This is a genomic window from Emticicia fontis (assembly GCF_054779675.1).
Window position 1 is genome coordinate 1 of the sequence record NZ_BAAGXU010000016.1, and the last position, 94,837, is coordinate 94,837.

Annotated in this window: 81 protein-coding genes and 1 riboswitch; of the genes, 48 read left to right on the forward strand and 33 right to left on the reverse strand. The window is 37.9% G+C overall.

Annotated features, from left to right (window positions below; genetic code table 11):
- Positions 1-146 precede the first annotated feature (146 nt).
- Positions 147-482, forward strand: a complete 336-nt coding sequence (locus ACYVFA_RS09205) for a transmembrane 220 family protein (RefSeq protein ID WP_460471529.1) — start codon at positions 147-149, stop codon at positions 480-482.
- A 69-nt stretch (positions 483-551) separates the two neighbouring features.
- Here the strand turns inward: ACYVFA_RS09205 and kdsB are convergent, their stop codons facing one another.
- Positions 552-1,286, reverse strand: a complete 735-nt coding sequence (kdsB, locus tag ACYVFA_RS09210) for a 3-deoxy-manno-octulosonate cytidylyltransferase (protein WP_460471530.1) — start codon at positions 1,284-1,286, stop codon at positions 552-554.
- Between the two features lie 106 nt (positions 1,287-1,392).
- Here kdsB and ACYVFA_RS09215 point away from each other — a divergent pair, with 106 nt between their 5' ends.
- From ACYVFA_RS09215 to ACYVFA_RS09225, 3 genes are all read left to right on the forward strand, one after another.
- Positions 1,393-2,487, forward strand: coding sequence for a septal ring lytic transglycosylase RlpA family protein (locus ACYVFA_RS09215; protein WP_460471531.1), 1,095 nt, complete (start codon positions 1,393-1,395; stop codon positions 2,485-2,487).
- Positions 2,488-2,768: 281 nt separating this feature from the next.
- Positions 2,769-3,539 carry a DUF2400 domain-containing protein gene (locus ACYVFA_RS09220; protein WP_460471532.1) on the forward strand — a complete coding sequence of 257 codons (771 nt, stop codon included), beginning with the start codon at positions 2,769-2,771 and terminating at the stop codon, positions 3,537-3,539.
- 75 nt (positions 3,540-3,614) lie between these two features.
- Positions 3,615-4,799 (forward strand): acyltransferase family protein, encoded by a 1,185-nt coding sequence (locus tag ACYVFA_RS09225; RefSeq protein ID WP_460471533.1) that lies wholly within the window; start codon positions 3,615-3,617, stop codon positions 4,797-4,799.
- A gap of 49 nt (positions 4,800-4,848) precedes the next feature.
- On the opposite strand, the gene ACYVFA_RS09230 is transcribed toward ACYVFA_RS09225, so the two are convergent.
- Entirely contained in the window at positions 4,849-5,895 is a 1,047-nt protein-coding gene (locus ACYVFA_RS09230; RefSeq protein ID WP_460471534.1) for a zinc dependent phospholipase C family protein, read from the reverse strand.
- A gap of 48 nt (positions 5,896-5,943) precedes the next feature.
- On the opposite strand from ACYVFA_RS09230, the gene ACYVFA_RS09235 reads away from it, so the two are divergent.
- The 6 genes from ACYVFA_RS09235 (at position 5,944) to ACYVFA_RS09260 (ending at position 11,017) form a co-directional block, all read left to right on the forward strand.
- On the forward strand, positions 5,944-6,927 hold the full coding sequence (locus ACYVFA_RS09235; protein ID WP_460471535.1) for an alpha/beta fold hydrolase: 984 nt from the start codon (positions 5,944-5,946) through the stop codon (positions 6,925-6,927).
- Between the two features lie 347 nt (positions 6,928-7,274).
- Positions 7,275-7,685 (forward strand): Dabb family protein, encoded by a 411-nt coding sequence (locus ACYVFA_RS09240; protein ID WP_460471536.1) that lies wholly within the window; start codon positions 7,275-7,277, stop codon positions 7,683-7,685.
- Positions 7,686-7,898: 213 nt separating this feature from the next.
- A complete protein-coding gene (gene rpsT, locus ACYVFA_RS09245; RefSeq protein WP_181842520.1) occupies positions 7,899-8,153 on the forward strand; it encodes a 30S ribosomal protein S20 in 255 nt (84 codons plus the stop codon).
- Positions 8,154-8,250: 97 nt separating this feature from the next.
- Entirely contained in the window at positions 8,251-8,931 is a 681-nt protein-coding gene (gene radC / locus ACYVFA_RS09250; RefSeq protein ID WP_460471537.1) for a JAB domain-containing protein, read from the forward strand.
- Positions 8,932-9,006: 75 nt separating this feature from the next.
- Positions 9,007-10,626, forward strand: a complete 1,620-nt coding sequence (locus ACYVFA_RS09255; RefSeq protein ID WP_460471538.1) for an ABC-F family ATP-binding cassette domain-containing protein — start codon at positions 9,007-9,009, stop codon at positions 10,624-10,626.
- A gap of 67 nt (positions 10,627-10,693) precedes the next feature.
- Positions 10,694-11,017, forward strand: a complete 324-nt coding sequence (locus ACYVFA_RS09260) for a rhodanese-like domain-containing protein (RefSeq protein WP_460471539.1) — start codon at positions 10,694-10,696, stop codon at positions 11,015-11,017.
- Between the two features lie 286 nt (positions 11,018-11,303).
- Here ACYVFA_RS09260 and ACYVFA_RS09265 read toward each other — a convergent pair whose 3' ends face one another.
- The 6 genes from ACYVFA_RS09265 to ACYVFA_RS09290 all read right to left on the reverse strand — a co-directional run bounded on the left by ACYVFA_RS09265 (position 11,304) and on the right by ACYVFA_RS09290 (position 18,607).
- Positions 11,304-12,470, reverse strand: a complete 1,167-nt coding sequence (locus tag ACYVFA_RS09265; protein ID WP_460471540.1) for an NRAMP family divalent metal transporter — start codon at positions 12,468-12,470, stop codon at positions 11,304-11,306.
- A 182-nt stretch (positions 12,471-12,652) separates the two neighbouring features.
- Positions 12,653-15,526 carry an aminomethyl-transferring glycine dehydrogenase gene (gcvP, locus tag ACYVFA_RS09270; protein WP_460471541.1) on the reverse strand — a complete coding sequence of 958 codons (2,874 nt, stop codon included), beginning with the start codon at positions 15,524-15,526 and terminating at the stop codon, positions 12,653-12,655.
- A gap of 414 nt (positions 15,527-15,940) precedes the next feature.
- Complete coding sequence (locus ACYVFA_RS09275; protein WP_460471542.1) at positions 15,941-16,795, reverse strand: sugar phosphate isomerase/epimerase family protein; 855 nt, start codon at positions 16,793-16,795, stop codon at positions 15,941-15,943.
- Between the two features lie 124 nt (positions 16,796-16,919).
- Positions 16,920-17,825 carry a sugar phosphate isomerase/epimerase family protein gene (locus tag ACYVFA_RS09280; protein ID WP_460471543.1) on the reverse strand — a complete coding sequence of 302 codons (906 nt, stop codon included), beginning with the start codon at positions 17,823-17,825 and terminating at the stop codon, positions 16,920-16,922.
- 104 nt (positions 17,826-17,929) lie between these two features.
- The gene (locus ACYVFA_RS09285) at positions 17,930-18,247 is read right to left on the reverse strand and encodes a low molecular weight protein tyrosine phosphatase family protein (RefSeq protein WP_460471544.1); all 318 of its coding nucleotides are present in this window, start codon (positions 18,245-18,247) and stop codon (positions 17,930-17,932) included.
- Between the two features lie 54 nt (positions 18,248-18,301).
- Entirely contained in the window at positions 18,302-18,607 is a 306-nt protein-coding gene (locus tag ACYVFA_RS09290) for a hypothetical protein (protein ID WP_460471545.1), read from the reverse strand.
- Positions 18,608-18,851: 244 nt separating this feature from the next.
- On the opposite strand from ACYVFA_RS09290, the gene ACYVFA_RS09295 reads away from it, so the two are divergent.
- The 12 genes from ACYVFA_RS09295 (at position 18,852) to ACYVFA_RS09350 (ending at position 35,858) form a co-directional block, all read left to right on the forward strand.
- Positions 18,852-19,601, forward strand: a complete 750-nt coding sequence (locus ACYVFA_RS09295; protein WP_460471546.1) for a helix-turn-helix domain-containing protein — start codon at positions 18,852-18,854, stop codon at positions 19,599-19,601.
- Positions 19,602-19,626: 25 nt separating this feature from the next.
- Positions 19,627-20,784, forward strand: a complete 1,158-nt coding sequence (locus tag ACYVFA_RS09300) for an FAD-dependent oxidoreductase (RefSeq protein ID WP_460471547.1) — start codon at positions 19,627-19,629, stop codon at positions 20,782-20,784.
- A gap of 680 nt (positions 20,785-21,464) precedes the next feature.
- A complete protein-coding gene (locus ACYVFA_RS09305; RefSeq protein ID WP_460471548.1) occupies positions 21,465-23,108 on the forward strand; it encodes a TldD/PmbA family protein in 1,644 nt (547 codons plus the stop codon).
- 167 nt (positions 23,109-23,275) lie between these two features.
- Positions 23,276-24,592 (forward strand): TldD/PmbA family protein, encoded by a 1,317-nt coding sequence (locus ACYVFA_RS09310; RefSeq protein ID WP_460471549.1) that lies wholly within the window; start codon positions 23,276-23,278, stop codon positions 24,590-24,592.
- Positions 24,593-24,931: 339 nt separating this feature from the next.
- Positions 24,932-26,572 carry a TldD/PmbA family protein gene (locus tag ACYVFA_RS09315; protein WP_460471550.1) on the forward strand — a complete coding sequence of 547 codons (1,641 nt, stop codon included), beginning with the start codon at positions 24,932-24,934 and terminating at the stop codon, positions 26,570-26,572.
- A gap of 167 nt (positions 26,573-26,739) precedes the next feature.
- Positions 26,740-28,077, forward strand: a complete 1,338-nt coding sequence (locus ACYVFA_RS09320) for a TldD/PmbA family protein (RefSeq protein WP_460471551.1) — start codon at positions 26,740-26,742, stop codon at positions 28,075-28,077.
- Between the two features lie 168 nt (positions 28,078-28,245).
- Entirely contained in the window at positions 28,246-28,860 is a 615-nt protein-coding gene (locus tag ACYVFA_RS09325; RefSeq protein WP_460471552.1) for a DUF4159 domain-containing protein, read from the forward strand.
- A gap of 3 nt (positions 28,861-28,863) precedes the next feature.
- The gene (locus ACYVFA_RS09330) at positions 28,864-29,841 is read left to right on the forward strand and encodes an AAA family ATPase (RefSeq protein WP_460471553.1); all 978 of its coding nucleotides are present in this window, start codon (positions 28,864-28,866) and stop codon (positions 29,839-29,841) included.
- A 4-nt stretch (positions 29,842-29,845) separates the two neighbouring features.
- Positions 29,846-30,706: a DUF58 domain-containing protein gene (locus ACYVFA_RS09335; RefSeq protein WP_460471554.1), complete on the forward strand. Its 861-nt coding sequence runs from the start codon at positions 29,846-29,848 to the stop codon at positions 30,704-30,706.
- 2 nt (positions 30,707-30,708) lie between these two features.
- Complete coding sequence (locus ACYVFA_RS09340; protein ID WP_460471555.1) at positions 30,709-31,935, forward strand: BatA domain-containing protein; 1,227 nt, start codon at positions 30,709-30,711, stop codon at positions 31,933-31,935.
- Positions 31,932-34,151, forward strand: coding sequence for a hypothetical protein (locus ACYVFA_RS09345; RefSeq protein ID WP_460471556.1), 2,220 nt, complete (start codon positions 31,932-31,934; stop codon positions 34,149-34,151). Before ACYVFA_RS09340 ends, ACYVFA_RS09345 begins: the two co-directional genes overlap by 4 nt.
- A gap of 33 nt (positions 34,152-34,184) precedes the next feature.
- Positions 34,185-35,858 (forward strand): hypothetical protein, encoded by a 1,674-nt coding sequence (locus ACYVFA_RS09350; protein ID WP_460471557.1) that lies wholly within the window; start codon positions 34,185-34,187, stop codon positions 35,856-35,858.
- Between the two features lie 9 nt (positions 35,859-35,867).
- On the opposite strand, the gene ACYVFA_RS09355 is transcribed toward ACYVFA_RS09350, so the two are convergent.
- Positions 35,868-36,320, reverse strand: a complete 453-nt coding sequence (locus ACYVFA_RS09355) for a hypothetical protein (protein ID WP_460471558.1) — start codon at positions 36,318-36,320, stop codon at positions 35,868-35,870.
- A gap of 2 nt (positions 36,321-36,322) precedes the next feature.
- A complete protein-coding gene (locus tag ACYVFA_RS09360) occupies positions 36,323-36,682 on the reverse strand; it encodes a hypothetical protein (protein WP_460471559.1) in 360 nt (119 codons plus the stop codon).
- Between the two features lie 134 nt (positions 36,683-36,816).
- Here ACYVFA_RS09360 and ACYVFA_RS09365 point away from each other — a divergent pair, with 134 nt between their 5' ends.
- A complete protein-coding gene (locus ACYVFA_RS09365) occupies positions 36,817-37,284 on the forward strand; it encodes a DUF3299 domain-containing protein (protein ID WP_460471560.1) in 468 nt (155 codons plus the stop codon).
- 57 nt (positions 37,285-37,341) lie between these two features.
- On the opposite strand, the gene ACYVFA_RS09370 is transcribed toward ACYVFA_RS09365, so the two are convergent.
- The 3 genes from ACYVFA_RS09370 to ACYVFA_RS09380 form a co-directional block, all read right to left on the reverse strand.
- Positions 37,342-38,589: a DEAD/DEAH box helicase gene (locus ACYVFA_RS09370; RefSeq protein ID WP_460471561.1), complete on the reverse strand. Its 1,248-nt coding sequence runs from the start codon at positions 38,587-38,589 to the stop codon at positions 37,342-37,344.
- Between the two features lie 165 nt (positions 38,590-38,754).
- Positions 38,755-39,816, reverse strand: a complete 1,062-nt coding sequence (locus ACYVFA_RS09375; protein ID WP_460471562.1) for a YncE family protein — start codon at positions 39,814-39,816, stop codon at positions 38,755-38,757.
- Between the two features lie 4 nt (positions 39,817-39,820).
- On the reverse strand, positions 39,821-41,644 hold the full coding sequence (locus ACYVFA_RS09380) for a TonB-dependent receptor plug domain-containing protein (protein WP_460471563.1): 1,824 nt from the start codon (positions 41,642-41,644) through the stop codon (positions 39,821-39,823).
- Positions 41,645-41,815: 171 nt separating this feature from the next.
- A riboswitch (cobalamin riboswitch) is annotated at positions 41,816-42,013 on the reverse strand.
- 145 nt (positions 42,014-42,158) lie between these two features.
- Between ACYVFA_RS09380 and ACYVFA_RS09385 the strand changes: the two genes are divergently transcribed.
- From ACYVFA_RS09385 to ACYVFA_RS09405, 5 genes are read left to right on the forward strand one after another with little or no spacing between them, the layout of a single operon-like run.
- The gene (locus ACYVFA_RS09385) at positions 42,159-42,698 is read left to right on the forward strand and encodes a 5' nucleotidase, NT5C type (protein WP_460471564.1); all 540 of its coding nucleotides are present in this window, start codon (positions 42,159-42,161) and stop codon (positions 42,696-42,698) included.
- 37 nt (positions 42,699-42,735) lie between these two features.
- On the forward strand, positions 42,736-43,599 hold the full coding sequence (locus tag ACYVFA_RS09390) for a hypothetical protein (RefSeq protein ID WP_460471565.1): 864 nt from the start codon (positions 42,736-42,738) through the stop codon (positions 43,597-43,599).
- Positions 43,600-43,655: 56 nt separating this feature from the next.
- The gene (locus ACYVFA_RS09395; RefSeq protein ID WP_460471566.1) at positions 43,656-44,801 is read left to right on the forward strand and encodes a M28 family metallopeptidase; all 1,146 of its coding nucleotides are present in this window, start codon (positions 43,656-43,658) and stop codon (positions 44,799-44,801) included.
- Between the two features lie 13 nt (positions 44,802-44,814).
- On the forward strand, positions 44,815-45,462 hold the full coding sequence (locus ACYVFA_RS09400) for a lysoplasmalogenase (protein ID WP_460471567.1): 648 nt from the start codon (positions 44,815-44,817) through the stop codon (positions 45,460-45,462).
- Positions 45,463-45,521: 59 nt separating this feature from the next.
- A complete protein-coding gene (locus ACYVFA_RS09405) occupies positions 45,522-46,373 on the forward strand; it encodes a DUF4846 domain-containing protein (RefSeq protein WP_460471568.1) in 852 nt (283 codons plus the stop codon).
- A 4-nt stretch (positions 46,374-46,377) separates the two neighbouring features.
- Here ACYVFA_RS09405 and ACYVFA_RS09410 read toward each other — a convergent pair whose 3' ends face one another.
- From ACYVFA_RS09410 to ACYVFA_RS09420, 3 genes are all read right to left on the reverse strand, one after another.
- On the reverse strand, positions 46,378-49,026 hold the full coding sequence (locus tag ACYVFA_RS09410) for a 3-coathanger stack domain-containing protein (protein ID WP_460471569.1): 2,649 nt from the start codon (positions 49,024-49,026) through the stop codon (positions 46,378-46,380).
- A gap of 196 nt (positions 49,027-49,222) precedes the next feature.
- Positions 49,223-49,675 (reverse strand): DUF2721 domain-containing protein, encoded by a 453-nt coding sequence (locus ACYVFA_RS09415; RefSeq protein ID WP_460471570.1) that lies wholly within the window; start codon positions 49,673-49,675, stop codon positions 49,223-49,225.
- Between the two features lie 120 nt (positions 49,676-49,795).
- Positions 49,796-50,233 carry a CBS domain-containing protein gene (locus tag ACYVFA_RS09420; RefSeq protein WP_460471571.1) on the reverse strand — a complete coding sequence of 146 codons (438 nt, stop codon included), beginning with the start codon at positions 50,231-50,233 and terminating at the stop codon, positions 49,796-49,798.
- 181 nt (positions 50,234-50,414) lie between these two features.
- On the opposite strand from ACYVFA_RS09420, the gene rplU reads away from it, so the two are divergent.
- From rplU to ACYVFA_RS09435, 3 genes are all read left to right on the forward strand, one after another.
- Positions 50,415-50,726, forward strand: a complete 312-nt coding sequence (rplU, locus tag ACYVFA_RS09425; RefSeq protein WP_116984919.1) for a 50S ribosomal protein L21 — start codon at positions 50,415-50,417, stop codon at positions 50,724-50,726.
- Positions 50,727-50,795: 69 nt separating this feature from the next.
- Positions 50,796-51,053 (forward strand): bL27 family ribosomal protein, encoded by a 258-nt coding sequence (rpmA, locus tag ACYVFA_RS09430; protein ID WP_460471572.1) that lies wholly within the window; start codon positions 50,796-50,798, stop codon positions 51,051-51,053.
- Between the two features lie 123 nt (positions 51,054-51,176).
- Positions 51,177-51,773, forward strand: a complete 597-nt coding sequence (locus ACYVFA_RS09435; protein ID WP_460471573.1) for a NifU family protein — start codon at positions 51,177-51,179, stop codon at positions 51,771-51,773.
- A gap of 62 nt (positions 51,774-51,835) precedes the next feature.
- On the opposite strand, the gene ACYVFA_RS09440 is transcribed toward ACYVFA_RS09435, so the two are convergent.
- The 3 genes from ACYVFA_RS09440 to ACYVFA_RS09450 all read right to left on the reverse strand — a co-directional run bounded on the left by ACYVFA_RS09440 (position 51,836) and on the right by ACYVFA_RS09450 (position 56,560).
- Complete coding sequence (locus tag ACYVFA_RS09440; protein WP_460471574.1) at positions 51,836-54,529, reverse strand: glucosidase family protein; 2,694 nt, start codon at positions 54,527-54,529, stop codon at positions 51,836-51,838.
- 66 nt (positions 54,530-54,595) lie between these two features.
- Positions 54,596-55,402, reverse strand: coding sequence for an SDR family oxidoreductase (locus ACYVFA_RS09445; protein ID WP_460471575.1), 807 nt, complete (start codon positions 55,400-55,402; stop codon positions 54,596-54,598).
- A gap of 231 nt (positions 55,403-55,633) precedes the next feature.
- A complete protein-coding gene (locus ACYVFA_RS09450; protein WP_460471576.1) occupies positions 55,634-56,560 on the reverse strand; it encodes a Ppx/GppA phosphatase family protein in 927 nt (308 codons plus the stop codon).
- A gap of 151 nt (positions 56,561-56,711) precedes the next feature.
- Between ACYVFA_RS09450 and rpsU the strand changes: the two genes are divergently transcribed.
- The 3 genes from rpsU (at position 56,712) to ACYVFA_RS09465 (ending at position 58,908) form a co-directional block, all read left to right on the forward strand.
- Positions 56,712-56,906: a 30S ribosomal protein S21 gene (gene rpsU / locus ACYVFA_RS09455; RefSeq protein ID WP_460471607.1), complete on the forward strand. Its 195-nt coding sequence runs from the start codon at positions 56,712-56,714 to the stop codon at positions 56,904-56,906.
- Positions 56,907-57,019: 113 nt separating this feature from the next.
- Positions 57,020-57,913 carry a site-specific integrase gene (locus ACYVFA_RS09460; RefSeq protein WP_460471577.1) on the forward strand — a complete coding sequence of 298 codons (894 nt, stop codon included), beginning with the start codon at positions 57,020-57,022 and terminating at the stop codon, positions 57,911-57,913.
- 71 nt (positions 57,914-57,984) lie between these two features.
- Positions 57,985-58,908 (forward strand): bile acid:sodium symporter family protein, encoded by a 924-nt coding sequence (locus ACYVFA_RS09465; protein ID WP_460471578.1) that lies wholly within the window; start codon positions 57,985-57,987, stop codon positions 58,906-58,908.
- A 71-nt stretch (positions 58,909-58,979) separates the two neighbouring features.
- On the opposite strand, the gene rfbB is transcribed toward ACYVFA_RS09465, so the two are convergent.
- Together rfbB and galE are read right to left on the reverse strand one after the other, a co-directional pair.
- A complete protein-coding gene (gene rfbB, locus ACYVFA_RS09470) occupies positions 58,980-60,044 on the reverse strand; it encodes a dTDP-glucose 4,6-dehydratase (protein ID WP_460471579.1) in 1,065 nt (354 codons plus the stop codon).
- Between the two features lie 67 nt (positions 60,045-60,111).
- The gene (gene galE / locus ACYVFA_RS09475) at positions 60,112-61,131 is read right to left on the reverse strand and encodes an NAD-dependent epimerase/dehydratase family protein (protein WP_460471580.1); all 1,020 of its coding nucleotides are present in this window, start codon (positions 61,129-61,131) and stop codon (positions 60,112-60,114) included.
- 182 nt (positions 61,132-61,313) lie between these two features.
- Here galE and ACYVFA_RS09480 point away from each other — a divergent pair, with 182 nt between their 5' ends.
- On the forward strand, positions 61,314-62,150 hold the full coding sequence (locus ACYVFA_RS09480) for a transglutaminase-like domain-containing protein (protein ID WP_460471581.1): 837 nt from the start codon (positions 61,314-61,316) through the stop codon (positions 62,148-62,150).
- Between the two features lie 15 nt (positions 62,151-62,165).
- Here ACYVFA_RS09480 and ACYVFA_RS09485 read toward each other — a convergent pair whose 3' ends face one another.
- Positions 62,166-62,798 (reverse strand): 4'-phosphopantetheinyl transferase family protein, encoded by a 633-nt coding sequence (locus ACYVFA_RS09485; protein WP_460471582.1) that lies wholly within the window; start codon positions 62,796-62,798, stop codon positions 62,166-62,168.
- 139 nt (positions 62,799-62,937) lie between these two features.
- Here ACYVFA_RS09485 and ACYVFA_RS09490 point away from each other — a divergent pair, with 139 nt between their 5' ends.
- The 3 genes from ACYVFA_RS09490 (at position 62,938) to ACYVFA_RS09500 (ending at position 68,319) form a co-directional block, all read left to right on the forward strand.
- Positions 62,938-63,408, forward strand: a complete 471-nt coding sequence (locus tag ACYVFA_RS09490) for an SRPBCC family protein (RefSeq protein WP_460471583.1) — start codon at positions 62,938-62,940, stop codon at positions 63,406-63,408.
- 402 nt (positions 63,409-63,810) lie between these two features.
- Entirely contained in the window at positions 63,811-66,888 is a 3,078-nt protein-coding gene (locus ACYVFA_RS09495) for a SusC/RagA family TonB-linked outer membrane protein (protein ID WP_460471584.1), read from the forward strand.
- Positions 66,889-66,951: 63 nt separating this feature from the next.
- A complete protein-coding gene (locus ACYVFA_RS09500) occupies positions 66,952-68,319 on the forward strand; it encodes a RagB/SusD family nutrient uptake outer membrane protein (protein ID WP_460471585.1) in 1,368 nt (455 codons plus the stop codon).
- Between the two features lie 79 nt (positions 68,320-68,398).
- Here the strand turns inward: ACYVFA_RS09500 and ACYVFA_RS09505 are convergent, their stop codons facing one another.
- On the reverse strand, positions 68,399-69,307 hold the full coding sequence (locus ACYVFA_RS09505; protein WP_460471586.1) for an SMP-30/gluconolactonase/LRE family protein: 909 nt from the start codon (positions 69,305-69,307) through the stop codon (positions 68,399-68,401).
- A gap of 263 nt (positions 69,308-69,570) precedes the next feature.
- On the opposite strand from ACYVFA_RS09505, the gene ACYVFA_RS09510 reads away from it, so the two are divergent.
- Positions 69,571-70,110, forward strand: a complete 540-nt coding sequence (locus ACYVFA_RS09510) for a YciE/YciF ferroxidase family protein (RefSeq protein WP_460471587.1) — start codon at positions 69,571-69,573, stop codon at positions 70,108-70,110.
- Positions 70,111-70,192: 82 nt separating this feature from the next.
- Here ACYVFA_RS09510 and ACYVFA_RS09515 read toward each other — a convergent pair whose 3' ends face one another.
- From ACYVFA_RS09515 to ACYVFA_RS09525, 3 genes are read right to left on the reverse strand one after another with little or no spacing between them, the layout of a single operon-like run.
- Complete coding sequence (locus ACYVFA_RS09515; protein ID WP_460471588.1) at positions 70,193-72,343, reverse strand: catalase; 2,151 nt, start codon at positions 72,341-72,343, stop codon at positions 70,193-70,195.
- A gap of 42 nt (positions 72,344-72,385) precedes the next feature.
- Complete coding sequence (locus tag ACYVFA_RS09520; RefSeq protein WP_460471589.1) at positions 72,386-73,594, reverse strand: AsmA family protein; 1,209 nt, start codon at positions 73,592-73,594, stop codon at positions 72,386-72,388.
- Positions 73,595-73,625: 31 nt separating this feature from the next.
- Positions 73,626-74,615 (reverse strand): YihY/virulence factor BrkB family protein, encoded by a 990-nt coding sequence (locus tag ACYVFA_RS09525; protein WP_460471590.1) that lies wholly within the window; start codon positions 74,613-74,615, stop codon positions 73,626-73,628.
- Between the two features lie 409 nt (positions 74,616-75,024).
- On the opposite strand from ACYVFA_RS09525, the gene ACYVFA_RS09530 reads away from it, so the two are divergent.
- From ACYVFA_RS09530 to ACYVFA_RS09545, 4 genes are all read left to right on the forward strand, one after another.
- Positions 75,025-76,509 carry an alpha-amylase gene (locus tag ACYVFA_RS09530; RefSeq protein ID WP_460471591.1) on the forward strand — a complete coding sequence of 495 codons (1,485 nt, stop codon included), beginning with the start codon at positions 75,025-75,027 and terminating at the stop codon, positions 76,507-76,509.
- A 45-nt stretch (positions 76,510-76,554) separates the two neighbouring features.
- Positions 76,555-77,400, forward strand: coding sequence for a Rossmann-fold NAD(P)-binding domain-containing protein (locus ACYVFA_RS09535; protein ID WP_460471592.1), 846 nt, complete (start codon positions 76,555-76,557; stop codon positions 77,398-77,400).
- A gap of 33 nt (positions 77,401-77,433) precedes the next feature.
- On the forward strand, positions 77,434-78,930 hold the full coding sequence (locus ACYVFA_RS09540; protein ID WP_460471593.1) for an MFS transporter: 1,497 nt from the start codon (positions 77,434-77,436) through the stop codon (positions 78,928-78,930).
- 115 nt (positions 78,931-79,045) lie between these two features.
- Positions 79,046-79,579, forward strand: coding sequence for a DUF421 domain-containing protein (locus ACYVFA_RS09545; protein ID WP_460471594.1), 534 nt, complete (start codon positions 79,046-79,048; stop codon positions 79,577-79,579).
- Here ACYVFA_RS09545 and ACYVFA_RS09550 read toward each other — a convergent pair.
- On the reverse strand, positions 79,563-80,069 hold the full coding sequence (locus ACYVFA_RS09550) for a CinA family protein (RefSeq protein ID WP_460471595.1): 507 nt from the start codon (positions 80,067-80,069) through the stop codon (positions 79,563-79,565). The two genes, ACYVFA_RS09545 and ACYVFA_RS09550, sit on opposite strands and share 17 nt — an antisense overlap.
- Before the next feature lie 168 nt (positions 80,070-80,237).
- Here ACYVFA_RS09550 and mog point away from each other — a divergent pair, with 168 nt between their 5' ends.
- Positions 80,238-80,762, forward strand: a complete 525-nt coding sequence (mog, locus tag ACYVFA_RS09555; protein WP_460471596.1) for a molybdopterin adenylyltransferase — start codon at positions 80,238-80,240, stop codon at positions 80,760-80,762.
- Between the two features lie 58 nt (positions 80,763-80,820).
- Here mog and ACYVFA_RS09560 read toward each other — a convergent pair whose 3' ends face one another.
- Positions 80,821-81,360, reverse strand: coding sequence for a hypothetical protein (locus ACYVFA_RS09560; RefSeq protein ID WP_460471597.1), 540 nt, complete (start codon positions 81,358-81,360; stop codon positions 80,821-80,823).
- 121 nt (positions 81,361-81,481) lie between these two features.
- On the opposite strand from ACYVFA_RS09560, the gene ACYVFA_RS09565 reads away from it, so the two are divergent.
- Positions 81,482-82,681, forward strand: a complete 1,200-nt coding sequence (locus ACYVFA_RS09565) for a peptidase associated/transthyretin-like domain-containing protein (protein ID WP_460471598.1) — start codon at positions 81,482-81,484, stop codon at positions 82,679-82,681.
- A 111-nt stretch (positions 82,682-82,792) separates the two neighbouring features.
- Here the strand turns inward: ACYVFA_RS09565 and ychF are convergent, their stop codons facing one another.
- Positions 82,793-83,896, reverse strand: coding sequence for a redox-regulated ATPase YchF (gene ychF, locus ACYVFA_RS09570; RefSeq protein ID WP_460471599.1), 1,104 nt, complete (start codon positions 83,894-83,896; stop codon positions 82,793-82,795).
- A gap of 388 nt (positions 83,897-84,284) precedes the next feature.
- Complete coding sequence (locus ACYVFA_RS09575) at positions 84,285-84,635, reverse strand: DUF3276 family protein (RefSeq protein WP_460471600.1); 351 nt, start codon at positions 84,633-84,635, stop codon at positions 84,285-84,287.
- A 230-nt stretch (positions 84,636-84,865) separates the two neighbouring features.
- On the opposite strand from ACYVFA_RS09575, the gene ACYVFA_RS09580 reads away from it, so the two are divergent.
- From ACYVFA_RS09580 to ACYVFA_RS09590, 3 genes are read left to right on the forward strand one after another with little or no spacing between them, the layout of a single operon-like run.
- Positions 84,866-85,507 carry a septal ring lytic transglycosylase RlpA family protein gene (locus ACYVFA_RS09580; RefSeq protein ID WP_460471601.1) on the forward strand — a complete coding sequence of 214 codons (642 nt, stop codon included), beginning with the start codon at positions 84,866-84,868 and terminating at the stop codon, positions 85,505-85,507.
- 16 nt (positions 85,508-85,523) lie between these two features.
- On the forward strand, positions 85,524-86,426 hold the full coding sequence (locus tag ACYVFA_RS09585) for a DUF58 domain-containing protein (RefSeq protein ID WP_460471602.1): 903 nt from the start codon (positions 85,524-85,526) through the stop codon (positions 86,424-86,426).
- A gap of 36 nt (positions 86,427-86,462) precedes the next feature.
- Positions 86,463-88,367 carry a hypothetical protein gene (locus ACYVFA_RS09590; protein ID WP_460471603.1) on the forward strand — a complete coding sequence of 635 codons (1,905 nt, stop codon included), beginning with the start codon at positions 86,463-86,465 and terminating at the stop codon, positions 88,365-88,367.
- A gap of 79 nt (positions 88,368-88,446) precedes the next feature.
- Here ACYVFA_RS09590 and ACYVFA_RS09595 read toward each other — a convergent pair whose 3' ends face one another.
- The 3 genes from ACYVFA_RS09595 to ACYVFA_RS09605 all read right to left on the reverse strand — a co-directional run.
- Positions 88,447-90,432 carry a T9SS type A sorting domain-containing protein gene (locus tag ACYVFA_RS09595; RefSeq protein WP_460471604.1) on the reverse strand — a complete coding sequence of 662 codons (1,986 nt, stop codon included), beginning with the start codon at positions 90,430-90,432 and terminating at the stop codon, positions 88,447-88,449.
- Positions 90,433-90,934: 502 nt separating this feature from the next.
- A complete protein-coding gene (locus tag ACYVFA_RS09600) occupies positions 90,935-93,637 on the reverse strand; it encodes an Ig-like domain-containing protein (protein WP_460471605.1) in 2,703 nt (900 codons plus the stop codon).
- A 48-nt stretch (positions 93,638-93,685) separates the two neighbouring features.
- Positions 93,686-94,837: immunoglobulin domain-containing protein (locus ACYVFA_RS09605; protein WP_460471606.1), on the reverse strand; the 1,152-nt coding region annotated here is incomplete at its 5' end.

The window sequence follows — 94,837 nt, forward strand, 5'->3', positions numbered from 1 at the left end:
GTTTGGTCACTTACAATTTAAGCAACCGATGCCCTTTCTCAAAATTTAAACATGTTCTAAGAAAGTTATGAAACTTTTAACTTGACAGCAAATGTTTTTTTCGGTTGTTTTGATCTACCAATCCTAACGATAAAACCTTTCTACCAATGGCAAAAAAAATTACTCTATGGCTTTTTATGGCCTTTTTCGTCTATGCTGCTATTGTACAGTATAATGACCCGGATCCTTATGTCTGGATTCCTACTTACCTGATTCCTGTTTTTTTATGTTATCATAAACTAAAAGGTAAAGGAGAACGTGTTCTTTATTTTGCAATTGGCTTATTGTACCTGATGTGGTCTATCAATCAGTTTCCACCGGAATGGGAAGGCGTGATGCTGAATCAAATGGGTATGAAGACAATAAATATTGAATTGGGCAGGGAATCATTAGGCTTAGGCTTATGTGCCATTGGCTCATGGGTTTGTGCTCTATTGAAGTAAATATATAGTTGAAACAAAAAAACTTATAGTGAGGATTAAATATAATTATACCACACTATAAGTTTTTTTTTATTTATTTATTTTCTCTAAATCTTCTTTAGTATCAATACCAAAACTTTCGTAGTTGGTTACAATTGCATAAATTTTGTATCCATACCCTAACCAACGAAGCTGCTCTAATTTCTCTGTATTTTCTAATGGAGAAGTTGGAATATGTGAAATCTGCTCTAAAACATCGCTACGGTACGCATATATACCAATATGCTTATAGAAATCTGCATGATCTAACCATTCGTCAGGCTCAAAACCACGGACATAAGGTACTACCTGACGACTAAAATACAAGCATTGCTTACGAATCGTTAATACTGCTTTTACTACATTTGGGTCATTCAAGGTTTCATAATCCTTGATTTTCTTAACCGCAGTAGCAATCTCGGTCTTAAAATCTAACAGACCCGAAATCTGGTCAATCGTCTCAGGGTCAATAAAAGGTTCGTCTCCCTGAATATTAATCGCATAATCATACTTTGATACCCCACCTGCTTTTTCAAGTGCCTCAAAACAACGGTCTGTTCCTGTCGGATGGCTACTTGAAGTCATCACGGCATCACCACCAAATTCTAAAACATGATTCAGTATTCTTGCATCATCAGTTGCTACCACAACTCTTTGCAAACTCTTAGCTTTCAATGCCTGCTCATACACACGCTGAATCATACTTTTGCCATTAATATCGACCAAAGGTTTGCCCGGAAATCGACTTGAGGCATATCTTGACGGTATAATTCCAAGAATTTTCATAGGTTTCAATGTTTTATTCGGGGCGAATTTACACGAAAAAAAAAATATATACGTTAATCTGTCGCAGAATCATTAAATTTGCGTTAAATCCAATCGCTTGACTACCATGTTAAGATACTTTTTTACTACGGCTTTTCTCGTGCTTTATCTGACAAAATCATTCAGTAATTCACTTCCAATCCCTCTTGATTCCATTGGTATTGAGAGAAAAAACGGCAAATTGTTTGTTCTACACAAAATAGAACAAGGCGAGACATTATACTCGATTCTGAAACGCTATAATTCGTCTGAAAAAGATTTTTACGCAGCCAATCCTGAATTCAGGAAAGATGCAATTATGGCTAGTGACCAGGTAATCAGCATTCCTCTCAACACCAAAAGCAAAAGTATTCCTCGACCAAGAGTAGCTGAGGTCACACAACCTGCACCAGATACGACTCGACCAAGAGGTGTAGTTGACGAAAATGGGATAGAGGTAATTGATATACCAGAGGCAACGCCTAAAGAAACTTTAACTAAAAAAGAAGACAGCCTGAAAAATGCAGTAGTTGATAATACTACTGATGTAAAAAATACAAAACTCAAAACTTATACAGTAGTAGCCGGAGATAAACTCTTTAGTATAGCTACCAAACATAAAGTAAAAGTATGGCAATTGAGAGAATGGAATATGCTTACGAGTGATGTATTGAAGGTGAATCAGGTTTTAGTAGTTGGGAAACCTACTAATTTGGTATCGACAGTTGCTAAGGATGAGAAAAAAGAAGCAGCCAAGCCAAAACCCGTAGTGAATCTTGTAACAGCTGTTACTAAGCCTAAAGCATCCTCTGCGGCATCTGGCCCGGCCGGAGATGTAGAGAAAACCAAACCAACAAATACGGTTGTAACAAAACCTTTGGCAAATAAACCTCAAACACCTGTACCAAATGCCCCTACGGGTAAAAAATATAGTGAACAAGGTATTGCAGAGGTAATAGATGCTGGTTCATCAACTAATAAATATCTGGCATTACATCGTACAGCGCCGGTTGGTACATTGATTAAAATTGCCAATGAAGCTAATGGGCAAAGTGTCTGGGTAAAAGTAATTGGTAAATTATCGGGTTCTGGCGATGCTATTATTAAGATTTCGCCGAAAGCTTTTGAAAAATTACAGCCCAAGGATAAACGAATTCGTGCATCTTTGAGTTATGCATTATAGAAGTATCAATGAGTACACAAATTATAACTTTATGCATCCCAATCAGTTAAAAGATAATATGCCAAAACCAGTCACGGCTACAGCAAAGAATAAAATATGGACTATATTCTTCGCCATCATGTATCCAATTATTACAGTTTTTGGTCTTTTATTTACTGCTATTGTAGCTGTATTCTCTACCATTTCGAGAATTTGTGTATTTCTTTTAAGGTTAATTAAGAAGTAAATCATTTTGCTTATTCTGACACTCCAATGGCATTGGAGTAGTTTTATGCTTGCCCATGTCTGACTATATATTTAATCTGCTGAACGAAAAATTTGAAGAGTTTAATCAACCCGGTTTTATTCCCAACGATCCTATCAGTATTCCACATCAATTTACGCTGAAACAAGATATAGAAATTACGGGTTTTATCGCTGCCACCTTAGCCTGGGGACAACGTAAAACCATTATCAATAAATGTAATGAGTTAGTGCAATTGATGGATGGCGCACCCTATGATTTCATTAAAAATCATCAGGATATTGATTTGAAACGCTTCCTTTCGTTCAAACACCGTACCTTCAATACAACTGATACCCTCTATTTCATCGAATTCTTCAAGGATTTTTACGCCAAACATGAATCTTTAGAAGAAGCCTTTACTCAGGGTTTGACTCCTGAATCAACTGATACAAAAATTGCCTTAGAAAATTTTCAGAAAGCATTTTTCAGCTTAGAAGATTATCCAACCCGTACCAGAAAACATATTGCCACACCTGCTAAAAACTCTTCCTGCAAGCGCATTAATATGTTTTTGCGTTGGATGGTGAGAAAAGATGAAAAAGGCGTTGATTTTGGTATCTGGAATAAAATTTCTCCTGCCCAATTGGTTTGCCCTTGCGATGTGCATGTTGAAAGAGTAGGCCGTAAGTTGGGCTTAATCACTCGTCCAAAAGCAGACTGGCAAACGGCCGTTGAACTCACACAAAATCTCAAACAACTTGACCCTACCGATCCGGTAAAATATGACTTTGCTTTATTTGGTTTGGGAGTAGAGGGGTACATGTAAGAATAAAATAAGTATAGTAGGTTGACTTATTAGAGAAATTTATATTTTTACTTTCCGTATTTCAACCACTATTTTATGACCACCACTAACACCCCTACCCGCCTGGCATCGGCTGATGTCTATCGTGGCTTTGTTATGCTATTGATGATGGCCGAGGTTTTTCGTTTACACAAAGTTTCTGAAGCCTTACCCGATAGCTCATTCTGGGAATTTCTAGCTTATCACCAAAGCCATGTCGAATGGGTCGGCTGCGCCTTGCACGACATGATTCAACCCTCCTTCTCTTTTCTGGTAGGAGTCGTTCTCCCCTACTCTATTGCTAGTCGTTTAAACAAAGAAAATAATTTCGGGAAGACTTTCCGCCATGCACTTTGGCGTTCATTGATATTGATTCTATTAGGCATCTTCTTACGTTCTCAATCTAAAGACCAAACCAATTTTACCTTTGAGGATACGCTTACACAAATAGGTCTGGGCTATCCTTTCTTGTTTCTACTAGGCTTTGCCTCTAAACGTGTTCAGATAGGAGCCTTAGTAGTTATTTTAGTAGGTTATTGGGCGGCTTTTGCACTTTACCCGCTTCCCGGTGCTGACTTTAATTATGAGAATGCCGGAGCTATTAAAGACTGGGAACATAATCTGACAGGCTTTGCCGCTCATTGGAATAAAAACACCAATCTTGCCTGGGCTTTCGACCGATGGTTTTTGAATTTATTTCCTAGAGAAGAGCCTTTCTTGTTTAATGGTGGTGGTTATGCTACCTTAAGTTTTATCCCTACTTTGGGTACTATGTTATTAGGCTTAGTTGCAGGTAATTTCTTAAAATCAGAAAGAACACCACTGGAAAAGATTAAGATATTTGTGATTTTAGGTGCGTCAGGAATTGTATTGGGATTGCTTCTGAATTGGTTGGGCATTTGTCCGAATGTAAAAAGAATCTGGACACCTACTTGGGTGCTTTTTAGTGGGGGAATATGTTTTCTTTTCTTAGCTTTTTTCTATTGGACAGTAGATGTTTTGCAGAAGCGTAACTGGTTCTTTATCCTGACTGTGATTGGTATGAACTCTATTGCGGCTTATGTAATTGCTGACGGATTTAACTCTTACTTATCAAGGTCACTAAGAACACATCTGGGACAAAATTATGCAGCTATTTTTGGAGAGCCTTACCAGTATCTGGTTCATGGTGCTTTAATGCTTGTCATTGATTGGCTGATTCTGAAATGGATGTACAATAAGAAATTATTTATTAGGATATAAAATTATCGCTTTAGATAGAGATGACATATGTGTCGTCTCTATCTAAAAATCAATTATCACCTTCCTTCCTTACCTCAAATATTCTTTTCAACCATTGTTTCTTCTCGGCTTTTTCTTTCTCATCTTCTTCTTTAGAGGGCTCATACTTTTTGAGTGGCAATAAGTCAGGTTGTCCTGCGTCTACCCAGCAAGTAAACCAGAAATCTCCAATCATTTTTACAGACGCTTTCATTTGTCGCTCTACCTGATTTTTAAGCATCTGATGATACTTAGTTGTGAATTCTTTAGAATAGACTCGAGTTGCAACTCCATTAACCTCTTCAAAACTAAATTTCTTATCTTCTGAAAATTGCATACTTAACTCCTTTTCAAATAATAGCACTGAATCTAAGGCCATATTAGCATTCATTACGGTCTGCCAGGCTCTTTTCTGCGGATATTCTTCATAAGTAGCTTGCCCTAAAAAAAAATCGTAGTTTTCGGCAAATGTTTCAGGTAAACGACTTTCCCAAAAGCCATGAATTCCAATTTGATTACTTAGCTGTCCATTGTAATTTTTGGTCGTATGCAATGGAACATGGGCATCGGCAATATAATGACCTATATCTGCAGAAAGACTCAATATTCTTTTAACATCCCTTTTCATGAATGCTTCTGTCAATTGATATTTCATAGAATTTATATGCCAGGGCACAATGCCATGCGCATAGAGGGAATCCTCACCTAATTTATCAACGGCTTCTTTCCACGTATATTTAACCAACTGTTTTTTTGTAGAGTCAGAATAATTGTCTAAATCAATAAAATGACGAGGTGCTTCCTCTTTCACTGCGTAGCGTCTTTGGTCAGCATTAATGGCATTGTCAGTAATATAGTCGATGTTCTTCTTATAAAAACCAAACATTTCGGGTGGTAGAGTAAAAACTGCTAAACGATTAATCCGCTTATGCGCGAAAAATCCCCACAGCGGGCGCTTCGAAAAATTTTCAATAAGCGAAAAGGAGCAAATAGTTGGCAAAATTGCTATTATCAATAATAGTTTTGGCAGGTTAAAATTCCTCCTTAGTCTTGTAAAAAGTTGTAATATTTGCTTCATTCGCATAAGATTCAATTATTCCCCTAATATTATACCTATTTCCTTAAAATGAAAAAATTTCTGTTGCTCTTTTGTTTTTGTACTACACAAATCTTTGCCCAGAATACCTTGAAGTTTGCATCCATTGGTCAATTCAAAACACAAGGAGGTAAAAATATTCAAAATTGCAAATTGGGTTATCGCACTTTTGGGCAATTAAATGCCGAAAAAAGCAATGCTATCTTATTCCCGACTTGGTTTGGCGGCAAAAGCGAAAACCTGATAGGCAACGCCGGGACTATGGTTGATACCACCAGATTCTATCTGATTTTAGTAGATGCTTTGGGTAATGGCATTTCTTCTTCGCCCTCTAACACACCCAACTTCCCTGATATTACTATCAGAGACATGGTGAATTCAGAATATGCTTTGGTGACCAAGAAATTCCAGATTAATCATTTATATGCTGTTATGGGTATTTCGATGGGCGGCATGCAGACCTTTGAATGGCTGACGGCCTACCCTGATTTTATGGAAAAAGCCATTCCGATTGTAGGCACGCCTAAACAATCATACTACGATATATTGCTTTGGAAAACAGAATGGAATATCATTGAGCAGGCTGGTAAAAATCCGGTTGCCCGCAAAAATGCCATGAGGCAGGTAGCAACCGTGCACAGTCTGAATTTGGCTACTCCTGATTTTTATGTTCGCACAGAAAAAGCTGAGAATGCTTATACTAAAATGAAAAAGTCAGGTGATGATAATGTAAAAAATGCGAATCCTGAGAACTGGATTTGCCAAATAAAAGCCATGCTCTCACAAGACATTTATCAAACCTCTGGTAAGTCTCTGGCTGATATGCCTAATCATATTAAAGCGAAGATGCTAGTAATAGTTGCGACACAAGATGAAATGGTAAATCCGCACACGGCCATGGAGTTTGCCAAGGCTTTGAATACAAACTATTTAGAACTAACAGGCGATTGTGGACATATTGCTACAGGTTGTGAAGGCGATAAAGTAAGAAAAGCTGTTTTAGGGTTTCTATAAAATCACAAAAGATTATTTTTTATATTAAGTAATCGTAAAAAACTGATTTTACACCCTTAAAATCATAAAAAATATATTTTTCTCTTAAAAACTCTCAAAAATAAAACCTCCAGATTTGAGAGTTTTCATTTTTTAAGTAAAAACTCCTGAAAATCAAACCTATTCTTCATTTTTTACTATTTACACATACTTTGACAAATTTTGAAACTTAGGCTTAAATCAGAATATTATTCTGCAAAAACAAGAAAATATAAAATCAATAAAATATTTTCTTGAAAAAGTGCAATGATTTAAAATAATTTCCGTTATATTTGCAGTACAATACAAAATATTATTCGGAAAACAAAATGAGTCATACACAGAAAAAATCGTTATTAAGATATTTATTGCCTGCTATTGCTTTAGGTGTTTTTGCATTTTTAATGGTCGCTTATGGTTCTGCCTATACGCCACCTAAAGCACAAAAGCAAAGCATTATTTGCTATAAGTTCAAGGAAGGAACTTCAGCTGAGGCAATGAAAAAACACTTGGAACAATTTCAGGATTTGAAACGCGAATTACCTGAAATCGTTAATTATTCTGCAGGAAATACCATTTCAAATGGTTCAAATGCAGAATACGACGTGATGCACTATCTCACTTTCAGAACTGATAGTGAATTAGCGAAATTCCGTCAGAGTGCCCAATACAAAGCCTTTGAGCAATCAAATGAGGCTAATTGGGAAAAAGTATTGGTTATTAATTCTGAGATAAAATAATTTTATCTCTTTTCATCAAAGAATATTCAGAAAAAGCACGCATTGTTGCGTGCTTTTTTTATATCTAAAGATAGAGCGCAATAATAAAGGCACAAAATCAGGTACTTATTGTTATATTTTTGTAGTTCTGTTTTGTAGTTATTAATAAAATCCTTATTTTTGCACCCTCAATTGGAATTCTACTAAAAGAACAGACAAATTTTTTAAAATAAAATGGCAAATCATAAGTCGGCATTAAAACGTATCAGAGCGAACGAGGCAAAGCGTTTGAGAAATCGTTACCAACACAAAACAACTCGTACAATTGTTAGAAAACTACGTGGTCTTACAGATAAAGTAGCAGCAACAGAGTTGTTTAAATCAGCCGCTTCTATGTTGGATAAATTAGCGCGTAAAAACGTTATCCACAAAAACAAAGCAGCAAACTTGAAATCTGGTTTAGCGAAACACATCGCCGCTTTGGCATAATTGATGTGTGATACAATATTTTGCTCATGGAAACGCCTCCGTGGGCATTTTTTGTTTAGTATTGTACAAAAATACAAGCTACAATCTTACCAAACTCATGAACAACATTCTTTCCTGGGCTGAAGAAGACCGTCCGAGAGAAAAATTAATGCTTAAAGGCCGGGCAGCTCTCTCTGATGCCGAATTAATCGCCATACTGATTGGCTCTGGTACCAGAGAATTATCGGCTGTTGATTTATCAAAACTTATCTTACATAGTGTTGGCAATAATCTCAACGAATTAGCCAAGCTAAGTATTAATGATCTGATGAAATTTAAAGGCGTGGGCGATGCCAAGGCTATATCTATAGCAGCAGCGCTAGAGTTGGGCCGAAGAAGGAAAGAGAGTGAGGTATTGAAAAAAACAAAAATAACTTCATCAGCAGATGCGTATCAGGCTATCCGACCCTATCTGTTGGATTTATCGCACGAACAATTCTGGGTTTTATTGCTTAATCGCGCCAATGAGATAATCAGGCCATTTCAGGTGAGTATTGGTGGTGTAGCAGGAACAGTAGCTGACCCTAAGATAATTTTCAAGAGTGCTATTGAGTATCTGGCATCGGCCATTATTTTAGTTCATAATCATCCTTCTGGTAATCTGACGCCTAGTCAGGCCGATTTAGATCTGACTAAACGAGTGAAAGAAGCGGGACGGTTACTAGATATTCCAATACTCGACCATCTGATTTTTGGTGACAATGGGTATTATAGTTTTGCTGATAAAGGTATCCTTTAGAATTTTAAACAACCATCTGTTGTTCTTTATAGATAAATCCAATCATAATCGACATTATAAATCCTTTTGATATAAATGCTAACAGTTTCAAATATTTCGCTTCGTTTTGGAAAACGTACGCTTTTCGAAGAAGTTAATTTAAAATTTACTCCCGGCAACGTTTATGGGCTTATCGGCGCTAACGGAGCAGGAAAATCAACTTTTGTAAAAATTCTTTCAGGTGAAATCGAACCTACTTCGGGCAATGTAAGTATGGATCCAGGCGAAAGGATGTCAGTTCTCAAACAAAACCAGAATGCTTTTGACGATGAAACTGTATTAAACACAGTTATCAGAGGCAATGAGCGTTTATCTGAAATCATTGTAGAAAAAGATGCAATTTATGCAAAACCTGATTTTTCAGAAGAAGACGGAAACCGTGCCGCAGAATTAGAAGCAGAGTTTGCAGAAATGAATGGATGGGAAGCAGAGTCAGATGCAGCTTCGTTATTATCAGGTTTAGGTATCAAAGAAGATTTACATTACAATATAATGGCCGATATGAACCCTACTGATAAAGTAAAGGTTTTATTAGCTCAGGCATTGTTTGGCAACCCTGATATTTTGCTTCTAGATGAGCCTACTAACAACTTGGACATTGAGTCTATCTTGTGGTTAGAAAACTTCCTGATGAACTTCAAAAATACGGTTATAGTCGTATCTCACGACCGTCACTTCCTTGATAACGTGTGTACCTATATCGCTGACCTTGATTACAAAAAAATCACCCTTTATGGTGGTAACTACTCTTTCTGGTATGAGTCTAGCCAATTAGCGGCTCGTCAGAAAGCTGACCAAAACAAGAAAGCTGAAGAGAAAAAGAAAGAGTTGGAAGAATTCATTCGTCGATTCTCTGCTAACGTGGCTAAGTCGAAACAGGCTACTGCCCGTCAGAAGATGATTGAGAAATTGAATATTGAACAGATTCAACCTTCTTCTCGTAAATATCCTTATATAGGCTTCAAACCTGAGCGTGAAGTTGGTGACCAAATTTTATTGGTAGAGAACTTAAGTTATAAATTAGAAGATGGAACTTACCTATTCAAGAATCTAAGCTTCCAAGTAGGCCGCAATGAAAAAATTGCTTTCCTAAGCAAAGACGGTCTGGCTGTAACGGCTCTATTCGACATCTTGATGGGAGAAAGAAAAGCAACAAGTGGAACATTCAAATGGGGTATTACTATCACCAATAGTTATTTACCAAATGACAATACCGAGTATTTTACTGATGGCAATCTTGACTTAGTAGATTGGTTACGCCAATATTCAACTGAGAAAGATGAGACTTTTATCAGAGGTTTCTTAGGTCGAATGTTGTTCTCAGGTGAAGAAGCACTAAAAAAGTGCACAGTATTATCAGGAGGTGAGAAACAACGTTGTATGTTTTCAAGAATGATGCTTTCAGGGGCTAATGCATTACTTTTCGACGAGCCAACCAATCACTTGGATCTGGAATCAATTCAAGCGCTTAACAAAGGCATGGAAGATTTCCCAAGCAATATTCTATTTACTTGTCATGACCACCAGTTAACTCAAACCGTAGCCACACGTGTTATAGAATTGACACCAAATGGCTGTCTGGACAAACTGATGGATTTTGACGATTATCTGACTAACGAAAAAGTAAAAGCACAAAGAGACGCGTTATACGCTTAAAATTGAGCATTCCGATATATAATAAAACCATATCTTAATGTATGTATTTCTTTACAAAGACTAAGATATGGTTCTTTTAAAAATAAAACTTAATAGTTATTATCACTTGTCTGACTTCACCGAAATATCACAAAAAGAACTGCCTACAGCTCTTGCCAAGCCTAAAACTCTGCTATTAGACGTTAGAGAAATATGGGAATTTGCTGACTTTAATATTGGGGGAATTAATATCCCACCACATGAAATTACCGAAAGACTAGAAGAGCTTAATAATTACGATACTATTATTGTAGCTTGTTCGAACGGGACAAGAAGTAGTATTGTGGCACGTCTCCTCACAAAGAAGTTACCCACCAAAGAAGTATTACATCTAGATGAAGGAATTTTCTGATAAATATCAATAAGCAATTCCTTGATTACTTATTGATATTTATAAATAACTGCTGGAATTAGAATCCTTTATAGTTTCTGTCGTTTTTAACTAACCATCTACCAACGGCAAAAGAAAGAGCTAATAAAACAACAAAAAATAGAATAGCAACCCAAGTAGGATATTGATAACCGAACATATTCGTCTGAGATTTAAGTTTCAACCCTGCAAAAATACAACAAAAACCCATATAGAGGGAAAATTGTGTGTAAAAAAACTAAAAAAAATCCTCTACTCTCTTTATTCACTAAATAAAAGCCTTAATCGCCATTCCTGACATTGCCACAACTACTATCCAACCTATGAGTTGAAGAAAAACAGCATGTTTATAAGTACCCATGAGTCGAGCTTTAGTACTTGCTAATAAAATAATCGCTAAACCTACTGGTAGAATAAATCCATTAAGTGTACCTACCCATACCAGAATTTTAACCGGTTTACCTATCAAAACGAAAACGATGGTTGAAAAAACAATGAAACTGATAATAATATGTTGGTAAAACTTCTCGAAGATCGGATGAAAAGTGCGAAAGAAAGAAACTGAAGTATAAGCGGCTCCTACTACCGAGGTGATGGCAGCGCACCAGATAACTATACCAAAAATCTTATAACCAATATTACCTGCTGCTTGTTGAAATACAGACGCCGCCGGATTGTCTTTATTGAGGCTAAATCCTGCTACAACTACACCTAATGATGCTAGAAACAGTAAATATCGTACAATTGAGGTAACCAGAATACCCGTTGTTGCACTCTTATTTATCTGAGGCAAATTTTCCTGTCCACTAATTCCGGCTTCTATCAGACGGTGCACGCCGGCAAAAGTAATGTACCCCCCTACTGTTCCGCCAACCAGAGTAATAGTTGCCAAAGCATCGAATTTTTGTGGAATAATAGTATGATGGATTGCTTCAAAAACAGGCGGTTTGGCTACAAATACTACATATAATATCAGGATAATCATCATAAACCCTAAAATCCTGGCAAAATTATCCATCACTTTGCCCGCCTCTTTTGATAGGAAGATACCAATTGCTATACCGGCACTAATAACTGCTCCTATTTTCACATCTATCCCGAAAATCACTTCAAACCCTAACCCTGCTCCAGCGACATTTCCTATATTAAAAGCCAGCCCTCCTATTACAATCAAAAAAGCTAAGAGATAGCCTAAACCGGGAAATAAATCATTGGCTAAATCCTGTGCCCTTTTATTACTAACTGCTACTACCCGCCAGATATTAAGCTGTGCTGCAATATCCAGAAGAATAGATAATAAAATAACAAACCCAAAGCTTGCCAGCAATTGACTTGTAAAAACAGTAGTTTGCGTAAGGAAGCCTGGACCAATGGCAGAAGTTGCCATCAGGAAAGCTGCGCCTGTTATAGCTCCTTTGTACTTAGTTTTTGTCATTTAAAAAGTGGGAGGTGAGAATTCAGGTTAAAATCTATTATTTCCTTAAAGTTGTACAAAATAGAAATAAATACCTTTATCTACAAATAAGATAAGATGGCCTCAATCGAATAATATAAAAGAGGTGCAGTCTAAACTACACCTCTATCTATTATCTATGCCTCTATAAAATTCCTCTAAAATTACCCTTCATATTCCTCAACCGGAGGACAAGCACAAACTAAATTCCTATCACCATAAGCAGAGTCGATACGGCTTACGGTTGCCCAGAATTTATTGGCTTTCACATATGGTAGTGGGAAGGCTGCTTTTTCTCTGGTATATTGTTTGTCCCAGTTTTCTGCTAATACCACTGCTGCTGTATGTGGGGCATTTTTCAATACGTTATTCGCTTTATCAGCATTACCTGCCTCTACTTCGCTGATTTCTTCTCTGATAGTCAGCATAGCATCACAGAAACGGTCAAGCTCTGCTTTTGATTCTGATTCGGTCGGCTCAATCATCAATGTTCCTGCAACCGGGAATGATAAAGTTGGTGCATGAAAATTATAATCCATCAAACGTTTTGCTACGTCTTCTGCTTCTACTCCTGCCGATGATTTGAACGGACGTAAATCCACAATCATTTCGTGAGCACAACGACCATTGCTTCCGGTATACAAAATCGGATATTTTTCTTCTAAACGAGCCTTGATATAGTTAGCATTCAGAATCGCGTATTTAGTCGCGTTGGTTAAACCTTCAGCGCCCATCATAGCAATATAGGCATAAGAGATAGTCAGGATGCTAGCACTACCATAAGGGCCTGCTGAGATAGCGTGTACACCATCATACCCCGAAACTGGCACTACTTTATGATTAGGCAAGAACGGCACTAAGTGTTGCGCTACACCGATAGGTCCCATACCAGGGCCACCGCCTCCATGAGGAATACAGAATGTTTTATGGAGATTCAGGTGACAAACATCTGCACCGATAGAGGCAGGAGAAGTTAAGCCCACTTGTGCATTCATATTTGCACCATCCATATATACCTGTCCACCATTTGCATGAATAATCTCACAGATTTCTTTGATTGATTCCTCAAAAACGCCGTGTGTTGATGGGTAGGTTGCCATCAGACAAGAAAGTCTGTCAGCATATTGTTCTGCTTTCGCTTTCAGGTCTTCAACATCAATATTACCTCTTTCATCACATTTGGTTACAATTACCTGCATACCTGCCATCACAGCCGATGCCGGATTAGTACCATGTGCCGATGAGGGTATCAAGGCAATATTACGGTGTCCTTCTTCACGGCTTTCGTGATAAGCTCTGATAACCATCAAGCCTGCATATTCACCTTGTGCACCTGAATTCGGTTGTAGCGACATTCTGGCAAAGCCCGTAATAGCACACAACCAATCATTTAATTCCTGAAATAATTGTTGATAGCCTTGTGTTTGCTCTTGCGGCGCAAATGGGTGCATCTTGCCAAACTCAGGCCATGTTACCGGAATCATCTCGGCTGTCGCATTCAATTTCATCGTACAACTCCCCAAAGAAATCATGGAATGCACTAAAGACAAGTCTTTGTTTTCCAATGATTTCAGATAACGTAACATCTCATGCTCAGTATGATAGCTGCTGAACACAGGATGCGTCATATAAGCAGAAGTACGATTCAGACTTGGAGCAAAAACAATATCAATCTCATTTTTCAGGTTGATTTTTGTTTCCTTACCACTTGCTTCTGCAAAAATACTTAGCAATTCTTCCACATCAGCCAAAGTCTTGGTTTCATCGAAAGAGATACTCACATTACCTTGGTCAAGGTATCTGAAGTTTACGCCTTTTCCTTCGGCAATTGCACGAAGCGCGGTGCTATCTTCTGTATGAAGTGTAACGGTATCGAAATAATTATGTGTCAATAACTGGTAATCCAACCCCTCAACCGATTCTGCAAATAGTCTGGTTAAACCATGAACTTTTGCGGCTATGTTTTTCAAGCCTTGTGGTCCATGATAAATACCATAAGCCGCAGCCATTACCGAAAGTAATACCTGAGCAGTACAGATATTAGAGGTAGCTTTTTCACGACGGATATGTTGCTCACGGGTTTGTAAGGCCATACGCAAAGCACGGTTACCTTGTGCATCTACAGATACGCCTATGATACGCCCTGGAATCTGACGTTTAAAAGCATCTTTGGTAGCAAAATAAGCAGCATGTGGGCCACCATAACCCATTGGTACACCTAGGCGCTGAGCTGAACCCACCACTACATCAGCACCCATCTCGCCCGGAGGGGTTAATAATGTTAAGGATAGCAAATCTGCGGCTACAGCTACTGTTACATGCTGTTCATGTGCCGAAGCAATTAAATCTGTGTAATCATATACTTCTCCGTTAGTAGCCGGATATTGCAATAATAAGCCGTAAACGTCTTCTTGTGTCAGATCAAAAGCCTCATGATTACCTACTACAACTGTAATACCAAGTGGTTTCGCACGACCTAATACCACATCAATAGTTTGAGGATGGCAAAGCTCTGAAACAAAGAATGTATTAGCGTTTTTCTTTGCTGCCGGACGGATATTATGCAACATAGTCATGGCTTCTGCTGCTGCCGTAGCTTCATCTAACAAAGAAGCATTGGCGATTTCCATACCTGTCAGGTCTATCACCATCGTCTGGAAATTCAATAGCATTTCTAAACGACCTTGAGCGATTTCCGCCTGATAAGGGGTATAGGCTGTATACCATGCCGGATTTTCTAAGATATTTCTTAGCACAACATTCGGCACAACAGTATCATAATACCCTGTACCGATATATGATTTAAAAATCTTGTTTTTTTGTGCCAGCACTTTAAAATCAGCCAGAAAGTCAGCTTCTGATTTAGCCGCAGGCAGATTTAGAGGACTTTGCAGGCGAATTTGTTCTGGTACTGTTTGGTTGATGAGTGTGTCAAGCGAATCGGCGCCAATGGTTTTCAACATTGCCTGTAAATCATGTTCGCTTTTGCCTTGGTGTCGGCTTTCAAAGGATTCTTGAGTATTGAGATTGATTTTCATCGGGAAGTTTAAATGTGTTATTGAACGACCCGCCGCAGCGGTAAATGAGCCATTGTTGATACAACAAAGAGTTCATTCCAGATTGTTCTGCAAATATAATAAAAATAGAAAATAGTTGTCTAAACAATTTAATTGAATAGTAGATAATTTTTATTTGAATAAAATATTTAGTAGTTTGTTTTACCTGATGAAATTTCTTTTTTAGATAAAATATCTAGTGAATTAATAGAGTGATAGATAAAATATATTTAGTGATTGAGCGCCCGACGCCCGGCGATTTAGTGAATGAGTCATTATATTGTTTTGAGCTTTGATTTAACTGATTAAAATGATTACCCAGACTTAAATCATAGTTCAGGTGAATTTCTCTAATAACTCATTCACTAAATCGCCGGGCGTCGGGCGCTCAATCACTCATTTCATAAGCCCCCTCACAAATTCATTATTCTGTAAATAGCTTTCAAACATAGGTTTCCCTTCTGGTACTGCGCCTTCTATTTGTATACAGCCTTTGTAGCCTATTTCATCAATACAGCGTCTTACTTCTGCAAAATCTACTTTACCCTTGCCTAACAATGCACCATTCTCCTTAAAATGAAATTCACAAATCTGGTTTTGTTTACCCAGCCACCGAATCTCTTTGTAAATATCATAGCCCATATGATTCGAATTGGCTACATCATAATAGCACTTCACGGCCTTTGAACCTACTGCATCTATAATCTTCATGTGCTCTTCAGCGCTCAGCCATGACTCTATACCTAGAGTTATACCTAATCTCTCAGCCTTTGGCGCTACCTGCCTGAATTTTTTAATAACAACCTCCTGTCCTTTAGAATCATTTTTCAAGTCTCCATTATAGAAAAACGCTAATAGAATTACCTTAATACCCATCGCTTTGGCCACATCTATGCTATCAGACACCCATTCGTCAGTTCGGTCGTCTGATTTATAAGGGATATTATTCAACTCCCCTATTCCTAAACCAGTAAAGCCCACTTTAAAAATATCAGCTAAAGCTTTGTAAGCTTGCTGTACTTCTTTCTGGCGCAGGTGCATATTATTTTCTGCCGAGCCTAAGCTTAATTGCACACCATCTAAACCAATTCGCTTGGCCATTTCCATAGCCCCAAGATTTCCGGTATTATTAATAGACCAGTCGCAGGCACCAATGCGAAACTGACTGTCGGCCGCAGCAAACAGTTCATTATGGAAAAAGGAGGCTACCATGCCTCCCCCTATTCCTTTAATAATATTTCGTCGGTTCATAAATCAATTAGTGAATGAGTGATTGAGCGAATTAGTGAATAAACGGCTGTCGCCAAAGTGATTAGCTATCTTTTCCCCTATGCCCCATGCTCTCTGCCCTTAGCAAAGTCACTCAATCACTCAATTATTTATATCCCCACTTATGCAAAATCTCTAAGTCTTCTTTGATAGTATCTATCGGAGCTTTGCCCTGATACGACTCCTGCTCAACGATAAAATGTACAGTACCACCTGATTTTCTACCCATATCAATTACGTCTTTCGTATTGATAAGGCCAGTACCTAAGATTGTACTTTCGTATTTTTCGTTGGCACCTGCTACAGCAATCTCATCTTTTACGTGCATTGACTCGAAACGACCCGGGAATCGTTTCAACAAATCGGCTGCTCTACCGCCACCGCCATACATATTACCAATATCCAATTGCTGAATCACCAGTTTAGGGTCTGTATTATTTAAAATAAGGTCATATACCGGTATTGCATTTAATTTCAGACTAAATTCGAAATCGTGGTTGTGATAGCCATACTTCATCCCTGATTTCTGACATAATTCACCCGATTTATTAAATACATCCATAAAACGTTTCAAACTATCCATGTCTTTACGAAGACTCACATCTAGCCATGGGCTGATCACATATTTTTGTCCGCAAATAGCCGCATCTTCTACGGTTTTCTTCCAAAGGTCTGTAAAATCATTTTTTGCCTCATCCCAATGTTGTTTGCCCATCACGGTGTGTCCGCTTGGCATTTTCAGTCCTAAATCATCAAGAATTTTTCTAAACTCAGTCGGTGTATATCCGTAGAATTTGCCATTGACATAGTTAGCGTGTTCTACATTTTTATAACCCATTTCGGCTACTTTTTTCAAAGTCCCCATTGGGTCTTTTTTCATGTCATCACGCACTGAGTAGAGCTGTACGCCCACCATTTCCCCTTTCTTTTTTGCTGCAAATAGTTCGTGAGATAAAGCTGTAGAGGCTGCAAGAGCCATGGCTCCTTTTTGCAAGAAGTCTCGTCTTTTCATAGTAATACTGATAGGTTTTTTGATAGAATACGGTAATGTCCGCTTGGTTGAATTCTTAAATTTACTAATTGTCAATTGATAAATAAATAAAACAGTATTTTTTTTTAAAGATAAGGTGAAACCGAAGTTTCCAGCGACAATATGAGTTCTTCGTCCATAAATTGATATTCATCCGGAATATCCAATACGATAATTTCTTTCTCATTAACGAGGTCGGGGAATTTTTGTTGAATGCGTTGCTTATGTTTTTTCTCCATCACAAAAACTATATCAGCCCATTGTAATAGTTTTTCAGTCAGCTTAATTCGCGCACTTGGCTCTGTACCCGCTGATTTTGTCTGATGAGATTCATGATTTTTAAAAATTTCTTCGGCAGTTGGGCTACGCCACTGGTTTCGGCTACATACAAAAAGTAAATTCATTAATCTTGGAATAATTCTTTAGCAAAAACTTGTTTGATACTATTGTTGTGAAAATCATCGACTCTTGAGAATCCATCTGTCCGTCTCTATTTTCTTAGTCATTAGTCTGGTAATCTTTAAGCAATTGCTATCCCGATTCAAAAAGGTATACACCGTAGCGTCTACCTTTTCCGCTACTTTTTGGGTGGCTTGTACCTGGACACCATTGTTATCCTCGTTCAAAAAGGTTCCCACCATATATTTAACCTTTCCTGACTCCATTTTATCAGTTATACCTCTGAAATCTGCATTAACTTCCTCTTTATTTTTCTCCATGTCAACTTTTTTAGGTAAGTGGTCATCCCTGATTGGGCGTACCAAATGGACGTCACCTAAATTTCCGACTTAAGCTTGTATTTTCAAAGTATCTGGTGAGTTTTTTGGTAAAATCAGACTGTTGTGTTATTCTCTACGCAGAGGAAGGCTTTTAGTACCTCTCCTTTTTAGGAGATAGACGGTCAAAATTTAATAATGAGTTGAGCTCAAAAATGAAGTTTTATTATTATTCGACTAAATCTATAGCAATAATCACGATATTTCCACAAAAATAGCTTCAAATCCAGACATGACACTCCTGACAAAATACCTTAAACCTGATGCCGCCATTGCTGACTTTGTAGAGAGTTTCTGGTTGCTGCATAATCAATCGGAGCAAGAGAAAGAAGTGGTAATTGTACCTGATGGCCGCATTGATTTGTTCTTGTCAAAATCAGCCACAGAACCTTTTCATATTACGCTTTTAGGGCTTGAAACCGAACCAACCCAAGCCACTATTGCTCCCGAATCTTTGACTTTTGCTATCAGTTTCAGACCATTGGCTACCGAATATGTATTAAATAGAACAATAGCCGATTTATTAGATAATACTCTAAGTTTACCTACTGATTTCTGGGATTTCAATGAGGATGATTTGGCAGATTTTGAACACTTCTGTCAGAAAGCGACCTACCGGATACAAGCCCATTTGAAAGAAAAGATTGATGAACGCAAACGAAAGCTTTTCAGATTGATTTATGAATCAAATGGCGCCATGTCTGTAAAAGAGCTTTCAGCTAATGTTTATTGGACAAGCAGACAGATAAACCGCTATTTTACTCAACAATATGGGCTTTCATTAAAGGCTTATTGCAACATTCTGCGTTTCAGAGCATCGTTTAAACAGATTAAAGAGGGCAAGCTATTTCCCGAACAGAACTTTGCTGACCAATCGCACTTTATCAGAGAAATTAAAAAACTTTCCGGTGTGGCACCTAAAGAGTTTCTGCGCAATAAAAACGACCGATTTATCCAATTATCGACGCTGCCTGAATCCTAATTTTGTATCATAAATCAATGATGATATGATAATACAAGACAAAAAAATAGCGATTGTAGGCGGTGGCCCGGGAGGGCTGACCTTAGCAAAATTACTTGCACTGAAAGGGGCTACTATAAAAGTATACGAACGTGATGCCAATAAAGAAGTAAGAGTACAAGGCGCCACCTTAGATCTACACGAAGAATCAGGCTTAGAAGCAGTCCGCAGAGCCGGATTAATAGACGCCTTTTATTCCAATTATAGACCCAATGCGGGCAGATTAAGAATTGTAGACAAAGAAGGGAATATACAAATGGATGATCACACGGACGAAAACTATGGCGAAGACCGCCCCGAAATAGACCGTGGACCATTGCGCAAAATCCTTCTGGATTCGCTGGAAGAAGAGGTTATTGTATGGGATTCTCATTTTGTATCGATGGAGAAAGAAGGTGAAGGATGGCTTCTACATTTCAAAAATGGCACATCAGCCTATGCCGATATTGTGATTGGGGCTGATGGGGCTAATTCAAAAATCCGTCCTTATCTGACAGATATTAAGCCTGTTTATTCTGGCATTACAGTAGTAGAAGGTAATATATATCATGCGGCTACCAATGCACCAAAAATGCACAACTTAGTAAAAGGAGGTAAAGTTTTTGCTTTTGGCGATGAACAATCGTTGATTCTGAGTGCGAAAGGCGATGGTAGTTTATCGTTTTATACAGGTTGTAAAGTAGACGAGAATTGGATTACGGCAAGTGGGATTGATTTTACAGATAAAGCACAAGTCTTTGCATGGTTTAAAGAAGCATTTGGCTCCTGGGATAACCAATGGCAGGAATTATTTGCCAGCGATGAGCTTTGGTTTGTGCCGCGTCCACAATATCATTATCCTTTAGACCAACAATGGGAAGCCTTACCTAACCTGACCCTATTAGGAGATGCAGCCCACCGCATGCCGCCGTATGCCGGAGAAGGAGTAAACATGGCAATGCAGGATGCCTACGAATTAGCTGACTGTCTGACCAGTGATGATTTCACCTCTGTTCAGGAAGCGATAGCGGCTTATGAAAAACAAATGTTGAAACGCGCATCAGCCGTTACACAAGATACTTTAGATTCTACCCGAATGCTTCATTCTGATGATGCTATAGGTAAGATGTTGAGGATGTTTGAAGGGTTTGAAGAAATGGAGTAAAAGATATAATTTTATAGAGCCATAATGATCGTAGTTCTATAAAATTATTAAAGGATGCACCCATGTAGGAATTTTGGGAGCAAAAGACTTAAGCGTTCTAGTAATTGGCTCACGAGTAATTTTTGAGGTTATGTAAAAGGCAAGTGGAAATCCTAAATATATCGAATATTCAGACAAAGCTCATAATATATGGAATGAAGTAACTAATACGCCGGGATTGTTAGATTGGTTGTTTGCGCAGAAAAGGGCAGAAAGGTAAAATCATTATACCAAAAAATCCGGAGGTCATCGACTTCCGGATTTCTACATAAAAAACATCTATAAACAGTATCTCTACTGATTAAAACCTACCTGTATTTGGTTTTACATAGGCAAAGGTAAAACTTTCAATTCAAAAATGCAACAATGTTGCAAAATTAGTTAAATGCAATTCTGATAGTATCTATACGTCTCTCTAAGTCGCTGAAAACCCTCATTTGGTCGTAGTAAGGTGGTGGAATTTTATTTTTTGTTTATGTTTAAGAAAGAATTTTTAACATAAACTAAACTTATACCCTCTCCAAGAGCCTTCTATTCACCCATATTGGGGGAATTTTGTGGTAAAAATTGCGAAGTATAGAGTTTTTGTTCATTTTTACAAATAGTATTTCATCTTTCAAACTTCAATTACTCACCCAATTATGAAAAGACGGGATTTTATCCAATTGTCGGGTATGGGTCTGGGGGCTATGATGGGTTCAACCATACCTGTTTTAGGTAACATAGTTCCGGTTGAACACCTACTCGAACCCGGGGCTGACGCCGCTACGAAAAAGAAAATGGCCGATGTGGCACTCAACGCCGCTAAAGCCAAAGGAGCTACTTACACCGATGTACGTATCGGACGTTATCTGCAACAGTTCCTCTTCACCCGTGAAAACAAAGTTCAGAACATCGTAAACGCAGAGTCGTATGGTGTGGGTATCAGAGTAATCGCTAACGGTACATGGGGATTTGCCGCTACCAGCGATGTTAGCAATGCAGGCATTGCCAAAGCAGCCGAAACAGCCGTTGCCATTGCGAAAGCTAATGCGAAAATCCAGACAGAACCTGTGATACTGGCTCCTCAAAAAGGGGTTGGAGAAGTTGCCTGGAAAACGCCAATCAAAAAGAATGCTTTTGAGATTCCGGTACAGGAGAAAATCGACTTATTGATGAAAGTAAACAGCGAAGCCATGAAAAATGGTGCAGGCTTTGTTACTTCCAACCTGTTTTTTGTGAACGAACAAAAGTACTTTGCTTCTTCAGACGGTTCGTATATCGATCAGGACGTACACCGTATCTGGCCAACATTTACAGTTACTGCCGTTGACAGACAAGCCGGAAAATTCAAAACCCGTGATGCAATAAGCTCTCCAATGGGTATGGGTTATGAATATTTAGATGGATTAGCAAGTGAGAAAATACCGGGGCCAAATGGTTTGGTAGGCTATCGTAACTCTTACGATATGGTAGAAGATGCTATCAATGCTGCCAAACAAGCCAAAGAAAAAATGACAGCCAAGTCGGTGCAACCGGGTAAATACGATTTAGTGCTTGACCCTAACCACTTAGGATTAACCATCCATGAGTCGGTAGGTCACCCGACTGAATTAGACCGTGTATTAGGTTACGAGGCCAATTACGCCGGAACCAGCTTTGCGACTTTAGATAAATGGAAAACCAAGAGTTTTAATTACGGTAGCAAACAAGTAAATATTGTGGCCGATAAAACTCAACCTTATACTTTAGGAACAGTAGGATACGACGACGAAGGTGTACCTTGTAAAGAATGGGATTTGATTAAAGACGGTATCCTGGTAAACTATCAGGCTATCAGAGATCAGGTGAATATTCTGGGTGAAAAAGAATCTCATGGCTGTTGCTATGCCGATAACTGGAACTCTGTACAATTCCAACGTATGCCAAATGTGTCGCTTCGTCCGGGTACAGAAAAACTGAATGTGATGGATATGATTAAGGGTGTTGAGAAAGGTATCTACATCATAGGTCGTGGTTCGTATTCAATTGACCAGCAACGTTATAACTTCCAGTTTGGTGGACAGTTGTTCTACGAAATCAAAAATGGTGAAATAGCCGGAATGCTTGACGACGTGGCTTATCAATCAAATACACAAGAGTTCTGGAACTCATGTGCACAGATTTGTGACAAAGATGATTACCGTACCTTTGGTTCATTCTTCGATGGAAAAGGTCAGCCGTCGCAGGTAAGCGCGGTGTCGCATGGTAGTTCTACTACTCGTTTTAATGGTGTCAATGTCATTAATACAGGCAGAAAAATCTAATTTTTATTGGAGAATGGAAAACGGAGAAAGGAGAAAGTAGTTGTTAAAACCAAAACGGAAGTTACGGACAGTGTGTAGGAGAAAGCGAAGTTTGAATAAAGTTTCAATCCGTTGTCCGTGTTCCTTTTTCCATGTTCCATTAACCTTTAACCAATCTAATTCAAAAAATGGCAATATTAACAAAAGAAGAAGCTAAAAAGATAATCGACAAGGTTTTAGCCTACTCAAAAGCAGACGAAATGAGCGTAGGTCTTACGGGCCGTCGCACCGGAAATATTCGTTATGCCCGTAATACCGTTTCTACCAGTGGCGAATCAACCGATTTATCTTTGGCAGTAACAGCCGTTTACGGCAAACGCTCAGGTACATCAACTATCAACGAGTTTGATGATGCCTCTTTAGAAAAAACAGTTCGCAGGGCAGAAGAAATCGCCAGATTAGCTCCTGAAAATCCTGAGTATATGACTATGTTAGGCCCACAAACCTATCTGGAGTCAAATACTTTCGCTCAAAAAACTGCTGATATCAACCCTGATTACAGAGCCAAAGCAGCATTTGATAGTATCGATCCATGTTCTAAAAAGAATCTCGTGGCTGCGGGTTATCTGGAAGATACGACTGGCTTTTTTGCTATCGGTAACAGCAAAGGTTTGTTTGGTTATAATAAATCTACTTCGGTTGATTTCTCAATCACGGTTCGTACAGCTGATGGTCTGGGCTCAGGGTATGCCATCAAAGATTTCAACGATGTGTCGAAACTGAACACTAAATCAACTACTGAGGTAGCGATGCAAAAAGCGATGGCTTCGGTAAATGCACAGGCATTAGAGCCGGGTAAATATACGGTTATTTTAGAGCCTGCGGCATCTGTTGATTTATTACAAAACATGATGCGTAGCATTGATGCACGTAATGCAGATGAAGGCAGAAGTTTCTTAAGCAAAAAAGGGGGTGGCACGCGTTTAGGAGAAAAACTATTCGACGAAAGAGTAAATATTTACTCTGACCCTACCAATGCTGAAGTACCAAACGCAGGTTTTTCAGGCGATGGACGTCCACAAGAAAAAATCTCATGGATTGAGAATGGAGTGGTGAAAAACCTATCCTATTCAAGATTCTGGGCAGAGAAAAAAGGCGTAAAGGCTGTGCCACCGCCAAACGGATTCCTGATGCAGGGAGGTACGCAATCTTTAGCCGATTTGATTAAAGGTACCGAAAAAGGTATTCTGGTAACACGCTTCTGGTATATCCGTGCCGTTGACCCGCAAACCTTACTGTATACAGGTCTTACCCGTGACGGAACTTTCTATATCGAGAAAGGACAAATCAAATTCCCTGTAAAAAACTTCCGTTTCAACGAAAGTCCGGTTATCATGTTGAATAACCTTGAGGCTATGGGTGCTCCGGTACGCGTAGGCGGCAACATGATACCACCGATGAAAATCAGAGACTTTACGTTCTCATCGCTTTCGGATGCGGTTTAAGTTATATAGAAACCCCACGCCAGCGGGCGACCGTCCTAACCCTCCCCAACTGTGGGGAGGGAATTAAAAAATCCCTTTATATTCTAAATTATAAAAGAGAAAAAAGAAGGATATTAACAATAATAGACACATGGTTTTTAACCCCCTATTGTTGGGGAGGGTCGGGACGGTCGCCCGTTGGCGTGGGGTTTTAACATCATTTAACAGGCCTCTCAGCACATTTATTTGGCCTTTTATCAAAATCCCCCTTACTGGGTTAGTATTTAGTTCATTTTAATTCTTACTTTTATAGTTACACTAACTTAATATTTCAATCACAAAATAAAAACTGAAAAAGCTTTGAAAAGAAGAGACTTTATCCAATTATCTGGTATGGGATTTGGCGCAATGATGTTGCCCAATATTCCGATTGTAGGCAATTCGGTTTCACAAGAAGCCCTTTTAGATGGAGGCATTGATGTAGCATTGAAAAAGCGTTTAGCTGATGCTGCCCTGAATGCTGCCAAAGCCAAAGGTGCTACCTATACCGACATCCGTATCGGTCGATACCTGAATCAGTTTGTCGTAACACGTGAAGACAAAGTGCAGAATATCGTTAATACTGAGTCTTATGGTGTAGGTGTGCGTGTAATTGCCAACGGTTGCTGGGGATTTGCCGCTGTGGTAGATGCCAAAACAGAAGCCGATACAGCCAAAGCTGCTGAAGAAGCAGTAGCAATCGCAAAAGCCAACTCAAAACTCTTGAAAGAACCTGTACAACTGGCTCCACAAAAAGGTTTTGGTGAAGTAAGCTGGAAAGCTCCGATTAAAAAGAACGCCTTTGAAGTACCTATCAAAGAGAAAGTAGATTTATTATTAAGTGTTAATGATGCTGCGCTTAAAAATGGTGCAAACTATGTTAACTCGGTATTATTTATGGTGAATGAGCAAAAGTATTTTGCTTCAACTGATGGTTCATATATTGATCAGGATATTCACCGTATCTGGCCTATTGCAGCCGTAACTGCTATCGATCCTAAAACAGGTAAATTCGAAACCCGTCAGGCGTTGAGTGCACCAGTTGGTATGGGTTATGAATATCTTCAGGCTAATCCATCCGACAAAGTAACAGGTATCACTACCCGTTATAACAAAGGCTACGATATGCTGGAAGACGTGACTGCGGCAGCGCAACAAGCTAAAGCAAAGCTAACAGCGAAATCGGTAGAAGCAGGTAAATATGATTTAATATTAGACCCATCACACTTGTGGTTGACAATCCATGAGTCGGTAGGTCACCCTTTAGAACTTGACCGCGTATTGGGTTATGAGGCCAACTTTGCAGGAACCTCATTCGCTACATTAGATAAATGGCAAAGTAAAAACTTCAACTACGGTAGTAAACAAGTAAACCTATTTGCCGATAAAACACAGGTAGGTTCATTAGGCGCTGTAGGTTGGGACGACGAAGGTGTGCAAACCAAACGTTGGGACTTAGTGAAAGACGGAACGCTGGTAAATTATCAGGCTATCAGAGATCAGGCTCATATTATTGGTGAAAAAGAATCACACGGTTGTTGCTATGCAGATAGCTGGTCGTCGGTTCAATTCCAACGTATGGCCAATGTATCGTTAGCGCCAGGTAAAACCCCGCTTTCTGTTGAAGAAATGATTAAAGATGTAAAAAAAGGAGTATATATCATTGGTGATGGTTCGTTCTCAATTGACCAACAACGCTACAACTTCCAGTTTGGTGGACAATTGTTTTATGAAATCAAAGATGGTAAGATTGAAGGAATGTTAAAAGATGTGGCGTATCAATCGAACACACAAGAATTCTGGAATTCTTGTACACAGATATGCGACGAAAGAGACTACCGTTTAGGTGGTTCGTTCTTTGATGGCAAGGGTCAACCTTCGCAATCAAGTGCGGTATCTCATGGTAGTTCAACGGCTCGTTTTAATGGAGTAAATGTCATTAACACAGCACGTAAAATCTAATTTCTTTTGTTGGTGAAAGGAAAAAGGAGAACGGAGAAAGTAAACCAGAAAAAAGATAAGGAGAAGGTAAGACTTCAATTACAAATTGTATTCCTTGTTCCGTTGACCATTCTCCTTGTTCCAACAACCTTTAACCATGTTCCTTTTAACCTTTAATCTTAAAATCAATGGCTGTTATACTAACCGAAGCAGAAGCTAAAGCCTTGTTACAAAAGGTTTTGAAGTATTCTAAAGCAGATGAATGTGAAGTAAATCTGCTGGGTGAAACACGTGGTAATATCAGATACGCTCGTAATGAGGTATCTACCAGTGGTGCACTCACCAATGTAAATTTACAGGTACAATCAGCCTACGGCAAAAAAGTAGGGGTTGCTACTATTGACGAATTAGACGACGCGTCTATTGAAAAAGTAGTACGTCGTTCGGAAGAATTAGCACAATTAGCTCCTGAAAACCCTGAATATGTAGGAGTACTGGAGCCGCAACAATATGTAAAATCGAGTGGTTATTTTGATTCTACAGCCAATATCACTCCTGCCACCCGTGCAGATGCCGTAGAGAAAAGCCTTAAACTCACCAGAGATCAGAATCTGGTTGCTGCCGGTTTTTTAGAAGACCGTAAAGGCTTTAATGCCATGATGAACTCTAAGGGGTTGTTTGCCTATTATCTGGATTCTAATGTTAATTTCTCACTGACTGTCCGTACACCAGATGGTACAGGCTCAGGTTATGTAGCTAAAGGTTACAGCGATGTTAATAAATTAGATACAGCCGCTGCCACCAGAGTCGCTATTCAGAAATCAAAAGGTTCGGTAGGTGCTAAGGCTTTAGAGCCTGGTAAATATACGGTTATCTTAGAGCCAACTGCCGGAGTAGTATTGTTGGAAAACTTATACTTTGATATGGATGCCCGTAGTGCAGACGAGGGGCGTTCGTCAATGAGTAAACCTGGTGGCAAAACCAAATTAGGTGAAAAAATAGTAGATGAGCGAGTAACATTCTACTCAGACCCTCAACATCCTGAATTACCTGCTGCGGCATGGTCAGGCGATGGTCAGGCTCAGAAGAAATTATTCTGGGTTGAAAAAGGTGTAGTGAAAAACCTGGCTTACTCAAGATTCTGGGCTAAAGAAAAAGGTGTTAAGCCTGTACCTTTCCCGAATAATATGATTATGGAAGGTGGTACTGCAACCCTAGAGGATATGATTAAAAGTACTAAAAGAGGTATTTTAGTAACCAAATTATGGTATATCCGCTCAGTTGACCCTCAAACATTATTGCAAACGGGACTAACACGTGACGGAACTTTCTATATTGAAGACGGTAAGATAAAACACCCAATCAAGAATTTCCGTTTTAACGAAAGTCCGATTATCATGCTTAATAACCTTGAAACACTAGGTAAACCTGAGCGTGTAGTGAGCACAGAATCGAATCAGAATTATATAGTACCGCCAATGAAAATCAGAGAATTTACATTCTCTTCATTATCAGATGCGGTATAATTGAATTGATTGGAGAAAGGAACAAGGAGAACGGTTAAAGGAAAAGGGAAATGAATATTAAAATATTCTTCCTTTCTCCTTGTTCCCGCGCGGCGTCCGCATTCTCCTTTCTCCAAACCAAATTCTCCAAAACACCAAAGAAAATTGATTAATAATACTTCATCAAACTTGAAACCATTCGTTTTCACTCGGATTCAATATACTTCGGGGGATTGGGATACTGACCAGCGCATGCCCGTTAATATCCTGAATTCGCTGGTAGAATATACTACTATACCTATCGACGAAAAGGAAAAAGTGGTATTATTGAGTAGCAATGAGATATTCAAAAGTCCTTTTTGCTATTTGAGTGGTCATAAATTAGTCGAATTTTCAAGTCAGGAAAGAGACCATTTCAAGAAATATGTAGAAAACGGCGGCTTTGTCTTTGTTGATGATTGTAACCATGACGTTGACGGACTCTTTGCCAAATCTTTTGAACAGGAAATGGCTCGTACCTTTGGAGCAAAAGCACTACAAAAAATACCCAATACACATCCCATTTATCATTCTTTCTTCCATTTTGATGGCCCTCCTACCACCAGTTTCGAGCTGAACGGCTGGGGTGATGATCTTGTGCATGATTACCTGAAAGCCATTCAGATTAACGGAAGAATCGGGGTATTATACAGCAATAAAGATTATGGCTGCGAATGGGACTATGATTTCAGAAACAAACGGTGGTTAGCCGAAGACAATACCAAATTTGGTGTAAACATCATTAATTACGCATTAACAGTTTAAACATTGGAAACACAAGCACTAACTCACTATAAATCACTGGTAGCTAAATTACCACACTTAAAAAAAGAAATCGGTAAGGTCATTGTCGGTCAGCAAGAGGCTATCAATGAAATATTAATCAGTCTGTTGGCAGGTGGGCATTGTTTGCTGGAGGGTGTACCCGGACTGGCTAAAACCTTGATGGTAAAAACCATGTCAGAGGCCCTTGAAATGAAGTTTAAACGTGTGCAGTTTACACCCGATTTAATGCCCGGTGATATTATCGGAACAGAGATTCTGGAAGAAGACCACGAAACAGGCAAGAAGTTTTTCAAGTTTAACCAGGGGCCAATCTTTGCTAATATTGTATTGGCCGATGAGATTAACCGTACTCCTCCTAAAACACAAGCCGCCTTACTAGAGGCCATGCAGGAATATAAGGTAACTTATGCAGGTACCAATTATGATTTGCCCCAACCCTTTTTGATTATTGCTACCCAAAACCCAATTGAGCAGGCAGGTACTTATCCACTACCAGAGGCACAGTTAGACCGTTTTTTATTGTATATCAAATTGGGGTATCCATCTGAACAAGAGGAGTTAAATGTATTGAAAAGTACTACAGGTATTAGCAAACAAACTTTGCAGACGGTATTAACCGATAAAGAAATTATTGATCTACAGAAAATAACACGCCAGGTTCATATCAGTGATGAGTTAATTTCGAGAGTGAATTCTTTGGTGAGAAATACCCGTCCGGCAAATAGTACCTCCGCATTCGTAAAACAATGGTGCAATTGGGGAGCAGGGCCTCGTGCAGGGCAGGCATTGATTCTTTGCTCAAAAGCCAGAGCCGTATTAAACGAACGTTTTTCGGTGATTCCTGAAGATATTGAGACATTAGCCTATCCGGTATTACGCCATAGAATAGCGTTGAATTTCCGTGCTGAAGCTGAAAATATTACGACGGATGATGTGATTGGGGAATTGTTGAAAAAATAATCTGATGCTCACTACCGAACTCATTAAATTAAATAATCTGCAACTGGCTGGGCGATTGGTTAGTGAAGAAGTCATGCTGGGAATTCATGGTAGTAAGCGTTCGGGTATTGGAGCAGAATTTGAGCAATACAGACACTACGAACCAGGCGACGACCCTAAAAGAATTGACTGGAAACTCTATGCCCGTACACAAAAACATCTGGTTCGGGAATCGTCTACCGAAAGTAATCTGCATATCCGTTTTGTATTAGACTTATCCGGCTCTATGAATTATCAGGAGAAAGGTGTAACTCGACTACAATACTGTAAAATCCTGTTGGCATCATTAGCTTATTTAGGATACCGTCAAAGCGACCAGATGAGTTTGTACACCTTACAAAATGGTGATTTACAAACTTTAGTACCGTCAGGAAAACAATCTTTTCAGCGGATATTATATTCATTGGAAAAAGCCGAAGCAGGTGGAGAATGGAAAAATAATAATCCCAAGTTTCCAGAGTTTCAGCAAAAGCAAAAAGAACTGATTGTATTAGCTTCTGATATCTTGCAGGCAGATGATGAGTGGTTAAAGCTAATCCAGAATATCGCCAATCCAAGACGGGATATTGTGATTTTTCAGGTATTAGGCGAAGATGAGGTTAATTTTGACTTGAAAGGTTTTTATCGATTTAAAGACCTTGAAACGCAAAAAGAAATAGAATTGCAGGCAGAAGCCATTAAAGATGAGTTTAAAGCAACGGCATTGGCTTATCTGAATAATCTGGAAGAGGCATTACGCATACCAAATGTAAATTTAATTAGGGTAACGCTCAATGAACCCATTGCAAGGGTGATTACAGAATCATTAAAGAAAAGGAAATTGTAAGTATGGAATTGTTAAATCCTTTGATGCTTTGGGGAGGTTTGGCTATTGCCGTACCGATTATCCTCCATTTCTGGCATCAGAAAAAAGGGAAAGTATTAGAATGGGCAGCTACACAATGGCTAATCGAAAAAAACTTGCAGCAGTCAAGGGGCATTCGGTTAGACAATATCCTGTTGCTATTACTTCGTTGCATACTTATTCTTTTACTTTGCTTCTTTTTAAGCAAGCCGCTCATCAATTGGGCAAATAATGAGAGTGCCAATAAAAAAATTCATTTAGTACAGCCGAATAGTCTGGTTGTCAATAATTTCAAGTTTGAAATAGAAGAAGCCCAGAAAAAAGGCGAAAAATTATACTGGATCCAAGCTAATCCAATACCCGTTGAAGACATCAACCAATTGCCCACAAGCAAAGATCTTAATCCGATTATTCTTCAATCCTGCCTGAATAAAATAGCACAGGTAACAGATAAAGAACATCTGGAATTATACTTTATCAATCAGCAGGGCTTAGCACAAATAGGTAATGTTTTTGTCCCGAATCCATTTAGTTTGCATACAATTGTCGATTCTTTGAATACAGTTCCAAAGCCTTATTTAGCTTTTGCCAATAACAACCAAAAACTATTCGTAAATGCTACCAATCAGCTTGTGGCGACTACTGAATTAGATAAAAACGGTAAATATACAGATAAACCTATTCTGAATAACACTATCAATGTGTTGGTACTAAATACTGATAAAACTGAAAAACAAACGATTAATGCTTCATTGAAGGCATTGGCAGAAGTATATCAGATGGATTTGGGCATTGACACAGAATTGACAGATAGCAAGAAATATGATTGGGTATTTAGTGACAGAGTTCCAGCTCAATCAAAAGCTTTTTCAGCATCAACTTTATTTATCTTATCAAATACGAACAACATCCCTAATAATAAATTAAGTTATCAGAATAACATCCTACAAATTCCTTCGGGTTTAAATCCTCAATCGTCGGAGCTTGTTTTTAATGGAGAATTACCTGAATGGTTTGGAGAAATATTAATCAGGTACTATCAATTAAAACCAGCTTCTTATGCCTTGAGTCAACAACAGTTGAATGGGTTATTTAAATACGCCAGGCATAATCAGGCACCGGAAGAAAGTGATTTTTCAAAAATATTACTCTTAATATTTATCGTTATTTTAGGTATCGAACGTACTATTGCCATTCGTAAAAACGCATGAATCAGGTTAAACATATCATATCCGGAGTTCGCTACCAGTTATATGCCACTGCCTTATTGACGTGCGCCCTGATAGCTCTTTCAGTCTTTTTATTGCTTTTAGCTTTTAGTCAATCATTGGTTTTGCCATTGGTGGGTGGTATAATTGCCTTTTGTATAAGTGCTTACTTCACCAGGCTTTTTCAGGATAAACAAAACGATGCTGTACAATTTATCCATCAGAATATAGACGATGCCGAATATAGCCTACAACTATTAAATGTATCTCAACCCAATATTGCAGAGCAATTGCAGTTGGAAAGGTTAGCCGATAAACTAAGCCATCAGAAGATGCCAACGGCTATCAATTCTAATATTTGGATTCCAATAGTAGCACTTCTGTTATCTTTGGGCATATACTATGGCTACCCATTTTTGCAAAGAAAACAATTATCAAAAACTGTCAGCAATACTGCCAATGCGAATCAGCCAGCAGAAAAAATTGCTACTGCTCCGGTTTTTATTACGGCTCAATTGATTATTACCTCTCCCGCTTACACTAAAATCCCGATTAAATCAACTACTGATCTGAATGCTTCTGCCATTAGCGGCTCAGTGTTGAAATGGCAACTGGAATTTAGCCATTCGCAAAATTTAACCGTGAAATTAAGCAATAACCGAGGTGATGAATTAGCATTCAAAAAAGCAGGTGAAATATTTGAGTATACTGATGTTCTGCAAGGCTCAGGCTTATATGCATTTAAAGCCTATTGGAAAGACTCTCTCATTTATCAATCAGATTATTATCGATTGGAAGCTATTCCTGATTTAGCACCTAAAATAGACCCGGCTTCAAAAGAACTCTATAAATTTCATTACCTGAAAGACCCTAAAACGGTACAGATTTCAGCCAGAATGTCTGATGATTTTTTAGTAACACAAGCTTTTATTGTGGCTACTGTTGCCAGAGGTTCGGGTGAGAATGTAAAGTTCAGAGAAATAAAACTACCCATCAATCAGGCGAATTTTAAAGAAGCGAATATTAATAAAAGTATAGACCTGAAAGCCTTGAATTTTGCGCCGGGAGATGAATTGTATTATTACTGGGCTGCCTTTGATAATAAACGCCCGGAACCCAACTATACCAAATCAGACACCTATTTTATTGTTTATAAGGATACTTCTAAAACCGAAGAAGCCGAAATGGCAACCATGGCTATGAATATTCTGCCTGAATATTTCAGAAGCCAAAGGCAGATTATTATAGATACCGAAAAACTGATTGCCAAGAGAAATAAGATTAATCAGAAAGATTTTAATAGTACTTCGAACGAAATAGGTTTCGACCAGAAGGCTTTGCGCTTGCGCTATGGTCAATACCTAGGAGAAGAGTTTGAAAACTCTATTGGCGGTGGTAGTGCGCTTCCTGAGGGGGCAAGCACTGAAACGGCTGATTTATTAAAAGGTTTTTCTCACGCACACGATGAGGGCGAACATGACCACGAAGATGGTGAAAAACCACATAACGATGCCCACGACCACGGTGGCGGAGCAAAAGGAAATCAGGAAAATGAAGACCCACTGGCAGCTATTCTGAAAGATTATGTACATAACCATGATGACGGTGAAGTCAATACATTCTACGAACAATCGACCCGTAGTTTATTAAAAATGGCATTGGAACAAATGTGGCAGTCAGAATTGCATTTACGTTTATATGAGCCTGAAAAAGCCCTTCCTTTTGAGAAAAAAGCTTTAGAATTCTTGAAATCAGCCCAACAAAAAGCCAGAACATTTGTAAAGAAAACGAGTTTTGACCCACCCCCAATTAAAGAAAAAGAAAAACGTCTGACGGGAGAGTTGACGAAATTCAATGAGACTTTCAGCTACGAAAAGAACTTTTCTCAACAACAAATTGAACGCTTAGTAGCAGAAGTATTAGGCATTGTAGACACTAAAATAGAAGCCCAAAAACTAAATGGCCTACAAAAGCAAAAAGTTCTGACATTGGGAAGCTATTTAAGCACCAGAGTCATGAACAGTAAATTGTCTAACTGGTCAGTACTGGGCTTGCTACAAAAATTAATCAATGATAAGGATTTATCAGCTGATGAAAAAGCAGATTTAAAAACCAAATTGTACCAGTTAACGGGCACCAATCAACCCAAAGGCACGATGAACAAGTCGTACGTAGGAGAGAAAAAATTAGAAAAAGCCTTCTGGAAAAACATTCAATAATCAGGTTTGAAGAAAAACAGTTTCACCTAAACGATGACATTCTTGCTATTAATATTCTCAATTTTTCAATCAAACTGGATACTTTATGCTTGTTTAGGCATTGTTTTGCTTGTACAAGTTTGGCTCATACTGCAATCCAAATCACTAACTAAAAAACGTTTGTGGATACGCTTAGGCTTAAACCTATTTGTTTGGTTATTGGTCTTTCTTTTTATTCTTCAACCCGAATGGAAATATACCACTGATACTAATAAAGTCCTTCTGACGGATACCAATGTTCCCTCTGCCTATATTCAGAAAATTAAAGACAGCCTACATATTACGGAAAGTTTCAGTACCAGAGATTTCAATAGAATAACTGCTAAAAACCCGCATTTGATTGATCAATTAGGTAATATCTATTTATTAGGAGAAGATTTTAGCCCTCAAACGATCAGCCAGCTAAGCCAGAAAAAATTGAACTGGCTACCCTACTACGCAGATAATCAATTACAGAACTTACAGTGGAAAGCGATTGTCAGAAAAGGAGATATGCAGGAAGTAAGTGGAAAAATCGAAGTCGATAAAGCCACAACTCTGACCATTAGATATGCCAATCAGGTATTAGATAGTCTACCCTTGCAAAAAGGTTTTAATACTTTTCATCTGAGTTTTCCTTCTTTTACTATTGGCCAAACAGAAGCCTCTCTCGTATTGGATAATAATCATCTGCAAGACATTCATTTCTATAGCCAGACTCCACAGCCTTTTAATGTGTTGTTTATTCTAGAAAACCCTGATTTTGAGAGTAAAAACCTCTCTGAATGGCTAGGCAAAAACAATCATCGGGTAGAGATTATTACTACCATTGCCAAAGATGCACAAAGCAAGGTTTCAATTAATAAAGCGAAGCAATCCAAAGGCTTTACTCCTGATTTTGTCATAACCGACCCAAGTAATGCAAACAATGCTTTAGTAAAAAAAGCGGTGGCCGAGGGAAAAAGTATATTGTTTATCAATTGTATTGCTCCCGAACAGAATATTAAAACCATCAATCAGGCATTAGGAACTAACTGGCATATCAAGAAGACTTCTAACGAACAATTTGTTACCATTAACGAAAACCTTACTGCCCTACCTTATCATATTGAAGAAAATATCAATCAGAAATCCATAGGTACGTACCCCATTGCAGTTCAAAAGAAAGTAGGCAAAATAGGTTTAAGTTTGCTAAACGAAACTTTCCCACTCAAGTTGAGTGGCGATAGCTTGAATTATAATAAAATCTGGTCAGGTGTATTTCAACAATTAAATCCTGCTTTTACGGATAATATCAATATAGAGGCGCCTGTTTTTGTTGATGCTCAAACTCCGATAGTATTAAACAATCTTTCAGTAACCTCAGATAAACTCAGATTAGCGAATGATACTACCCGATTGATACAATCGGCGATTAATCCATTGACTTTCACGGCCACTTATATTTTCCGAAAAACAGGTTGGCAAACTTTCCAGGATTCTTTGCTGGTCTTTGTAGAAGACAAACCTAATGCGCTTCAACAAAGCAAACATATCCAAGAAAATCTATTAGCACATCAGACTTTTGAGGCCACTAGCAACCTCGCCTCTACTCAAACTTTAATAGCCACCCTCCCCGATTGGATTTGGTTCTTATTAATTGTATTAGGTTTAACTGCCCTTTGGCTAGAGCCAAAGTTAAATTTCTAAAGTAAGTGCTTATTTCAATATTTCTTTCGTTTGGGCTAACTTCTTGTTGAGTTCTATATCAATACGCTCAATATTAACCTTAATTTCCTTCTGAATCTCCAACATTTTATCGGCAGGCAATTCAGGGGCAGGTGTATGCTCGTGGTGATTATGCGCATGCTTACCTTCATGGGTATGTTCAAAACCCGGTACAACAAAGAGATCTTTTTCCCAATCTTCAAAATCAGTTTTTAGATTAACTAATTCGCTTGCCAGAGAATCAGCTTTAGCCATTTTCTTTAGCTGTAATAGATTTTTCAGGCTATCTATTTTTTCTATTTCAGGCTCTACCCTGCTCTGTATAGCTTCAGCTTCCAAGTGTATGCGGTTAGCTTCTATTAATACAGAATTGTCTTTAGGCGATTTAGATGAACATGAAATAAAGACAAAACTTGTAAGTAATATTGATATTTTCTTAGTCATATTTATTTGGTTTTATGTTTGAAAAAGCGCTTCATCTGAGCCTCTTTAAGTCTGGTTTCCTCAGATTTAAACCAATGCATAGGTGGATAAAAAAACAAGAGAATGGAGGCAAGTGAAATAAACCAGAAAATAATACGCTGATTTTTAATAGCCTTTGAAATAATCCTGGCAGGCTTATACAATCGATAAAAAGTAAAGCCAAAAACGATAAGTTGTAATCCTAAAATCACAGGCATAAAAGGATGTAAAGTGCTAAAAACACTTAAACCTCCGCTTATACTCAATAAAACGGGCAAACCGCAACAGAACAAATGGATTACAGAAGACGTAATAAACTGGAATCCTAACAATACTTTAGTCATAATAAAATGATTTTACAATGAGCCCATATTCATAAAGGCTTTTATAAAATTTATAAATTAAATTTATGCAACAATGATGCAAAAATAAAATTCATTAATTAATTTTGCAACATTGTTGCATAAATTTAATTACTATGAAGCTTCTCCTTAATTCTCAGTTTTCCAGAATCAGTCTTTTACTGATTTGCAGCTTGCTATCTTTTTCATGGCAAATAAGTCCTCAAAAAATAACATGGAAAGATTTACAAGACGTTAGATTTAAGAAAAGATTCAATAAGCAGGAAGGTATGTTTTTCCTATATCCTTCCTTTGGAGAGAAAGTAAAAGCATTAGAAGGAAAAGAATTGGAAATCAGGGGTTATATCATTCCTGTTAATCCTACCGAAAACGTATATGTTTTATCAGCAAATCCGATGGCAGCTTGCTTTTTTTGCGGAGGGTCTGGGCCAGAGTCAATTATTCAGCTCAAATTAAAAAGGGCTAAAAGATTTGCTACTGACGAGATATGGGTAGTACGTGGGACACTCAAGCTTAATGCAGATAATATAGAAGAACTCAATTATATTCTGCAAGACACTGAGCCTATCAGAAAATTTAACTAAGTAGTACAAAACACCCTTATATAATTACATAAGGGTTACTAAGATATAAAATTTCATTTAATTGCCCGAAGGTTTCTTAGCCGGGCGAAAGAATCTTTTTTTCGATTTAGGTTTATCACCTGATGATTTTTTAAAACTGTTTTTAGGACCCGCTGCTTTATACTCAGGGGCTGGTCCTAATCCTATACTCTCAGTAATATTCTGTTTCTCAACCTCTCGTTCCAGCAGTTTTTCTATATTTCTGATGCGATACTGGTCTTTTTCATTGATAAATGTAATAGCTGTACCAGTAGTTTCTGCCCTTGCAGTTCGCCCAATGCGGTGAATATAATCTTCTGCATCGCGCGGAACATCAAAATTGATTACATGACTCAGGTTATTAATATCAATTCCACGCGAAAGCACGTCTGTTGCTACCAGAATTTTATATTGCTTATTTTTAAAATCGCGCAATACTGTCTCACGTTCTTGCTGTGAACTATCTGAAGAAATTCCTCTGGCATCCAGCTTTAATTTTATTAATGCTTTGATAATTTTATCAATCATTACTTTCTGTGAAGAAAATATAATGACCGATTGTATCTCAGAATCTTTGAGCAAATGTGCCAGCAATGGAATTTTCTGTGTATCGTTGGCCAGATAAAACTGTTGATCTATCCCTTCGGCAGGTTTAGAAGTAGCTAATCGTACTTCTTCGGGATTATTCAGGATTTTATTGGCAAAATCTCGTATTTTCTTAGGCATCGTTGCCGAAAACATCAGGTTCTGACGTTCGACAGGCAGGTGCTTGATTACATAAAGAATATCATCCGAAAAACCCATATCAAGCATCTTGTCAGCTTCATCCAATACAAGGCATTTGATATGGTCGAATTTAACCTCTCCCGATTTCATATGCGCCATCAGGCGTCCCGGAGTAGCAATAATTATATCTGCCCCATGTACCAACGCTTTCCGCTGTTGATCCCAGTCTTCACCCTTACCCCCCCCATAAATGGCAATACTGGTAGCGTTGATGAAATAACTGAATCCTTCAATCTGTTCATCAATCTGTTTGGCTAGCTCACGGGTTGGCACAAGCACCAAAGCAGAGGTCTGGTTACTTTTTAAACGGATTACCTGATCGAGTAAAGGAATCAAATAAGCAGCAGTTTTGCCAGTGCCCGTCTGAGCAGAAGCAATAAGATCTTTTCCAGCAAGAATGAGAGGAATGGTCAGCTCCTGTATAGGAGACATCTGAATGTAGTTCATGGCATCTACTCCCGATAGCAGGTTATCGTGTAGATTGAGTTCGTTAAATTGCAAGTATTAGTCAGGAATTTTAATTGGTAAAATGTAAATATAGTACATATAAACAAAGAATGCACAGAATAGTTGATGTTTTGACTATTCTATGCATTCTTTATCTGACTTACTAATTGTATAACAATACAATCAGGTTATTTATTAAAACCTTAACGAGAAATCCTTTTACTTAAACAAAAACTTAGCTGGCGCGATTTCAGCTTTTACTGAATCGATTAATACACCCGTTGGTTTATATCTGAAAACATATCCCGATTGTTTATAAGAAGGTGTAACACCTGCATAAATAATACCCTCTTTTGCATCAAATCCTAAGGCAGAAAACGTGCGTTTGATTAAAGGCGTGGTTGTTGAAATAGTGGCATCAGTTATATTGAAGCTATATATTTCGCCACCCGTACTCCAATGCGAATAATCAAAATAAATAGTTGTTTTGTTGGCATTCAGGGCAAGCATTCCTGGTACTTTCTCAGTAGATGTCTCTGTACTAATAGTTGCTTCAACTGCTTTAGTAGAAGGATTAATACGCAAGAATTCTTTATCTACCGAACACCAGATTTTATTATTGGCATCCACTATCAGATTAGTAGTTCCCCCTTTTAAAGTAATCTTAGTCGATACTTCATCTTTATTGATATCAATCACAGAAATTTCACTTTTGCCAGAATAAGCGTTGTTACCAACAAAAGCTTCATTACCTACAACTACAATCCCTTCTGCTCCATTTTGTACTGTAATTTTCTTTGTTACTTTATTAGTTAATAAGTCAATTACTAATACATAGCCAGGTTTGTATGAGTAATCAGCATTGAGTACATCCCAACATACAACATAAGCCTTATTAGCGGCCACTTTTATTGCATTACGCGGATTTTCTACTTCTTTAATTCTGGCTTCAGATTTAAAAGTGCGGCCATTTACAATCTCAATTGCATCCTGGCCATCAGTAGAGTTATCCACCAATATAATTCCTTTATTATCTACCACCGCGTAGTCGGTAATATTACCCGTAATTGTACGACTATTTTCTTTTTGAAATATATCTAAGATTGCTTTTGTAGAATCACGTTTTAGCAAAGAAATAGATCCATTATTATCAAAGAAGTTTCCTGCATTAATAATAAATACTCCAGTATCATACGGTTGTGCAGGTTCTGTTTCTTTTGTTTCGCAAGAGAAAAGTACGATTGAAACAAAACTGATTAGTGCTAATTTTTTAAAATTCATTATATTACTTGTTTAAATTAAATACTAAGTTGATTGCGTAATTTCTGCCCGGCATGGCATTACGTTTAGAGTTCAGGTACAATTCGTCGAAAACATTATTTACCTGAAAGAATATTTTTCCATCTATATGTTTCCACTTCAAACCATTCTCTAGTATCACATTGAAAATCTGTTGACCGTCAAACCATTTAGAATTATCAAAAGTATTGTATCGACGACTATTGGCCTGCCATTGGAGCGTAGCACGGAATGGCATTCCGTGTTTTTTAAGGAACTCTCCACTTCCAGATGATTGAGTCTGATAGAAAATATTAGCCGTAAAATTGTGCTTAGGAATATAAATTAACTGCTTACCTATAACCTCTGCCGAAAAAACATCATACACCTTTTGCTGCGAAGAATGCGTAAAAGCGTATTGAGCCGTTAATCCGGCAGAAATCTTCTCATGCTGGTATAAGACTTTGTTCGAAAACTCAATGCCTTTCGCCAATACCTGTTGCAGATTCTGTACCCGATAATTAATTTCAGGATTCCAGTATACCCAGTTATTAATCAGATTGTGATAGGCATTCAACGAAGAACTGAAACTGAAATCATTTTTTGAATGATTCCAGTTCACACCCAGTTCTTTGTTAAAGCCGTCTTCCGGCTTGAGATCAGGATCACCTAATTCAGACCAGTAACGTTCGTTCATTGTGGGAATTCGGTAACTGCGGGAAAGGTTACCAGTCAATTTAACAGATTTAGCGATTTGATATTCAAGTCCTAAGGCAGGAGCCAAAGGTGGGTCAAAACTCTTGATAAAAGCTTGTCGAAAATTGAGTGTAGTCAGGAATTTTGACGAAACCTGATACCTCAACCAGGCAAAAACATCCAATCTGTTTTCAGAAATATTAGCTTTATCATAACCATCCACATGAGCAATCACATGAGCTGCTTCAGTACCAATATGTGCTGTTAGCTTGGATATTTTCCATTCATGTTCTGCACGTATCAGAAAACGGTCGATAGCTGTGCGACTTGGTTTCACAAAATTACCTTTGCCATAATTAGTCACATCCTGCACATAACCCCCTCTGATTGTCAGATTTTTAAGTTGATAGGTATTCAGAACCCTGATAGCCTGAGTCTGCAAAACCTCTCTTGTATGAATCGATTGTGGCGAAATCTCAACATTATTGTCTGATAACCAGATATTCAGCGAAATCTGATGCTGTTTTTTGGTAAGAAAAAACAAATCCTGAATAAATCCCTTTGAGTCAGTCGTAGAGCGTTCAACCGGATAATAGTTTCTTTCGGTATACGGGTAATTATTATTTAATACGCCTTTATAAAAAACGGTTTTAGAAGAGATACGCTTGCCTGATAAACGAACACTCAACTGGCTTTGCCAGTTATCAAAACTTGCCACCCGCTGCCCCAGGCTTACCTGGATTTTCTTCTCCCAGATAGGCTTTGAATCTAACAAAATGCTCCCTCCGACGGCATCAGAACCTACCACACAAGAAGAAGAACCGTATTGAATAGCTAGTAAATCGAAACCTGCGGCAGGTAAAGTAGAGAAATCACTTTGTCCCGTACTCGGTGAATTGATATTAATCCCATTCCAGACCACAGCAGTATGATTACTGGAGGTACCTCTCAGCCCGATTGTTGTTAATTGTCCGCTCCCATAAGGTCTGAAATTAACAGGTGCCTGAAAAGAAAGAAAATCAGCTAAAGTCTGAAATTTTGCTTGCTGCAAAGAAGCTGAATCAATGCTTTGAATCTTCAAACCTGCCATAAAGCGTGTAGGTGCAAAGCTTTTCACCGAAACTTCATCAAGCATTCTGGTTGAATCTGTTTGGGCAAAAGACTTGCTGAGCGATAGTAAAAACCACGCCAGGATCAAAGGAGAAACCTTTGAAAAAAAGCATTTAGCTGAAATGCTCAAATACTGCAATTAAAAAAAGATGAATGATAAACTGTCGCTCACTTGTCTTCATCCGCCGTAAAGTACAAACAAGGATAGTCTTGGGCAGGTCTCCTGACTTGTTTCAACATTTCCGACCTTCCCGTATAACAGTGGCCATGTAGAAGAAATGTAGAGATGAAACTTACAGTTGCGGGGACAGTTCCCGATTTAAACGGGATTCCCTTTTAAGCCTTGAAATGGTTATCGAAAATCATATAAGGCACCTAAAACTGTTGCAAAGGTATAAACGATTTTTAAAAACAATACTATTTCCAACAAAAAATAGTAGTTTCTATGCGCTGAGTAGTAATTATCAAAACAGATGTAATTAGTTTTCGAATCTTGCAAAATCTATGTTTATATTCGCACAAACAAATCCAAAATACTCATGACCAAAAAAAGAATTGCCATTGATATGGACGACGTAATGGCAGCCACAGGAAAAAAGATTCTTAAAACCTACAACCATCTCAACAGTACAGCTTTCACCGAACAACATTTTGAAAACAAAGCCTATTTTGAAATATTCGACGAAAAAAACTACCACAAAATAAGAGAAGAAATATTTAAACCCGGATTTTTCAGAGATGTAGAAGTAATGGCCGATGCCATAGAAGTAGTAAAAAAATTGAATGAAAAATTTGAGGTATTCATTGTTTCAGCAGCTACTGAATTCCCAAATTCCCTAAAAGATAAAATGGATTGGCTGGAAGAACATTTCCCGTTTATTTCCTGGAGAAATGTGGTGCTTTGCGGAGATAAAAGCATTGTAGCCGCAGATTACATGATTGACGACCACGAAAAAAACCTAAAGACCTTTAAAGGAAAAACCCTGATGTTTAGCGCTATTCATAACCAGATGGTGAATGATTATCAAAGATTCAAATCCTGGAAGGAGATTGAGGTGTTTTTTGATAATGAAAGCTAAGCCATATTTTTAGAAACGTATTTTAATCTATTTAAAAGTGTCTCAAGAGGAACCGATCATATTACATCCAAGAAATAATTCTTTTGAATTAGTTATCCCTTTAGTTCTCTTTTCAACGCTCTTTACTGTCACTTTTCTTATTTCAGTTGTCGATGTAAGATGGGATGTAGTCGTGATTTCATTAATTCTTCTCGCTATACCGATAACCATAATATCAGAATTCTATAAAAAGATATATGTATTTTATTCTAACAAGTTGGTTATAGAAAGCTGTAAAAATAAGTACCTTGACGAAATAAGGATAGAAGACATTGTTTCATGGAATGAACGTAGCACTCAGAGAAAAGGGAAAAGTCGCTATTATCTATTGATAAAGGCTGCTGGTAAGAATCTTTTTATAGAAAGAGGCAGCTATGAAAATTATAAAGCTGTTATCGAATATCTGAGAAACTCACCTATTCCTGTTGATAAAAGTCTGAAACCTGGTGCGATTATTATTGATGATCTTGTTATCCCCTTAAAGAAAAATATAATTGTAGCATTTATTTTATCTGCTACTTTAACATTATTCACGTTCTGGATGATTGTTAAAGAAAAGTCAGATTCTAATGAAATAATACATTTTATTGGCAAAATAGAAGATATCGGTTTTCGCAGGAGTCATACCAGTTTATACCTAAAAGGTTATCCTAATTTAATATTTAAAACCTATACTAATGGCTTTTTTAGTCAATATTATTATAATGGCGGGAATAGTAAATTAGTTAACCTAGGCAAAACCATAGACCTAAGTGTTATGAAAAGTGATTATGATTGGCTTGTAAAAAACAAGTTTATACGAAAAATTCAATGGTCATCTGACATAAGTTTAGAAGTAGAAGACTTTAAAATTCTTGATTAATTTAATAAACATGATTTAGAAGATATTTTAACCCTCTAATAAGACACTAATCTGGTATGACAGCCAAACAAATTGTAGAGAAATTAGCATCTTTCCCAAACAGAGGAGTAGCTACTCCTCAAGAAATTCCTGTGCTTGAATATCTAACCAGTTTGTTTGCAGAGCAGGAAGTTTCGAAAGAATCTTTCAAAACCCCTAAAACGTATATCTCTATCGTTTGGTGGCTCATTGGTGGTTTAGTAATAGGTTTATTATCCCTTAACTTCTCTCCTATCATTGGCTTATTCCTGACGCTTATATTTGTAACAATGGCCATGTTGTATTTCAATTGGTATGCATCGCCAGTTATTAATTTTCCACCGTTAGTTACTACATATAACCTTATTGTAAAAGCCAAAAACAAAGAGACCGTAAAACCTAAAAAGCTTATCCTGATGGCTCACTGGGATACAGCCCCTATTTCAGTATTGTATCGCCCTGAGATGGTTGGCAATTTCAGGCAATCATTAAAGATAAGTTTGTTTCTGATGATACTAGCTCAGTTTGTGGCTATTTCTCAGTTTCTTCTACCGAATGCTTTTATTTTATTGATAGGCAATATTTTAGCTTTTTATTTCCTACTCCAAGGTGTGGTGGGTACGATTGATTATTTCCGTCTGGGCTATTCAAACGGCGCTTCTGACAATGCTACCGGAGCAGCCGCAGCCATTGCTACGGCACAGAAATTATGGGCAAAAAACCTTCCTAACCTTGAAGTTGAATTGGTATTGACAGGCGCAGAAGAAGTAGGTATGATTGGTTCAAGAGCGTATCTGAAAAAACACTATACCGAATTCAACAAAGAAACCTATCTGGTTAATTTCGATACTTTAGGTAACGGAAATCTGAAAATTATAACTCAAACAGGGAGTTGGTCGAATATCGTCTATGATAATAAACTAATTCAAATAGCCAAACAATCAGTTACAGAACTATCGGCATTAAAAGAAGTAACCACTGGTGCATGGCATACGGCAGATTTTGATTCGGTATGGTTTCAGCGGGCAGGTATTCCGGCGGTCACTTTAGCAGCACTCGACAGTAACGGCCGAATGCCTAATATTCATCGCCCGACTGATATTCTTTCCAACGTAGATTTCGTACCTATGGAAAAGGCTATTATATTAGCAGAGAAAATCGGAGAACACCTCAACCAAACTTAACCTTCCTCACGCTATGAAACGTAACCAGACTGTTATTTTCTTTACACTCTCCATACTCAACATTGTTTCGGGTATTATCGAAAACGAATGGCTTGGCTATCTTACCAAACCACTCCTGATGATTACATTAGGATTTTTTTATTTCCAGCACACCCAGGCAAGCCTCAATAAACGAGACAGAATTGTATTATTAGCTCTGTTTTTCTCTTGTTTAGGCGATACCTTCCTGATGTTTCAGAAACAAAACCAATTATACTTTTTACTAGGTTTAGGCTCGTTTCTATTGGCTCAGGTTTGCTATGTAGTACTCTTTCAGGAAGAAGGCGAATCTCGTCATTTCCGTTGGCTGCCATTCATATCTTACTCTTGTTTATTGTTATTTTTCTTATTTAATAAGCTTCCGGGTGATTTCAAAATTCCGATTATTATCTACTCAATAGTCATTACCCTGATGGGTATCAGGGCCAGCGAAAGAAACGTAAGTGATAAAAGTTATCAGTTAGTACTCATTGGCGCCATTTTGTTTATTCTTTCCGATTCGCTTATCGCGCTTAGCAAATTTGTAGTAAATATCCCCCTATCTGGTCTTTGGATTATGGCTACTTATGTAGTAGCGCAATACCTGATTATTCAAGGATTATTAGTTAGTCGCCGCGTATAAAACATATAACTAAGGTTTTCGTTATAGAGAAAAAGCTATTTTCTTAAACCTCTTGTTCAATGAAAACTTTAGTTAAAACGGGCTATCTTAGTCTGTTGCTATCTCTCTTTATCTGTTGTAACCAACCTGCTAATCATGCTTTTTATGAGAATAGTAATTCTCTGATTAGTGAGCATGGAATGAGTATCATTTCAAGATTCAATGCACCAAAAGGTTTTGAAAGAAAACCTGTTCAACAGACCTCTTTTGCATATTATCTGCAAAATCTTCCTTTGAAAACCACAGGTTCGAAAGTTAGATATTATGATGGAAGCATCAAACACAAAGATGTGTATGAGGCTGTAGTGGATTTAGACATTGATAATAAGAACCTACAACAATGTGCCGATGCTATTATGCGATTGCGAGCTGAATATTTTTATGCGCAGAAAGCTTATCATAACATCTCTTTCAATCTCACAAATGGCTTTTCTGTGCCTTATTCCGAATGGATGAAAGGAAACAGAGTTATAGTAAAAGGGAATCAGACTTACTGGCAAAAATCTGCCACTCCATCTAATACCTATAAAGATTTCAGAAACTACCTGAATTTCATCTTTACTTATGCTGGTACACTATCGCTTGAGAAAACCCTTTACAGCAAAGATCTCAAAAATATAGCCATTGGCGATGTTTTTATTATAGGTGGTTCACCCGGCCATGCGGTCATTGTAGTAGATGTTGCCGAAAATCCAAAAGGAGAGAAAGTATTTCTATTGGCGCAAAGCTATATGCCTGCCCAGGAAATCCAGATTCTGAAAAATCCAAACGACAGGCATTTAAGCCCCTGGTACTCAGCTAATATTATTGATGAATTGAGAACACCCGAGTGGACGTTTCAAACTCCTCATTTGAGGTCTTGGGAGAAATAGTAAACTAATAACTTTCACATTTACCTATTTCTGCTTTGAAGACGCCTCCATTTTCTACTTTAAAGCCAGGATTCAGTGAAATTACATCACCGGAACGATAGGTTAAATTACCACCGGAAATTTTATTACTTGCAGTAATAGTATAATTAGCATTCAACCGAATTGTTGAATTAGTGTAACTGGTAGTAATATTTAAACCATCCTGACATTTTGGAAAGCGAATTACCCAGAACTCCCCCCCATGCACTTTATCATTAATATAGAAAAACACCTGTTTGTTTACTTTTTTGTATTTCGTTTGAATAAAAGAACCAATTTTCTTTAAAAAGGTAGTTTGGTTAGTTTTTGAATCTAGCAAGGAAAAAGATTCAATAAAATTATCATCATCTTCTGAAAAGATTAACGTTCTTTCATCATAAGCAAACAATGATTCTGCGTTTATATAGGTGTCAGGGAGCTTGCTGACAGGTGTTACCACATCATTCTGGATGCTAAAAATTATATCTCCAGAGTTCGCTTTATTCCCAATAAAGTACAATTTATTATTACTTATGCTAAAGTATGGTAAATCTGCTACATAAGAATAAGTTCCGTTTATGAATTTAGTTTCACCAAGCGTACCATCAGTTACACATACTTTACGATTAGTGGTAAAGTAGCACTTATTATTATAAACTGTAAAACTGTAATAACCACTATAATTATTTGCAAGATTCGTAGAAATACAAAAGGTTCCTTCTTCTGTGCCGTCAGTACGCCACAACTCATATCTATTATTATATATTTCAAAAAGTAATAAATTATTATAAACAAATTGCGTACGAATATTATTACTAAGGCCAGATTTGCCTGCTATTATGTCTTTTATCAGGTGAGTTCCTTCCTCAGTTCCATCAGATACCCATAATTCTCTACCATAATCAGGGTGATAGGCTGTCAGAATCAGTTTATTATTAATTACTCCAAGATTTATAGGAGACGAGCTTCCTGTAAGATTTATATCTCTAACCAGATTGAAGGTAGTACCATCATAACTATATAGCTCTTCATCCTTATTCAGAAATATTTTATTCTGAAAAACTATTGGAGAATAACAATATGAGCAAAAATTCTCAACTCCTGTTAAATTATCGTTTACTCGATACCGGCCATCCAGGTATAACTTATTATTATATTTAAAAGGCTCTGAATCATCTCCTATATCCGCCAGGAAAGTGGTTGTTTTAGAGATGGTATCAAGGGCATAAGTGGTACGGTTATCCTGAATAAGGAATTTCCCGTCAAATTCTGACATCTTATATTGAGAGGTACTTTCATTAACGTTAGGTGTGCCTAAATTTTTTATAATCCCGGTGCCTGATGTTGTGCCATCAGATTTATGGACTTCCCGCCCGTTGACTCCATCGTTTATATAAAAAAATAATTTGCCCTGAGCCTCCTCAAATTTATCATTTATATAGTTATTATTTTTAACAACGTTAGGATACTCCTTTACTATAGAGCTACCGCCAGGTGTGCCGTCAGTTTTCCAGAGTGCATAGAAGTATTTTCCACCAACTACTTTATACCTTAAATAGTAAAGGTAAGAGTTAAACACTTTTCCATTTTTAATAGAATTAATGTTGAAATAATAATTATTTGAATCATAAGTACCTGATACTCCAACAGTACCATTAATCGTTCCATCAGACTTGATCAATCCATACAAACCGCTACAATAAACATTTCCATTATATACAGTCAATTCATCGAAGAAGCTGATAGAACCATTTTCCCGAAGCCTGGTAAGAGTAGTAGTTGATAAATTATACTTATAAAGATTCCCATCAATAAGGCCTACAGCAATAACATATAAATCGTTATCTTTAATCAGAAAATCTTCTGGTGTTTTATATTGATTGAAAGAATTAATTAAAGTCACAAACACAGTAGTTGTTTGTGTAAGCATATCAAATTTTATGATAGAATAATTTAAATTATAATATAGGGTGTTTTGATGCATAATCACTTTTGAAGTTGGCTGTATTCCGTGTTCTGCTCCTGAGCCAAAATCAACCACCATATTTGTGCCTTCTGCTGTGCCATCACTTTTCCAGAGTTCGTAACCGGTCGCGGATGAATATCCTACAAAATATAGTGTATTATTAAAACTATAAAAATTGCTTACACTGATATTATTTTTTACTAATACTGTTCCTGCACTTGTACCATCTGTTTTCCATAAAGAATTACCTCCTATAGTAAAATAAATAAATCCATTATTCTCTATAAAGTTTGAATATTTAAGGCTGGAATTCTGATGGATTAATATTGTACCTGCAGGCGTACCATCACTTATATATAGTCTATTATAAATGTCTTCAACACTACTGAATATAATCTTGTTTGTTCCTGCATAAATCCCTGTACAATTACTACCGAAGAAATTATAAAGATTTTTCAATAAAGTAGTCCCGGCTTCTGTACCATCAGATTTATAGATTCCTTTATTTAGACCATTGGTTTGCTCATAGAAATAAATATTCCCGTTAAAAGAAGTAAGAAAGTTGAGTTCAGTATCAATTTCATTTTTCTCTAAATCGGCGAAGAGTTCAATTTTTTGGCTAAAACTATGAGAAAAAACAAAAAGAAGTAAAAACGTAATAAGTCTCATCTGTGTAAAAATGGTTATCTTATAAGAGCTATGGCATCAACAATAGGTAGAATTATTCAAGAGGATAGATTTCGCAGCTAGTCAACAGCAGAAAACACGAAGCATGAGCCTTTTGAAGTATAATTTAAGCACAAAAATAGCTATTTGTTTATACAAATAGCAAGATTAAAATGATGAAGTAGCGATAAAATTTCTTTTAATGTGTGGAGGTCTCATCCGTACTCTTTCTACGCTTTCTATGAGAAACCGGAGAAATCAGTTCTGCTATATCACTAAGTTCCAGTTCCAAAGCATTCATGGATAGTGTTATTTCCCGAACAGATAGAGTAAGCGCTATGATTTGGAGCATTAACGCACCACCAAAAAACCATTTGGCGGCTAATTCTTTCTCCAAAAAAATCAGTAGCATACATATGGCACTCAGAAGCAAGCTGGAGATAGCAATTATCTGAATATTTCTTACAATTCTGAGGCGACGTTTGAGTCCTATAATCTGGGCAATGATATTTTCTTTTTCTTCCTCGGTTTTGTATTTCACGTGCAAATCCCGAATCAGACTCGCCAAAGCCAGAAACCGATTAGTAAAGGCAATCATCAGTAATGAAACCGTAGAAAAAAGAAGTGCAGGTGTACTAATAGTAAGTTCCATTATACATGAGTAAGCGAAGCCATTGGCTTCGCTTATATGATTAATATCAAAAATAATCTACTAAAAACTTCGAGCAATTAAACGATTAGTGAGCCTAATCACTAAATCACTCAATGGTTCTTACGCGTAGCTACCCGAAATATAACTTTCTAACGAAGCAATCTGTGATTTTTGCTCGTTGATAAGTGTGGTAACTAAATCGTTGATAGAAATGATTCCTACCAGTTTATCACCATCATTTACCGGTAAGTGCCTGATGTGCTTATCTGACATAATCTGCATGGCATCTTCCAATTTATCTTCAAGGTCAATCGTAATCACCTTAGCTGTCATTACATCTTTTACCAATGTGTCGTCAGAATGTAGACCTTTCAGAATGATTTTACGTGCGTAATCACGTTCTGAAAAGATTCCTGACAATTTTTCATTGTCTATCACTAAGACTGCCCCGATATTCTTATCTGCCATTTCTACCAGAGCATTATACACGGTTGTATCAGATGAAACCGAGAAAAGGGCATTTATTTTCTTTTTTTGCAATATCTGACGAATTTTCATAGGTTCTGTGATTTATAGATGAATAAACGAATACAATTTTATAAAAAAAAACATAGGATGCAACAATTTGAAAAACAAAATTATATTATTAACTTTGCACCCCGAATTAGTAAGTCTGTACAGCAGAAACTACTATTAAGGAATAGAAAATAATATTCATTGTAAATTTACCATTTCAAAAATGTACGCAATCGTAGAAATCGCAGGTCAGCAATTTAAAGTTGAAAAGGGTCGTACGCTCTATACTCATAGATTAGAAGGCGAAACGAACGCTGAGCTTGTATTCGACAAGGTTCTTCTTGTTGACAACGGTGGAACTATCTCAGTAGGTGCTCCAACCGTAGAAGGTGCTTCTGTAAAAGCAACTATTTTAGAACACCTTAAAGGCGAAAAAGTAATCGTTTTCAAGAAAAAACGCCGTAAAGGATACGTTAAGAAAAACGGTCACCGTCAGTATTTGACTAAAATCCAAATCGACGAAATCGCAGCGTAAAACATTTGGTTGTGAAATTCAACCGCAAAATTATTTCATTGCAATTCAAAATTAAAAGAGAATAAGGTCATGGCACACAAAAAAGGTGTAGGTTCGTCGAAAAACGGACGCGAGTCAGAAAGCAAACGCTTAGGCGTTAAACTATTCGGCGGCCAAACGGCTATCGCCGGAAATATCATTGTTCGTCAACGTGGTACCAGACATAATCCTGGTGTCAATGTAGGTGTTGGTAGAGACCATACACTTTTCGCATTAGCTGACGGAATCGTAGAATTTAAAAAAGGACGTGACGGAAAATCTTTCGTTAACGTTGTTGCAGAAGCATAAGCCTCTGTCAAGACTTTTTAGAACCTGCCTCAACGGGCAGGTTTTTTTATGCCCTGCCAAACTTATTTTGGTGCAATAACGTTCTAAAACAGACACTATTCATTTAATATATATTCGATTGTCATGCTTAAGCGCCAAACAATGATTTATACCGAGCTAAGTCCTAATCCAAATTCAATGAAATTTGTATTGAATTTCGAATTAGCTCCAGAAGGATTATCATTCGATTATCCAACGATTGCTTCTACAGCAGAAGAAAGCAAGTCATCACCATTGGCCTCTGACCTGTTCCAGTTTCCGTTTGTAAGAAGAATTTTTATTGCTTCCAACTTCATTACCATGACGAAAGACGAAGATACGGAGTGGGAAGATGTGGTATATGATGTAAAGACGTTTTTAAAGATATATTTTGAGCAGGAAAACCCTGTTTTTACGCAAAAAACAATTGATAAAAACACTTTGATTATTGATGCGAATGATTCAGCAGTAGTGGCCAAAATCAAATCAACGCTTGATCAATATGTGCGCCCGGCGGTAGAATCAGATGGCGGTGCTATCAATTTTGCTTCTTTTGATGAAATAACCGGACAAGTAAAAGTTTATCTGCAAGGCTCATGCAGTGGTTGCCCATCTTCAACGGTTACCCTTCGTGATGGTATCCAACGTTTATTGACAACGATGGTACCTGAAGTAAAAGAAGTGGTTGCAGAGGGTGTATAAGGATCCAGAATAGATTAGTATTCGTGATTATAGGTAGAGACAGGGCGATGCTCTGTCTCGTTTTATTTTAGCGGGCTATCTGTCTCCTTCTCCCAAACTGCTTCATTAATTAACTCCGCTACTACGGCTGTCCAGCCGGTCTGATGGGAGGCTCCTACTCCACGGGCGGTATCTCCATCGAAATATTCATAGAATAATACTAAGTCTTGATTATCAGGTCTTTGATAAAATTCCTGATAAGTTCCGTGCACCGGCCGTTCGCCCGCTTCATTTCGCTGAAAAATCCCTACTAATCGATTCGCTAATTCTCCTGATACCTCATTCAAATCCATCATTTTACCAGAACCTGTCGGGAACTCTACTTTGAAACTATCGCCATAAAACTGATAATATTTCTTTAAGGCTTTGATAATTAAGTAATTAACAGGCATCCAGACTGGCCCTCGCCAATTAGAATTTCCCCCAAACATCCCTGAATCAGACTCAGCAGGCATATAATTAATGCCATAATCGACATCCAGCACATTGACTGAATAAGGGTTTTTCTTATAATATTTTGACAAAGCCCGGATACCCCCTACTGACAGAAATTCATTTTCATCAAGCATAAACTCCAGAAGTCGTTTAAGCATCGTTCTATTTACCAGCGAAAGCAATATATTACCGTCCTCAGCCATTTGCTCATTAGGCAAAAATTTATTGGCTTTGGTACGGTAGTCTTTGATATAGGTAATACGTTTCTTGAAATCTGGTAGATTAGCAATCTTCTTCTGGTCGATTATTGATACCGCAAACAAGGCGCTTAAACCTACAATTGAGCGTACCTTCATAGGGGTAATTTTCCCACCTTGTGTATAAAGCAAATCATAAAAAAAGCTATCTTCTGTATCCCACAAGCCTTTGTTTAAGGATTCGGCTATCAGCACAAAATGTTCATAGAATTTAGTAGCTACATCTTCAAAACTTGGGTCGTGCTGAGCAATTTCCAAGGCAATGTCCATCATGTTTAAGGCATACATTGCCATCCAGGCTGTGGCATCTACCTGCTCTAAATGTGAGTTATGGGGCAGGTCATCTCTATTAATCACTGAAATATTATCTAAACCCAGAAAGCCCCCGGTAAAGATATTATTTCCATTTTCGTCTTCACGGTTTGCCCACCAGGTAAAATTGATAAGCAATTTCTGAAATATCCGTTTCAGAAAACTGATATCTTCTTTACCATGTAAAGTTTTTTCGATACGATAAATTGATAATGCCGACCATGCGTGCACAGGGGGATTGAGATCGGAGAAATTCCATTCATAGGCAGGTATTTGCCCACTAGGGCTCATATACCATTCTCTCGTAATCAATATGAGTTGATTTTTAGCAAAGGCTGGGTCAAGCATAGCCATAGGCACACAATGAAAGGCCAGATCCCAGGCCGCATACCAGGGATATTCCCAGGTATCGGGCATTGAAATCACATCCTGATTTTTCAGGTGTGTCCATTCGGCATTTCTTCCCAGATAACGCTCATCAGGTGGTGAAATCTGGTTTGGGTCTCCTTCAAGCCAACGTTCTATATCATAATGATAATATTGCTTGCTCCACAAGAGACTGGCAAAGGCTTGCCGCTGTATATTCTTTAGATCGCCTGTTTTGGTGCTTTGCAGTTGCTTATCAGTCGATTGGTTATCTGCTGATTCTGATTGTTTTTCTGACGGCGTATATCGCTTATAAAACTCTTCAGCTTCCTGGCGTCTATCTGAAAATATCTGGCTAAAGCTATGATTAAAAGGGTCAACATTTTCTTTACTGGATAATCGGAGCCAAATCTTCTGTGATGACTTCGGCTCTATATTTAATTCGTAAATCGGGGCAAATTTTGTTCCCTGTTTATTATTCTTTAGCAAATCATAAAGGTCTTGGTTTCTATCGCAAATCGCTTCATGAAAAGCATCTTTCACAAAAAGACTATGGTTTGCAGCACCAAAAATCCGCTCTATATTTGTTTCATTCTCAGTAAACAAAGTGTCTTTTGCTGACTGAAAATAGAGATAATAATCTTCCAGAAACTCATGGCTGGCCCGAACACAACCATCAGCATGGGTTTGAATCAACGGCTTTGCTGTCAAATCTCCATAAGCCCATCTGTTTCGAAACCATAACGTCGGCAAAACCCAAATAGTTGCATTTTCTTCACTCCTGTTCCAGACCTCTATCTGAATACAAATATCTTCTGAGTTATTTTTGGCATATTCCACAAAAACATCAAAATACCGGTTATCGTCAAAAACTTCTGTATCCAACAATTCGTATTCAGGCTGTTTTTTAGTTCTATTCCGGTTTTCTTCCAGAAGCTGTTCATACGGAAATGCTTTCTGTGGATATTGATAGAGAAATTTCATATAAGAATGCGTCGGAACATTGTCTAAATAATAGTATAGTTCCTTCACATCTTCACCATGATTCCCTTCACTGTTGGTTAACCCGAAAAGCCTTTCTTTTAAAATACTATCCTTGCCATTCCAGAGTGCTAAAGCAAAGCATAGGTTTTGACGTGAATCTGAAATCCCTCCCAAGCCGTCTTCTCCCCAACGATACACTCTCGAACGGGCATGATCGTGCGGAAAATAGGCCCAGGCATCGCCATTGGGGCTATAATCTTCTCTTACAGTCGCCCATTGTCTCTCCGTAAGGTATGGCCCCCATTTTTCCAGTGGGACATCCTTATGTGCGTTTGTATTAAGCCTTTCTTGTTCAGGATTCATGCAAATCTTAAATTTGTGGGGAATTCAGGTGGTGGATTTAGTAGCGTGATTTATATAGATTGACAATCACCCTCCGGTCGCAAAGCCTTCGAAAACCGTCATACCTCCATCAATAAAGATGCTGGTTCCGGTAATATAATCTGAATCATCTGATGCCAGGAAAACCGCCAATTTACCAATATCACTCGGCTGTCCGATGCGGTTATAAGGTATCAAAGACATCAAACTATTCAGGGCTTGCGGTGTTTCCCATGCAGCTCTGTTGATGGGCGTCTGGATAGCACCCGGGCAAATGCTATTCACACGTATTTTTCTGTCTCCATATTCTTGTGCTAAACTTTGCATAAGCATTTTGATAGCTCCTTTAGACGAAGCATAATTCACATGCCCCGCCCACGGAATCAATTCATGTACCGAACTCATACATATAATTTTTCCGGTAGCCAATGAGCGTTCAGGTACCGGGCCACGACGTAGAAATTCTCTGATCGCCTCTCTGGCACAAAGAAATTGACCAGTGAGGTTAATATCAATTACTGTTTGCCATTGAGCCAGGGTCATTTCATCAAATTTGGCGTCTTTCTGCAAGCCTGCATTATTTACCAGAATATCAATCGTACCAAACTCCTCAATCATCTGCTTAAACATCGCTTGCACGGCGTCTTCTTTGCTTACGTCAGCCTGTATAGCAATCGCTTTACTACCAAAAGCCTTTATTTTTTCGACCACCGCATTGGCAGAATCCGGGTTAGAATTATAATTGACTACAACATTGGCCCCTGCTTCACCTAAGGCTAAAGCTACGCCTTCTCCAATACCTGAACTTGCTCCGGTAACCAGAGCGGATTGACCTGCTAGTTTTTTTTCTGCCATGATGGATTCTCTTTGGAATTTTGAAAATGTCTGAATTAAGCTATTATAACCTTAACCAAAATGGCTGGCATCTTGTTGAGACAAATTAAGAATAGAGAAATAAAAAGAAAATTGAAGATAGATTAAAGGATGGTTAAAATATCCTGTATGACGATTTGAAAAATCGTCATACAGGACTATGAAGTTCCATAAAGTTGTTTTCAATTAATGCTGAGACGATTTAAAAAATCGTCATACAAGGGACTTATCCACCAATATTTTCGCCAGAATCCCCTCTTTCAAAGAATAATTAGATACATTAATGTGCTTAATTTCAAAGGCTTGGATAATATATTTAATCAGGCAAACAGCTACTACTATCATATCTACGCGCAGCTCAATCATGCCCGGAATTTCCATTCTTTCTTCATGACTTTTAAAGAGTAATTCGTCGTAAGCTCTATAAAATTCTGGAATTGAATATTCAAAACCCACTTGCTCAGCAGTTGGCAATTCACCTTTTTCTTTCATGAAAAACATATCAATCAGCGTATCAAAAGAGCCTGATGAACCTATGAGTGTTTCCGGTGCATATTGATGGCAGGCATTAGCCAGAGGCAATAGTTTTTCACGAAAATAATCATCCATTTGTTGGACAGAACGCATTGAAATCGGGTCGCTTTTCATGAATCTATCCATCAGGCGCTGCCCTCCTATTTCAAAACTTTGTTTCCAGAAAATTTTATCCTGATTACAGATGATAAACTCTACACTTCCCCCACCAATATCCATAATCATAGAAACTTCATTGATTTGAACGGCCTCTTTTACCCCATAATAAATCAATTCAGCCTCTTTATCACCCGAAATTTCCTGTATGTTTATCCCTGTCTCGTTTGCTACTCTTTCAATAAACTCTTCCTTATTCCCTGCATTTCTTACAGCACTTGTGCCAATGGCAAAAATATGCGGGGTTTCTACCTGATGCGTGTCAATAACTGTTCTGAAATGCTTTAATACACCTAAAGCTCTTTGTATACCTTCTTCTGAAATTATGCCCTGACTGATGCCTCCTTTACCGATTTTAGCAGGAATAGATTCTTTATATAAAGTCTGCTTGTTTTCAACAATTAATAAATGAAAAGTATTGGTACCTAAGTCAATAATGGCGATTTTCATGAAGACATATTTAAATGATGCGCAAAACTACACTATTTCAGAAAATAGAAATACCTTGCTTGATATAATTTCCTCAAAATCAATAAACTATTTGAAAAATAAAATAATTCTTTCTAATTTTGCAACCCCAAACAAAAGGAGGTGTATTAATATGTTAATAGTAAATGTAAAAGAAAACGAATCTATTGATAAAGCGTTGAAACGTTTTAAGAAGAAATTTGAAAAAACGGGTGTATTACGTCAGTTGCGTAAACGTCAGGCGTTTGAAAAACCTTCAGTAGCTCGTCGTAACGAAATCATCCATGCTCGTTATGTTGGTCAACTAAGAAGCAACGAAGATATCTAGTCTATAAGCAATTAACACAGAACGATAAATTTCGTAGGGTTAATTGTTTCCTGATATATTTTAAACCATATTAGCAGTTCTATTTACATTAAAGTAAATAGTTAATTGTTAGTATGGTTTCTTATTTTCTACAGCATATCCAGTTCGAAAAACGGCTCAGTCATCATACGCTTACGGCTTATGAAAGCGACATGAAGCAGTTTTCTCTCTACCTCGAATTCCAATATGAACTGAAAGAGCCTGAAAAGGCTGATTCCCAGATGATCAGGTCATGGATTGCCAGTATGGCCGAAGAGAAAATGGACAACCGGAGCATCAATCGTAAAATTGCTACGCTTCGCAGTTATTATAATTTTCTGCTGCGCCGCAAGGCCATCGCTGCCGACCCTATGCTTAAAGTCAAAGCCTTAAAAACCGACCGTAGCTTACCCAAGTTTGTAGAAGAAAAGCCGATGCAAACCATGCTAGATGAAGTAGAGTTCGCCAATGATTTCACAGGTTTGCGCGATAAGTTGGTTTTAGAACTACTCTACGGCACAGGAATGCGTTTGGCTGAATTGATTGGGCTAAAAATAGGAGATATTAACCTATATAATAATACGCTGATTGTATTAGGTAAAAGAAACAAGCATCGGGTGATTCCTATTAATAAGAGTCTGGTAGAGGCCATTAATACTTACCTGAAACACCGGGAAGAAGTACTTTTGGAAAACCCTGAAAACAAAGACAATCATTACCTGATTCTGACGGATAATGGCACACAAGCATATCCGATGTTTATTCAGCGTCTCGTAAAAAGATATTTATCGTTGGTTACCTCACTGGAGCAACGCAGCCCGCACGTGTTAAGACATACTTTTGCTACGCACTTACTGAATCGAGGTGCTGACCTGAACGCTATTAAGGATTTGCTAGGCCATACAAGCCTAGCAGCTACCCAGGTTTATACCCACAATACTATTGAGAAACTGAAGAAAGTCTTTCAGCAGGCACACCCTAAAGCCTGATTGAGAGAATTGTTGACATATACTTACCACACAAAATCTATAAATATTCAACCTAAAACACTCTCTGATTCATGAGAAACTATATTTACACGCTCTGCCTCATCGCAGCAGTTTCTATTGCGTATTTCTTCCCCCAGTATTTTATCGAAATCAAGGGTTTTCAGTTAAAGGAATTAATTATTCCGCTTTTACAGATTATCATGTTTGGTATGGGTACTACGATGACTTTTGAGGATTTTATGGGAGTAATTAAAATGCCTAAGGCAGTTATTATTGGTCTGGTTTGCCAGTTTACCATTATGCCATTTTTAGGCTTTGCTATTGCAAGCACTTTTAATTTTCCACCTGAAATTGCTGCCGGTGTAATTTTAGTTGGCTGTTCACCGAGTGGTTTGGCTTCGAATGTTATTTCCTATATTTCAAAGGCTAATGTGGCTTTATCTATTACTATCACGTCTTTAGCCACTATACTTGCTCCTCTACTTACACCATTTCTGATGAAAATCTTGGGGGGGCAGTTCATTACTATTGAGTTCTGGCCAATGGTTTTTGATATTTGTAAAATGATTATCGTACCTATTATTGTAGGATTTTTGATTAACAAAATACTGAAAGACCGCAGCGAATGGCTACAAAAAATATTGCCTTATATTTCAATGGGTGGTATTACTATTATTCTGGTTGTGATTACTGCCGCCGGACAAAAATCATTACAAACAGTAGGTATAGCCTTGGTCTTTGCTACTATTATACACAATATAGGTGGTTTTATTCTGGGCTACTGGAGCGCAAGATTATTTAAATTACCTGAGCAGGATTGCCGCACAGTTGCGATAGAAGTTGGGCTACAAAATGCTGGTTTGGCATCAGGTTTGGCAAAAGCAATGGGCAAATTAGCAACGGTTGGCATAGCTCCTGCTTTATTTGGCCCTGTTATGAATATCAATGGCTCTTTATTAGCCAGTTACTGGAGCAAGAAATCTGTGGATAAATGAAAAGCAAAGCCTATAAACCAGAAAAGCACGAGGTTTCTCGCGCTTTTCTGGTTTATATTTTCAGATAGATATTATCTATTGGTATACATACTTTCGTAGTAATTCAGGTAATCTCCGCTGGTTACATTCTTCAACCAATTCGTATTAGCCAGATACCACTCTACTGTGCTTGTTAAACCTTCTTCAAATTGTAGCGATGGTTCCCATCCTAATTCGTTCATCAATTTATGCGCATCAATCGCATATCTCAAATCATGGCCTGCACGGTCTTGCACATAAGTAATCAGTTTAGCCGATGTACCTTCCGGACGTTCTAGTTTCTCGTCCATAATTCTACATAACATATGTACCAGATCAATGTTTTTCCACTCATTGAAACCGCCGATATTGTAGGTTTCTCCATTAACTCCATTATGATAAATTACATCAATGGCACGGGCATGGTCTTTTACAAAAAGCCAGTCTCTCACGTTTTCACCTTTGCCATATACGGGCAGCGGGAAGTTGTGAATGATATTATTAATCATCAATGGAATCAACTTCTCAGGGAAATGATTCGGCCCGTAGTTATTAGAGCAGTTAGACACCACTACCGGCAATTTATACGTATTATGATAAGCTCTTACAAAGTGATCAGACGAAGCTTTTGAGGCTGAATAAGGCGAACGAGGGTCGTAGCTGGTAGTTTCCAGAAAGAACTCTTTCGGGTCATGCAATTCACCGTATACCTCATCAGTAGACACGTGGTAAAAACGTTTTCCTTCATAATTGCCATCTTTCCATGCATCGCGGGCGGCATTTAATAAGTTTACTGTACCTATCACATTTGTCATTACAAACGCCATTGGGTCAGAGATAGACCTATCTACGTGTGACTCTGCCGCTAAGTGAATAACTCCATCAAAATTATATTTCTTGAATAGCCCATTGATAAAATCTGCATCTACTATGTCTCCTTTTTCAAAAACATAATTCGGAAAATCTTCAATATCCTTTAAGTTTTCAAGATTACCAGCATAAGTTAGTTTATCCAGATTAATAATCTGGTAATCTGGATATTTAGTAACAAAAAGGCGAACCACATGAGACCCAATAAAACCTGCGCCGCCAGTTATTAAAATGTGTTTTGATTGCATTATATTTTTTCTACGTTTTTAGTAAGTCAAACACTTATACAAATGATTTGTTTACCCTCTTATCTACTTATTTTTTGCTTTCTGCAATTTTCTTCTCCCATCTCCAGGCATCTTTTACGCTATCTTCCAGCGTCTTTTCGGTTTTCCAACCCATAATATTGGCCGACTTCTCCACACTTCCGTATATCTTCTCTACATCTCCCGCACGGCGTGGTCCTATTTCGTAGTTGAGTTTTACACCATTCACTTCTTCAAATGCTTTAATAATTTCCAGAACCGTATTACCTCTGCCTGTACCTACATTGAAGACATCATAATAGTTATCTTGTTGATTTGAAAGCAATTTTAGTGCCGAAACGTGCGCTTTCGCTAAATCAACTACGTGGATAAAATCTCTGACATTGGTACCATCAGATGTATCGTAATCACTGCCAAAAACCGTTAGTTTTGGTCTGATACCGATAGCTGTTTGTGTAATAAAAGGCACAAGGTTACTTGGCACACCTCTTGGTAATTCGCCGATGTGTGCTGATGGATGAGCTCCGATAGGATTGAAATAACGAAGGGCTATAATTTTCAGCGGATTTCCAGCTGTAATGGTATCTCTCAGAATATCTTCGCATATAGTTTTGGTATTGCCATAAGGCGAAGCTGCTGGTTTGCGAGGCGTGTCTTCTGTTACAGGTATTTCATCAGGCTGACCATAGACCGTACACGAAGACGAGAAAACAAGATTTTTAATGCCTAGTTTCAGCATTACCTCTAACACTTTCAAGGTAGAGCCAATATTGTTTTCATAGTATTTCAAAGGATTCGCAACCGACTCCCCTACCGCTTTATAGGCAGCAAAGTGAATAACGCCCTCGATATTTTCATCAACACAAATTTTTTCTAGTGCGGCTACATCATTACAATCGTCTTCATAGCATTTAACAGGTCTTCCCAGGATTTTCTGCAGTCCTTCCAGTACAGTTTTTTCAGAGTTATTAAAGTTATCAATAATGATGGGCTCATATCCAGCGTTAATCAGTTCGACTACTGTATGCGAGCCAATAAATCCGGCACCGCCTGTAACTAAAATTTTCATAAGCTAAAAAATATCCTGTTAGTGTTAAAAAAAAGTTTTGCCAAAACTATTTGTTTTTTTAACAAAAGTATGAATTTAGAGGTGTAATTAGCAAAATTTGAGCTTCGGAATTTCATTTTGTTAGTAAACGGTATTTTAATTTACTGACAATCAATCAATTATCATCAGAAAGAGGGATAGCTATGAAAGAATCGGAAATAAAAGCATTAGTAACACTACTCGACGACGACGACATTGAGGTAGTGCAACACGTAGAGAAGCAATTGCGAACAATAGGCGGAGCGGTGATTCCACTATTGGAAGACCATTGGCAGGAGAATGGGTTAAATCCTGTATTACAGAAGAAAATAGAAGACTTAATTCATGATTTACAATATAATTTACTAACCACTCGCCTACTGGAATGGAAAAAAGGAGGCCACCAGGAGCTTCTGGAAGGTATGTGGATTATAGCAACGTATCAGTATCCTGATTTAAGTTTAGAAAAACTCCGCCAAAGCATCAACGACATTTACTTTGATGTCTGGCTGGAGTTCAGAGATGATTTGCATCCGCATGATCAGGTAAGAATATTGAATCAGGTGTTTTTTGAGAAACATAAATTTCTGGCCAATACCAAAAATTTCCATTCGCCTGCCAACTCGATGCTCAATCAGGTTTTTGAGCAGAAAAAAGGAAATCCGATCTCGCTTTGCGTCATTTATATGTTGATTGCCAAGCGCCTGGGAATGCCCGTAAGTGGCGTAAATCTGCCTAGTTTATTTGTATTGACATATAAGAATCCGCAGATACAGTTTTATATAAATGTTTTTAACCGCGGGCTTATTTTCACGAAGGCTGATATAAGTAATTATATCAAACAAATGCACTTGCTGCCACAGGATAGTTTTTATCAGCCTTGTACAAATCTGGATATTATTTGCAGAGTGTTGCGTAATCTGATAGTTTCATTCGAGAAAGTATCAGATGTTGAACGTGCGCAGGAAATTGAGAATATACTGAAGTTATTGTCAGAATAATTGCTGAAAAAAATGCTAACAAACGGTAACTAAATAATATTGAGCTATCTTCTCGACAATCAGTGAATATTGTTCATCAATCTCATTGATTTTCAGACGTCCTTCAATAACCTGTTGATCTTTTCTGAATGGAGAGATTAACAGGTTATCAATAAAAATCACTTTTCTTTTTCCATAGAGTTTATAAAGCGCTTCTTTAGCAGACCAATAGATACAGAGTTTATCTAAGTCAGTGCCTGCATCGTTCTTTTCGGTTTCAGATAGATATTTATTGGCAATTCTTAAAAGTTTTTCGCTAGGTTGCTCCATGTCTATTCCTAAAGGGAGATTTTCGTGCATCACCACCGCAATATATTCGATAGTATGCGTCAATGAGAACTGCCAGTCAGAACCTACCAGATAAGGTTTGCCATACTCGTCTTTCTTGATGCCCAGATATTTAATTCCTAATTTATCTGCCAGATATTTAATGGTTAATCTGCTACAAAAGAATTCAATCTGCTTTTGTGGATGATGGATATCTGCCAGTTCAGCATCTGTCAGAATCTCCGAGGGAAGCATGGCTTGTAAGACATCATGCGATTCTGTAATATGCCATATGGCTACATAAGAATGATTTTTATATTGTTTTTCTATAATGACAGGCATCTCTGAATCTACTAATCTCTTCTGTTTTATTTCAATTGTAAAGAAAAGATAATAAACCCAAACCCCGGTGCAGATTCAGAATATTTTTTATATTTGTCATGATCAAGTTTTCAACCTTATCAATACTACTAATCTATCCATGAGCTCTAATCAAGAATCTTTAGCAGAAGATGTTCCTGCAATTGTTACCACACGTATCATTAATGTATCAAGAGAACTACTCTATAAAGCCTATACAAATCCTGAAGTCTTGGCACAATGGTGGGGGCCAAAAGGTTTTACCAATACTTTTCATCAATTTGATTTAAAGCCTGATGGAGAATGGAATTTTATTATGCATGGCCCCGATGGCAAAGATTATAAAAACAAAATCGTTTTCAGAGAAATTGTGCCTTTAGAGAAAATTGTATTCTACCATGATAGCGGGCCTTACTATACCGGAACCGTTACATTTGAAAATACCGAAGATCATAACCAGACAAGGCTAACCTATACTATGGATATTGAATCATTAAAAGTCTATCATAACTTGAAAGACTTTATAATTGGAGCAAATGAAGAAAATTTTGACCGATTAGAAGAAGTTTTAAGGAAATTAATAAAAAATTAAGAAATTGTTACGATAATTAACAGCATATTATTTCGTTTTCACGTCTTTTGTCTGTGTGATTCTCTTTTTTGTAGGCATTTTCTTGGCATACATCTAATTTTTTTTGATATTTGAAAACAGCCATTTTATGATAACTAAACTAATATATTTTGCCCTATGATTATTGAAAAACAACTATTTTATTCAAACTAACAGGCTATTATTTTATTTATCTGCCATTTATTTTAATTAGTCTTGCTTATCTCTAGTATTTATAAGTTTTGAATTATTACAAGTTTCTCTTGTACATAAAGCGTATAATTTATATTTATTGTCATTTTTAACTCCTTTATGTGAGGTAATTATTATTTTTTAATTTACTTTTAATTTCTTTAATTAATCCTATAACAAACTAAAATGCGAATGAACAAACTTTTACGAGTTTCATTAGGCTGTCTATTCCTCTTTGTTTCTTTCTGGGGAAATGCACAAGATGTTGATGTAACAGGGAAGGTTACCTCAACTGAAGATGGTAGTCCACTACCAGGAGTTTCTATTACAGTTAAGGGTACGACAAAAGGTACAACTTCTAATGTTGACGGAACTTTTCGAATCAGTGTTCCGGCTAATGGTGTTCTTCAGGCCAGCTTTATTGGCTTTACAACTTTAGAGCAACCAATTAATAATCGTACTATTGTTAATTTTCTACTTGTTCCGGCTACTCAAACATTAAACGAGGTGGTTGTAACAGGTTATGGTTCTCAAATTAAACGTGACCTGACAGGTAATATCGTTAAAATCAAAGGAAGTGAGGTTGCAGATATGCCAGTAACAACTTTTGAACAGAGTATTCAGGGTAAAGCTGCCGGAGTTCAAATCAACCAGGGTACTGGTAAACTAGCTCAGGGGATTCAGATCCGTGTACGTGGTCAGTCATCAGTATCTGCTTCTAATAATCCGCTATATGTAATTGATGGTATCCCAATCACAAGCGGAGACCTTTCAGTAGCTGGTGGTGCTACTAACCCGACAGTAGATATTAACCCACAAGACATTGAGTCTATCGAAATTCTGAAAGATGCTTCTGCTGGTGCTATCTATGGGGCCCGTGCTGCCAACGGAGTAGTTTTGATCACTACCAAAAAAGGTAAATCAGGTAAAACTAACGTAACTTTTGGTGTGCAGTATGGTAAAAGCAGACCAACTAATGTTTTAAAATTCCTGAATACCCAGCAATATATGGATTTTTATCGCAAGGCTGCGGCAAACTCTGATGCGATCGAAGGATATGATGTAACTGACCCTGATTCATATTCAGCTTATATGGAAAGTTTCTTTCAGACACAGAGCTTGGGCACTTTAGGAACAGCTAAACAAGTAGACACCAATTGGTCTGATTTAGCCTATCAGGATGCTCCTTCGCAACAATATGATTTAAGTGTAAGTGGTGGTTCAGAAAAAACAACCATCTTCATGTCAGGTCAGTTTTTAGACCAACAAGGTATTCTGGTGGGTAATGCTTTCAATCGTATGACAGGCCGTATGAACCTGACACATAAGGTTACTGATAAGTTGACTGTAGGAATGAACATGGGTCTTACGCGTTCGTATAACCAACGTGTATCAGGTGACCGCCAGTTTGATAACCCTCAACAATTAGTGGCACTTCCGCCAATGACTCCTGCTACTGACCCTGAAACTGGTCTGCCAGTAGGTTCACCTCCAGGAGATATTTCGATTCCGGTATATTACAATGCCTTAATCAATATTGGCAATGCCTACTATAATACTACCGTGCACCGCAATATTGGCAATGTATTTGGCGAATACAAATTCTTTAAAGGTTTGAAGTTCCGTACTGAATTAGCGATAGATTTATTGAACCAACAAGAGGAGCAGTATTACAACAGCAAAACGCAACGTAACTTCGGTGCACCACTTGGCTATGGTTATAATCGATTCGTAAGAGTAGAAAACTATAACACCAACAATTACTTTGTGTATGATAATGTTATTGGTGCACACGCATTTGATGCTACCGCAGGTATGTCGTTCCAGAATTCGGTTACTAAATCTAATGCGGCTGAAGGTAGAGATTTCCCGTCAGATGCTTATCGTATGATTGCCAGTTCAGCGCGTAAAACAGATGCAAGTTCGGCAGAATCAAGATTCGATTTCCTTTCTTACTTTGCCCGTGTAAACTATAAGTTTAATGACAGATACCTATTAGGATTAAGTGCTCGTACAGATGCTTCTTCTCGTTTTGGTAGAGATAACCGTTATGGATTCTTCCCTGCGGTATCTGCAGGATGGGTTCTTTCAGAAGAAAATTTCCTGAAAAACATTCAAGCGATCAGTTTCTTGAAAATACGTGCAAGCTGGGGTAAAACAGGTAACGCCGAAATTGCCAACTTTGGTCATTTAGGTTTATTCTCTGGCGGTGCCAATTATGGTGCTTTACCAGGTCAGGCACCATCTCAGTTAGCTAATCCTGATTTAAGTTGGGAGGAAACACGACAAATAGACTTTGGTTTAGATTTCGGTATCCTGAAAAATAGAATTAATGGTGAAATTGATTACTATGAAAAAAATACTACGGGTTTATTGCTGAATGTGAATGTACCAGGTACAACGGGTTTTGCTACTCAATTGAAAAACGTAGGTTCATTAACCAATAAAGGATTTGAGTTTGTATTAAATACCGATAACCTTGTGGGCCAGTTTAAGTGGAAAACCAGCATAAATGCTTCAACCAACGTAAATAAAATTACCTCCATACAAGGTCAGGTAATTGAAGGCGGTATAAGTAATATGAGCCGTGCCGTAGAAGGACAGCCACTAGGCGTATTTTATACAGTAGAATACGCAGGTGTTGACCCTGCAAATGGTGATGCGCTATTTTATAAAAACACACCCAATGCAGATGGTTCATTAAGCAGAGAAACAACAAATAATTATTCTCAGGCACAACGTGTGGTTGTAGGAAGTGCGCTTCCTAAATGGATTGGCGGTATCACTAACACGTTCAGCTATAAAGGACTTGAGCTGAGCGTATTTTTCAATGGTGTTTTTGGCAATAAGCTGAACTTTTATGGTGTAGGTCGTTTCTCTTCTGCCAATGGCCGTTATGAAGATAACCAGACTGTCAATCAGTTAGATGCCTGGACTCCTCAAAACACCAATACAAAAGTACCACAGGCTCGTTTATATTATAACAATGGTGCACAACCTTCAAGTCGTTTCATCGAGGATGGTTCGTTCATCCGTCTTCGTAATGTAACCCTTGCTTATAATCTTCCAAAATCATTGATCAGCAAATTAAAAATAAATAATGTAAGATTATACGTAACAGGACAAAACCTATTGACTTTTACTAAGTATTCTGGTTGGGATCCTGAAGTAAATGCTGATGACGTTGTTTCAAATATTGCATTAGGGTATGACTTTTATACTACTCCACAAGCAAGAACAATTATGGGAGGTTTAAATATTAGTTTCTAAGGTTTTTAGTTAAGAAACTAGGAAAAAGAATACTTTTTTAATTATTTAATGCAAGCAGAAAAAATGAAAAAAAATATAAAAAACTGGTTATTTATTGGTGCGACAGTGGCATTTATGACAAGCTGCGATAAGCAATTGGATGTAAAACCAACAGCATCTATTGAGGAGACAGAAGCACTTACTAACTCATTGGCAGTTGAGGTAACGCTTACTGGTGCTTACAATGCACTTAGTAGTATTAATTTGTATGGAGGGGCGATTCAATATTCTGGCGATTTGATGGGTGATGAATCGGAAGTAAGATTTGCCGGAACATTTGCACAGTTAGATGAAATTTGGCGTAAAACTTTTACTACATCTAATTCTCAGGTACAGGCAACCTGGTTAGCAGGTTATAATACTATTAACGTTGCTAATAACGTAATATCAGCCATAGATAAAGTTGATGCAGATAAAAAGAATCAAGTAGAGGGTGCTGCTTATTTTATTCGTGGTATGGTTTATTTCGATTTAGTAAGATTCTGGGGTAAAGCATGGGGAGATGGAGATCCAAATACGAATCTGGGTGTTCCTTTGGTTACTACTCCGACTCGCGGAGTAATAACTGATACAGATTTTCGTCCAAGAGCTACTGTTGCTGCAGTTTATGCACAAGCTATAGCAGATCTTACCAAGGCTGAAAGCCTTTTACCAACTGTTCCAGATGTTGATACAGACAAATCTCTGTTTGGTTTTGCTTCAAAAGGTGCCGCACAAGCCATATTGGCCAGAGTGTATCTTCAACAAGGTGAATACGCTAAAGCGCGTGACGCAGCCAACCGTGTAATTAGTAGTAATATATTTTCCTTACAAGAAGATTTTTCGTCAGTATTCGAAGACGCAAGTAATGATGATGAAGTAATTTTCAGAATCATCGTTACAGACCAAGATGGAACTAATGATTTAAATACTTATTATGCGCCTGCTACCTACCAGGGTCGTGGTGATATTCGTATACAGTCTAAGCATCTTAACTTATATAAGGCTGGTGACTCAAGAGGTACATTCTTTGTAAGAGCTTCAGGTAATACCTTTACAGCTAAATTCCTTGATCTGTATGGTGATGTACCAGTAGTTCGTTTAGCAGAAATGTATCTGATTCGTGCAGAGGCAAACTTACGCTTAGGTACTACTACTGGCGCTAATCCATTAGATGATATTAATTTAATCAGAAGCAGAGCGGGAGCTTCTGAATTGCTTACTGTAACCGTAAATGATATTTTAGCAGAACGTAAATTAGAATTAGCGTTTGAGGGTCAGCAACTTCATGATGCCAAACGTATCAAGAAAAACGTAGGTACTTTGCCTTTCAGCGACAACAAACTGGTAATTCCGATTCCACAACGTGAGATTGATACAAACAAATCTCTTGTTCAAAATCCAGGATATTAATCATTGTTTATCATAAATAAAATGGGGCTTGGCGATTTGCTAAGCCCCATTTTATTTATATACTATGTTATCAATCCTATTATCTCACTCCTTTTACCTTCATAGGTAAAATAAAAACAGACTCAGAAGCTGTAATAAACAACGTATCCATATTTTTACCGCCGAAACATACATTGGCTGTCCATTTAGCGGGTACTTCAATCTGCTCAATCTTTTTTCCGTCTGGGTTATATACTGTCACTCCCCTACCTGCCAGATAAACATTTCCCTGATTATCAATGGTCATCCCGTCTGAAAGGTCTTTGGCAAATTCTTTTTTATTACTCAACGAACCATCGGCATTAATATCATATCTCATAATAGCACGATTACCCATATCAGAGACATACAAATATTTGTTATCTGGTGTACCAATCAAGCCATTAGGCTTTTTAATATCAGGATCAACCAATATAGCTTCATTCTTGCCTTTTGGGAGATAATACAGTTTCTCTCCGCCAATTTCCGGATCCGGGCTTTTTCTCTCCCAATAGTCCCGCTGAAAATACGGGTCTGTGAAATACATACCGCCTTTCTTATCAATCCACAAATCATTAGGGCCATTGAATATATGTCCGTTATGACCTTTCAATAATACGGTTATCTTTTTATCAGGACTGATAGACCATATTTCATTATGGTCATCGGCACAAGTAATCAGATTGCCTTTTTTGTCGAAATACGTACCATTTGAACGTCCTGCTTTATCCATAAAAACTGACAGCTTACCATCTGTACCATATTTCCAGATTTTATTATTGGGTTGATCTGTAAAGAATACATTTCCATTTTTATCAGCCGCAGGGCCTTCTGTAAAGGAAAACTGATCTGAAACTAATTGTGGCTTTGCCCCTTCGGCAATAATACCTGATTGCTGACTGACACCTTTCATAGCTATACCTGTTAAACACATAAGTATAACTACCACTCGTTTTGTATTGTTTTTCATTGAAGAATTAGAAATATTTGAATAGATACCGTAAAAATATAAATAAGTCGTTATAGTCAAGTACCCTATGCCAAATTTTAACCTGAGTCAGAGCATTATCTATTTTTGGACATACTTGGCATGGTGAAATAATCCTACACTATTTTAACTGGCCAATTATACTTCTGAGGAAAATTTATCCGATTTATCTGGCGTATAGCAATGGTATAGTTTTTTTGCCTTTTTGATAAACCTTTCTTTAAAATCACTTAAATGAATTGATTATGAAAAATTACAGCAAAAATTTCGGCTCGTATGACAATAACCACGAGGGAGAAGATTTAAGAAGATTATTTCTGGATGGCCTGCGGGATATTTACTGGGCAGAGATGAGATTGACAAAATCACTTCCGGCAATGGCACAGGCGGCCACTTCCAAAGGACTTACACGAGCTTTCGAATCTCACTTAAGTCAAACAGAAGAACACGTCAATCGTATAGAAAGAGTTTTTAAATTATTGGATGAAACAGCCCAGGGCAAAAAATGTGCTGCGATGATTGGCCTGACCGAAGAGGCGGATGAAATTATTAAATCAACAAAAGATGGCTCATTGGTAAGGGATTGCGGACTAATTCTGGCTGCTCAAAAAGTAGAACACTATGAAATAGCCTCTTATGGTACGCTCAGAACGATAGCAGAAATATTAGGATATGAAGAAGTTGCTGATATTCTACAACTGACCCTGAACGAGGAAGAAGATGCCGACAGCAAACTGACTCAGCTGGCGCAATCGCATATCAATGTAGCAGCAGCGCAAGAATAAACTGTGAATAATAGTTCCAGTGTGTAATATGAAAGAAGCCTTGTTGGTTAACAAGGCTCTTTCTTTGTATAAAGGTCAAATTTTAATTAAGATGCTTATCTTTCTTCTCTCTTTCCCAGAAACGGTGCTGAGCTATTGCACTCACAAATTCTTTCGGGGATTTATCAATCAATACGCCTGATAATTGGTTCGTATCTTTAGCTAACTCTTTTCTGAGTTGATTAGAGGTTTTCAATAATTCTATTCCTTCGGCAACTGTTGCAATAGGTTTACAATGTCTGTAGGTTTCATCAACAAATTCAATCGCTTTAGGCTCTTCTAAAAGTGTTTCTACGCTTAGGCTTCCACCGCAAACAAATACAGCATCAAAAAGTACCGAAGCGGCTGTCAATAGACTTTGATTTACCTTCATTTCTACCCCATTATCACCTTTAATTATACCTAATTGTGGTGCAACTATACTAATTATAGCGCCTTCTTTTTCTAAGGTATTTTTAATGTCAGCTAATGATTTGCTATCAAACCCATCTGCTGCTAAAAAAACTACTTGTCTTGTTTTAATAGTATTCTTAGCAGTATTTGCCATACTTAACGCGTCTGATTTTTTAATACGTAGCTTTACGTAAACAGGCTGATAATCCTCAGGATTACCATCAGCAGGAATGCTATGATTAATAGGTTGCTCCAAAGTTTCTGGCACTGACAAGCCTAAGCCATCAGCTACATTTTTAGCCAGATTTTTGTTAACCTGTGTTAGCAAGCCTACCATTCTTTTTCTTATAGCTTCAGTTTCTACTTTACCCAACTCAAATCTCAAGGCATTTATGAGATGTTGTTTTTCAGCCTCTGACTGGCTTTCATAAAATAAAGTAGCCTGACTGAAATGATCGAAGAAGCTTTTGCTGCGACCTCGTATTTTTTTACTATCTATTCTTTCGGTATAACTTTGAAAACCACCTTGCATTGCCTTGGCCTGATAAGGACAACCCCCACCCAAACTATTAGGATTATAACTTACTCTTCCCTGATTGATAGTTTGCCGCATGTATCCATCTCTCTGATGGTTGTGTACAGGGGCAACCGAACGATTAACAGGTATTTCATGAAAATTAGGACCGCCTAATCGTATTAACTGGGTATCGGTATAAGAGAATAATCTTCCTTGTAATAACGGGTCATTCGTGAAGTCAATACCTGATACGATATGCCCCGGATGAAACGCTACTTGTTCAGTTTCGGCAAAGAAGTTATCAGGATTTCGGTTTAATACCATCTTCCCTATCTTTTTTACAGGAACTAATTCTTCAGGAATAATCTTGGTTGGGTCTAATAAATCAAAATCATATTTAAACTCATCTTCTTCCGACACAATCTGAACACCAAACTCCCACTCAGGGAAAGCACCGCTTTCTATAGCTTCCCACAAATCTCTTCTATGAAAATCGGGGTCTTTGCCCGAAATTTTTTGCGCCTCGTCCCAACAAACAGAATGAACTCCTAATAAAGGTTTCCAATGAAATTTCACAAAGTGTGATTTACCTTCAGCATTAATAAACCGGAAAGTATGGACACCAAAACCCTCCATCATCCGGTAACTTCTCGGAATAGCCCTATCACTCATCGTCCACATAATCATGTGCATACTTTCGGGCATTAAAGAAATAAAATCCCAGAACGTATCATGTGCCGACGCAGCCTGCGGAATTTCGTTATGCGGCTCTGGTTTTACTGCATGTACCAAATCAGGAAATTTAATTGCATCCTGAATAAAGAAGACAGGAATATTATTGCCGACCAAGTCATACACCCCTTGCTCAGTATAAAATTTCACAGAAAATCCCCTTACATCTCTTGCCAGATCAGTAGAGCCTCGTGAACCTGCTACAGTCGAAAACCGGACAAAGACAGGTGTTTTTAATGATGGGTCTTGAAGAAAATGCGCTTTGGTATATTTTTCCATCGACTCATATACCTGAAAATAGCCATGTGCTGCCGAACCTCTGGCATGCACAATACGCTCAGGTATACGTTCGTGGTCGAAATGTGTTATTTTTTCTCTTAAAATGAAATCCTCTAACAAAGTAGCCCCACGTTCTCCGGTTTTCAGGGAGTTCTGGTCATCATTAATTGGCAAGCCCTGGTTACTGGTAAGCAGTTGATCTTTAGCATTTTCAGTATTAATACTTAAATCTTCTGTTTTCTTGTTCTCCGTAAAAGCGTCTTTTTGTTTCATTGCTATTCATTTTAAATTGTTGAAAATACCCATTCTGTTGTTTTATTTTTTATCCTTCTTTTTATCTTTATCCTTATCTTTCTTGCCTCCGAATATCTTCTGTAAAAAAGTCTTATTCTCAGGCTCCGCCTTCACATTCCCTATACTAATGGTATTATCAACGGATGGTTTCAATGCATTCACAAAAGCATTTCTTATTACATAACTAATCGCCGTCCATAAATTTGCATCAGGGTTTTCAAACCTACCTTGAATAGGAAGCTTGGTTGCAAACTGGTCTTTAGGTTGATTGGTAAAGATTTCTGCTACTGTTCCGATGAGTGTTTCCCACAATATCTGCCCCAGGTTTCCTTCTTCTTTATTAAACTCAACTATATCTAAATCTTTAATCAATGGTTTTACATAGCCATTAAACGCACCATCTTTAGCAGCAAACTCTGTATACATACCAAAATTTCCTTTGCTTACATCAAACCTGCCGTATGCTCTGAAGAAATTATTAAGCAATACCATATTTACATCAGTAATCCTTGCATTCAAATCAAAGGTAGGTTGCTTTTTCAGAGGGTCAAGATTAACATTCAGTTCAAATTTTCCTTCATATATATCTCCTGTAGCTCTTATCTTTCCCGGCAATACTTTGGTGCTATCATTCACATTAGTCAGGTTTTCTGCTACAGCAAAAATTCGCTTCATCGATACATCAACTAATGGTTTTGTATTCTGATCAATGTAGTGAATCTGTCCATTATTAATTTCAAAGTGGTTTACTTTCAAAGGCATCAGGTCTTTAATCAAATCTCTGAAATCAGAAGTATCTGCCTTAATGTCTTCTCCTTTATGCTTACCTTTAACAAAATTCAGCACAGGGTCATCTATGTAAATCTCTCCTACCACCGAGCCTTTAAAAATTGACTTCCATTGCACAGAAAGGTCTATTTTAGGGCTTTTAAAGAATGGTATCGTATCGTGTTGCCTGGTCTCATTATTTATTTTTTCTATCTTAATATCATTAATCACATAAGCCCCTCTTACCAAAGCAATGTCAATATCTTCTACATGCCCATAATACTGCTCCATCTCTGACAATGTTCTGTTTACATATTTTAGTACTATAAAAGGTAGAGCCAGTCGTAAGGCAATCAGAAGAACCAGAACACTACCAAGTACAATAAATAATCTTCGCTTTCTGGGTGGCTTATCCGAAACAGTATATTTCTTGTCTGGTGTTAAAGTTGTGTCCTTCTTCATAAAACTTTTATAGTTTGTGGTGTAGTCTGATTTAAACCTTTTCGGTCTTTCTGGCTTTATCAGATTTTTCTCTTTTTTTAATACTTTTATCTACCATCAGTTCTTCCTGTTCTGATAATTCTACATGAATGGCATCTTTGCTTGGCTCAATACCCCGACCGAAATGCGTAGCAAACTGCTTGGTGAATTCAGCACCAAAGAAGACTATCATACAGGAATAAGAAACCCATAACATTACTAAGATGATAGACCCCGCAGCACCATAAGTAGAGCCGGGTTCTGCCTTGCCGAAATAGATGCCTAAACCAAATTTGCCTAATATAAAGAGAAGAGTTGTTACCATAGCCCCAATCCAGACGTCTCTCCATCTAATCCGGGCATCAGGCAGAATTTTATACATGAGCGCAAATAGTACTGAAATAACTGCGAAAGAGATAACAAAATTAATAGCTTGAAATAAAAACAGCATAAAATCTGGCAGATGAACCTTTATCCAAGTGCTAAAAGCAGCCAAAGCAGTAGTTAATATTAAAGAGATTAACAGCAGAAAGCCAATTGACACGATTAATCCAAAAGAAAAAAGACGATCTTTTAATAGTTTCACCCATTTTTGTTTTCCTTTTAGCTCAGGCTTTACTTTTACTTCCCATATCTGATTCAATGAGGTTTGTAATTGCAGAAAGACTCCCATCGCCCCAAAAACAAGCGAGATAATACCAATAATTGTTGCAATTATCGACTTCTTCTGTTCACCAGCTTTAGCAATAATCTCTTCAATCTGTTTGGCCGTATCGGTTCCCATGGCCGAGCTAATCTGGTTAGAAATTTCGCCTTGTACCGCTTCTCTACCAAAAGCAAGACCCGCCAAGGCAATAATAATTACCAATAAGGATGGAATAGAAAAAATAGCATAATAGGCAATAATAGCGCTTTGACGGAATGGGTCTGCTGCATTCCAGGCTTGAAACGTCTTTTTAGTGATGGCCCATAAATTCTTTGGACTTGCTTTCGAGTTACTCATAATAGTAAATGTTAAATCGGTTCAATAATCTTTAAATCAGCAGATTTTACTACTATTCATATTTTATAAGTAAAATTTCAGTCCATATCTGTTTTGTGGAATTACTTACGCACAACTTTAAAAGTAATCAGCCTAAAACGAAAAAAAATCTACATGGCTAATAGATTTAAAATATACCTGCTCTTTGTTATTTGTGATCAAATTTTAATAAAACCCAGAAATTTTATCATTATTAAATAAATAACGGCATCCTTTCTATGCTCTTTTGCTACCTACCTAAGTGCTTCGCATAGTTTTTTTGCAATTACTTATAGTTCCGCACTCATTTTAGCACCAATAGCATAAAAATAACCTATTAGGTAGATTACTTATTTAAAATAATTATAAGTAGAAACGAAATAAAATAGCTATGAATGAGGTAATGTTTCAGTTTTTTGAATGGTATTATCCTGCCGATGGCACACTTTGGCAAAAGGTAAAGCAAGACGCAGAGCAATTAAAAAAATCAGGTATCACAGCTGTTTGGCTTCCCCCTGCTTATAAGGGTACAAGCGGCGGATTTTCACAAGGATATGATGTATATGACCTTTACGACTTAGGAGAATTTGACCAGAAAGGGACTATCAGAACCAAGTATGGCACCAAAGAAGAATATATTTCAGCAATCAATACACTTCATCAACAAGACATTCAGGTCTATGTTGACATCGTTTTGAATCATATGGGAGGTGCTGATGAAACAGAGAGAGTAATGGCGAGGAAGGTAAATCCTGAAAACAGGAATGAGTTCATCAGCACTCCTTTTGAGATTGAAGCCAATACAAAATTCAGTTTCCCAAACCGAAAAAAGAAATACTCTGATTTCGTATGGGATTATAATTGCTTTACGGGCGTTGATTGTGCAGCGAATGTTCAGGAATCTGAGAAATCTATTTACAGCATAATCAATGATTATGGCGATGACTGGGAAGAGGTGGTAGGCAATGAAAAAGGAAATTACGACTACCTGATGTTTTCAGACATAGAATCCCGGAATCCGGCCGTGCGCGAAGAGTTGAAGCGCTGGGGCAAATGGTATTACGAAACCGTTGGTTTTGATGGAATGCGGTTGGATGCGCTCAAACACATCTCACCCGATTTTTATAACGAATGGCTTGATTATATGCGAGTCAACGTCAGGAATGATTTATTCGTGGTTGGAGAATATTGGTCTTTTGAAGATGTACATGTTCTGGAAGAATATATCAGAGCGACAGAGTCTCGTGTGCACTTATTCGATGTCCCCCTGCATTATAATTTTCATCATGCTTCCAGAGCGGGCAAAGATTACGATTTACGAGGGATATTTAATAATTCATTACTCTTGAGCCGCCCTGATCTGGCAATTACTTTTGTCGAAAACCATGATACGCAACCCTTTCAGAGTCTTGAATCGGTAGTAGAGCCCTGGTTTAAACCTTTGGCTTACGCCTTAATTCTCCTCCGCAAAGAAGGTTATCCTTGTGTTTTTTACTGCGATTTATATGGCACTTGCTATACCGATAAAAGATACAATGGGGAAGAAGAAAAAGTAGTAATGCCTAAGATTTCAGCATTAGAGCAATTACTTTCAGCCCGACAAAAATATGCCTGGGGAGAGCAGTATGACTATTTCGACCAGCCTAATTGTATTGGTTGGGTAAGAGCCGAAAAAAACGAAAATGAAGCCTGTGCAGTATTACTTTCGAATGGCAAAAAATCCAGAAAGGCAATGCAGGTAGGTGCCCAATACGCAGGCAAGTCTTTTATAGACTTTCTTGGAAATGAAGCGCATGAAGTAAAGATTAACAAAAAAGGTATAGGAAACTTCTATGTAGGAGCAGGTTCAGTTTCTGTATGGGTACCTAAAGATTGATACACAAGATGATTATTAATAGAAATACTCAAAATCCACATACATATGAAATCTTCAAAAAAAGAAATTGATAATGCCCAATCGGCTGAAAGTGGGATGGAACAAAAGCCAATTTTTGAAAGGGCTTATGACCGCCAGGACAAAAAACTGGCGAATAAAATAGCGATAGTGACGGGTGGTGATAGTGGCATTGGCCGGGCCATCTGTGTCGCTTTTGCTCGTGAAGGCGCCAATGTAGCCATTGTTTATAGAAAAGAAAGTGCTGATGCCAAAGAAACCCAAAAACTGGTAGAGGAAAAAGGCACTAAGGCAATGATTGTGGCTGCCGATATAAGTATAGAAAGTAATTGCCAGAAAATTATTGATAAAGTAATAAAGGCATGGGGAAAGATTGACATTTTGGTAAACAATGCTGCTGTACAATATCCACAAACAGAGATAGAAAACATCAAAGAAAAGCAGATTCTGCAAACCTTCAGAACCAATATATTCTCACAGATTTTTCTGGTTCAGGCAGCTTTACCACACCTGAAAGAAGGAAGTGCCATCATCAATACTACTTCCGTGACGGCTTATAAAGGAAATCCTTATCTGCTTGATTATTCGGCTACAAAAGGAGCTATTGTTTCCTTTACACGCTCGTTATCAGGTATTTTGAGTGGCCGGAAAATAAGAGTCAATGCCGTAGCACCGGGACCAATCTGGACGCCGTTGATTACCTCCACTTTCCCTGATGAATCATTAGATACTTTTGGAAAGGATACACCTATGCAACGGGCAGGCCAACCAGCCGAAGTTGCTCCGGCATATGTTTTTCTAGCTTCTGAAGATGCCAGCTATATATCAGGGCAGGTTATTCATGTAAACGGTGGCGAAATCGTTAATGGATAATCCTGGAATTTTGTTTATTTAAATCTTTATCACATGAATCTGCAACCAAAAGAAATACTGACCGAAGAGGAAGTGCAATGCGGAATGAAGTTCGGCATAAGAGAGGGTTTGGCTACAGAAACCATGAATGTAATGACAACCGGGGCTTTCTTAACTGCCTTAAGCTTGTTATTAGGTGCTTCAAATTTTCAGGTTGGCTTAATTGCGTCATTACCTGCTTTTTCTAATATCTCACAATTGTTAACCATCTGGTTAGTCAAACGATATAATAACCGACGTGCCATTAGTGTGCTTTTTTCTATACTGGCTCGTGTGCCAATAGTCGTCATTGGAATAATCGCTTTATTCTTTCCGAATGATATTTCAGTTCAGTTTATTATACTCTTTCTCTTCTTTAACTTCTTTTTTGCTTCTATGGCTGGTTTGAGCTGGAATGCCTGGATGAAAGATTTGATACCGGAGAAAATCATGGGGGCTTACTTTTCCAGAAGAAGCGGCAATCTACAAACGCTCAATGTGTGCATGAGTTTGATTATAGCTTTGGGTATTGATTATATCAAGCATCATTATCCTAAACTAGAGTTAGATGTGTATGGCAGCATGTTTATTTTAGGTGGTTCTGCTGGTTTGTTAGGTGTCTTTTTACTTTCCCGGATCCCTGAGCCTAAATCTTATCTGGGCGAAGAGAACGTTTTTAAACTCTTTATTCTTCCGCTTAAAGACAATAATTTTTTACGGTTATTAGTCTTTAACTCATTCTGGGTGTTTTCATTAAATATAGCCATACCGTTTTTTACGGTATTTTTAATGAAGCATATGAACTACTCGCTTTCATATATTATTACCTTAACCATTATCAGCCAGCTATGTAGTATTGCCACCATTCGCAGCTGGGGGATTTTTGCCGATAGATACAGTAATAAAACCATTCTGTCTATCTGTGCACCTATTTATATTCTCTGTATTGGTGCCTGGTCGTTTGTAGGTATTTATACAAATTTCATATCAAATTTTGCACTTTTAATTGTCATTTATGCTTTAATGGGGGCTGCGACAGCAGGTATCAATCTCTCTCTAACTAATATTGGTTTGAAACTAGCCCCACGCAAAGAAGCGATTGCTTATCTATCAGTCAAGAATACAATTACTGCCATTTTCTCATTTATTGGTCCATTGATTGGTGGGCTTTTAGCCGATTACTTTACTGACCGACACCTGAATATCCGGATTGAATGGACTGCGCCAAACCTGGAAAAAGTATTCCGTTTATTATCATTAAACCAATGGAACTTTCTCTTTATTATCGGGGCGGTATTGGCTTTAATTTCACTTGAATTTTTAGTGCGGGTAAAAGAAGTAGGCGAAGTAGAGAAAAATCTGGTAGTGAAAATTATGCGAAGTAGCATCAGAAACAACTTGAAAGATTATTTTGTATTAGATAATATGCTCAACTGGCATAACCATATGATGGCACTCATAAGGAAGAAAAAGCCGGAAGCAACAACTAGCGAAATTCATAAACAGGTCTAACTATTAAAAAAATCAAGAAACTGTTTGAGTTAAGCTAATAACCCAGACAGGTTCTTGATTTCTATGCTGGCATAGAAATAGTAATTATAGCGTCTGATTTAACACCAATATTCAAATGGAAACGCTGCAAGAAATTTTCAGTCATGAAGTGGAATTGACGGCACTTCAGATGGCTTGCCGGGCTATTGCTGTTTTTTTTATTGCTTTTATTTTGATAAGAATAGCAGGAAGACGCTCTTTTGGATTACGTACCCCAATTGACAATATCATTGTTATTTTGCTCGGTGCAATTCTGAGTCGTGCGGTAATAGGCTCATCCCCTTTCATTCCTATTATATTTGCAAGTTTGGTTATATGTGTATTGCATAGAATTTTCGGGTGGTTATTTACTCGCTACAATGACTTTGGGGGTATAGTTGAAGGCGAAAAAATCATTTTGTATGAAAACAATCATTTTATTGACCAAAATATGAAAAGAGGACTTGTAAGGAAAGAAGACATTATGCAAGCAGTGAGAAAAGCTACTTTTTTAGATAGCATCGATGGCATAGATAAAATATATCTTGAACATAATGGAGAAATAAGCATTATCAAAAGAATAAGCTTGAAAACTGATAATCAGAAAAACAGAGTTATTCATGAGAACTGACCAATTCATGGATACATCTGGCTAAATCTGATAAAGTTTCATTAACATAAAAGAATTGAATCTTGACTGATTCATCCTTTTCTGCCACTACTTTTCGCGTACTTATGATATTATTGTTATGCGCAATGGCATAATAAGCATAGAGTTTATTATCTGATTCGGGCACTGGTGCGGCATAGCCTGTTATGCCTATACCCCAGTTGGAATGAAACAAATCACATACATGCAATGCCATTTCCTGAGCTATTTTCTCCGATACACAATTACAAGCCAAAGCCTCAACAGGCTCTACCCGAAGATGCCTGAACTTTTGTCCGACATTATACGCGGTGATGCCTCCCTGATAAAACTTAGAAGCTTCTTCAGCCGTAGAAAAGGCGGCCTGAATAAAACCCGAAGTAACGCTCTCAGCTACAGCAATTGTTTCCTGATGAGCTAATAAAAACACTCTTATAGCTTCAATAGCCTTTTTATCGAACAAGTCCTCCATAGATTATTATAGCTTACTATTCAATTGTTTTCGTATAGAGACACCTAAAAAATAATAGACCAAGTCTATTTGAGGAATTAATTACACAGGCCTGATTGCTTATTTTAATTAGCAATGCGCTATCTTTAAAACAATTTTTATGGTGTTTATAATAGATAAATCTTCTTTATGATAAAAATCGGAGTAATTAATGTGTCAGATAGGGCAAGTGCAGGTATTTATGAGGATATTCCGGGTAAGGCAGTTGTAGAAACGTTAAAAGAATATCTGATTTCGGAATTCGAAATAGTATATAGGGTAATACCTGATGAACAGGATTTGATTTCAGAGACTTTAATTGAAATGGCTGATGTACACAATTGTTGCCTGATTGTCACCACAGGAGGCACTGGCCCAGCCTTGCGGGATGTAACACCAGAAGCCACAGAAGCCGTATGCCAGAAAATGATGCCCGGTTTTGGTGAACTGATGCGTATGGAAAGCCTGAAATATGTGCCGACAGCCATTTTATCCCGACAAACCGCTGGTATTCGTAATCATTCTTTAATCATCAATCTTCCGGGCAAGCCCAAAGCCATCCGCCAATGTCTTGATGCTGTTTTTCCGGCTGTACCCTATTGCATTGATTTGATTGAAGGGCCTTATCTGGTTTGTAATCAGGAGGTAATGAAAGAATTCAGACCTAAAAGCTAAACAAAAAAGTCTCAATCCTGTTAGGGAATGAGACTTTTCTTGATAATCGTATTTCAGATTATTTTTTAGCGTCAGCTTTCAAATAAGTTTTATTACCATTCGAGTTGATGTAGTACTGACCACCACGAGGCCCTTCATAAATCGTACGACCTTTTTGGTCTTTACCAATTTGTTTATCAGCACCTGCTACTTTTTTACGAGTGTTTCCATCTGCTTCTTTGCCATCGTCTACTGTTGTAGGTTTTGGTGAAGGCTTAATGGTATTGTCTTTATCTGTCGCTTTTTTCTCTTTCTTTTCAGCTACTTCTTTCTTCTCCGTTTTTTCCTTCTTCTCAGTTTTGTCTGCTACCTTTTCAGTTTTTTCTTTCTTTTCAGGCTTCTCTTTCTTTTCTGCAGTTTCTTTTTTCTCTGTTTTTTCTTTTTTTTCAGGCTTTTCTTTTTTCTCTTTCTTTTCAGCTACTTCTTTTTTTTCTGGTTTTTCTTTTTTCTCAGCTTTTTCTTTTGCTTTACCTTTGCTTTTAATTTCAGTTTGAGCAGCTAAATCAAGCACCGAAAGACTTAACAAACCCATAAATAATAGTACCAATAATTTTTTCATTGCTTTAGAGAGTTTTGGTTTAAACTGTATCAAATGTAGGTAAACTATAAAAAAAAATGCAAGTCTTTTATTAAAATTTAATCTCTGTCGTTACTATTAGTAAATTCTTTATTTGAAATCTATGAGAATTAATTCCCTTTTAATCTTAGTATTATTTCCCACACTTGTTTTTTCGCAAGGATACGTTTCAATCTCAGGCAAAATCATTGATAAAAATACTCAGCAAGCACTTCCAAATGCCTATCTAAGCATTCCGAGCAAGGGTTTTTCAAGCCAGACTAATGCCGTTGGAGAGTTTAAATTCTTTTTCCCTAAAATTGACCTTGACTCTGCGCTGATTATTTCTTCCATCGGCTATAAGAGTATGAGTAAGAAAGCATCAGAATATGACTCAACTAGTGTCATTGAACTAGAAAAGGCTGAAACTTTGGCCTCAGTACAAGGTGGAGACCCAAAAGCATTGTTGAAAGAAGCATTCAATCTGGTCAAAAAAAACAATCCCTCCTATCCTACTTATCAGATTGGGTTTTATCTTGAAACTGTTGAAATGGCCAAGCTGGGATTCGTAAAAATTACAGAGGGGATTCTTCGGGTAGAGCGACCCCATACCGCCAAAGAAACAGGAATCGAAAAAGCCAAACTACTGAAGGGCCGAAAATACGATTGGACTGGGCAATCAGCCAAACTGGATGGCTGGGGTTTTATGAACGGAGCCTCTATCGTAACCCGTTCCTTGGAAGGTGGTGTCCCTGAATACTTGGATAAAGGCAGCATCAATGACTATGATTTTAAAATCGATTCATTAATGACTTATTTCAACGATAGCCTGGTGTATTCAATGAGTTTCTGGCCTGTAAATAAAAGAGTGAAAGCAGCACGCAACGGCAAGGTGTATATTGATGTCAATAATCAGGCGATTGTCAGAATTGAATATGAAATGACTCCTGAAGGCGTAAAGGATGTAATTGGTAGAAGTTTCATAGACAATACCAAGAAAAACGGAAAAGTGGTAAAAGGCTATACACAGTTTTTGCCGCTGAATGGCAAATGGCATTTACAGGATAGCAAACTAACTTTTGTGGCTGATTTTGAAGATAAACTTGAAAAGAAATTCACAACAGAAGCCACTATGAACGTACAGTTTATGGCCAATGAAAGTATGCGAATGGGAAGAAGTGCTATAAAACTGGATGATGAATTATTAACTACTAACAATTTCCCGAAGGGAGGTAAGTATGAAGAGAAATTCTGGTCGCAAAGCAATCACCTGATTCCAACACCAGCTATGTTAGAAATGATGGATAAAATGGTGAAGAAATAGGAAAAGACCCCACCCTAACCCTCCCCAACAGTGTGGAGGAAACAAAAGCCCTTCTCCCCATAGTTGGGGAGAAGGACGGTCGGCCGCTGCCGTTGGGATGAGGGGTTAAAACTACACGTTAAATCTAAAGTGCATTACATCTCCATCTGCCACTACATATTCTTTTCCTTCAATACGTAGGCGTCCAACTTCGCGACAGGCAGCTTCTGAGCCATATTTTACATAATCATTATAGCCAATTACCTCTGCCTTAATGAATCCTTTTTCAAAATCAGTATGGATTACCCCTGCAGCTTGTGGGGCTTTCCAGCCCTCCTGAATAGTCCAGGCTCTTACCTCCTGCACACCAGCAGTAAAGTAAGTGCGAAGTGTTAATAATTTATACGCTGCTCTGATTAAACGATCCAGCCCTGCTTCTTTCATGCCATACTCTTCAAAGAACATTGCTTTATCATCAGGATCTTCCATTTCAGTAATTTGTGCTTCAATAGAGTTATTCAGAATAATCATCTGTGCTCCTTCTGCATCTGCCACCTTCTGCAATACTTCCGAATACTTATTACCTGTATGCATAGAGGCCTCATCAACATTGGCTACGTATAATACAGGTTTGATAGATAACAAAAATAAGTCAGCAACGGCGTATAATTCCTCTTTTGCCAGACCCAATTCACGCACATTTTTACCTTGTAACAACCAATCCTGGCAACGTTTCAATATATCAAATTCAGCTTTTGCTTTAGCATCTCCTCCAACTCTGGCTTGTTTTTCAATTTTCTGAATTTTCTTTTCAACACTTTCAAGGTCTTTCAATTGCAATTCGGTATCGATAATTTCTTTGTCTCCTACCGGATTTATTGCGCCCTCATCACGAAGAATATTTTCATCTTCAAAACATCTGATTACATGAATAATCGCATCTACTTCCCTGATGTTTCCTAAGAATTTATTTCCCAGACCCTCACCACGGCTGGCTCCTCTTACCAATCCGGCAATGTCAACAATTTCAATCTGCGTCGGTACTACCTTGTTGGGTTTTACCAATTCACTCAATTTATTTAATCTTTCGTCGGGTACATCAACTAAACCAACGTTTGGGTCAATGGTACAGAAACGATAATTGCTCGCCTGCGCTTTGGCACTATTTGATACGGCATTAAAAAGTGTTGATTTTCCTACGTTAGGCAATCCCACAATTCCGGCTTGTAAAGGCATATAATCTGATAATCTTTAGTCTAAATGAAATTTTGCGCAAAATTACGCTAAAAGCAGGAGAAAGGCAAAAGTAAATAAAATCGCCTTAGGTAATATGTTTCAAATTTGTTCGTTTTATAATTAGGCTAAGACACAAAGCTGAAAATCAGTAGTTTTCATGAAGCTAAAATACATATCTCATACCACATATATGTATCAATCTGAGGCAGGTGTAACGCTAGAGATAAGCCTATAATAGCAAAGCCTTTGAGAAGTTCCCAAAGGCTGAATGTCTTTAACCCTTACTCAAGCAGCAATTATCAATAAAGGGTAGTCACAGATTCCCGATGTAAGAAAATCAATCAGAATCAGCAGCAAAAATCGATAATTGAAAGTCTGGTAAGAACTACTACTCCCACTTTAAGTCAGAACCACCACCCGATGCGTAGTCATCAGCTTCTTCGTTCGGAACAGAAACTTGTTCGTTTTTGTACTGGTCAAAGTCAAAATCCGGCATCAATTCAGTTTTAATGTGGCCAATGGTTTCTTGAAGAGCGTCTAGGAATTTGTTAAAATCCTCTTTGTACACAAACATTTTGCTCTTTTCGAATACAAATCCCCCATCTTTCTGAAAACGACGGCTCTCGGTAATAGTAAGGTAGTAATCGTTTGAACGGGTGCTTCTTACATCGAAAAAATAAGTACGCTTGCCCGCTCTGACACGTTTAGAGTAAATTTTGTCTCTGTCTTCTCTTTCCACAATCCTTTTAAGTTTTAGAGGTTTAGAATGATTTTCAAATATAGGTTTTTATTGTTGTATGCAAAATATTTTATTAGGAATTTCAAACAAAAATAATGTTATTTTCATTTCAAAACAGAAATTTTCCACATAAATATTTTAATTATGTTTTATATACAAAATTTTTGTTTGTTTTCTGACTTGGTGTTTTTTTTGTATCTATGCACTTCGAAATCAAATTTTAACCAGGAATGACCCTAAAAATAGTATCTTTTTTATGTTTATTCATTCTTTTTAAACCTACTCTAGCATCTAGTCAATCATCATTTATCGGCGTCGAACTGTTTGGAAAAGCATCTTATTACGAAAACAGGTTTTATGGTAAAAAAACGGCCAGTGGAGAAATTCTGAAAAAAAATGTGCTTACTTGTGCCCACCCGACTTTGCCTTTTGGTACAATGATTGAAGTAACTAACCTGACAAACAATAAATGGTGTATTGTGAGGGTTAATGATAGAGGCCCTTTTGCCAAAGGAAGGGTACTTGATCTATCTCATGTAGCTGCTAAAAAACTGGATATGTTTCACCACGGATTAGCCAAGGTAAAATTGACTGTAGTAGGCGAAAATGACACGATTTATATTGAACGCTCAGATTCGATGATTAAGAGTGCTACTGATTTAATAGTAGATGAACCCGAAGAGGAGACCGTAGAGGTACCTCTGAAGCCCAAACCTAAAACAATCAGAACGAAGCCTTCTAAAACATTAAAAAAGAAAAGGGCAAACAGACGTAAAAAGCCCTCATCAACAGTCAAAAGCAAATCAAAGAAAACGCTGGCAAAGAAAAATACTAAGCCCAAAGCATCAACAAAGAACGCAACAGCCAAATAAACATAGGGTTTAATATATGTTAGATTTAGTAAAAATTCGGGAATACGGAAATATTGAATTTCTTGCCAAACAATTAGTAGAAGGATTCATTACAGGCTTGCACAAGTCTCCTTTCCATGGTTTTTCGGTAGAATTTGCTGAGCATCGCCTCTATAATACAGGCGAAAGCACTCGCTATATCGACTGGAAAGTATTTGGCAAAACCGACCGGCTGTATGTAAAACGCTACGAAGAGGAAACAAATCTTCGTTGCCACTTACTGATTGATACGTCGTCGTCGATGTATTATCCCGAAAAATCTAACGGCAAAATGACTTTCAGTATCATGGCCGCAGGCGCTTTGGCTTATACGCTGCAAAAGCAACGTGATGCTGTGAGTTTAACTACTTTCTCGGAAGGTATAGAAATACAAACCCCAATCAAATCGACTGCCTCACATATACACAAGATATTTTTAGATTTGGATTCACTTTTACAGAAACCAAAACCTAATAAACGAACATCAGTTGTTGAGACCTTACATGAAATTGCTGAAAAGATTCATAAACGCTCATTAGTAGTGATTTTCAGCGATATGTTTGATGATATTAATAATACCGAGCGTCTGTTTTCGGCTATGCAACACTTGCGTCATAATCTGCACGAGGTTTTGTTGTTTCATGTCACTGATAAACAGACGGAAGAGGAGTTTAATTTTGACGAGCGCCCATATGAATTTATTGATCTGGAAACGGGTGAAAAAGTAAAAGTACAACCTTCACAAGTGAAAACTCAGTATCAGGCGGCTATCAAAGAATTCTATCATGACTTACGCCTGAAATGCGGACAATATAAAATTGATTTTGTAGAAGCCGATATTGCTCAGGGATTCGACCAGATTCTTTCGGCATTTTTAGTAAAAAGAGGGAAAATGAGATAATTTTCTCATATTTAAATCCATAAACTTTTATATACCATGAATACAGGCAGACGTTTCTTTCTGGGGTCTTCTGTGGCGGGTTTTGCTTATCTGCTTTACAGACGTTTATTTGGAGGCGAACCTGTGAAATCTTCATTAAGTAATGCCCAATTAGCCGATATTTCTATTCCTACTGCACCCCGGGAAATCATTCCAAACGGCGCCTTTACAGATTTTGAGACAAACCAATTACCCGCATTGGTGAGCGGAGTTAATGATATTCCAAAAAAGAATACTTTAGGCTTTGAGGTTTTTCCAAATATAAATGGAAAGCCAACACAAAACTTTAGTAGCCGATTCTTATGGGGCAATGGTGTAGAATTCTTAAATCATAGCGGAGACACCCCTCCTATTGCGCTTTCTAAAGGACTAGCCACCGGATATGATAATTGTTTTCTGAATACCCTGAAAGGCGTACCAGGCGAACACCGATACAAGTGGACACTTTTTAACGATTTTATGTTCTGGCAAAAAAGCCATCAGGAACTAGAAAAACAAGGTGCTGAGAACTACGTGGCTATGCAGTATCAGTCTTTAGATGCTACTGGCAAGCGGGTTCCTTTCGCCTATACCATGCTTGATATTGAAGCAGGTGTAACGGATTATTCAAAGATTAGTTCTTTTCTGAAAGGCTATTACACTGCCGCCAAAAAAGATAACCCCAAGCACGTAGTAATTCTGTATAGCTATGCCCCAAACAAAGGTTTCACCTATTGGCAAAGTGGCTACTATTACGATGGCGATAATGTACCTCTGGATGAAAAATTCTTCCCATTCAGCAAGCATTCTTATAATGAGAATAAAGCAAAAGTGAGTAGCGGGGTTATTAACAATTATTTCCGTGGCAAAGACCTGATGTATAATATTCTGGTGAGTTACCCGAAGGTTAATTTACCCATCAGCACACCCATGTATAAAAAAGATGCTAACGGGCGCTTTATGGTCGATAAATATGGCAATCGGGTATTGAGAGATGACACTTTTCAGGAAAATCAGCGAGGAGAATCAATCAATTTTTCAGCAGCAGGTGCCAAGAAAGACATTTCAGAATCAGAAGGACATAATTATGGAGAATACCGGTTGAAATCTGAATTATATCATGGCATTAATCAATTCGGTGGCTATTATTCTGAAATCTTCTTCCGTCTACAAATGCTTGCCAATGATTGTGGTCTAAAAGATGATTTTCAGAATATTCATGCCATTAACAACCCTTACCAGACTGTCGGAGTTCTGCGACACGATTTGGAATCAAATCCATTCACGAATCTTTATCGGCCCATTGACCGGATAACTGCCGAATGGCACTCGACACTGGTTTATACCTTATTAAATAATGTACTTATCTGGACAAATGTAACCGGAGGCAATATAGGGCTAACCCTGAGAGGTGCGTGGCTGAATGGCAATTTTATACCTGATATGCACGTCTCTACCCAGGAAGGAACATCTTTCGGACAAGATTATTTTGGCGATGGCGCTGGACAACCCAAAAGAGAGGGACATCTGGGCAACTACCGCCAATGGGCAGCCAAAATGTACCAGATGCAAGCCGAAAACAGGGTTTATGGCTTATGGCAAAAAACTGATAAAATACTGGCCTTTGCTCATCCCGAACAAATCCTTAACGGGCAGTTTCCAGCTGTCGGGCGTCTCCAAGGGAATATTCTGAAACTTAGTGCGGTTGAATCAAAATTGGAAATTGGTGAGAGCTTTGAGGTGAAAATACGAAATAAAAAGAATGATACTGTTTTTACTAAAACGATTGCAGCCAAAGCTGTTCTCAATGAAATAATTGTATTACCTGCGGGTCAATACAATGCACAAGACATTTATCTTGAATATACTAATCCTGTAAAAGGTGGTTTACAAAAAGTAAACGGGCGTGGTGAAAAAGTCTGAAATCCATAAGAAACAGGAGATATAAATAGGCTCCTGTTTAAAATTCAGTTGAAGCAAATAAGCAACTACTAAAAATTTCTTAGTTGTGAACAACTATAAATTTATTACTTGTAAAACGCTTACTATTAATCAATACCTGATAAACATAAGTACCCCCCGTCCAATCGGCAGTAGGTATTGTGATTTTTGTATCCGTATTTTCTATAGTATAAGTACCAACTACTGTTCCTGACAAATTAAAAATTACCAATTTAGCTGATGGGATATTATCTGGTAAGCTATAATCAAAATTCACTTCTCTATCAGCAGGATTCGGATATAAAGCTGAAACCGTCACTTTACTAAAATCATCATCTGCTTTCATCGTTGCACTTTCACACTTACATACCTTAGTTGTAAACATATCTTCTTCATTATCCTTTACTTCTGTCATGGATAATTCTCGCTTTTCGCTTACAACTTTGGTCTTTTTATCACGTGCTGCTACATAAAAAGTTCCTCCTCTTTTAGGGGTAAATTCCAGTCCTGTGGCAATCGGTCTTTCAGATTTTTCATCGTCATACCACAAAACCTCTGTTCCTTTGGCTGTATTTGTTACACTAAAAGAAGGCATAGCAGAACCGGGAGAGAATGTTTCATTCTGATTTAAGACCAGCGGCATCTGCACCGTAGGCAGTTCACAATTAGGAGCATTGATTATTTTGCTCGAACTACAACTACCTGTAATATCAGTGGCTAATAAGGATACATTCGGCATAAAAGCCGGAACGTTCTCGATAGTATAAAAACCATTACCATTAGCTACTACATAACCTGCGCTTGATTGTAACGGTAATTTATTCAGACGTTTCAGGTAATCATAAGAAGTTGGCATACCGATATTGGTCACCCCTGCATAGATTTGCTGCACCAATGCCCAATCATCGCCATCTAATTTTACTCTGATACTATAACTATCCACTTTTTTATTACAATAGATAGAGTCAACTACAATTTTAGGCCCTGTACAACCTTGTACTAAAATAGGACAGCAACTGGTAATGTTACAAGTACCAGATGCTTTAGAAAAAGTGTACTCCCCGCCTTTGGCAATACTCAATGAGCTATCTTTATTGATGATGGCAATAGTAGGTGAAGTATCCTTAGTAATTTCTTCATAAAGCCCTGATGCCGCATTTTTATAATACCATTTCACTCCTTTATATCTTTTCAAAGTAACCCGATAGGTTTCATCCTTTTTCAGATCTACAGGTACACTCACACAACTCACACCATAATCACTCTCATCGGCATTAGCTACCGGATTACTCTTATCTTTTTCTACACCATTCTGCCGCCATATATAGGCTGTACAATAGGATAAGCCTGGTTGAGTTACCTTTGCTTTGATGATAAGTTTTACTGTTTCACCACCATTTATATTTCCTACCGCCCACGAGCCTCCAACAGACTCAAAAGCTCCTTTATCAGCATAGAAATAAACAACCTTTAAGCTAGTACTTAATATATTCTGAACCGCTACACTCGTCGCAGTTTTATTTCCTTTATTAATGATAAGTGTGGTAAAAGTAACTACTTCATCGAGTTGAGGTGTATGTATATCAACTGCCTGAATAAGTTCTAATTTGCTATAATCAGTCAGGTTGGCAAAGTTTACGTGTTCTAAAACAATAGTCTGGTCGGCATAGCAGGTTTCCGAATTGTAAACCCTGATTGTATAAGCTTTTACTGTGGCTGGATTTGGTATGTTCTTTATCTCTATCTCTCTTTTCCCGGAAATCAGGATTGATTTAGTGAAATCTATTCCTGAAACTCCGTTTTCTGAAATTGCATATCGCGTGGCATTATCTATATTTGAAATAAGTATCCGGGCATCGTTAGTATTGGCTTCTGTGACATCAATGCTACGAACTGAAAATGTAGGGGGATAGCAAATCGGCTGCAAGACTTCTTTCCGGAAACCATTAATCAGATGATTAGAATCTCCTTTATTAAAGCCTAACAGTATAAATGCTACCATGATAAACCCTGCCCTGAAAAGACCGGAAAATGTACTCCTTGACAAACTTAAAAAGTTTTTCATCGTAATCTCAATAGCTAAAAATCACTCAATAGCAATGTCAGTAAGGTTATTGAAACTTTTTAAAATCTTATAAAGCACTCAAAATAATAGGTACAAACGCAGTCTTTATATCTTTACAATCAGGCCGAAGCCGTTGTAAATTTTAGTATGGGCAGGAAAGTCGGGTGTTGTGTAACTAAAACTTAGCTATGTTACCATAAAATAAGTTTTTATTTGCGACAAAAAGAAATTTCAAAGCAGATTGTTCTGTTCTTATTTCTTCTTTTTTTCACAATCTGGGCTCAATTCATCGTTAAAGTCCAATTTACATCAATTTCACTTTCCGGCTCCTCCTTTTTCGACCAACGACCTGAAACAGCCTTTTTTTGGCATTCATATGGCTAACCGCTATCAGACAAACACTAGCCAACTGCTGATATAACCAGCTAAATCCTGTAAGACATCGGCCTTACAGGATTCAACTGAATTATCATTTTATGCTATGTTACAATTTTTTCTTCGTAACAGTTGCAGGCTCACAATAACCTCCTGGACAAGCACAATCTGTTTTGGTAAGTGTAGCTACACGGTCAATAGTACAATTGAACGAGTTTTTAATTCTTACTGTATAATCTTGTGTTGCTGCAGTTGGATTCGGCAAGTTGCTAGCAAATATACCTCCTGATGGTACTGTTGCATAAGTAGATGGCGTTGGTGTACCATAAGTGCTACCTATATTATAAGAAACCTCATCAGAGTTACGATATCTTGTCAGAATCAACTGTGCATTGTTTTGTGAAACAGAACCCACACAAAGAGAGTTTACTGCTATTACAGTTGCTACTGGTTTCGGATTAACCGTTACAGGTACAGCCGACATTCCCGATTCACAACCTGTACCAGGTATCGTTTGTGTTACGTAGAAGTAGGTCAGACCTGCCACAGATGTATTTGGTGTTGGCGCGGTTGTTCTTGTGCCGCCACCTTCATACCATATGATAGTGTTACCGGTATCACCATTTGCCGTAAGTGCTGTAGCTGTTTCTTGCTCACAATAAGTAACTGCTGAGATAACTGGTGCAGTTGGCGTAGTATTTACTTTTACAACTGCAGGGTCACGATTAGATTCACAACCAGTTGCTTCGTCTTTTTGAGTTGCATAGAAAGTAAATGTACCTACATCAACTGTACTTGGAACAGGTTTTACCATAGTAGCAGTACCTCCAGTTGAATTTTGTCCATACCAGTAAATATTATATCCTGAAGCTCCAATAGCGACAAGGGAGTCTGCTTTTACGCCTTGGCAATAGGTTACATCTTTAGCATCTGGCACCCCTGGTTTAGTATTAACTTTTACTTCCAGTGGAGAACGATGTGATTCACAACCATTGGCATCTTTCTGACTTACATAGAACGTAGTTATACCTGCAGTTGTTGGATTATACTGTTCTATTGTAGCCGTTGCAACACCACCGGTTGAGTTGGTACCATACCATATCAGGGTATTACCTGGTAAGGCCTCTGCAACTAAGTCAGCTTTGGCATCTTCTGCGCAGAATACTTTTGGTTGTGTTACTGGAGGAAGTGGCAATATATTAACTACTACTGAGGTAGTGGCAGATGCCGAGCAAGCCGCACCGTTAGTAACCGTTACTGCGTAAGTTCCTGCAAAGTCTGTTATTGCATTTAATCTGTCCGGATTAGCTTCAGTAGAGGTAAAGCTGGCAGGTCCTGTCCATGCATACGTATCTCCTGTTACTGTTCCTACAGTTTTCAGACTAATAGTATCTTCAGCACAAACTGGAGCTACTGCTGCAATTGATATGACTGGAAGATCTCTGATAGTCAACGTAATTGTAACTGAGTCGGCACAATTAGGGTGTTCTTGTTCATACGCTTTCAACTTATATTTATATACACCCACTGCTGTTGGAAGGGCAGTAAATGTTAATGCATTCTGACCTGCAATGATTCCACTTGTTGGATTGGCAGCGCCATTATCATTATACCACTCATACACAAATGTTCCGTTTGAAGTTGCTTGTGTGTTCTGAGCAGTTATAGCAGTAAAGGTTGCATTGAAACAGATACTCTGATCTGTCGGTGCTACCAATACTGGTGGTTTACCAGCTTCAATGATAATCGGACAACAGCCACCACTTGGACAGGCGTTTGGCCCTACGGTCATGCTATATGAATATTCACCTGCGCTGAATATAGTTAACGACTTATCAGCATTTAGTCTAACACCATTACTTGCAGCATTTCCTTCTGTAATAACAGTTGTGCCATTTTTCTTCCACTCAATACCCGTATAACTTGGTAATGTAATGGTATATTCATCATTAGAACAATAATCGAATGGCGTAGAAATACAGGCAGAGGCCTGGTCATCTTCACCTGCATTATTGGTAGTTGGGCTTGAGTCAATATCCACCTCATTTTCAGCGGATAAATTGGCTGTTATATATTTAACACCTCTTGTGGCTACAGTTCCCGTTAATGTTAAGGTAACTGTCTGACCCGCTGCAAGAGTTCCTATATTCCAGGTGGTACTACCATTATACGTACCTGTGGCTGTAGTGCCTGTTACACCAGTAAATCCGGCTGGAATACCTATTGTGTAAACCACACCAGTAGCTGGTCCAGTCCCATTATTCTTAACAGTAATCAATACTGAAGCTGTACCGTTCAATGCAACTGTACCATTTGTTGCAACTCCAGTAACTCCTGTAATTACTTCAATGTCAGGATTCACAGGAGTTGTATTGAAGTTTACATACTCTAATGTATATGTCTTATCGGTATAACAACTACCATCTTCTGAATACACACGAATGGTATACTCTGTTCCTGCCGTATTGGTTGGAGTAGGCAAGGTTCTTGAGATATACGAACTATCGGCCTGATAAACAGAATATTTGGTTGCAGCAGCAAAATTGGGTCCTGTATAGGTATTACCTACCGAATAACCAATTCTATTGTCGCCAGATAATGCTCCAGAAATACGGAGTTTAGCATTATTGGCAGTTGCAGTCGTCGCATCAACTCCTACTAAGGTATAATTTATGGGGGCAGTACAAGGCGTCTGGGCTGAGACGTTTTGATTCATAAATAATAGGAGGACACCTATAATCGACAGCCAAACCCATGGACGGGTGTGTCTATAACCAGATTGTAAAATAATCTTGGGTACTTTGTTTTCCATTTGACAAATTGTTAAGTTGGATATGTAAAGCTTAATTAAATTGAGTACTTATTTTGTTTTGGTTACTATGGCAGGCGGGCAATAATTTTGCGGACACCCTTCACATTGTTTGGTTAATAAAACAGTTCTGTCGATGGTACAACCATCCACATTTTTAATTCTAACAGTGTAAGCTTGGCTACTTCCTGTTGGGTTGGGCAGATTAGCCGCTGGCACTAATCCTCCCGACGGTATGGTTACAAAAGCTGAGGCATTGGCACTATTATAAGATGTACCGATATTATAAGAATATTGGTCATCGTTTCTATATCTATTTAGCAAAAGTTTGGCGTTATCTTGTGGATTATTCACAATACAAGTTGAGTTTATAGGAATAACCTCAGCATTTGGGGCAGAGTTAATCCTTGCTAAACCCGCTGTACGGGAAGGGCTTGAACAATTATTAGTGAAGCACGAGGCAAAGTAAAATGTACTTTGCGTTAAAGTATTTGTAGCAAAAGTTATGCCAGTTCCTACCAGATTTCCACCTGTTTGGGCATCATACCATTGAATTGTACCTCCTACACAGCCATTAGCAGTAAGTGTGACTACCCCTACCCCACAACGGCTTGCCCCAGTAACGGTTGGAGGTGTAGGTAAGTCATAAATTACTACAGTAATGGTTGCCGTAGCGCTACAACTCAATGAGTTTGTTACCGTAACAGTATAGATACCGTTAGTCGCTGACGTTACATTAGTAATACTTGGGTTTTGATTGTTTGATGTATAATTATTCGGACCAACCCATGAATAGTTTGTCCCACCTGATGAAGTTAAATTCAAAGTCTGTCCCACACAAACCGGACTATTTGAACCTATTGTTGGCGTTGGTAAAGCATTGATTACCACCGAGGTTGTCGCCGTTGCACTACAGCCATTCGCATTCGTTACCGTTACTGTGTAAATCCCTGTTGCAGCAGCAGTTACATTCGTAATACTTGGATTCTGAACAGTTGAACTATATGAATTCGGACCTATCCACGAGTAACTTGTCCCTCCCGACGATGTCAGACTTAATGTTTTACCTACACAAACCGGACTATTGGAACCTATTGTTGGCGTTGGTAAAGCATTGATTACCACCGAGGTTGTCGCCGTTGTACTACAGCCATTCCCATTCGTTACCGTTACTGTGTAAATCCCTGTTGCAGCAGCAGTTAC

Excerpts from the sequence above, each read along its gene's own strand:
- ychF (WP_460471599.1), bottom strand. The coding sequence starts at position 83,896 with ATGCCTTTACAAGCCGGAATTGTGGGATTGCCTAACGTAGGAAAATCA.
- mog (WP_460471596.1), top strand. The coding sequence starts at position 80,238 with ATGATAAAAATCGGAGTAATTAATGTGTCAGATAGGGCAAGTGCAGGT.
- ACYVFA_RS09260 (WP_460471539.1), top strand. The coding sequence starts at position 10,694 with ATGGTTCTTTTAAAAATAAAACTTAATAGTTATTATCACTTGTCTGAC.
- ACYVFA_RS09500 (WP_460471585.1), top strand. The coding sequence starts at position 66,952 with ATGAAAAAAAATATAAAAAACTGGTTATTTATTGGTGCGACAGTGGCA.
- ACYVFA_RS09380 (WP_460471563.1), bottom strand. The coding sequence starts at position 41,644 with ATGCTTGATGAAGTTTCGGTGAAAAGCTTTGCACCTACACGCTTTATG.
- ACYVFA_RS09285 (WP_460471544.1), bottom strand. The coding sequence starts at position 18,247 with ATGAATTTACTTTTTGTATGTAGCCGAAACCAGTGGCGTAGCCCAACT.
- ACYVFA_RS09300 (WP_460471547.1), top strand. The coding sequence starts at position 19,627 with ATGATAATACAAGACAAAAAAATAGCGATTGTAGGCGGTGGCCCGGGA.
- ACYVFA_RS09450 (WP_460471576.1), bottom strand. The coding sequence starts at position 56,560 with ATGAAAATCGCCATTATTGACTTAGGTACCAATACTTTTCATTTATTA.
- radC (WP_460471537.1), top strand. The coding sequence starts at position 8,251 with ATGAACAACATTCTTTCCTGGGCTGAAGAAGACCGTCCGAGAGAAAAA.
- ACYVFA_RS09410 (WP_460471569.1), bottom strand. The coding sequence starts at position 49,026 with ATGAGACTTATTACGTTTTTACTTCTTTTTGTTTTTTCTCATAGTTTT.
- ACYVFA_RS09240 (WP_460471536.1), top strand. The coding sequence starts at position 7,275 with ATGAGTCATACACAGAAAAAATCGTTATTAAGATATTTATTGCCTGCT.
- ACYVFA_RS09515 (WP_460471588.1), bottom strand. The coding sequence starts at position 72,343 with ATGAAACAAAAAGACGCTTTTACGGAGAACAAGAAAACAGAAGATTTA.
- ACYVFA_RS09400 (WP_460471567.1), top strand. The coding sequence starts at position 44,815 with ATGAAACGTAACCAGACTGTTATTTTCTTTACACTCTCCATACTCAAC.
- ACYVFA_RS09215 (WP_460471531.1), top strand. The coding sequence starts at position 1,393 with ATGTTAAGATACTTTTTTACTACGGCTTTTCTCGTGCTTTATCTGACA.
- ACYVFA_RS09415 (WP_460471570.1), bottom strand. The coding sequence starts at position 49,675 with ATGGAACTTACTATTAGTACACCTGCACTTCTTTTTTCTACGGTTTCA.
- ACYVFA_RS09585 (WP_460471602.1), top strand. The coding sequence starts at position 85,524 with ATGTTAGATTTAGTAAAAATTCGGGAATACGGAAATATTGAATTTCTT.
- ACYVFA_RS09225 (WP_460471533.1), top strand. The coding sequence starts at position 3,615 with ATGACCACCACTAACACCCCTACCCGCCTGGCATCGGCTGATGTCTAT.
- rpsT (WP_181842520.1), top strand. The coding sequence starts at position 7,899 with ATGGCAAATCATAAGTCGGCATTAAAACGTATCAGAGCGAACGAGGCA.
- ACYVFA_RS09460 (WP_460471577.1), top strand. The coding sequence starts at position 57,020 with ATGGTTTCTTATTTTCTACAGCATATCCAGTTCGAAAAACGGCTCAGT.
- ACYVFA_RS09365 (WP_460471560.1), top strand. The coding sequence starts at position 36,817 with ATGAAGCTTCTCCTTAATTCTCAGTTTTCCAGAATCAGTCTTTTACTG.
- rfbB (WP_460471579.1), bottom strand. The coding sequence starts at position 60,044 with ATGCAATCAAAACACATTTTAATAACTGGCGGCGCAGGTTTTATTGGG.
- ACYVFA_RS09535 (WP_460471592.1), top strand. The coding sequence starts at position 76,555 with ATGAAATCTTCAAAAAAAGAAATTGATAATGCCCAATCGGCTGAAAGT.
- ACYVFA_RS09230 (WP_460471534.1), bottom strand. The coding sequence starts at position 5,895 with ATGAAGCAAATATTACAACTTTTTACAAGACTAAGGAGGAATTTTAAC.
- ACYVFA_RS09335 (WP_460471554.1), top strand. The coding sequence starts at position 29,846 with ATGCTCACTACCGAACTCATTAAATTAAATAATCTGCAACTGGCTGGG.
- ACYVFA_RS09360 (WP_460471559.1), bottom strand. The coding sequence starts at position 36,682 with ATGACTAAAGTATTGTTAGGATTCCAGTTTATTACGTCTTCTGTAATC.
- ACYVFA_RS09495 (WP_460471584.1), top strand. The coding sequence starts at position 63,811 with ATGAACAAACTTTTACGAGTTTCATTAGGCTGTCTATTCCTCTTTGTT.
- ACYVFA_RS09465 (WP_460471578.1), top strand. The coding sequence starts at position 57,985 with ATGAGAAACTATATTTACACGCTCTGCCTCATCGCAGCAGTTTCTATT.
- ACYVFA_RS09265 (WP_460471540.1), bottom strand. The coding sequence starts at position 12,470 with ATGACAAAAACTAAGTACAAAGGAGCTATAACAGGCGCAGCTTTCCTG.
- ACYVFA_RS09600 (WP_460471605.1), bottom strand. The coding sequence starts at position 93,637 with ATGGAAAACAAAGTACCCAAGATTATTTTACAATCTGGTTATAGACAC.
- ACYVFA_RS09320 (WP_460471551.1), top strand. The coding sequence starts at position 26,740 with ATGGCTGTTATACTAACCGAAGCAGAAGCTAAAGCCTTGTTACAAAAG.
- ACYVFA_RS09540 (WP_460471593.1), top strand. The coding sequence starts at position 77,434 with ATGAATCTGCAACCAAAAGAAATACTGACCGAAGAGGAAGTGCAATGC.
- ACYVFA_RS09545 (WP_460471594.1), top strand. The coding sequence starts at position 79,046 with ATGGAAACGCTGCAAGAAATTTTCAGTCATGAAGTGGAATTGACGGCA.
- ACYVFA_RS09310 (WP_460471549.1), top strand. The coding sequence starts at position 23,276 with ATGGCAATATTAACAAAAGAAGAAGCTAAAAAGATAATCGACAAGGTT.
- ACYVFA_RS09590 (WP_460471603.1), top strand. The coding sequence starts at position 86,463 with ATGAATACAGGCAGACGTTTCTTTCTGGGGTCTTCTGTGGCGGGTTTT.
- ACYVFA_RS09580 (WP_460471601.1), top strand. The coding sequence starts at position 84,866 with ATGACCCTAAAAATAGTATCTTTTTTATGTTTATTCATTCTTTTTAAA.
- ACYVFA_RS09440 (WP_460471574.1), bottom strand. The coding sequence starts at position 54,529 with ATGAATCCTGAACAAGAAAGGCTTAATACAAACGCACATAAGGATGTC.
- ACYVFA_RS09480 (WP_460471581.1), top strand. The coding sequence starts at position 61,314 with ATGAAAGAATCGGAAATAAAAGCATTAGTAACACTACTCGACGACGAC.
- rplU (WP_116984919.1), top strand. The coding sequence starts at position 50,415 with ATGTACGCAATCGTAGAAATCGCAGGTCAGCAATTTAAAGTTGAAAAG.
- galE (WP_460471580.1), bottom strand. The coding sequence starts at position 61,131 with ATGAAAATTTTAGTTACAGGCGGTGCCGGATTTATTGGCTCGCATACA.
- rpsU (WP_460471607.1), top strand. The coding sequence starts at position 56,712 with ATGTTAATAGTAAATGTAAAAGAAAACGAATCTATTGATAAAGCGTTG.
- ACYVFA_RS09220 (WP_460471532.1), top strand. The coding sequence starts at position 2,769 with ATGTCTGACTATATATTTAATCTGCTGAACGAAAAATTTGAAGAGTTT.
- ACYVFA_RS09375 (WP_460471562.1), bottom strand. The coding sequence starts at position 39,816 with ATGAATTTTAAAAAATTAGCACTAATCAGTTTTGTTTCAATCGTACTT.
- ACYVFA_RS09435 (WP_460471573.1), top strand. The coding sequence starts at position 51,177 with ATGCTTAAGCGCCAAACAATGATTTATACCGAGCTAAGTCCTAATCCA.
- ACYVFA_RS09485 (WP_460471582.1), bottom strand. The coding sequence starts at position 62,798 with ATGCCTGTCATTATAGAAAAACAATATAAAAATCATTCTTATGTAGCC.
- gcvP (WP_460471541.1), bottom strand. The coding sequence starts at position 15,526 with ATGAAAATCAATCTCAATACTCAAGAATCCTTTGAAAGCCGACACCAA.
- ACYVFA_RS09395 (WP_460471566.1), top strand. The coding sequence starts at position 43,656 with ATGACAGCCAAACAAATTGTAGAGAAATTAGCATCTTTCCCAAACAGA.
- ACYVFA_RS09275 (WP_460471542.1), bottom strand. The coding sequence starts at position 16,795 with ATGAACCGACGAAATATTATTAAAGGAATAGGGGGAGGCATGGTAGCC.
- ACYVFA_RS09340 (WP_460471555.1), top strand. The coding sequence starts at position 30,709 with ATGGAATTGTTAAATCCTTTGATGCTTTGGGGAGGTTTGGCTATTGCC.
- ACYVFA_RS09510 (WP_460471587.1), top strand. The coding sequence starts at position 69,571 with ATGAAAAATTACAGCAAAAATTTCGGCTCGTATGACAATAACCACGAG.
- kdsB (WP_460471530.1), bottom strand. The coding sequence starts at position 1,286 with ATGAAAATTCTTGGAATTATACCGTCAAGATATGCCTCAAGTCGATTT.
- ACYVFA_RS09355 (WP_460471558.1), bottom strand. The coding sequence starts at position 36,320 with ATGACTAAGAAAATATCAATATTACTTACAAGTTTTGTCTTTATTTCA.
- ACYVFA_RS09295 (WP_460471546.1), top strand. The coding sequence starts at position 18,852 with ATGACACTCCTGACAAAATACCTTAAACCTGATGCCGCCATTGCTGAC.
- ACYVFA_RS09205 (WP_460471529.1), top strand. The coding sequence starts at position 147 with ATGGCAAAAAAAATTACTCTATGGCTTTTTATGGCCTTTTTCGTCTAT.
- ACYVFA_RS09350 (WP_460471557.1), top strand. The coding sequence starts at position 34,185 with ATGACATTCTTGCTATTAATATTCTCAATTTTTCAATCAAACTGGATA.
- ACYVFA_RS09280 (WP_460471543.1), bottom strand. The coding sequence starts at position 17,825 with ATGAAAAGACGAGACTTCTTGCAAAAAGGAGCCATGGCTCTTGCAGCC.
- rpmA (WP_460471572.1), top strand. The coding sequence starts at position 50,796 with ATGGCACACAAAAAAGGTGTAGGTTCGTCGAAAAACGGACGCGAGTCA.
- ACYVFA_RS09550 (WP_460471595.1), bottom strand. The coding sequence starts at position 80,069 with ATGGAGGACTTGTTCGATAAAAAGGCTATTGAAGCTATAAGAGTGTTT.
- ACYVFA_RS09305 (WP_460471548.1), top strand. The coding sequence starts at position 21,465 with ATGAAAAGACGGGATTTTATCCAATTGTCGGGTATGGGTCTGGGGGCT.
- ACYVFA_RS09445 (WP_460471575.1), bottom strand. The coding sequence starts at position 55,402 with ATGGCAGAAAAAAAACTAGCAGGTCAATCCGCTCTGGTTACCGGAGCA.
- ACYVFA_RS09560 (WP_460471597.1), bottom strand. The coding sequence starts at position 81,360 with ATGAAAAAATTATTGGTACTATTATTTATGGGTTTGTTAAGTCTTTCG.
- ACYVFA_RS09530 (WP_460471591.1), top strand. The coding sequence starts at position 75,025 with ATGAATGAGGTAATGTTTCAGTTTTTTGAATGGTATTATCCTGCCGAT.
- ACYVFA_RS09490 (WP_460471583.1), top strand. The coding sequence starts at position 62,938 with ATGAGCTCTAATCAAGAATCTTTAGCAGAAGATGTTCCTGCAATTGTT.
- ACYVFA_RS09385 (WP_460471564.1), top strand. The coding sequence starts at position 42,159 with ATGACCAAAAAAAGAATTGCCATTGATATGGACGACGTAATGGCAGCC.
- ACYVFA_RS09565 (WP_460471598.1), top strand. The coding sequence starts at position 81,482 with ATGAGAATTAATTCCCTTTTAATCTTAGTATTATTTCCCACACTTGTT.
- ACYVFA_RS09525 (WP_460471590.1), bottom strand. The coding sequence starts at position 74,615 with ATGAGTAACTCGAAAGCAAGTCCAAAGAATTTATGGGCCATCACTAAA.
- ACYVFA_RS09405 (WP_460471568.1), top strand. The coding sequence starts at position 45,522 with ATGAAAACTTTAGTTAAAACGGGCTATCTTAGTCTGTTGCTATCTCTC.
- ACYVFA_RS09235 (WP_460471535.1), top strand. The coding sequence starts at position 5,944 with ATGAAAAAATTTCTGTTGCTCTTTTGTTTTTGTACTACACAAATCTTT.
- ACYVFA_RS09505 (WP_460471586.1), bottom strand. The coding sequence starts at position 69,307 with ATGAAAAACAATACAAAACGAGTGGTAGTTATACTTATGTGTTTAACA.
- ACYVFA_RS09345 (WP_460471556.1), top strand. The coding sequence starts at position 31,932 with ATGAATCAGGTTAAACATATCATATCCGGAGTTCGCTACCAGTTATAT.
- ACYVFA_RS09420 (WP_460471571.1), bottom strand. The coding sequence starts at position 50,233 with ATGAAAATTCGTCAGATATTGCAAAAAAAGAAAATAAATGCCCTTTTC.
- ACYVFA_RS09255 (WP_460471538.1), top strand. The coding sequence starts at position 9,007 with ATGCTAACAGTTTCAAATATTTCGCTTCGTTTTGGAAAACGTACGCTT.
- ACYVFA_RS09520 (WP_460471589.1), bottom strand. The coding sequence starts at position 73,594 with ATGAAGAAGGACACAACTTTAACACCAGACAAGAAATATACTGTTTCG.